Origin of the sequence: Paenibacillus agri (assembly GCF_013359945.1) — a bacterium.
GTDB lineage: Bacteria > Bacillota > Bacilli > Paenibacillales > Paenibacillaceae > Paenibacillus_AQ > Paenibacillus_AQ agri.
On record NZ_JABWCS010000216.1, the window covers coordinates 115,343 to 225,747 of the forward strand.

Here is a 110,405-nt window from a genome sequence, read left to right on the forward strand (position 1 = left end):
CGAGGTCCTGCCCCTGAACCATCGCATAAAGATTATGGAACACACCGCCATCCGGAGAGCCGTCAACCCAAGCCGTGAGACCGTATCTGGACAGACGAGCAGCTACAACTAAAGAGGTATGCGTCGTCCCAAGCCCGCTTGCTGTACCAGCTAGTGACACCACTACTGCTTCCGTCACGCGTGAGGTTAGGTGTGACGGTGTTTCCTCCACTCGAGATCGGCCGCTGAGATCTAGTGAAGCCAACGCTTCCAGAACCGCAGCAGCGCTAGGGTACCTCTCTTCAGGGCGCTGCCGGAGCAGGCGGCGCAGAACCGGAATGAATTGGGGAGGGACGACGCCCTGCAGCCTGGACTCCATGCCTGACCCCCAGCTGCAGTATTTGCCCCCGGTGACCAAATGGAGCAGCAGAGCCCCAAGGCCATAGAGGTCAGAGACCGGCTGGCTCTGCCCGGCATATTGCTCCGGCGCAGCAAAGCCCACAGTCCCCAGCTTGCTCGTATCGCCATCCCCTGAGCGTCCATAGTTTCGGGCAATGCCAAAATCGATCAGCACCAATTCATGCTGCCCTGTAAGCATGATATTGGACGGTTTCAGATCCCGATAGATAATCGGTGTAGACAGATTATGCAGGTACTTCAGCACTTCAAGCAGCTGCACGGCATACTGGATCACTCGATCCCAGGGCAGTGGTCCCGGGTGAAGCTCCAGATAACGGCTCAATGTTACCCCATCGATATAATCCATCACCAGATAAGAATACCCGTCTTGGTCAGGAGGGTAGAAATCAGTTACTCTCGGCAGTCTGGGATGATTCAACGAAATCAGTAGTTCCGCCTCGGCTACAATATCACCTGAAGCATATTCCGTTATGCCTGGGCTTACACTTTCCTTCACCGCCCACCACTTGCCTGGCAGCCGCAGGTCTTCGGCCAGGTACACATGACTCATCCCCCCGGACCCGATTAGCTCGGCGACCCGATAGCGTTCTTCAATTAATCGTCCTACTGCTAGCTTCGATGGATACAGCATATACACATCTCCCCCTTTATGATTGCTCATTGTAAATTCAGTGATTGAATAAAAGATCTGCCTCGAAACCAAGGCTTGCCCACTCAAGGATTATTTACTGAGAGAGCGGACTCCAGAGAACTTATGCCTTATTCAGCAAGCTGATTCAAGAAGCTAACGGACCTTAGAGACGCTATACTTAATCAGCAAACTAATTCAAGAAGCTAACGAACCTCAGAGACGCTATGGCCTATTCAGCAAGCTGATTCAAGAAGCTAACGGACCTCAGAGACGCTATACCTATTCAGCAAGCTGATTCAAGAAGCTAACGGACTCCAGAGACGCTATGAGCAGAAAATCTGTGTAAATTTTGCTGTTCAGTAGGAAATAACGTCATCTGAGTCCGCTACATGCTCCAGAACAGCTTCATCCCGCAAATAACGGCTATACAGTCCGTTCGCTTCTATAAATAAGCTTCAATCTACAAAAAATAAGCTCCAATCTGCCAAACCGATGTTCTCACGAAGTCGTTTGTTCTTATTCTTTTGCTAATCTCAGATGATGATATTGAGCCAGAATAAAAATATATAAAAAAGAAAGCACCGCCGCTGACGTATTACCGGCGGTATGCCGGTCGTCAACGGGATGCTTTCCCAGAACATAAAATAATAATGTAGTTAATACTTAATCATATAAAGTGTAATCTCATCACGGTTATGGAACAGCTGCTTCGCCCGCTGGATTTGCATACGTTCGCTCTCGAACATAGCGATGAGCTCCTTAATCAGCGCAAGTGGCTTCTTGTGCATCAGCTTCACTGTCACGATGGCAGTCCCTCCAGGAGCCAAGCTGTGCAGTTGTGATGTCACAAGCTTCGCCATCAGCTTAGGACTCCAGCTCATATCGCAAACGAAGAGATCAAATTCGTGATCCTTGAATTTCACATCTCCGGCGTTCTTGCGCAGCACCTTTAGACCAGGAGCGTTACGCAAGGAAGCGTGCATCAATGCCGGGTCTACGGCTGTGACCTTTATGCCACGTTCCAGAAGGAATGAGGTCCAGCCGCCCGGCGATGCACCGATGTCCACGGCATTGCGGAAGTTCGCAAATGGAATGCTGAACTCCTTCTCCGCTTCCATCAGCTTGAATTTGGCGCGGGAGATTTGCCCGTCTTCCTTGCGGAAGCGGATCGCTCCACCGTTCCAGCTGGAGAGGTTGTCCTCCGGCCGTGAAACCCCGGCGTACAGAGCATCCTGGGTCGCGTAAACGGAAATGACCCACGCCGGCTCCTGAACAGTGAACTCAGCTTCAAGGTTTTGCAATTCTCCCTGAAGCCATTCGCGCAGCTCACCTGGACTCTGCTCCCAGAAACAATCCGCGCTCTTGCGGACATGCAGCGCCACCTTCACGCCTTCCAGCTCACTGCGACGGCTCAAATAGGTAGCCAGACGCTGCAATGCTTCCATACTCCCCTCGTCCTGAAATTGCACAGGCTGAATATGCCGTAAAAAGATTGGCGGCTGCTGCGCCAGCAGTCCGGCCACCTCCTCAGGCTTTGCCTGAAGGGTAGCCAGGAAGATTTCACCTGGCAGCAACAGCGTGCTTTTTACAGCCCCGAACAAACGGCGCAGTTCTTCCTGCGCATAGGGAGCAAAACCATGATTGGCAGTACAAATATAACGTGAGATTACTTCTTCCGAAGCAGTTTCCTGCTCCGTTCTATCTTCTATCAAGTTGTTCAAATGGATATGCCTCCAGGTCTAATTTTTATCCAGGGACGACCGTTTTCCCATTCCACATGGACAGGGATATCATAGGTCGCCCTAATCATCTCGTCCGTCAATACTTCTTCCTTACGGCCGGAACCGGCCAGCTTTCCGTCCTTGATCAACGCCACATGACTGAACAACGGCACAATCTCTTCAATATGATGCGTCACATATACCACTGTAACTTTGCGCTGTCTCAGCTTGTCCACTTCATCCAGCATTTTCTCACGCTCGTACAGATCGAGCCCCGCACAAGGTTCATCCATGACCAGCAGCTTGGGATCAGCCATCAAACAACGGGCCAGCATGACTTTTTTACGCTCTCCCTGTGAAAGAGTCCCCAAAGAATGGAACGCAAGCGCACCAAGATTCATATCTTTTAACAGCGCGAGGGCCCGTTCCTTTACATCTTCCGGGATACTCTGGTAGAAACGCAAGAATGCATATGCTCCAGTAGCCACGACTTCCCACACCGGATCGTTGAGCGACAGCTTCTCCATCAGGGAAGGTCCGATATAACCAATCTCCTTCCGCACTTCACGCAGATCGCATTGTCCGTAAAGATTGCCAAGAACCTCGATTGTGCCGCTACTCGGAAACATATATCCGGTCAGCATCTCCAGAATCGTGGTTTTACCGGAACCATTCCGGCCCAGAATTGCCCAATTTTCACCTTCTTTAATTTCCAGCGACACATCGTCTAGGATCAGACTCTCTTCCCTGCGGAGCGTAAGATGTTGTAATGATATCATGGCGTAATCCCCCTCCTTATGTATTCCAGCACCCGTTCTACCGAACTCATCGCATAATGAACTTCTGGCGGTGTCAGGCGGTCAGCTTGAGCCACTAGAAGAGCAGGTACACTGGATATACGGTAACTCCCCACAATTTCCGGCAGCATGTTCACATTTGCCTCGTGAATCACAAGATCCTCTGGCAGCAAATGTCCTGCGATCTCCAACATTCGGTGAGCAACTTTACAGGTTCCACATAGTGGTGTATGAAGAAAGACTACCAGCGGCTTGCCGGGAATCTCCAGTGCTTTCAGTAATTCAGATTCCTTTATCTCCTGTGTCATCATAAGGCATCGGCACCAGAAGCAATCTTGTACAGTTGCTCCACACTTAGCGGACCGTTATGCAGAGCCGTTCCAGCCGGCTTAGCCGGGTACAGGATTTCGAACATTTCCTTGCGGCCCCAAGGACTGGAGGTGTGCAGAAAAATAGAACGAGGGAACAAACCCTCCAGCACGATCCGTTTAGCCACTTCACCGCCATTATGGTCATCAGGGCCCATGTCATAATCCAGCGATAAAATATCAACTTCACAATCCCGCAGCAGCATCAGACATTCTTCTGTCGTCCGGGCCAACGCAAAACCCTCCGGCCGCTTACGGTAATCATCCATATATACGTTAATCAAGGTCAATCCTCCGTTCCAAACCAGGCCTTTACCAGGGATATCTCTCGGGAATGACTTCCGTCCGGTCCCTTCTCTGTCTCCATAACAAGCGCTGCACCCTGCAGCGGCTCTGAAGTCAATAGTCCAGCCAGACCCTTCTCTCCGATATACCCCTGCCCAATGGCAGCATGTCTGTCCCTGCGTGAGGCTAAAGGGTACTTTGAATCATTGAGATGTATGGCAACGAGATTCGGCCAATAGCCGAGGTCGTCTCCACGGCGGAGCAGTGCCTCCGTATCTTCCGGGTTCCAGATTCCAGCGGCATAAGCATGGCAAGTATCGAAGCAGAAGCCGATTTTCTCCGGATATTGGCTCAGTTCACGAACCTTCACCAATTCCTCCAGCGTCATACCCTCCCGGCCGTGATTGCCGGCTTGATTCTCGATTAAGAGCTTAGTTCGGCCTTCCCACGACGCCAAGGTTTCATTCATACATTGTATAATATTTTGATAGCCTTGTAACGGCTCCATCCCGCCAAATTGTCCAAAATGCACGACAATCCCCAGAGAGCCGCAAGCTTCGGCAATCTCCAGATCATTTCGCAGCGAAGACACCATAACCGCTCCAGGTGTTGCAGCACCCTTTCCCGCCGCCATATTGGTCGGATAAGGCGTGTGGGCAATAGAGACGATTCCGTGCTCCCGACAAAAGGATGCGCAGTCCTCAGCATCCCGGCCATCGACCGGTTTAAGCTTCAGACTGCGCGGATTTTTCGGAAAATACTGAAAGCTTGTCGCACCGCTCTCCCAGGCGAACCGGGCCGCTCGGCCGTATCCGCCGCGGATGCTGACATGTGCCCCGATTTTAGGGCTATTGTTCATGCTGGCAGTCCGGGCAATAGAACACTTTGCGTCCGGACAGCTCGATTTTAACAACTGTTCCCCCTCCGCGCAGGCAAGGTTCGCCTTCACGGTCATACACCATGCATCGATCGTTATACGTTCCTGTGACGGTATCGCCATTCATAAATGGCATTTCCATATAGCCGCCGATCTCGGTTGCGTCGGTCAAAACCTTACGGATGGCCTCATACAATCTTGCGATGGAATCCTGTGTCAGGTTCTGCACAAGCGCAGAAGGCAGCAATCTGGCCTCAAAAGCAATCTCATCAGCATAGCAGTTGCCTATGCCAGCGATGAACTGTTGATTCACAAGCAGGCTCTTCAGCGCGCCGCGCCGACCCTTGAGCATCCCTGTGAAACGCTCCAGGGTCATCCGCCGATCTAACGGTTCTGGTCCAAGCTTGCCCATCGCGGCTTCCGCTTCCTTAACCGACAGCAGATGCAGGTAGCCTAGCCGCAAACCCATGAAATAGAGGATATGATCGCCAAAAGTTATCTCCACCTGAGTGTTGCGGTCCGGTCTTTCTTCCTCAGTGCCATAGAAAAGCAATCCGCCGAGCATTAAATGCAGCAGCAGTCTGCGGCCGTCATGCAAGTGGAACAGAATATGCTTAGCCCGTCTCTCCACAAATACAACACGCGCGCCGACCAGTGCTTGAGTGAACGCCTCAGTCTCCAGATTAATGGACTTCTCTCTATTCACAGTTACGCCTGTAATCGGCACGTTAATAATATGTTGACCAAGCCTTTGTCTATAGTTCTCCATTTCCGGCAGTTCCGGCATATCTCAATCTTCCCTTCTAGGTTGGTGGAATGGTTGTTCCTATGCCATTATACACCGAGAAATGCTTGAAGTTCAGTTAAATCGGCACAAATGACATCCGGGGTAATTCCCGTGATCTCTTTATAATGTTCCAGGTTCTCAGCATTGGTGAGCCCTGTATAGACCAATATGGTTTGGCAGCCTGCACGTGCACCTGCTGCGATATCCGTCCGCATGTTGTCTCCAACCATAATAGCAACTCCGGGCTCAATCCCCAGCCGATCTGTTGCATATGCTATCAGGTGGGAATGCGGTTTGCCAATAACTACTGGAGCAACCCCGGTGGCTGCTTCAATAGCAGCCCCGATCGTTCCTGCACCTGGCATGATTCCGCCATCACCTGGCAGCATCAGATCCGGGTTCGTCAGTACTGATCGGGCACCACCCAAAATCCAGCGCTGGGCCTGTGCCAGCTTGTCATATGTAAAGGAACGATCGATTCCTTGAACGACATACTGGGGCGATTCTGTCACAATATTCAGACCCGCCTCTTCACAAGCTTGGTGCAAGCCTTTTTCTCCAAGTATCGCCACGGATGCCCCTGGCGATTCCTCGGCAATATAGCGGGCAGCCGCCAGCGAGGAAGTGCATACTTCATCAGCCTTGGCTTCAATTCCCATACCTCGCAAATGTGCCGCTACGTCCTCCGCTGTACGCGAAGAATTATTGGTCACGAACAAGAAGGGGATATTCGCTTTTCTTAAGCCAGCAATCAAGGTATCCGCGCCCGCAATCATCGTCTGACCATGATACAAGGTTCCATCGAGATCAATTAGCAATCCTGAGATTTTATTCATAGCTTCTCCTTTGCCAATGGCAAGAACTATATTTAATGATGTGAATTAATCATACAATGAATTAAATATTCCCTTATGTTATAAGGCTTCCAGATTACTCCAATACAACTTTCACCATAAAGCCTTTATATTTCAACGCACTTTGTCGACCCAAATCGAACCCGGATTGGGTTCCGGCATTTTTTGGACAAGGCTGTCAGTTCCTGCGCTTTCCCGGAAAATAATTATTTTCCGGGCGCTCTCCGAAACACCGGAAATGTGCTGAACTCTTCGGCTAGTAACGTCTCCGGGAAGACGGCTTGCGCCTCTTCCTGAAGCGGAGCCAGTTCATCAAATGAAATGTACCGGGAACTGAAATGGGTTAGGAGCAGTGAACGTGCTCCGGCGTCGCGTGCAGTCTCCGCAGCCTGCCTTGCCGTACTGTGATGATACTGATGAGCCATTTCTGCCAGATCATGGGCGAAGGTGGCTTCATGGATCATCAGGTCGGCATCCTGTGAGAGGCGAAGGGCTTCCTCACAGGGTCTTGTGTCTCCAAGCACTGTTACGATGCGACCACGCTTCGGCTCGTTGACAACATCAGCAGGTTGGATGACCAGCCCATCCGGTGTTGTTACGGCCTCCCCTTTCTTCAGCTTGCCGTACAGAGGACCCGGTTTAAGTCCATAGCCTAGCAGACGTTCTGTATTGAGGCTGCCGGGGCTGTCCTTTTCCGTTACACGGTATCCATAACTATCAATCCGGTGCTCAAGCAGGCCCGCCTCCACACGGAAGCTTGCGTCCTCGAAGACAACTCCCCCGGTATGCTCCACGATTTCCAGCTTATAAGGGATACGGGACTGACTGACGGACAACGAGATCTCGAGATAATCTTTCAACCCCGGAGGTCCATACACAGTAAGCGGAGCAGTACCTCCTTGATAGCCTCGACTGGAGATTAATCCAGGCAATCCGAACAAATGGTCACCGTGCAAGTGAGTGATGAAAATCTTCTCCAACTTGCCGAGTCGCAGCGGAGAGCGAAGAACCTGATGTTGTGTCCCTTCTCCGCAATCAAACATCCAGAAGCTGCGCCGCTCTTCCATCAGACGCAAGGCAATCGAAGTCACGTTTCTTTGTAAGGTCGGCACCCCGGCGTTGGTTCCTAAGAAGTATATTTCCATAGCTCTCCTCCTTTCTGTGCATTGTGTCTTTGCCGTTCTTCTATTATTCCAGCAAAAAACCTCCCGTAACCGGGAGGCTTCGCCGGAGAGGATTTATAATCACCCTCATTCCGGCTATCATCAAGAAGAAATTACTGCTTCTCTACGTTAAAATACTGCGCTTCAGGATGCGCGAATACCATCGCAGATACAGAAGCTTCCGGTTCCATCATGAAGCCCTCAGTCAGCTCAACGCCGATATCTTCAGGAGACATCAATTTGAACAGCGGCCCCTGATCTTCCAGATCCGGGCAGGCCGGGTAGCCGAAGGAAACACGAATTCCTTGATAACGGGCGCCATGACGTTGCTTCATGGTCAGATCCGCCGGATCCGGGAAGCCCCAAGTATCCCGCATCATATGATGGACACGCTCCGCCAGACCTTCCGCCACCTCTAGAGCAACTGCCTGCAGTGCATGGGAGCGCAGATAATCTCCTCTATCCTTCAGCTCCGTGGACATTTCGCGAACGCCGTGTCCTGCCGTTACTACAAGGAATCCTACATAATCCATAATACCGCTATCCACTGGCTTCAAGAAGTCGGCCAGACACAAGAATGGCTCAACCCCTTGGCGAGGGAAGGTAAAGGTATGCAGCACCTTGGAGGTATCCTGCGGATCGTAGATCAGAATATCATTGCCCTTAGACTGCGCCGGGAAGAAACGATACATCGCATGTGGCGTAATCGTCCCATTCACCATCGCTTGATGCAGAATATCATCTACAGTCGCCTTTAGATCTACTGTACGCTTGTCCCCTGCAGCGAGCAAGTTTTCCACCGACCCCTTAAGTCCAAGATGGTGACCCAGCAGCATCTGCATGTTCACATAAGGTACGATATGCCCCAGCGGATAATTGCGCAGGACATGACGCTCCAGATCCGGTGGTGTAAAGACCGGCGCATCCGGTGAGATATTCGAGCGGACCGCACGGGTCAGCTTCGGCAGTTCTGTCTTCACCGCTACAGTAGCCCCTGCTTCAGCTTCGGCACGAACCTCTTCTTCAATCTTGGCCCGTTCCTCCGGATTCATGAGCCGGTTGGCAATGTCCAGTCCGTCCATGGCGTCCTTGGCGTACAACACCAGTCCATCATATTCTGGACGAATGCGAGTCTTGGTAAATTTACGTGTCAACGCGGCACCGCCGACCATGATCGGCACATCGATACCAGCGTTCCGCAAATCCTGTGCGGTCAGCACCATTTGCTGAGCTGACTTCACCAGAAGGCCAGAGAGGCCGATAGCGTCTGCTTTTTCACGCCGGAACGCCTCAATGATGTTTTCCGGTGGTACTTTTATACCCAAATTGACGATCTGGTAACCATTGTTGGACAGGATGATCTCCACCAGGTTTTTGCCAATGTCATGCACATCCCCTTTGACGGTGGCCAGCATGATCTTTCCTTTTACCGCAGTCTCGTCCTTCTCCATAAACTGCTCCAGATGTCCAACCGAAGCCTTCATGACTTCCGCGCTTTGCAGCACCTCAGCCACGATTAGTTCATTGTTGTTAAACAATCTTCCGACCTCAGACATTCCGGCCATTAGAGGGCCGTTAATAATCTCCAGCGGCGACGCTTTAGTCAGCGCCTCGTTCAGATCGGGAATCAGACCTTCCTTCGTTCCTTCAACCACATAAGAAGCCAGACGCTCGTCCAACGAGAGATTGGAGATCTTCTCCTTTTTCTCGACTTTCTTGCCACGGAAGGCAGCGACAAAAGCGGACAGCGTATCATCGTTAGTATTGTAGATCAGTTGCTCAGCCAAGATCCGATCAGCTTCGGGGATGGAAGCATAACGCTCCACCTTCTCGGTATTTACAATAGCGTAGTCGAGTCCAGCCTTAGTGCATTCATACAGGAACACAGAGTTCAACACCTCACGCCCTGCTTCAGGCAGACCAAATGAAACGTTACTGATCCCGAGGATCGTATGAACAGAAGGCAATGCTTCTTTGATCATGCGAATCCCGTCAATCGTCTCCTTCGCGGAACCGATGTACTGCTCATCCCCTGTCCCAACCGGGAAGACCAGCGTATCAAAAATTATATCTTCCGATGACAGACCATACTTGTTCACGAGCAGATCATGGGAACGTTTCGCTACCGCCAGCTTGTCGACCGCCTTGATCGCCTGCCCACTCTCATCAATTGTTCCGACAACAATAGCAGCACCATATTTATGAATCAACGGTGTAACATGCTCGAATTTTTCTTCACCATCTTCAAGGTTAATGGAGTTAATGATCGCTTTACCCTGGCAATACTGCAAGGCAAGGTCAATAACCTTCGGGTCTGTGGTGTCAATCATCAACGGAACTTTAACCTTCTTGACCACAAGCTCCAAGAATTCCTTGATATCTTCGCTCTCGTCACGGTCAGGGTCCTGTACGCAGACGTCGACTACCTGTGCACCACTCTTGACCTGAGCCCGGGCAATTTCAGAAGCTTCCTCATACTTCCCTTCCACGATCAGACGCTTGAACTTCCGCGAGCCCAGTACATTCGTACGCTCTCCGACCATGTAAGGACGGTTACCATCCTCGACATAGACTGGATCAATCCCCGACAAAGCGGGCGGATGAGTACCGTTCAGCTCACGTGGCGGGAATTTCGACAATTCCTCAACCATGGCCCGGATATGCTCCGGTGTCGTTCCGCAGCAACCGCCCGCGATATTCAACCAGCCCTTTTCGGCAAAAGCACCAATCTTGCGGGCGAGTGAATCCGGCGATTCATGATAATGTCCGTTCTCGTCCGGCAGACCCGCATTGGGGTAGCAGCTGATAGCGGATGATGAAATATCCGACAGCGTCCGGATGTGATCGCGCATGAACTCTGGTCCGGTTGCACAGTTGAGACCAACAGAGATTGGTTTCAAGTGCTCCAGTGAAATATAAAAAGCTTCGATATTCTGTCCAGCGAGCGTTGTGCCCATCGGCTCGATCGTACCCGAAATCATAACAGGCAGTGTAATTCCGGTCTTCTCAAAAGCATTACGGATGCCGATACTGCCCGCTTTAACATTCAGGGTATCCTGTGAGGTCTCTAGCAGCAGCACATCGACTTCACCATCGATCAAGGCAACTGCCTGTTCCTCATAGCTGTCCACCAGTTCCGCAAACGTGACACCGCCGGTTACCGACAAAGTCTTCGTTGTAGGACCCATAGCACCAACTACATAACGAGGGTGATCTGGAGTCTCATACTTTTCGACAGCATTGCGCGCCAGTTTGGCAGCTGCCAGGTTAATCTCACGTGCCCGCTGCGGAATATCATACTCCGCAAGGACGACTGATGTAGCTCCAAATGTATTGGTTTCGATGAGATCAGCACCTGCTTCCAGGTACTGCTCATGGATCGTCTGAATAACTTCTGGCCTTGTAAGCACCAACATTTCATTACAACCGTCCAGTTCTTCTCCACCAAAATCTTCTCCAGTAAGCGGGACCTGCTGGATCATGGTCCCCATTGCGCCATCAAGAATCAAAATGCGTTGCTGTAAGCTCTCTGCAAGTGTATATTTAGCCACGTTCCTATCCCCCCAGTAAAACATTAGAGTAAGTTTAGCAGAATAAAGGGAATTCGGAAAGTCTTCCTTCCGTCTCTGCCGATTCATCGTTGTTCAAGTCATGCTATCGTAATTATGGCAATGGCTTAACGGAAAGCTCCTTGCTTGGCATGGAATGCTGTGTCCGTGCGGTTACATGAGAGGTCACATTGTAAAGCCCTTCCTCGGCAAAGGTTCCTTCTGCGGTGTACTTCCCGTCTCCTGCCGAAGAGCCTTTTAGTTCCATTTTTTCAGTCTTACCCTCTTTGTTGACGATTTCAAAAAGCACTTCCCTGGCATCATCCACAGGTTTACCTTCCTGGGTTACCGTAGCTTCGAATGTAACCGGACTGCTCACTGTAACTTCAGCCGGACTCCAGTCCAGTTCTACTTTGATCGGCTCCATAGACATATCTACAGAATGACCGGCATGCCCTCCCCCACCTGTTTCGGAGGCGCAGCCTGCCAGTAGCAATGTGAATGCAATACCTAATAATGAGACCGTTTTCCTCGGGTTCAACATCTGAAGCCCTCCTGATATAATGGTTATCTTATTACTAGAGTTGCTATGTAAGATGAGTTTAAGATACGAACGTAAGGCTCGGCGTCACTCCGGTGAAGTTTGGACTTTCGGTCGCCGTTGTCCCCAGATTTCTTTCATTTGTACCGCTTATAGCGGTTGAAATCCGGTGACAGTTTATGCTTTCGATGCTAGCTTTCCTTTGGAAAGCTTTCAGACGAACGCTATCGCTCCTACAGTTCCAATCTTCCCCTTCGTTCCTTCTCGCTTTTTGTTAATCTCTTTTATTCATCTTTTATAGCATCAAACATTGCTGCATGGAGCCTCGGTGTAATAATTCTCTTTCTATTATACACATTATTCTCATTTTTTCAGGAAGGAAAGACTGCTTCATTAACATACTAGTAATAGAAAAAGCCGCCCCATCCGTAGAAAATCTACTTCAGGAGGCGGCTCTATTCAAAAAAGTTCTTTACAGAGTTTGTACCAGCGGAAGCAGCTCCGCTAGATGCCCGATTTCATAGTCCGGCGTAATCGCAGGATCTTTGTCCTTACCGGTACGGTTAATCCAGACGGTCGTAATTCCGGCACTCAAGCCGCCGAGAATATCGGTAGTCAGCTTGTCACCGACCATGATTCCCTGCTCCGGTGCAATGTCCAGCAAGTCAAGGGCATGCTCGAAAATCGAAGTATCCGGTTTGCCTTTGCCAAAACTGCCAGAGATCACAACATGATCAAAATAAGGAATCAGTTCCGGCACCCCGTCCAGTTTCTCTTGCTGAAGGGCAGGACAACCGTTGGTTAGCAACAACAGCTTCACTTTTCCGCGTAGCTGATCCAATACCTGCAAGGTCTCTTCGTACACATAAGGACGGCTGCGGCGTTCAGATGCAAACTTGGCCGCGAGCGTCTCAGCAAGGACTTCGTCATCTACACCAAGCGATGCCAGCCCCCGGCGCCAAGACTCTTTGCGGTAGACCGGTGCCAGCTGTTCCAACTGACGGAATTCAGGCTGCTCACCAGCACTGAAGTTGGCCCAAAGCGCTTCAAACGGGTTGATCCCAATCATTTTGGTAAACGGAAAAGTCTCATAGGATTCATACAAACCCCTAGCTTCTCTACGTACAGCAGCTTCCAACTCATGGGGATCCACAGCGTCTCCTGCACCCTCACAAGCGGAAAGGAACGATTCCTCTACACTGCGTTCATCCCAAAGCAGCGTATCGTCCAAATCAAACAGTACAGCGGTAATCGGCATTTAAGTAACTCCCTCTCCCTGAAGTGAACTGCTCTCTAATGTTTACAATTGCTCTACCGGAATGTTGTTGACCTTACCGAATTCTTGCAGTCGTTCGCCCATCGCAGCCGTGTCATAACGGTTAATCAGCTTGGAGAACATCCAAGTGGTGCGTTTGCCTTTATACTTAATCGTGACAGCACTACGCGACACTGTGATTTTCTCAATATCGGTAGCAGGCAGCCAACGTTCGCGGTTGAATTTGATAGTGGATAATCTGTTCCGCTCTACCTTCAGGAAAGGACGACGGAAATACAGCATAGCTGCCAGAAGCAAGTACAATCCAACGCCTAGCCAGTGCATGAAGACGCTACCTCCACTTTGATCCAGAGTGCCGATGATCCAATACAGCACACCTAGAGCAACGAGAGTAACGGGCAATACGATATTGCGACCCTTGAATACATCGCTGGTCTTTGTGACAGAGTTCGCGGAATGAATTGCATCCTTCCCCTGTTTCTTTCTTTGCTTATTGAGTTGCTGTGAATTGCGTTGAACCATTCTTTCCCAAGAACGGGCCATGTCATTTCCCCCTAGTCATCCTGAAATATCTATGAAAAGAAACAGAGGGTTCATACGAAGCCTCTGCTCCTTGTTCAGCGCTTATTTATCTACGAATTCAATGGTATCCAGTTGGGACCGGAAATTACGGCGGATGTTACCCAGGTAAATTTCACGGAGCTTGGCGCGTTCAGCCATTTCCTCTTCATTCAGGCCTTCGCTCTTCTGCTTGCGTGCCAGTTCATTAATTCGTGCAACCAATACATCTATATCCAAAGATTTCGCCTCCCTAATAAATTCATTCTAACTTTGCCATGAGAAAAAGAGCTTGTCAAGGTTTACCCCCTGCAAGCTCTCTGATGTTCCTATCTATGATCATGAAGTTCTTAAAATAACGGCACTGTTATAATATCTCCTGCTCGAATATGACTGTCGGTCAATTGGCTCGATCGTTTAATTCCTTCTATATATACGGCTGTCTTCATATTGGCCGGTTTATTCTTGAGAGCAATGCTCCAGAGGGTGTCTCCAGGTGCAACAACAATCTTCTTCTCTTGCTTCGCAAGATTGACGGGACCAGCAAACACATTACCTACTACAGTAAATCCTGCAACAATCAGCAGCAAAAAAAGAGCTATCTTATAGAAGTTAAATGTTCTAAACAACGGACTTAATCCTTCCAACAGCACCTTGGTGATTTCTTGAATTCTATTTATTATTCCGGAACCTAAAGTTTGTCCTGCAGAGTTAACTCCTGTGCCCTCGTCATAGATGCTATGGTATGTACTGTACTTTAACATGATTCATCATCCTCCAAACACTTGTTCTTACTTTCAAAATCAATATAACACGAACATGTGTTTTGATCAATACTATTTTCGAACAATTGTTCCCCTCTTTTAAAATCACCTTTTTGGCTGCAAAAAATGATCCCTGATGTGCTTATTTCCCTTACCCATCTTGCTGATTCCCTCAACATAGTAGTCAATTATTGAAGAGACCATTCTCCTTACTGTTCTCATCCTTGTTCGCTTCTCTTAAACTATTGATAACGTTAGAACTTATGTTTGTGCGAACGACAGTTCTATGTTATAATTTTCCCAAACATTACTATATGGGGTTGATTCTGATGTCAAAGATTTCGAGTCGCCAGCTGGCGATCCTGGAATTTATACGTAACGAAGTCCGCAGCAAGGGTTATCCTCCTTCCGTACGGGAAATCGGGGAAGCTGTAGGCCTCGCCTCCAGTTCCACGGTGCACGGTCATCTGGACCGTCTTGAGAAGAAAGGCCTGATCCGCCGGGATCCGACAAAGCCGCGTGCCATTGAACTGCTTGGCCAGGAAGACTCGGAGAACGTCCATCAATTTGCCCAGACGATCACTCGTGTTCCTGTTGTAGGTAAGGTTACCGCCGGGGTGCCTATCACCGCAACGGAGAACATCGAGGACTATTTCCCGCTCCCAACGCATTATGTTGGTGACAACAAAGTGTTCATGCTCTCTGTTCTTGGTGACAGTATGATCGATGCTGGTATTATGAACGGCGATTATGTCATTGTGCGCCAGCAGCAAACCGCAGATAACGGTGATATTGTTGTCGCTATGACTGAAGACGATGAAGCTACCGTCAAGACCTTTTATAAGGAACGCGATCATATTCGTCTCCAGCCAGAGAATCCGTCCTATGAGCCACTGCGCCTGAATCGGGTAAGCATTCTGGGCAAGGTCATCGGATTGTTCCGGGATGTCCACTAACTCATCAATAATGACTCTATTTAGAAGACTGTTCCGTTATGCGGAGCAGTCTTTTGTTTATTCATACTCTCTCACTGTGATAAGCTTTTTATTTTCAACAACACTTCGCATTAACGGCACCCCTACTCCGCACATATCCTGATATCAAAGGAGTGCTGATCCTATGCCCAATTACCGAATTATCGTCGATTTGACACAACGGATGCTTTATTTGCTGGACAACGATTCTGTCGTCAGAGGTTTCCCTGTTGGAATCGGAACCATGCTGACCACAACACCAGAGGGAGATTATACGATCATTAACAAACAGCCCAATCCCGGGGGCCCATTCGGGGTATTCTGGATGGGACTTTCCAAGCCGCATTATGGCATTCACGGGACGAACGATCCTTCTTCCATCGGACATCAGGTCTCGCATGGGTGTATTCGAATGTTTAATCAAGATGTGCTGACACTTGCTGCGCTGGTTCCAATTGGGACTCGGGTGACTATACGGCGTTAAGCTCCCAGTGTCAGAAGATTTGAAATGCATAAAGCCGTCAGACATTGTCTGACGGCTTGAACATGGAGACGTAATCAAATTAAAGCCAGAAAGATTTAGTGATGATAACCAACAAGATGAAAAGAACCAAGATTGCAGCAGTAGATGTGCCCAAACCATATCCTCCAGCATATTGACCCATGAATAATTCCTCCTTTTTTTATGAAGACACCAAATTTTGCAGTAACAAAAGATCCGCCATTGAGATAAGATGATTTTTCTTCCCGGCTAACTTATTGTCAGATTAGTTCAGTTTTCTCTTCATTAAATCCAGCAAATACTCAAAATGATCACAAGCAGAATGTAAAGCACCAAAATCGTTCCTGTAGATGTCCAAGGACTTACTACCGGTCCACAATGTTCTGCACCCATGTGAATTCCTCCTTCAGATTAATGACTACAGAACAGAATATGTAACAACACCCTACTGAGTATGGGCAAATTGGAAAAGAAAATGTACTCCTGTATTAGAGGTGAAAGCTTACATTTGAGGGAAATGTAAAAGGTCCACACAAAGGTAGATCTTATTTATTTCTGGCGCGGAAGTATAGTACACTGGTAAAAACTAATGTTCGGAGGGCTTTCATCATGTGTGGACGTTACACCATTACAGTTTCTATTGAAGAACTAATGTTGAGATATCTTACGAATGACGCCAGCATCCTTCATTATGCCCCCAGATACAATGCCGCTCCCATGCAGCATATACCGGCTGTGATTCATACAGGCACCGGCAACCGAATCGGTGAACTGCGTTGGGGCCTTGTCCCATCCTGGGCGCAAGACGACAAGATTGGCAGCAAGATGATCAACGCCCGCGGGGAGTCATTATTGGAGAAAGCCTCGTTCAAGAAACTCGTGGCGTCACGGCGGTGCCTGATCCCAGCTGACGGCTATTATGATTGGAAACAGGTAGACGGTCGCAAACAGCCCATGAGAATCGGCATGTCGGACGGCAGTATTTTCTCCATGGCTGCTTTATATGATATATGGATGGACCCGAAAGGCCAGAAGCTGGCCACCTGCACGATTATCACGACCACTCCCAATACATTAATGGCAGAGATTCATGACCGAATGCCTGTTATTCTGCGACCGGAAGATGAAAGCGACTGGCTCGGACGGGACAACCACGATGTCCAGAATTTATTAAAGCTGCTTAAGCCTTATGAATCTGCCAAAATGAGAGCATACCCCGTAGACCCTGCTGTCGGTAATGTCAAAAACGATTATCCCGAACTATTGAAAGAGGCTGCCGAGTAGCAGCCCCCTTTACTTACTCTTTGGTATTTCCATTCCGGTTGTTAAAGGCCAGTTCGAACAGTCCTGTCGCGGATAAACCCGCCAACGCTCCCGCCCATAGCCGCAGCACGAGTTCCATATCTGTGAACGGATAAGCTGCCGCTCCAATAAGCATCCCTACAATTACACCGATTAACGGTAAAATATTCTTGGGAACCTTCACCGTGACCTTCACCAGCTGTACCCCTGTCAGCACGAAGACAGACAACAGAGATGCAAAGGCCAGAACATTACTTAAATTCTGATTCTCCATCCACCTCTCCCCTTTCTGCTCTTCTATTCCTATTCCTCACTCAAGCGGTACATGCTCAATAATCAAGCCCTCTCTCCAAAAATATACCGTTCCGCATACAAATATTTGTCTTGTCAGCATACTATATTGCAAAAATGCTAGCCGAAACAAAACTGCCATGCATAACACTAAGCGTCATAATCGCGTTAGATTACTCCTAAGAATGAGGAGGTGCAGGTTCGATGTGGGGAATCATGATTCAGCAATATCTCGATTACTCAATTAGACATCCGGAGGAGCAGTTCAAGCCGGGGAATATTTTCGAGCGCTTCTATTCATTTATGGTGGATTTGTTGGGAATGGACGAACAGGACGCGGAGATCGAAGTTGCTTACTTTATGAACGCAATGTATGACCTGATGGATTAACAGATGCCTTTACTTGCAAAAGAACCCTTCAAGGCCAGTCTTGAGGGGTCCGCGGCATGTGTTTACACCCGCATTCCTCTCGCGAACCTCATCCTCTCCACAATTTTTTTGTCCCATCTACCAATCACCCTAAAGTCCTATCATTTCGAAATATTTTCCTATGTATATAGAACTATAGACATAGAGATGCTATATTTAGGGAAACCCTATAATTGGAAAGGTGAGTATATGATACGGAAAATCGCTAGATTTAGTTTGTTGTTCGTTCTTATTTTTGTGCTAAGTACCCAGCCCCTGTTCGCAGCTGGTAACACCGTAAAGATTAAAGTCACATTTGTGGAAGCTAAATTAGTGGAGAACAATCATGTGGGCAACGAATGGTGGTGGGGCGGTTTTGTTAATGGCAAAGAACTTAATGACGGGGAAAGCGTGACGGTTAGCGCCAATGCCGCCGGATCAATCAAACTTCATGCAGAAGCACAGGAACAAGACAAGTACCCGGATGATGGCGAAGCAAGCGCCTCCGTTAAAGTCTCCTCCATTAAAACCAGCGTGACCAAGAAGCTGAACGTGACCGTTGTCGAGAACCGTGGGCGTTATTCCGGGAACACCGCGAAGTGGCAGTTTACTTTTAAGCTGGAGAAAGTGAAGTAAGTTCTAAAATAGCTTTCTTAAAGTCAACTGCCTAAAGAATTATGAATTGAAGCTCATTCCGATCCAGCCGATAACATATGCAGTAAGGATAATTAAAAGCACAACTGCAGTCAGCCAACCATATTTCCGGCTCATTTCGCTACCTCCCTTGTCTAACGTAGCCATCGTGCCTCCTCAATCGCAGATGGATTGTTGTATTCTTCCATGATCTATGACTTTGCTTATGAACAAAAATTAGAGCAGCTACGGAGGTAATTATGAAAAAGAAAACGTTGTTAATCACTAGGATGATCTCTCCCTAGTCATCAGTTATGCACGTAAATATAATGGTACAGGCGGAGCTTGGTTTTAAACAAATTAAACAATAAAAGGCCTCTGGACTTCCAGGACCTTTTATTATCTAACCATACTTATAATATTTTATTAAAATGATTGAGTAAGCGGTTTAGACTTTTTAGGAAGCGCTCAATTAGTCACACTTACCCTGCGGATACAAATTGAACAATACCTACTATGAACAGAATAATAAAAAGTCCAATAATAACACTTAGGGTAGTCCAAACGAATTTTTGTGGTCCTCTTGGTGATAAACCCTCCAACCTCGCAACACGCTCTTCAAGTTCTTTGTATCTTCTGTCGAGATCACTCATGAACAACCCTCCAAACGTTTCTTATCACTAAAATTAATTTCAATTATAATAAATTTGGGACATTATGTAAATAAACTTTCGCGCTTCATAATTACATCAATTGCAAGGTAAGGGTTAGCAGCAGGGGCCGGGTTACGAACCTCTACGCGTGTTTCTGAGACCTCTTGAAGGCATCGGGTTAATGACAATGATGTGAGTTCGCTTTTACAATACTTCCTTTAAAAACGTCACGCCCCGCACCCGGACCAATATCGATGATGTGATCTGCCGTTTTGATAACATCCAGGTTATGCTCAATGACTAACACGGTATGACCTGAATCCACCAAGCGATTAATGCACTGTAACAATTTTTGTATATCTGCGACATGCAGTCCTGTCGTGGGTTCATCTAATATATAAATATTGCTTGCACCTTTCTTGATTTTTGATAGTTCAGCCGCTAGCTTTACGCGCTGAGCTTCCCCTCCTGAAATCGTGGATGAGGACTGTCCTAATCGCAAATAACCTAACCCTAATTCGCTCATAACCACTAATTTATGATGAATGTAAGGAACTGACTTAAAAAACTCAATCGCTTCATCAATCGAAAGATGTAATACTTCCGAGATCGACTTTCCGTTATACGTAATTTCCAGGATTTCTTCTTTATAACGGGACCCTTGGCATGAAGAGCACGTGACTACGACATCGGGCATAAATTGCAGTTCTGTTGTTAACAATCCTACTCCATTACATTCATCACATCTTCCGCTTCCCGTTTGGGTAAAGCTAAAGTCAAATGGCGTAACCCCAGCCTCTTGTCCTTGGTCTGTTTCAGCGAAGAGCTGCCTTATCCGATCAAAAATCCCCATATAGGTAGCCGGACTTGAGTTTACCGATCGGTAATTGATCGATATGTATGCAGTGATTAACATGCTGAATCCCCTCAATAGAATCATGCTCTCCCGGGATAATATGAGGATTTACAATCGAATGTAGTTTTTTTTATAAAATTTCATGTTTGAATGAGAACATATGCTGGCTCATCTACTTCGATTCTGCTTCGGCTTGTTAAGCGAATAGAGTGTGGTACTCTTCTAATGATGTTCAAGTCAGATAACCATTCACAAGCTTCGAGGAAATGCGGAATACTGACATCAGTACGTTTGAACAAATGATCATGAAGATAGGATATTGGCTGGGGCATCCATTAGTTCAGGTTCAAGCGCCATAGCTTGAGGCACTACTTTTTGTAAAGGGACTTTCCCATTCATGATTACGACAAGATGAGCGATATTATCAATAAGGTCACTCATTTTATAGTAGCCGTATGAAAAATCCTTTAAAACCATGATTGTTTTTAGTGTTTTATAATAACCAGCAATCGTATTCATTCCATAAATAGCCAGCTGTAAGGCGATGTCGTTATCCCCCAGCTCCTGGATGTCTGCAAAATAGGTCTCAATACTGGGGTCTGTAGTATACAAAAGCCTGCTTTGGTGAATTAAAGAATGAAAATCATCGCCTTGTACAAGGCTTTGAAGCTTCTTCTTGAAACTCATTCTGGAGAAAACCAACGCATTGATTATAATTCCATGTTCTATAAAACTACGAAAATCAAATGCTATCTTCTCATCATTGACCACAAGAATCAAATCAATATCTGACTTCTTCCAAAGGATACCGCTGACATAACTGCCATAAGCAATGGCTGCTACAATAGCTTTATCCTTCTTAAGTTTGGAAAGGAACTGACCTAATGCAATATCGAAGTTCTCTTTTTATCATCAAAAAGAGTGTTCCCCTTTCAAGCTAATATGGTGCTTGATAATTCTTTTATTGCTCTTCTATGTAATTCTGGCTGGATTGCTGGATAAGTTAGTTCTCCTGGCAATTCTTCCATCAAACATATTTCACCTATTTCACTCTCAGGCATTAGATCTCCTAGTTCTGTAACTTCAGAATAGAATAACCCCCCAAAAGATTCCTCACTATTGTCATGTATAACAGAATAAATTAACAATGGAACTACATTAAACGAAAGGGCTCCAGTTTCTTCATAAAGTTCACGACGTGCTGTCTCATGAATATCTTCATTTACCTCTCTTCTTCCACCTGGGATTTCCCAAGTATCCCGTTCTTTATGTTTTACATAGATAGATTTATTTTGGTACCTGGCGAAAATCACAGCATATTTCAAACGAGAATCTTCTATTGTATTCAAATCATAAAACTTAACTTGCATACACTAGCACCGCCTATAATATTTGTCACTGCTCTGATCCAGTTACATATTCTGGTTAATCGCGAGCATGAAAACCATTATATTTTATTGGAAACATTATGTAAATGATGTTAATCTCTTCAATTAACACAAAGTTAATCTTTAGTTATTGGATAAGGTAATGATGCTGCGCATGATATTTCTCTCCACAAAAAAACCCCCAACGCTCACGCGTCAGGGGCTGCTTCATTCTAGTAAAGAGTAATGTATTGATCTCTTTCCCATTGGTGTACTTGCGTACGGTAGATATCCCACTCGATTTCTTTAAGCTCGTAGAAGTGAGCCAGTGCGTGCTCGCCGAGTGCTTCGGTAATCACTTGGCTACGAATGAGTTCGCTAAGTGCTTCTTTCAGGTCGGATGGCAAGCTAGGGATGCCTTCTTCAATACGCTCTTCTTCGGACATCACATAGATGTTACGGTCGATTGGAGCTGGAAGCTCAAGCTGACGCTTGATGCCATCAAGGCCTGCCTTCAACATTACAGCAAGTGCAAGGTAAGGGTTAGCAGCAGGGTCCGGGTTACGAACCTCTACGCGAGTGCTGAGACCTCTTGAAGCCGGGATACGGATCATCGGGCTGCGGTTACTTGCAGACCATGCCACGTAACAAGGGGCTTCATAGCCAGGAACCAGACGTTTGTACGAGTTCACAGTCGGGTTGGTGATAGCTGCAAAAGCACGTGCGTGCTTCAGGATGCCCGCCATGTAATAACGCGCGGTTTTGCTGAGGCCCAGCGTATCGCTCTCGTCATAGAACATGTTCTCGTTGCCTTTGAACAACGATTGGTGAGCGTGCATACCAGAACCGTTCATTCCGAACAGTGGTTTCGGCATAAAGGTTGCGTGTAGACCATGTTGACGGGCAACAGTCTTCACGACAAGCTTGAAAGTTTGAATTTGGTCAGCCGCTTTGATGGCGTCTGCATATTTGAAGTCAATCTCATGCTGGCCGGAAGCCACTTCATGGTGGGAAGCTTCGATCTCAAAGCCCATTTCTTCCAGGGTCAACACGATTTCGCGACGGCAGTTTTCGCCAAGGTCCATAGGTGCCAAGTCGAAGTATCCGCCGTGGTCGTTAAGTTCCATGGTCGGATTACCCTTCTCATCTGTCTTGAACAGGAAGAATTCCGGTTCTGGACCAACGTTCATGGAAGTGAAGCCGAGTTCTTCCGCTTCCTTCAGACAACGCTTGAGGATACCACGCGGGTCTCCTGCAAACGGAGTACCATCCGGCATGTAGACATCACAGATCAGACGCGCTACACGGCTGTCAGTTACCCAAGGGAAAATTACCCAAGTGCTAAGGTCAGGATACAGATACATGTCAGACTCTTCGATACGTACATAACCTTCGATGGAAGAACCATCGAACATCATTTTATTGTCGAGCGCTTTTTCCAATTGGCTTACAGGAATCTCAACGTTTTTGATAGTACCCAGCAAATCGGTGAACTGAAGACGAATGAAACGAACATTTTCTTCTTTGGAAATACGCAGAATATCTTCTTTAGTAAAGCTCACAATAACCTCTCCCTTTCACGTATCTTTATATTATTTATTGAAAAACCGGGATAACTCACCTTGAATGAGAGATACTTGTCCCGGTCTTTTTCCGGAAACGAGCTCTTGCTTCAACAAACGGTGAAGCTGGGAATCGGACAACTCTCTGCGTTTTACCTCTGTATCAGGAGTAATGACGGTCGCCTCTTCGGATTCCTTGGAGACAGGATTCATAACCTGCTTAATCCCGGCGATATTAACGCCCTTCTCAATCAAAGCCTTAATCTCCAGTAGACGTTCTACATCGTTAAAAGAGAACAAACGCTGGTTGCCGGAAGTACGCGCTGGTACAATCAGGCTGTGCTGCTCATAATAGCGAATCTGCCTTGCCGACAAATCGGTTAGCTTCATTACAATCCCTATAGGAAATAATGCCATATTTCTGCGGATTTCATCACCCATGACTCATCCAACCTTCCAATGATCTTTTTCTATTTATCATTGTACATTCCCTAATCCAGCGCGTCAATAGTATGTTAGATAAACTTACAACAATTTACGATCTTTCATACTCTGTAAAGCCATCAGCACGCCATATTTCACATGGGAATAGGTCAAACCGCCTTGCATATAGCCAATATATGGTGCGCGGATCGGCGCATCGGCCGATAATTCCAGACTGCCGCCTTGAATGAACGTACCTGCCGCCATAATGACAGGATGTTCATAACCTGGCATGTCCCATGGTTCAGGAACCACATGGCTGTCAACAGCCGCAGCGCGCTGAATCCCTTGAACAAAGGCAATCAGATGATCAGGTCCGTCAAAAGCCACAGCCTGAATAAGGTCCGTACGGGGTTCATTCCACGCTGGTTTTGTCTCGAAGCCGCAGCGGGCAAACACGGAAGCTGCGAAAATACTGCCTTTAACCGCTTGTCCCACTGTATGCGGGGCCAGGAACAGGCCTTGATACAGGCCGCGGGTGGTTCCTAGCATCGCCCCCACCTCACCGCCGATGCCTGGTGCAGTCAGCCGGTACGCGGCTAATTCGACGAGCTCTCTGCGTCCACAAATATAGCCGCCAGTCTCGGCAATGCCGCCTCCAGGATTTTTAATGAGTGAACCAGCAATAAGATCTGCACCAACCTGCGTCGGCTCCAGCTCCTCCGTAAATTCACCATAGCAATTGTCCACAAAGACAATTATATCCGGCTTCAGCTCCTTCACCTTCCGCACCATCTCACCGATCTGAGACACCGTGAAGGATGAGCGCCAGTCATACCCGCGTGAACGCTGAATGCCGATGACCTTGGTATTGTCATTAATGGACAGTGCCACCTCATCCCAGTCTACCCCGCCCTCTGGTGTCAATGCAACTTCACCGTAACCAATGCCAAAGTCTGCAAGTGAACCTGTTCCGTCGCCGGTTTTGCCAATGACCTTGTGTAAGGTATCGTACGGAGTGCCTGTGATATAGAGTAGCTCATCCCCCGGTCGCAGCACGCCAAATAGAGCCGTGGAAATGGTATGCGTACCGGAAGCAAAATGAGGCCGCACCAGCGCCGCCTCCGCACCGAACACATCGGCATACACAAGATCCAGCACCTCACGGCCCCGGTCATTATAAGCATAGCCAGTAGAACCGGCAAAATGGTAGTCACTAACTTGATGACGCTGAAACGCCTCAATGATCTTCCATTGATTCTTGTCCACAATTCGTTCCAGGTTCTTTACTGCACTTTCGATTTCAAGCTCTGCGGCTTCTGCCGCCTGTAAAATATCCTCTGCAAATGCTGCCATGTTTCTCTGCTCTCTCCTTACATTTACTTGCCATTAAAATAACAGGAAGCGACAGTTGCCTGACGCTTTCCTGAGCAATACTTATATTCATTTTACTGCGGGTCCACAAAATCAGCCAGCAAGTAGCCCCATTTTGCATAATCTTTTTTATTCAGACGAACGGTGTACAGAATATCATTCTCATCAAAACCCTGTTCCAGCACCTCACCGACCCTGTACAACACGGAGGTCAGATCTCCCCGTTCACCAGGAATACGGAAGGTCACGGTATCTCCAGCCAGTTCATCGGCAATCACCTGCGTGATGTGGGCCAAATCCTCAGAATTGAACGCACTGATCTTCAAGTACCCGTCTCCCGACGGCAGCATTTCGAGCTGACCCGGTTCACAGATATCGGATTTGTTAAACAGTACAATTTGCGGTTTGCCCGCTGCGCCGAGATCTTGCAAAATACTCTGCACAACATCCATCTGCTCCTCCCGCATCGGCGAAGACGCATCAACCACATGCAGCACCAGATTAGCTTCGTTCACTTCTTCCAGTGTCGCCCGGAAAGAAGCAACGAGATCATGGGGCAGGTTCTGGATAAAACCAACCGTGTCGGTAAGCACGACTTCCTTGCCCCCAGGAAGCTGAAGAACCCTGGAGGTAGGATCAAGTGTGGCGAACAATTGGTTCTCGATATAAACATCCGCGTCCGTGAGCTGTTTTAGCAGTGTGGACTTCCCGGCGTTCGTATATCCCACCAAAGCCACCTGCACGGCTCCACTCTTCCGGCGGCGTTCACGGTGCAGCTCGCGTGTCTTAACAACCTCATCCAGTTGGCGTTTCAGTTCGGTAATCCGGTCACGGATATGACGACGGTCGGTCTCCAGCTTGCTTTCCCCTGGCCCTCTCGTCCCGATACCGCCGCCCAGTCTGGACAGGTTCTTACCATGCCCGGACAGACGAGGCAACAAGTACGATAACTGGGCAAGCTCTACCTGGATAATCCCCTCTCGTGTCTTCGCCCGTCCAGCAAAAATATCCAGAATCAACTGGGTCCGGTCGATAATCTTGAGGTCCAGCGCTTCCTCCAGATTGCGGACCTGAGCGCCTGACAGCTCCTGATCGAAGATAGCGGTGTTAGCCCCCAGGCCGTCTGCTGCCATGCGCAGCTCCTCCACCTTACCTTTGCCGATGAACCATCTGGGGTCGGGGGTTTCCTTGTTCTGACGAAGCACATCCAGCACCTCGACCCCGGCGGTCTCCGCTAATTGAACCAGTTCCTGCAGAGATAATTCAGGGTCAACGCCTGTGCGCTTGATTTTGTCCGTAACGAGGCTGACCAGGATCGCCCGGTCTTGTACTTCCGTTGTTGTATTATGTGTTGCGATTGCCATGTATACTTACTCCTTATGCCCGTTTCGGTATTCCTGTCCGCCCGCTCAGGCCCTACAGCTTGAAGTCCTCTGTTCGCAGTGTCATTAGCTCCTGCTTGCCGGGACTATTGTTCTCATACTGGTACAAGAGCCTTACTGCCTGGCTGCGGACTGCTTTCTCAATTGCATTACGCACATATCTTGCATTACTGAACGCATGAAGACTTTCGGTCTTCTCCAGCAGCAAATGCTGCTTTAGTTTGAGTATCGCCTGCGGCATCAAAATATAATCGCGTTCTTTGGCCATCAGTCCCGCAATCTCAAGCAACTGATCGATGGTATAGTCGGGAAACTCGACCTGAATCGGGAACCGGGAAGGGAGTCCCGGATTGCTCATCAGAAAATAATCGATCTCGCTGGAATATCCAGCCAAGATGAGGATGAATTGTCCACGCTGATCTTCCATGGATTTTACAAGACAATCTATGGCCTCTTTCCCGAAATCCTTATCTCCACCACGGGCCAGACTGTAGGCTTCATCAATAAAAAGAATACCACCATGCGCCTTCTTAACCAGGTCCCTCGTCTTTTGCGCAGTATGCCCGATATATTCGCCCACCAGATCGGCTCTTTCCACTTCAATCAGATGCCCCTTGCTCAGCACACCCATCCGCTGAAAGAGCTTCGCCACAATACGTGCGACAGTTGTCTTACCAGTACCAGGGTTGCCCTTAAACACCATATGATAGGCCTGCCCGCTACTGGCAAGACCTGCCTCGGTGCGCATCTGGGCGATCTGAAGCAGCGCGTAAATTTCAAATACCAGTTCCTTAATGTTATCCAGTCCAACCAGTCCGTCCAGTTCACGGCTTAATTCCTGGAACAGGCTGTTATGGCTGTGAATTTTCGCGGGTGCCGCCTCCGGCTCCTCTGCCGTGCTGCCCATGGCAACAGGCTCCTGATTGCGCAAGACGATGTTAATTTGCCGGGACGGTCTGCCTTCCTCCCGCCCGCTTGCCGCCGCTACGCGTCCGTTCATCGGTTTCACCTCATTATCCAGGGCTGACTTGCTCTAAACAAGTCTATTCCTGCTGACGGGGTGATATTAGCAGTTTCGGGATTTTCCCTTTATTCAAAGAAACAACTGCTGAATCTTCCATTTGGTATAGGCCAGCACCTCACGCGATTTGTTCCAGGGCATGGACATCACGCGAGATTCTGTCAGTCCTAGCTCCGGTTTGTCGTAACCAAGAGCATCTGCTATTTCCCTAGCTCGTGTCCCATGATAGGTATGCGTAATGATGATAGAAGTAGTGAAACCTTCTTTTTTCATAATCTCGCGGCTAAACAGTAGATTCTCATACGTACTAGTCGCTGCATTTTCAATCAGAATATCGCCTTCCGGGACGCCTGCACCAACCAAATAATTACGCATTCCCTCAGCTTCGGTGTACTTGTACTCCGGCCGGTCTAGTCCTCCAGATACAATAAAACGGGGGAACATCCCGTTATGGTAAAGCTTGAGCCCGTAATCGAGGCGCTCCTTCAAGCCTGGGCTCGGCTCATCACCCCACATGGACATTCCAAGAACGATCCCCACATCTGCTTTATGCATGGGGACCGTCGACTTGGCGCGGTTAATATTCCACAGTGCAAAACCACTCCATAGCAGCCCCAGTACGATCAAGATAGCCAGTCCAATCAAGAACGGTCCCTTAAAACGGAACCGCCGTCTTTTAGATACTACCCGGATCGGGGATGAGCCTTTTCCGTAGACGTACCAATCCATTTGTCATTTCCTCCTGAACTCTCCGTGATGAAATAATTCCGCGCGATGCTTCAGGGAGAGGGAGAAATAAGGAAAAGCATGCGCGTCTATACTTCGTAAAATCGTATTCGCTGTGGTCCAGGCCTGGTTATAATCACTGTCCGAAATGTCCCCTCGTTCCAGCGCTTCCTCCAGCTCATCTTCATCCAGCAAGAATACTTCCCCGTTCCAGAGCACCACAACATCCAGATACAGATCATCGAACCAGGGCACACCCTGATCGGTGACACCCTGCACTTTACAGGTATCGATGTACCATTGAACGATATTTTGCCGCTCGTCGAACATAGCCGTGACAATATAATGGCTATCCTTGGGGAAATATTGCAGCCAGGAATACCCTTTGTCAGCAATACGGTATGTATGCCGGCCATAGCTTTTCCACAGTGGTTCTTTCAGCCCATAAATAGTGTACAGCGTAATATAACCACTGAACTCCCGGCTCTCCACATAGCGGCAAGCAAAATGGCGGCGCGTAATCCGGCGCCAGTTGGCCCGGTCTCCGAATTTACGTTTCATAAGAAATAACCCTCTCCATTATGGTGTCTTCAGCTTACCACATTTAGGAGATACACTCAAAGGAAGACAAGTGAACAGTATTCCTGTTATATCCATAACTGATGCATGTTAAGTACTGTTATTGGTTAATTAATCATTTTTGTTATATATATTTATCTATTCTTGATATAAAAAAGGCTATCCAGAAATTCTGGATAACCTTTCATATGATACTACATTCTAATCTGACATTCGCGCATTTCAGAGCAACTTATTAATCCGGATCTCATAAATCACTATTTGACTGTTCCTTCTGTACCATTATATCTATTTGCTTGTTTCGCATTTACCCGACCCGCAAGCGAACCAACGAAGGAAAGGGCGAACCCAACCGATGCAATGATATATAGCATTTGAATCCCCAGGGTATCCGCTATCCAGCCAGATAACAATAAAGAAACACCATATAGAATTGAGGTAAGTGACGATTGAGCGGCAAATAGCGGCGGGAGCTCTGAAGTGGGGACACTAGTCTGGTAAGAAGTTCGCTCCGCCAAATTCTTTATAGCCTGGAAAGCCCCTATGGCGAACATGATGCCGAGCGTCACCACTGGGCTAGTAGAGAAACTGAAGCCTAGTGTTAGCGCAGCAACGAAGCCGCTGCCTACAGTCAGCATAACACCAAGATTCCACTTTTCGTCCGTCAAACGACTCATCAAAATGCTTATGAGAACGAATCCGCCTAAATTGGCGCCGTTCATCCATCCCCACCATACTTCGCCTACATGTAGTCGTTCATTTACGAATACGAGCAATAGCGCTCCGGCAAACGCCCCTCTAAATAAGCCTTCCCAGAAATCCATCCATAACAAGACACGTAACTTGGGTAACGTAAAATAAATACGCCATCCCTCTTGAAGTGATTGTCCCCAAGAAACTACTGGTGCTTGGTCCATGTTGATTCTGACTTCTTTGATCATCGCGGATGATATGCAAGCCCCCCCTAATAACAGTGTTGACAGGAGCAGAACTTGGCTGGCACCGAGCCAACTAACCGTGATGGATCCGAACGCCCATCCTGCCAGAGAACAAGTCTCTACAACACCCGCGAGTACGCTGTTAGCTTTTAGCAAGGAAGTTTCAGGTACGGTTAGCGCAACAAGCGACGACCTGACAGGACCCGCTACACCCTCCAGAATAGATATCCCGAACACCATCCCGACCAATACAGCAATATTGGGATTCTCATTACCCACTAACAGCATGTATACGGTGAGTAAGCCCAAGCCAAGTGTTTGTCCGCCAAGACTAGAGGTAAGCAGGCGGTTCAATCGCAGTTTACGCATAATAACAGGGGCTGCTACGCTACCAACTGTCATACCGGCAACTCTGAGCAGCGGATACAAAGCCGTAATGGTAGCCGAACCAGAAAGATGATAAAGCGTGACGACTAGCGCTAAAATATACCAGATGTCTCCTAAAGTAGATAGAGCCTGACTAAGCCAGAGTCTATGAAATGATTGTGTAAGCAATGGACTCATCCTTCCCTATATTCAGTTGTATTCAGGAAAAGGAATGAGAATTTACAACGGTCTGCCTCCGATCAAAAATGAAAAAGATTGTTCCATTGTAGCATATTTCATTCACAATAGCATTCCTTCTGGCAAAAAAAGAACCCCGGCTGTGCATGCAACCCCTCCTAATGAGGGAGCACGGACAACCAGGGATGTGGGACTTCTATTCAGTTGCCCACAAGAACCAGCCTCTTAAGGCGCAGTTAAGCCATCCGTCCCCGTACCCGCTTCATGGTCGGTATTGGTCGGGGCACCTGTGTCGACACCAGCATTAGCCGGATTGCCAGGTTCAGTTGTAGCCGCTGGCGGTGGTGTCGTTATAGGCGGAGGCGTCGGAATTGGCGGCAGTGTACTCTCAGGCGGAACAACCGTTCCACTGTTACTTCCACCATTACCGTTATCACCGCCCTGATCTCCACCTCCATTATTTCCTCCTTGGTCATCTCCACCGCTACCCGGCGTTTCGACAGGAACATTAGGATCAGGTGTGATCGTAGGTTCTGGAGTCGGTTCTTCATCCTCCACATAGACGGAGACCGTACTCGATGCCGGACCTTCTGTACCCAGCTCAGGATAATACGCCGTTACATAATATTCATAGGTCAGACCTGGCATCGCGCTGATGTCTCCTACCCCGGCAGTTGTTGTGCTCAGTACGGAACTGAAGTTCGCCTCCGAGGTCTCCTTGCGGTAAATACGATACTCTACACCCGCAGTAGATACGGCATTCCAGCTGAGATTCACTGTCAACGTAGAAGGATCATACTGGGCGGAAAGACCGGTAACCGCCTGTATAGTTTCCGGAGTCGGTGTAGGCTCCAGGTTAACGATATTGTCCGGCCGCGGGAACGTCTTCTTCGGCACATCTCGCAGCGCTTCTTTCATGACTTTACCCCAGAACGCTGCTGCCAGCGGACTGCTGTTCTTGAGCAGATGCTTCTTGCTTGGTTTGTCATACCCCATCCAGACGGCGGCCGTCCATTCCGGAGTATAACCGACGAACCAGACATCACGGTTTGAGCTGATACCAGGGTATCCGCTTTGGGTCGTACCGGTCTTGCCGGCTACCGGACGGTCAATTCTGGCCTTTTTACCCGTTCCGCTTTCAACAACCTTCTGCATCATATCGGTCATCTGGTAGGCGGTACTTTCTTTCATGACCCGCGTAGGTGTCGTATTGGCCTTGAATTTGGTTTCTCCACTGCTATCTGTAATCGACTTGATTGAGTAAGCATCGCGGATTTCACCACCGTTGGCAAAAGCGCTGTATGCTTGCGCCATCTCCAGCGTATTAGTACCCTTGCTCATGCCCCCAAGGGCCAGCGAAAGGTTCTTGTCTTCATCGGTGAGGTCAATCCCCATTTTCTTGGCGAATTGGAAGCCTGTATTCACCCCGATTTCATTCAGCAGCCATACCGCCGGAATGTTCTCCGACTTCTGCAAGGCATCGCTCATGTTGATCGTGCTGGAATATCCATGCAGATTGTTCGGACAGTATTTGCCGAAACACTGCTTCACATTGCTGAGCAAGGAATTCTCGTTGAATTTGCCAGTCTCCAATGCCGGCGCATATGAGACCAGCGGCTTGAAGGCTGAACCTGGTGAACGACGGCTTGCGGTTACCCGGCTATAGCCTTTTTTCTCATAGTTCCGGCCACCAAGCAGAGCAACAATACTTCCGTTCTCCTGGTTGATGATGGTCATTGAGCCTTGCACTAGATCTTCATCCACACTTTTCTCAAAGTTTGCGCTGTCAGCAAAGGCATCCTCTACCGTTTCTTGCGCGTGCTTATCCATAGTAGTGTAGATCTTATATCCGCCGATATTCAGATCATCCTCAGTCAGTCCATATTTATCTTCTGCTTCGTCCACTACATAGTCAATGAAAGCCTGATAGCGTTGCTTCGTTTCCGGCGGCTTGTAGTTATAGTCCACTACTTTGGCTTCGTCCCGCTCTTGTTCGGTAATATACCCCTGCTCATACATGAGCTGCAGCACAACTGCACGACGTTCCTTGGACAAATCCGGATTGCGGAGCGGATTATATCGGGAAGGACCTTTAGGCATAGCCGCCAAGGTTGCCATCTGCCAGATTTTCAGCTGACTAAGATCACTTTGGCCGAAATAACGGATCGAAGCAGCCTTGATACCATACACTGTACCACCGAAGTTAATCCGGTTCAGATAGAGTGTAATAATATCTTCCTTCGTCTTCTGATTCTCTAGTGCGACAGCGATGGAGACCTCTGTTGCTTTGCGGAAAAAGGTCTTATCCCGTGTTAAAAAGATGTTCTTGGCGAGCTGCTGCGTAATCGTACTACCGCCCTCCACCATGCTCCGCGCAGCAATATCCTTGACCGCGGCACGGCCGATGGACCATAGATCCACCCCGCTATGCTCGAAGAACCGTCTGTCCTCGGTGGCTACAAATGCATCGATCAGCAGCTTCGGAATCTTGTCATACTCCACCGGATCACTTTTTTCAAAGGCTAGTTCGCCAATGATGTTCGCATTTCGGTCATAGATTTTGGTTGTTGGGTTTACGGTCAGCTTGTCTTCGTTCTCCTGCAGCAGCTTCTCTCCGTTCAGCATAATGAAGAGGTAACCACCCAACGCACAAAAAATAGCTAGTGCTGTTGCAAAAAACAAACTCCATAATACACGTTTTTTGGTAAGAAACTTTTTCTTCTTTGCATTTGTCTTCGGTTTGGATGACGTCGGCGTTCTGTCTCTATTCCGATTCGTCCTTGACATTTCATCTTTAGACATGGTGCCTCCTGACTCCCTTTAAGGAAAAAAATCGTGAATGCCTTCCTGAATGAAAAGAACAACCTTCTCAGGTTGCTCCTTCTCACTCTTTATTCAACGCTGTATACACAAAAAGGTTTCACTTCAGTTGTTTAAAATCTGCCGGGCAGATTAATCAAGCACACGCCCGCTCGTTATTCCTCGTTGCTGTTATCCTGCATCAAGGACACGCTGCGTTGCGGTGTGAAGGTAGAAATGGCATGCTTGTACACCATTTGCTGACGGCCATCGCTGTCAATGACAATGGTGAAATTGTCGAAAGCTTTAATGATGCCCCGGATTTGAAAACCGTTGGTCAAATATACTGTAGCAGGGATATTCTCTTTGCGTAGTTGGTTCAAGAACGTATCTTGGATGTTAATGGACTTGTTCATATGACGTACCCCCAATGGTTCAATTAGATTGTTTAGAAGTATATTCGAGACCTGAGAGAAACTTTCCTGCTATTATATCACGGATCATCCCCCTTCATCAATGGAGGATGCACGGGGTAAAACAGGGGCTTATTTTATCGGTCAAGGATATATTCATCACTTCTGGATTAAAGCGGATAAATTTAATTGCAGTACTTAATCTCTTAAAAGATGGCTCCCCCTTAATGTGTTGTACTCATACATTATAAGCCTATTGTAATTCTTGGTCCAATTGTCAGACGACACCTGACCCAAGCTCCTCACAAAGTATTGATTTCGACCTCGCCTTCCTATTCTCCTTCTTCAAGCATGGAAACCGATCCCGCTTAAATAAATCCGACTACACTGCCCGCTCAAACTGGCTAACATACAATTCATGATAGACACCATGAAGCTTAAGCAACTGCTCATGGGGACCTTGTTCGACAATCCGGCCGCTCTGGATAACCAAGATACGGTCCGCATCCTGAATTGTACTCAGTCTGTGCGCAATGACAAAGCTGGTGCGTCCCTGCATGAGAGTCTTCATGGCTTGCTGAATCTGCATCTCCGTACGGGTATCAACGCTACTTGTCGCTTCATCCAAAATCAAGATAGCTGGATCGGCGAGAATAGCACGTGCGATCGTCAGCAGCTGGCGTTGTCCATGGCTCAAATTACTGCCTTCCGTCTCCAGCATTGTGTCATAGCCATGCGGAAGCCTTGCGATAAAATCGGCGGCATTGGCCAGTCTTGCGGCTTTCTCAACCTCTTTGTCAGTGGCCTCAAGGCGTCCAAAACGAATGTTCTCGCGTATCGTTCCTGAGAATACATGAGCGTCTTGCAGAACCATTCCGATCTGGCTGCGAAGCCCACGTTTGTTCAGCTTCCGAATGTCAAAGCCATCAATGGTAATAGAACCGTCCGTCCCCTCGTAAAACCGGGTCAACAGGTTAACAATCGTCGTCTTACCCGATCCAGTCGGCCCGACAATGGCTACTTTTTCGCCGGGCATGGCTTGAAAGGTCACCCCGTTCAAAATTGGCGAATCCGCCTTGTAACTGAAGGATACGTCACGGAAGTCAACCTTCCCGGTCAAGCTCGGACATTCCGTCTCTTTCTCTTCTGCTGATTCGTATTCCGACGGTAAATCTAACACCTCAAACACACGCTCCGCCCCCGCAATGGCAGACTGGATCAGATTGTACTGGTTGGCCAGTTCTGAGATCGGACGCCCGAATTGCTTGGAATAATTCAGGAAGCTTACGATAATCCCGACTGTGGCCAGCCCATGGTAAGCCATCCAGCCACCGGTACCCGCGATGATTGCAAAGCCCAGATTATTAATAAGGTTCATAACCGGCCCTACAAGTCCAGATACAATCTGTGCTTTGATACCGACTTTGTTCAGCTTATGACTGATTCCGCGAAACCGCTCTGTCTCAATACCTTCTCTAACATATTGTTTAACGACCTTTTGTCCACTGATCGTCTCCTCAATAAACCCGTTAAGCTCGCCCAAATGCCGCTGCTGATCCTTAAAATAGACTCGGCTCAATCCGGCGATTTTGCGGCTGCTGACGAGAACAAGAGGAATGGTTAACAATGCCACGACCGTAAGCGGAACATTCAGGGTGAGCATAATGACCAACGATCCACTCAACGTAATGAGACTGTTCAGAAGCTGAGTCACACTCTGATTTAGCGTATTCGATACATTCTCGATATCGTTGGTCGCCCTGCTCATCAGCTCTCCGCGAGCATGTGTATCAAAAAATTGTACCGATAATTCCTGGTACTTGGCGAATAAATCACGCCGGAGTTCAAGCACTGTATTTTGCGACACTGCCGTCATAACATAGGCCTGCACCCAGGCAACCAGACTGGACAGCCCGTAAATCCCCAGCAGGAGAAGGCTAAAGCGAACCAGCAAATTATATTCACGTGGAATAACGGCGACGTCTATCCCCTTGCCCAGCAGGAACGGTGCAACCAACGACAACACTGCATTCAGCACAGTGAAAATGTACACCACGATCAATCCGCCTCGTTGACGGTTTAAATAAGCCCAGATGCGTCTAATGGTGGCACTCCGGTTCTTAGCACGAACGATAGGCACGGCAGGTCCGCCTCCTCCATGACCTCTGCCGAAGGCGCCCGGAGGGCCGGGTACCTGTGCCGATGTACGATTATGGGGACTGGACATTACGATGCCTCCTCTTTCTTCAACTGCGATTGCCGGATCTCCTGGTAAACTTCTGAGGTTCGCAGAAGTTCTTCATGTGTACCTTGAGCAGCGATTACACCATTTTCCAGAATCAGAATTCGATCAGCATCAACGACAGACGACACGCGTTGCGTAATCAGAATGTTCGTGCTGCTCCCCATCTGCTGGCTAAGCCGCCCCCGAATTCGTGATTCAGTTACCGCATCCAGCGCACTGGTGCTGTCATCCATAATTAAAATGGTAGGCTGAATCAGCAGTGCCCGTGCAATAGATAGACGCTGCTTCTGTCCACCGGATAGATTAATCCCACGTTGACCCAGTATAGTATCGTAGCCTTCAGGAAGTCCCATAATAAATCCATCTGCTTCCGCAGCAATGGCCGCCTGCTTAACTTCCTCATCCGTAGCATCAGGCCGGCCATAGCGGATATTATCGCGGATAGTTCCACTGAACAAAATCGTTTGCTGCATGACAAATCCGATGTTTTTGCGCAGATGCTCCAGGTCAATTCTTCGAATGTCTGAGCCGTCGATTGTAATAGAACCTGACGACACCTCATAGATCCGCGACATGAGGCTAACCAGTGTCGACTTGCCCGCACCGGTACCCCCAAGGATTGCGACCGTTTCACCAGGTTTAGCCGTAAATGAGATATCCTCCAGCACAAGATTCTCATCATTTGAATCATAAGCAAATGAGACCTTGTTAAACTCAACCTGACCGACATGAACCGCATTTGTTAGGCTGTCATGCGAATTTGCGATTTCATTCGTTGTTGCGAGCACTTCGCCTACACGGTCCCCAGACACTTTTGCCCGCGAGATGAATGTGAGCATATTACTCAGCATCAGCATCGACATCAGAAGCTGGGTCACATAGTTGATAAAAGCAATCAAATCGCCGATAGGCAATCCGTGATTCCAGTTTGCCAGTCCCCCAAACCAAAGAACCGCAACAATGCTGACATTCAGCACCAGCATCATGAGCGGTAAATTGAGGGACATAAGCCGTGTAACCTTAATCGCCGTCTCGGTATAATCCTTATTCGCCTCGTTGAACCGCTTCTGCTCATGCTCACCGCGAACAAAGGCCTTAATGACCCTGATCCCCGATAGATTTTCCTGCAGCACCGTGTTGACCCCATCGAGCTTGATCTGCATTTTGCTAAACAGCGGGAAGGAAAATCGGATCAGTACATAGAGCAGTACAAACAACAGCGGAACCGAGACAAGCAGGATAAGTGTCAATGAAGGACTGATGCGAATCGCCATAACCAAACTACCGATAAGTAGCAGTGGTGAACGGACCAGCGACCGCAGAATGATCTGAACAAACGTCTGTAGCTGCACCACATCGTTCGTTAGACGGGTAATCAGCGATCCGGTCTTCAGCTTATCCAGATTTCGATTTGAAAAAGATTGTACTTGTTCAAACAGCCGAATCCGCAGATCGTTACCGAAACTTTGCGACGCGATACTTGAAAAAATAGTACATCCCACACCACCAATCAGACCAATAAAGGCTACGCCCAGCATGGTCAGACCCGTCGAAACAATATGCGTCAAATCATTCTTCATTATGCCTTTGTCCACAATGCTTGCCATCAGTGTAGGTTGAAGCAAATCCATAAACACTTCAACAACCATCAGAAGGGGTGCCAGCACGCACCATAGCCAGTAAGGCTTAATAAAACTCTTTAGCTTTAACATCTTTTCACCTGATTTCTGAAACTCTTGTTCTGCGGGTTAAACGAAAACAAAACTAATTGTGGCCATCCATCCTATCAGTTACTCTCATCCTTTACTTCTTCTCTATCCCGTTTCGCATCCTGTTCCAACATCACTTCCCGCAGCTCAAAAGCATGGATAAATTCTTGCATAATAGCATCGGTGGCTTTTAATTCACCACTCAAAACCTGCTTAATGGCGTCGTATTCGGGCTGGTTCAGCTGTTGCATCAACGTGGAGCGCTTAATATCCAGCCTTTCCAGAAAAGCAATTGCACGCCCTCTGCGAAAGGTCTGCGCACTTTGAATACGCTCCTTGTGCCCGTCGCCAGATTCGCAGCCCTGTTCACCAGATCCCCGGTGACCACGTGACCCCTTCGATCGATCTCTTCCCTCGCGCATTTCAATACCCTCCTCACTCTGTATACATTTGTATACAAAAGTATCTGTTATTAATCTAAACCTGATTCATATCGACTGTCAAGTACATATAAACTGTCATTCACCACTCACCCTTAGACGAAAAAATGCTCCCGAAAAGTGAAAATCCACTTCAGGAGCATCCTCTATGCTATCGTATCACACAAATATTTATAGGCCTTTAGAGAAGCTATTTGCTATGAACTCATTGAATTTCTCAATCTGCTCATCGAAGCTTGGCTCCGCATCAACATCAATCCACTGGATATCTTTCATGTGCCGGAACCATGACATCTGTCTTTTGGCGAACCGGCGTGTATCCCGTTTTAAGAGCGTCACGGCTTCATCCATGGTCAGCTCACCGGCAAGATAAGCAGCAATCTCTTTATAGCCCAGTCCCTGCATCGATACGAGACTCCGATCGTAGCCCTGGTCCAATAGTCCTTTGACCTCGGAGATCAGCCCGTCAGCGAGCATGGCGTCAATTCGATCTTCGATCCGTTTATAAAGAATTTTCCGATCCATAGTCAGACCGACCAGACACAAATCATAGGGTGATTCCTTCTTTTGCCCGGCAAGGGAGTCCGATTGTGTTATATTCGTCTGATGAAAGACCTCCAGGGCACGGATGATGCGCCGACGGTCATTAGGATGCAGACGCTCCGCGCTAACAGGATCTACAGCCGCCAGCCTCGCATGCAGAGCAAGAGCTCCGTACTCATCCGCATAATCCTCTTGTTCCTTGCGGAAGGCTTCATCCGCCACTGCTTCCGAGAAGCGGAATCCGTAACAAAGGGATTCGATGTAAAGCCCAGTCCCCCCTACTATAAATGGAAGTTTGCCCCGGCTGCTGATCTCTTCAATCAGCCTGCGACCCTGCTCCTGAAACTCCGCAGTGGAATAGGCATCCTTAGGATCATGAATATCTATCAGATGATGAGGGATACCCTCCATCTCTGTTTGTGAAATTTTGGCTGTTCCGATGTCCATGCCACGATAGACCTGCATAGAATCGCCGGAGATAATCTCAGCTCCGTAAGCCTTAGCGATGGCAAGACTCAGCTTCGTCTTGCCGACAGCGGTCGGTCCCAGTAGCACCAGAACCTTACGCCTTTCTTCAGTTGCCAATCTTTATCACCCCGTACGATGTTTTGGAGCTGCCGCGCAGCAGCTCGGTGAAGCCCAGCCGTTCGAACTCGCCGCTAAGCGCTTTTTCCTTTAGCAGCACCGTTTTTCGGGCCACTCTCTTGGCTTCTGCTACACTTTCTAGCGACAGTGCTTCTCCGTTGGCGTATTGGCGCAGCGGAGAAATAGAAGCCGAATCCGTTAATGGGACACGGAACATGGGATCGAAGTAAACGATATCTACACTGCGGTCCGGCTGGGCCCGCAAATAGTCCAAATGGTCACTGTTCACGACCTGGATACGGCGAAAAGCCTCATTTACCCGTTCCTTCCCAGTGGTATACTGACTCATCCCTTCAATCAGCAGTGCATACAGCGGGAGCGAACTTTCCAGTGCGGTTACCTTAGATGTTTCTCCACCGTAGACAGAGAAGAGCAGTGAGTCCGTACCCAGCCCTGCTGTGCAATCCAACACGCTGTCGCCCGGAATCATATCTGCAGCAGACAGTAATGGATCAGTTTCGCCTTTGAGAATCCGCTTGGCCCGTACATATCCCATGCTGGGATGGAACTCCATCGGCGGCATTCCGGGACGTATCAGCCGGACAGCCTCTTGTAGTACAACCAGCACCTCCTCCTCCCCATGTCGCTTCACTAGCTTGGGCAAGGAAAGGTTATCGCGCGGTACATAATTGCAACCTGTACGTTCCGCAAGGCTAACCGCCCGCTGTACAATTTCCGGTATCGGGTCATTGCCCGTCGTTATAATCATTGTGCCTCCTGTTCGGCTCTATACAATAAATCCTTTATAGATCAATCTTATTTCAAAACTTCACATCACCCGTTTGAACAGCTTCTCCAGATCATAAGCAGAGAAAGAAATGACAATCGGCCGTCCATGTGGACAGGTGTATGGCTGGCGGCACGCCGCTAGCCGGGAGATCAAGGTCTCTACTTCCTGTTCGGTCAGCTTCTGATTTGCTTTAATAGAGGCTTTGCAAGAGCACAAGATGGACGATTTCTCACGCAGTTTAGCCAGATCTATTGCCCGTTCGCTCAGCACCCATTCTGCCATCTCTTCAATGACCGCCTTCTCATCCCCCTCCGGGAACCAATAAGGCAGGGAGCGCACTAAGAAGGTCTGGCCGCCAAAATGCTCCAGGTATACGCCCGCTTGCTGAAACCAGTGAAGCCGTTCGCTGAGCTGCCGGCTCTCTGAAGGTGTGAATTCCAGCGTAATGGGTAGCAGCAGTTCCTGTGAAGCATCTTCCGGACGCCCAAACTTTTCGTAATAATATTCATAATTAATCCGTTCATGTGCTGCGTGCTGATCTATAAGGTACAGCCCACTGTCGTTCTGGGCAATAATATAGGTCCCATGATGCTGGCCAATATAATTCAGCTCTGGAAAAGCTGGCAGCCCCGATTCTTCGCTGGCTGCAGGCGCCCACAGTTCTTCGGTTACTGGGAATTGGCCTTTGCTGACCGGGGCAGCAGGTGATGGACGATATCCGCCACTGTAATTATTACTGGCTGCGCCTCCTGCCGATGGTCGGCTGGCATTCCCGGAATAGTTCCCACTGGCTCCAGAAGGCAAATTACGGTAACCATCATTAGACGTGCCTCCACCGAGTGGAGAAGAAGACAACGGTTTGCCAATGCCATAGGAGGCCGTGGATTCCCGGGACTGGAACAACACCGGCTTCACAGGAGAATTAACGCCCTCATAAGAAGGGCTCGAACCCGCTGCCGCCAGGTCGGAATTCGTCTCTTGCGGACGGGTTACATCGCCTGGATTCACCGGATGCTGTGCACCCGGCGGCACACTGGAAGCTGCGGAAATTTCACCTGAAGGTGACTGTTGAGATGTCCCTCTACCGAATGCGAACTGCTCCTGAATAAAGGCACCACTATTCTTGGAGCCGATCGGTTCTTTGCTAGGACGAGGAATCAGACTTTGGCCCATAAGGACCTTGCGGATCTCCTCCTCGACGAACTTGTACAGCTCATTCTCTTTACTGAAACGCACCTCCAGCTTGGCCGGATGTACGTTGACATCCACCAGAGAGGGATGCATATCGAATTTCAGCACTAGCAGCGGGTAACGGTTGATCGGCAGCAGCGTATGATAAGCCCGCATAATGGCCGCATTCAGACCATTGCTGCGGATATGGCGTCCTCCAACAATAGTTGTCACTCCGTTGCGGTTAGATCGCGTCCATTCCGGACGGCTGACAAAACCGCTAATCTTGAAGTCAGGATCTTCTGCAGTCACAGGCAGCATCGCTTTCGCTGCTGACGTCCCATAGATGGCAGCAATGACCTGCAGCAGATCACCATTGCCCAACGTACGCAACAGTTGATTGCCATTGTGGTGAAGCGTGAAGGAAATCCCGGGATGGGCAAGCGCCGTCCGGTACATCGTGTCGGAGATATGTCCGAGTTCCGTCTGAATGCTCTTCATGTATTTCAACCTGGCCGGGGTATTGAAAAATAATTCCCGAACAGCAAAATCTGTCCCTTGTCCGGAAGGAGAATCTTCATTGATCCGCAAATTGCCGCCCTCGATCTCAATCTTGCGGCCTACACCGTCATCCTTGCTCGCTGTGAGCAGGGACACCTTGGATACTGCCGCGATACTGGGCAGCGCCTCACCCCGGAAGCCCAGACTTGTAATCTGGAACAGATCCCGTCCGGTCACAATCTTGCTCGTCGCATGACGGTAGAACGCTGTCTCGCAATCATCCGGCTCGATGCCTGAGCCGTTATCCTTGACACGGATGCTCTGAAGTCCACCTTCCTCCACCGATACCTCGATCACGGTGCTTCCCGCATCAATGGCATTCTCTACAAGCTCCTTCACCACGGAGGCTGGTCGTTCAACCACTTCCCCCGCGGCGATCTGGTTGGCAATATGCTCGTCCAACACATGAATTTTCGCCATATTATTCACCCCGCTATAGGCTATCTATATTGTTAAGCTGTAAATGTTAATTAGAGATCCTTCGCTTTCATTTTCAGATCATTCAACAGACCCATAGCTTGCAGCGGCGTCATGTTCATGAGATCGGCCCCTTGAACGGCTGCGATAAAGTCTTTAAGCGCCGGGTTAAATTGTTCCTGGGCGGGTACAGAAGCTCCTGCCCCGCCTTTGCGGGACTTACGAGGTTCCTCTTCACCGAAGATAGAGAGCTGCACCACTTCCTGCTCGGCTTCAGGCGCTGCAAGCGTTACGGCAGCTTCAGGCGCTGCGAGCGATACAGCAGATTCAACATATGCCGTACCCGCCTTGGTGAACGCATGATCTGTTGGTGCTTCAGTTATGCTGGCAACAGATTCTTGAACAGAATCAGGCCCTTCAACGCTGGAACGACGCGGCCCTGATCCCCCGTAATGGAGCGCTGGTCCGCCTGGTGCTGCTGCCTGCTCAATACTCTGGAGCAGCCCATATGCCCGGTCAATGATTCCCCCCGGCAGTCCGGCTAATCGTGCACAATAAATACCGTAGCTGCTGTCCGCCGCTCCTGGTACAAGCTTGCGCAAGAAGTTAACCTTGTCGCCACTCTCCTGCACCGCCATCGAATAGTTTCGCAAGCCTGTTAGACTCTGCTCCAAGTGAGCGAGCTCATGAAAGTGTGTCGAGACAAGCGCCTTACAGGCGATGGTGTCGTGCACATATTCAATAACGGCTTGAGCAATGGCCATGCCCTCGCTCGTCGAGGTACCTCGGCCCAGCTCGTCAATGATAATCAGACTGCGTGCGGTGGCTTTTTCCGTCATGACCTGGATATCGGCCATCTCCACCATGAACGTACTCTGGCCGCCAATCAAGTCATCCGCGGCTCCAATCCGGGTGAAAATGCGGTCAATCAGCGGCACTTCAGCGCTAGACGCGGGAACAAAGCAACCGATCTGGGCCAGAATGCAGATCAAGGCAACCTGGCGCATGTAGGTACTCTTCCCTGCCATGTTCGGTCCGGTAATAAGCAGAATATTACCCTCTGCTTTGGTAAGGCTGCTTCCATTGGCGATAAACGCTGCATCCTTCAGCACCGCTTCCACGACCGGATGTCGTCCGCCTTCCAGCCGGAGATCATATCCGTCGGAGAGCTTCGGCTTCACGAACCGCTGTTCTGCGCTGACAGCTGCAAGGCTCTGGTATACGTCAATCTCAGCGACCTTCTCGGCCAGATTCTGAAGCCGCGGAACCTGGGCAGCTATTCTGTCACGCAACTCTGTGAAGAGGCTGTATTCAAGATCAGTCATTTTATCCTGGGCTTCCAGAATCAGCGCCTCTTTCTCTTTCAGCTCAGGAGTTACGAACCGTTCGGCGTTAGCCAGCGTCTGTTTGCGCTCATAGCGCCCTTCTGGCAGTGCAGCCAGATTGGCACGGGTGATCTCTATAAAATAGCCAAATATTTTGTTGTAGCCGATTTTGAGAGATTTGATACCGGTAGCCACACGCTCTTTAGCCTCAAGCTCCGCAATCCACTGCTTGCCACTGCTGCTTGCTTCCCGCAGCTCGTCCAGACGTTCATGGTACCCCTGGCGGATAATCCCCCCATCACGCACAGACACAGGCGGATCTTCAACGATTGCCCGCGCAATGTCTTCACGCAGCTCTGCGCAATCGTCCATCGCCGCCCCGATCTCCCGCAAGGTCGCAGAGCCTGACGTCCCACACAATTCTTTCAGCGCCGGAATCTGCTCCAGCGACAGCTTCAGTGCATTCATATCCCGGCCATTGGCGCTCCCGAAGGCAATTCGGCCAACCAGACGCTCCAGATCATAGATTTCTTTCAGTGCTTGACGCAGATCTTCACGAACGATGAATTGGTTATACAGATAATCGACGGCTTCCAGGCGACGTTCAATCGGTGCCCGCTGAAGCAGCGGCTTATCAATGCGGCGGCGCAGCAGACGCGCACCCATCGATGTCTCGGTGCGGTCCAGCAGCCAGAGCAACGAGCCTTTTTTGGAACGTTCACGTACTGTCTCAGTCAGCTCCAGATTTCGGCGGGTAAATGGATCAAGAATCATATAATTGCCGGGTTCATAAGGCGAAATCTGACTGAGTTGCCCCAAGGAGCGCCGCTGTGTCTCACTCAGGTAGGAGATCAGCAGCGAAAGACAATGGCCCCGCTCCCGTTCCAGCCGTACCCACGCTGATTCGCCGAACTGGCGACGAGCCAATTCCTCATCCCGCTTATCCCATGGGGTGTATACGACAGGTTTGGCCAGCAGCGAAGCTTCGCTCCGCAAGGTCTCCAGCAGTGCTGTATCACCGATAATCTCGGCGGGTTCATAAATGCCAATCTCATCACGCAACCACTCTGCGCCGGAGAGTACGGAAGTTACATACAGCTCACCTGTGGTCAAATCACAGGCAGCCAGCGCCATCATCCCGTCCAGCTCAGTGACACAGACTAGATAGTTATTGTTCTTGTCAGAGATGATTTTGCCATCCATCACCGTTCCCGGTGTTACGACACGCACGATATCTCTGCGCACCATCCCTTTCGTTACAGCAGGATCATCCAGTTGTTCGCAGATCGCGACCTTGTAACCTTTTTCGATCAAACGCTGTATGTAACCCTCAGCGGCATGGTATGGGACACCGCACATCGGAATCTTCTCGTCGCCCCCACCTTCGCGTCCTGTTAATGTTATTTCCAGTTCCTTCGATGCCAGCACGGCATCCTCAAAGAACATCTCATAGAAATCGCCCAGTCGGAAAAAGAGGAATGCATCCTTAGCTCCCTCTTTCACACGTAAGTACTGCTCTATCATCGGCGTATATTTTGCCATGGTCTACCTCCAAGCCTTTTTCATGCTAACCTCTATTATAACAGAAAGTTTGCTCTCAAAGTTACCCTTGGTAAGTTGTGCTGGTAGCCGCTGTTATAGAGATCCCATTTAGTCCGCTTTGCTATTATATTGAACGCTAAATTGCCTTTATTTTAAAAAAACAAACTAAAGCATTTAAAGGTATTTTCCTCTTCTAACAAGACCTCTCTTAGCTCGATTGTAGACTCAGACAATATATTATTTTTAGTTCAAGCTATACAAATACTGCTTAATCGAATAAATGTTCAAGATAAAGTCAAACTAAATGGTATGCCTTATAGTCAGTAATCACTGAAAAAGCATCTTGACAGCCCTAATTTTACTCAGTGGTATTCTTGTATACTACTTATACAAAGGTATCATTTTAACATAGCTTTTGTAGAGGGTATTTTTTTTCAAAAATAATTAGTCGTATTTATTAATACTACTTAAAATTTCGAACAAAGAGAGGATAAACCAACCATGAATACCTCAACTACTATTGATATCGCTTTTTGCAGCGAACTTATTGTCTCTCTCGGAGCCAAGCTCCTGAAGGAATGCAAGAAAGATCTGCGTTTGACCACATTTGAGGAAGTACACGCCAGAGCTACAGAAATGAGTGAATGGGTCACCCGATCGTTAAAAGAACCCCTTGCCAGCAAATATCCTTCTATTCTCTGGTCGGATTCGGAATTCAATCTGGATAATCAGCGGCAAGCGGAATTTGCAGGCGAATATTGGATTCTTGATCCACTGGATGGAGCTCTGAATTTTGTCCAAGGCTTCTCCTTCTTTGCCCTTTCTCTGTGTCTTGTCCGTGCAGGACAACCGTTCGTTTCGTTTGTCTATAATCCCAGCAGCCGGGAATTATTCCATGCTGTTTCAGGACAAGGGGCTTTCATGAACGGCTCTCCTATCCATGTGGCAACCAAGCAATCATTGGCCAATCCTACATTACAACCTCCCTACCCAGCGATCCGGCAAAAGAACAGGAGATATCGGAGCTGACGGTACGCGGCATTACCCGTTTTATGACCAAGACTGTAGCTGTAAAAATGCTCGGCGCTGTCTCCTTGCAACTAGCTTACGTCGCAAGCGGTAGACTTGATGGCTATTTTGAATTTGGGGACGATTATTATGACTGGCTGGCGGGTTCCTTGCTCGTTCAAGAGGCTGGCGGGATCATTACGAATGGTCAAGGAGGACCTTTCACGTGGGGCACTTCCGGGATCATCACTGCGAATACCAGTCTGCATGGGAAAATGGTCGCGGAGCTGAGGGAGCTTTGATCTTGTTTTGTTTATTGACCTGCGTTTGAGCCCAGCCATAACAGAATGGATAGTTTAGCATAAAGTTATCTCCAAACCCATGGAATACTGATAACAAGGCGAACGCTACCGCTTTTCCACATCCGTCCTCTCCGCAGCTTGGGAGACATAATTGTTTATCACACGTCTTAAAAAGCACGTCTTTAAAAGGAGCTACCTCCATTTAGTGCCGCTTCGTCAAACAGCGGACTCGAGAGGCTTTAATGCCTTTCGAGTCAACCACTCAGTAACATAACGGACTCCAGAGACTTTATTGCCTTTCGATTCAACTACTCAGTAAGATAACGGACTCCAGAGACTTTATGAGCATAGTTTCCAAACGAAATCCGCTGTGCGGGAGAAAATAGCGTCACCTGAGTCCGTTGCACATTCCAGAAGTAGCTTTTATGGAAAATAACGATTATACGGTCCGTTAGCTCGCATAAGTGAATTTCAACCGTCAGATGTAGTTGTTTTGACAATTTGTTTGACAACACTGATGATGACGTTGGGTCCTTTAAAAATCGCAAAGGAAATCGGTCTTTATCAGCGATCGGGAGTACCCTCTGAACACACAGCATCTTCACTGCCAAACGTTCAAGCGCCGATTTTGCTGTTGTGCCTTTAAAAATAGCAGCGTCACAGACCATCCCGAAGGAGCATTTTCGTATTATTAGGCCAATCAAGGATTTTACCTTAAGTAACTATCGAGATTGGATGACTTTCACATGGCAATAATTTTTGAAGCAGGCGTCAATAAGTAAAACGTAGAGCAGCGATCCTCCCATAAGGGGAAAATCACTGCTCTAAAGTTCTTTATAAATCTTATTTTTAAAGCTTCTTTTTAAAGCTTCTTTTTAAAAAACAGTTTTGCCTCACTCGTAGAAAATCACTTTAGGGCGGTTCGATCTTTAATAGGACGGCCCGATCTTTAATGGTGGGTTAAGATTGCCCCGCGGAAATACTCTCGCTGGGCTTCCCGGTCCGCCAGAGCCTGCGGATATCGCGGGATTCATCCCAGGTTCGCCCTGCGGAAATATAGTGAAGCAGGGGCTCAATGTATGGGGCGGCCTTCTCGTAGCCGCCCAAGGCTCTAATCTGGGCCGCCAAAGGGGTAAAGGCGGCCCGCAAAGGGGCTCTGTCGCCGCTATAATAGGCGGCATGCAGATCTTCCCGGTCGAGCGGGCGGAGCGGCAGGTCCTCATAATGGCTCACGATCAGGTGAGCCAGATGGACCACGCCTTTGGCGATGACCGGGGAGACCAGGAAGCTCGGCAGGGTGCGGTACTCGAAGCCGCCATACGGCTGGTACCGGAAATCGCCGAGCACACCATAGCGCGGACGCCGCGAGGACGCCCTGGCGTCCTCCAGCAGCGTAATGGGCAGCGCGAGATAGTTGTCGAGCGCGCGCAGCAGCGGCGCGGTCAGCGTCACGCCGCTGAAGTGCAGATGGCCGCCGAGGGCCCAGCCCGCCAGCGGCATGCCTCCCGCCCGCCACGCCAGCGTGCGGTCGGCGATCAGCCGGTCCGCCGTAGCCGCGGCGGACATAAGCTGCGCCAGCAGCGCGCGCGGTTCCCCGCGCGGCTGAGGGCGCAGCTCCGCTACCGGGAACGCGCCGCGCGTTCCCGGGGGTCCGGCGTCGCAGCCCGCGACGCCTGCCATGGGCAGGTACCGCGACGCAGGCACGACGCGGCCCGTGTCCACCCGGAGCAGCAGGAACTCCGGGTCCATGCCCATGAGCAGCCCCGGACGCCCGGGCTGCTCAGCGGCCAGGCTGCGGGTCAAGACCCGCGCAGCCGATGCATAAGGCTCCGGGAGCGAATTGCCCGGAGCCACTGCCAGTGGCGTCACGTCCTCCACCACATACTGACGCTCGCCCATAGCGGTGAGCAGCACCTCACCGCTGTCCAGACCCAGGCTATACAGGGCAGCAATCGCCAAACTGTCGACATCCCGGCGGAAGCTTCTGCTTCTACCCGCAGCGGCCCTCGTGTCCCTCCATGGCCACACATCCCCTTCTTCTGTAACACCATTATCATTAGTTCTGGCAGCATCAATCGAGTACCTTAGCCGATCTAGTTCGTAGCCGTCAACATGCTCCGCACTTGTAGTAAAATCCTCCCATTCTACATTCTGGCTATCGCGTAGAAGCCTCCCTGAGCACTGGCCTACCACCCCCTCTTCTTGCCGTCCATAGGAACTAAGTCGAACTCCCTTCATCCCCCGCCCTGCTCCAAAGGGCGTAATAGCCCTCACCGCGAGATTGTAGACCGAAATGGAGTAACGCTGCCGGTGTTTCCCCCCGTGATTGCTGGCCTTATATGTATCATCAACTGAGTTTGTCATCTCCCAGGCACAACGACGTTCCCTAGCTGGGCTGGCGCTGACCCCGGAATCAGTGATCAAATACTTTCTTCTGCTACCCGCAGTGAGTGCCGCCTTCAGCCCGCTCCGCAATAGACGACCCTCTCGCTGTTCAAGTGAAAGAGACCTGTAGACGCCAATCCCCTCATTGATCATCTTCTCGCCCTCCTCCGGGCTGGTATTCCTGATTTAGATACCCAAATAGCAAAAAACGGCTTCCCGTCATGCGGAAGACACCGTTTTTGCCATACAAATTAAGCTTTGCAGAAATTCAACAGACTTTTTAGACAAGCAAAAAAATTATTCAAAAAAAGGAGGGCATTCGCCCTCTACGCCGCCGCCCTCCCAGCATATAATGAATCATATCTCATACATCGTAAGTCAGGCGGCGGCGCATGTTTCTTACAACTCATCATCCAGGGCGTCAGGGTCCAAATCTTCATAATCGAAGGTTTCGCCGTCAAAATCATAATCCTTGTCTTCCAGATCATCGACTTGATCACTTACAAACACGCGGACTTTGGTCTCAGCCACCAATTCCGCTTCAAACTCCCGCTCCACGCGAAGGGTCACGCTTCCGCCTCCCGGCGATACGCCCGCTTCCACACAGTTTGGTTCCTGCGTTGCCTCCGCAGAAACTTCCACTGTAGATGCGCGGTGTCTCGGGTCCAGGTACGAAAGAGGAATAAGCTCCACATAAGAGACCGTTTCTTTAGCAACCTCGGTCTGCTTATTCTTGTCGTACGAGTACCAGATGTTCACATCATAAGTACCGATTACTTCGATTCCGTTACCGGCGGCAACCGCTTCGTATTGGTGGTTGATGATCCAAGCCCCCAGAATACTTGTCGGATGATGTGGCGGAGTCACGGTATGAGTTGCGGTAGAGAACTTACGACCTTTGCCGCAAATTGCCTTCGTAATGATCTCCCTTGTTTGACGTTTATGGCCTAATGACATCTTTGAACCTCCTCCATACAATCATTCACTATCAAGTGTATGCAGGTTCTAGGCATTTGTTGATTGTTAGTCTATAAATAAATTTGAGTAAGCCCTCCCGGCCCCGGCCGCGAGGGTTATAGTTCATTTTATTTCATTTGACACGATGGTATGAGTACATTTTATTGCGGAATAACCCTTACAATACCGATGTTTCTCTGCTTGCTGAGGTCCAGGAAGTCCTCGCCGAGGTTCACGAGCGGACGAAGAGGGTCATGCGACAGGATCATCACAATTCTTCCCGTCCGCCCGTCTGTTAACTCCACCTCGTTCCCTATCATGGACTGCATCAGTTTATCAATAAAGACCCGGCAAATATAAGGATCCAGCTTGCCGTACACACTCTCCTCCATCTGTGTCAGAACCTCGTAAAGCGGAGACGCCTTCCGATAGAAACGGTCTGAAGTCATGGCATGGAAAATATCGCAGATCGCCACGATTTTGCTGAAATCCGTAATCCGGTGTCCAAGCACCCCGAACGGATAGCCGCTGCCGTCCATTCGTTCATGATGCTGAAGGGCTACAAGTGCCTGATTGTGATTCGTACCAACCGTATCCCGCACCATTTCGTAGCCGTACGTAGTATGCTTTTTCATAATCTGGAACTCTTCTTCGCTCAGCGGTCCGGGCTTGGTTAGAATCTCGGCCGGCACCATAATCTTTCCGATATCATGCAGGGTGGCCGCAATGGTCAGCTGGCTAAGATCCTCCGGCTTCATCTTGAGCCACTTGCCCAGCAGCGTCGAGAGAATCCCTACTGCAACATTGTGCCTGTATGTATAATCGTCCTTTGACTGCAACGCAGCCAATATGCCATAGAAATCATTCTTCTCCGTCACCTGATGGATGAAGGGGATGACTTCATTGCGGAGCTCAATCATGGGAATGCGCTTGCTTTTATTGTAACGGATCTGTTCAAAAATACTTTCCATTGCAGTCGTACAGTCGTCGATAGCAATCTGGAAAAATGCCGCGCCATCCAAATGAATAACATCTTTCTCCTCCAGCGCAATCTTGTGCTGACTGATCAATCGGATATGCTCGGCGCTTAACAAGGTCATCGCAGGCAATACAAAGACACCCTTGCTGTTGAACAAGTTGGCAACCAACTGCTTCCCGATATACTCCTCGTTGCTATTATTCACGCTCTCACCTGCCAGAGCAGAAAATCCGAGACTACGGAATTCCCTGCTGTATTTGAATCCCCACTGTTACCGTTCAAGATACATCACCTATGTGGTACTATTTTATTGCTTAACTATACTTATCGTTATTTTACTATTGTTTGTTAATACCTGTCCCGGGCTTCGAGGCCTAATCTCAGCTTTTGCGGGTACGGCTCCGTGAAGGACGAACTACCTCATGTCCAACCGGATTCTTATGCTGTTTAGCAATTTTTAGGTACAGAGTCAGCTCACGGCACAATTGGAGAATCGCTGAACGCACCTCGAATTCCTCACGGGAAGCCGGGAGCTCCATCCGCTTGAATTCCTGCTCTACCTCCTGCAGCAGATGCTCCGTACGGCCCGTATACTCCTCTGCTCTCACGTCACTGCTCAATTGATCGAACAGCTCACCCATCATGTCACAATGCGGCAGCTGCCGGTACACCTGAGACAGGAGCTGAACCATGTTCTGGATCGATTCCAACTGTTCTTTTCGCATATAAAAATAAACATTCCACGCTTCGTCGGGATGAATCACGTGATTCTCCATCTCCCGCGTCGCCGCCGTCAGCCCCCGCTGAACTGCAGCGTTAGCTCCGATCAGCTCCTTACCGTCCCAGACATATGCAGGATCACGCAATGTGCGGGACATCTGTGTGAAAATCACAGAGAAATAACCATCCACTTCCTTGCGGATGGCCGAGATCGCCCCACCTGCATGAGGCATATAGATCAAATTCACCAGTCCTGCAGACCCTAGTCCGATTACAAGCAGTTCAATCTGCTGGAACAGGACATGCAAGCTGATCTCAGCTTGTCCAAAGACCCGAAAGACGATAACCGAGCTGGTGACGATCCCTTCCTTAAAGCCTGCCCGCACAATCAGCGGGAAGCCAAACAGCACATAAAGTCCGAGTACCCAATAATGAAACCCTAGTCCCCAGAATAAAATACAGCCTAAAAAGAGTCCCACGAGCGAGGCGAAAAAGCGCGCCGATATCGTTCGGAGACTCCTTTTGCGGGTCACTTCCACACCCAGAATAGCCAGCAGACCTGCGCTTTGCGCATTGGGTATGCCCACAGCGGCTGCCAGCAGAATGGACAGCAGCGTGGCCGCTGCGGTTTTGATTACACGAAATCCCATGAACAATACTCTCCTTAACTACATTCGCTTCTTAATTTAAGTAAAGATAATATAGTCATGGTACAAGATTTTTCAGAACGGCACAACATGACATCATCTTTTTAACGCCGATTTAACAGTAGCTTCTCCACATAGACAACCAGTTGATACATAGCCGTTGCCACCGCTGCTATGATCAGCAGGCTTGACATGACCAGCGTGAAGTTGAAGACCTGAAAGCCGTAGATAATGAGATAGCCAAGACCTGATTTTGCCACCAGAAATTCACCCACAATGACGCCTACCCATGACATGCCGACATTCACTTTCAGCGTAGATACGATGGCAGGGAACGAAGCTGGCAGGATGACCTTGAAGAAGATCTGCACCCGCGTGCCGCCGAACGACCGTACCACCTTGACCAGATTGGGATCAACGCTGCAAAAGCTGTTATAAACCACAAGCGTAGTTACAATGACCGTGATGGATAAAGTCGTCATTACTATAGCTGTGAAGCCGGCACCAAACATCACAATAAAGATGGGACCTAGGGCCACTTTTGGCATACTGTTGAATACGACCATATATGGATCCAGTACCGCGGATAAAAAAGGCGACCACCAGATCACCACAGCCAGCAGTGTGCCCAGCAGCGTCCCCAGCGCGAAGCCTACCACGGTCTCTCCAACCGTGATGCCTAAATGTGGCCAAAGAGTACCGCTGACCATATCGCCCCAGATTTGCCGGAACACCTTGGTCGGGTAGCTGAACAGCAGTTCATCGATCCAGCCCAGCCGCGCACTGGCTTCCCAGAGGGCAAAGAACACCAGCAGCAGGCTGGTGCGGACCGCGACAATGCGATTTTTCTCCCGTCGTTTCTCTTGGCTGAAAGTGCTGTGCATTTGCCGCAGCCATGATTCCCGGGAAGCTGCGATCCCGGATATTTCCGATTGCTCCACAAGCGTTCCCTCCTAACGTTCAGCGTTACCTGCCTAAACCGACTTGCTTCCTGCCTGCTCCATTTCCTTCCAAACCTCATGAAAAAGCTCTGCAAAGCCCGGCTGATCCCGTGCATATAAGGGCGGAACCTCGCGGATAGACTCCGGCACGGTGAACACCTTGCGGATTCTTCCCGGATTTGGTTCCAGCAGAATCACCCGGTTGCTGACTGCAATCGCCTCAGACAGATCATGGGTAACCAGGATAGCTGTCGTCCCGCGGCGGCGCAGAGTTTCTGACACCAGATCCTCAAGCTGCAGCTTGATCTGGTAGTCGAGCGCCGAGAATGGCTCATCCAGCAGAAGCAGGCCAGGATCGGTTGCAAGGGTACGCACCAGCGCAACGCGCTGCCGCATGCCGCCGGAGAGCTGGGACGGATAGGCATCCTCTTTTCCCGCAAGTCCCATATCTCCCAGCAGCTCCACGGTCTTTCTACGATTCTCCTCGTTCAGATTACCGGTCAATTCTAGCCCCAGCAGGGCATTTTCAAGAATCGTGCGCCAGGGGAACAGATAATCCTGCTGTAGCATGTAGCCGATCTCGGGGGAAGGATTATGGATTGGACGGCCATAGACGGAGACCTCGCCTTCGGAAGGCTGCAATAATCCGGCAATTATTGAGAGGAGTGTCGTTTTACCACAGCCACTTGGCCCAACCAGACTGACGAATTCTCCACTTCCGATACTAAGGTTCAAGTCTTCAACAGCCAGAGAGGCTTCCCGTTCACCCAAGTAAGCATGTGTTACTCCTTTTAATTCCACTACCGGCAGCATATCCACCTCCTCCTTTCACAGATTGTGCTTTTCCTTACTTTCCGGTTTGACTTGCGAGACTGTCCTTGGCTTTTTCCGCAAAGCTGTTATTCACAATTTTGTCTACTGGAATGCGTTCCTTCAGCTCACCTGCGTTCTCCATAACATCCAGCAGGTTATTCCACTCTTTATTGTCAATGATGGGATCTGTCGCATACGTATCCTGTTCTTTGTAACGCTTGATCGAAGAGATGACGATATCCCGATCTGTCTTGTCAAAATACGGCAGCACCGCGTCCGCAATCTGCTCCGGACTGTGATCCTTCACCCAAGCTTGAGCGCGCTGGATCGCATTGGTGAACTTTTGGACCGTGTCTCCGTTTTTGCTGATGTAACTCTTCTTGGACATGAAAACTGTGTAAGGCAAGTACCCGCTCTCTACCCCAAACGAAGCCACAACTGAACCCCGTCCTTCACGCTCAAAGATTGAGGCCTGCGGCTCGAACAGCTGTACATAGTCCCCTGTCCCGGAAGCAAAAGCCCCGGCAATGTTGGCAAAATCAATATTTTGAATCAGGTTCACATCCTTGGCAGGATCGATACCTTTATGCTTCAGGGTAAAAGCGCCGGCCATTTGTGGCATGCCGCCTTTTCTTTGTCCGAGAAAAACGCTCCCCTTCACGTCATCCCAGTTGAACTGTTCCGCGGCCTTGCGGGCAAACAGAAACGTCCCGTCCCGCTGAGTAAGCTGGGCAAAGTTGATCACCGGATCATCGGCTCCTTGTTGGGATACATAGATCGAAGTCTCGGAGCCAACAAGCGCCACATCAATCGCTCCAGAAAGCAAAGCCGTCATCGTTTTGTCCCCGCCAGGAATGGTCTGCAGCTCCACGTCCAGACCCTCATCCTTGAAAAAATTCTGTGACAGCGCGACATACTCAGGCGCATAGAACACCGAACGGGTCACCTCGCCGATCTTCACCTTCACCGACGACGGGTCGCCCCCGCAGCCGGCAAGTACGGAAAAACACAGAGCGATGATCAAGAACGACAGTGACAGTTTTTTTCTTCTTTTCATCCTTCATTCTCCTTTCTTACCGGGTCTTTCGCCCTTGCTTGCAGCATATGCGGATGCCTAAAGAATGGTTAAGAAGACCAGGTGGCTGGGATGAACGGATTCAAAATGTACTAAAAATAGGTACATCGGCGGATACTCATTTTTTTGAAATACATGGAAACTATGATTGAGAGAATTTGAGAGTCAAGAGAAACGCCAAAATGGCCGGAACCGGTTGTCTCGGTCCTGCCTGATGTGTGTCACTCTATTTGTTTACGCGTATTTTGGCTAAGGTTTGATGCGGGTTCCGGTCTTCATTATTTGCGTGCTGGCCGCAGCGTCAGATTGGCGCCGCCTTCAGAACCCATTGTGTGATAGCATTGCAGAACTCTGCTTTGGTGGTTGGTGCAGCAATCATCCAATCTTCCGTTCCGCTCCCGATGCGTAGCATAAATGCGCCGGAGGGATCACCGATATAGGAGGCATATTGCGTATTCCAGCCGCTGGAACCGTGCATGCAAAGTCGTAATTCACCCTCAGATGTGCACCGCTTCATGATTCTGGCTAACCGGGGGGCGTTCATGACATCGCCGCTAGTCTCCTCCAGTAAATCCGACAGGATATGTACCGGAAGGGCGGCGGACTCTTCCTTGATCTGCTCAAATCTTGTCCTGGATAGCAACATTGCAGGTGCGGGTGGTACGGTCTGAGTATCACTTTCACATTCGTCGCAACCATTCAGTAAGAGGATACAAGCCTCACGCACTTCTTCTGGCTCGCTTAGCTCCCAACTGGACAACTCCGGTGCTCTCAGACAAAAAATCCATGTAGTCTCCTTATGTATCAGCAGGCAAACATCCCGTGTAAAACCCGCTTCGGCGTATTTCAGCCGACATAGTCGTGCTCCTGCATCCGCTTTATTCAACAACTTTTCAATATCCACACTCCTGGTCAGCTCTGGAAACAGAAACCGGGCCAGAATCAATCTTTCCTTTTCATTCACATCATTATTCCTTCCTGTAATACTTCACTGATCATAATTAAATCAAAAAACACGGCATATGGAAATAAATCTAGTAATCTTTATGTTATCATAAGCTAATTTTAAGGTAAAATTAAGAAACACCCGGTATTATCATTACTATGAAATACTTGTAGCGAGGTGGATTTCAAATGAGAATGGTTATAACATTTCAGAACAAACTTGTACCTGTGTATTTCACAACAGAAAATAAACAGCCGACTCAAAAAGTGCTCCGGTTACTTAACAACACCTTGGATCTCAAAATTCAAAAAGGCAAACGTGCCCTCCAGAAATGCTTGAATTCTCTGATCAGTATCGAAATTAAAGGCTCTGAAGCTATATTGCACAGTTACAGTGAAAATGATTCATTGGCGCTATCCCTCTATTAATAGAGGGGTAGTTTTTTTTATGCTCCAGACAACTCAAAGAGGCATACGCCTTCTCGCCTGAAGGAATATGCCTGTCTATCACCTGAACGACCGCCTACTTTGTAACTTTTGGATAGATCGTTTTAGCTGGTTTTGTAGTTTCTCTCTTCCTCTTTTTCGGCCTTTTGGATACGAAGCTTGAATAGCTTGAGAAGATTAAGACGCGTGTGTTGTTCGTGACAGCTGTCCAATTTCTTAATAATAAAACGGTCAATGGACATGCCAATCGCTCCTTTTATTCATTTCTTGTCAGTCCCTGTTCTGTTCAGGAAATCATTTCCTTTTAACCTCGTACTCCTATATACCCTTCCTACATATTCCTAAACGCATTCTCTTCAGACGAATTCGCTGCTCATTCACTACAAATATTTTTTATATTCTAAAGTTTACAAACTTAATTACAAGTGCTATATTATATTCAGTAAGTATCTAATATACATTTGAGGAGCAATCATCATGACTAAAGTCTTATTTATCAAAGCAAACAACCGCCCTGCTGACCAATCGATCAGCGTCCAGCTGTACAACGAATTCCTGGAAAGCTACAAGCAAAATAATCCGCAAGATGAGATTACCGAACTTGACCTGTTCGCTGAACAGCTCCCTTACTACGACAACACTTTGATCACTGGCGTTTACAAATCTAACCAAGGCTATGAAGCTACTCCTGAAGAAGCTGCTGGTGCAGCTTTGGTAAATAAATACCTGGATCAATTTATCGCCGCTGACAAAGTCGTATTCGCCTTCCCGCTTTGGAATATGGCTGTACCTGCTGTACTTCACACCTACATCGATTACGTGAACCAAGCCGGTAAAACATTCCAGTACACTGCAGAAGGTCCTAAAGGCCTCCTGGGTGGCAAAAAAGCAGTTGTATTGAATGCCAGAGGTGGCATTTATTCCGAAGGTCCTGCTGCTGGTGCCGAGATGGCCGTTAACTTCATCGTTAACAACCTTGGCTTCTGGGGTATCCAGGATGTTACTCAAGTTATCGTTGAAGGCCATAACCAACTTCCGGATCAAGCCGCTGAAATTATTGCAAAAGGCCTGCAATCTGCTAAAGCTGTCGCAGCTTCGTTCTAAGTTATCGTTCTAAAGGTCCGGTTATCATTTGCCGTTACAATTTGAACCACTAGACTTAACCACGATCTGGAATCACATTAACCGGGCCTTTATTTATATATAGGTACGACAAAACCTCCCGTTCCTTCTGGAACCGGGAGGTTTTGTCGTTAGTTAGAGTGATCTTAAGAATCACATATCACTTAATATTCATCTAGTTCTTTGCGCCAGCCGTAGCCTCTGGTTCGCGACTGGCTTGTTTTGGAGGAGCCTGTCCCGGAGGCTACCTTTCGTTTCGCTTTAGCTTCCTTCGAACTCTGGAATTGCAGCTCACGCTGGGTTTTGCGGTAGTTAAGCAGCCGCTTCTCATCCAGCTGTCCGCTTTGGACTGCTTCCAGTACGGCGCAGCCTTCTTCCCGCTCATGACTACAATTGCTGAACCGGCAGGACGCAGCCCATTCGCTGATATCCCCAAAAGCAAGATCAAGTCCGCCTTCGTCCTCCCACAGCTTCAGCTCCCGCATCCCCGGCGTATCGACGATAATACCGCCATCTGGCAGCACGAACATTTCCCGGTGCGTTGTAGTATGCCGGCCACGACTATCGTCTTCGCGAACACCCTGCGTCAATTGAAGATTCTTTCCGCTAAGCCAGTTAACCATCGTCGACTTACCACAGCCCGACGAGCCGGTAAGCGCAACCGTCTGACCGCTGCCGATATACGGAAGCAGCTTCTCACGCCCCTGATCCAGCAAGGCACTGACGGCATACACGGGAACGCCCGGAGCCGCCCTTTCCATATCGGCGATTTGCTCTTCCGCGTTTTCACACAAATCTGCTTTGGTCAGCAGGATTACCGGGTTGGCTCCACTGTTCCAGGCCATAATAAGATACCGCTCCATCCGCCGGACATTAAAATCGTTGTTCAACGCGCTGACCAGGAACAAGGTGTTGACATTAGAAGCGACGATTTGCTCGTCCTGGGTGCTGCCAGCTACATTGCGTGAAATCACGCTGTGCCGGGGAAGAACACCATGGATGACCGCATGGGCACCCTCATCTTGCATAACTAATGCCACCCAGTCGCCAACGGCTGGAAACTCTCCCTTCTCGTGAAGAGAATGCCTGAACTTTCCGGCCAATTCCCCCCAAGTCTCGCCGGTCTCCGCAAGGACCCGGTATTTGCTGCCAAAGTCGCCCACAATCCGCCCGGGTACATAGCTTCTTCCATCCTCTTGTGTATTCCATTCTTGGTTCCATTTTTTCATCCAGATTTCATTCCAACCATATTGTTCAATATTCATGTATTGCCTCCTAAGTTTCTGTATCCATATTTTTATCACCCTGCAAGTTTTCCGGGAACATAAAAAACCGCCGAAACCAAGGTTCCGGCGGCGTCTGGTACAGAACCCTCCGCAGAAGCGGAACGTCAGGCTGTACAATTACAAATACAGAATAAACCACACTCTTATATAAGAGCCAGGCATAGTATATTTGTACGCAAAAAAGCCGCCGGAACCGATACGGTTCCCGGCGGCTCTAATAAGCATTAAAAGAGCTTAACCACTAGCTGCATCAGACTTGCTGAACAGCATCTGTTCCCGGAAGACACGTATCTACAACAGTTACAACCGTCGAAACAATCATTGTATATGCTGTCATATTCATCGTCTCCTTCCGAAATAAATCTGCTGTTATCATAAACGGACTTTATACTAATTGTCAAGCTATAATGCAATATAAATTTACAAAATCTGCTTCAGTTCATCCAGCTCATCAATTGTTTTCCACGGACCACCTTCAAGACCATCATCCCATGGATGATTGCGGCGCAGCCAGACGCTTTCGATCCCCGCCTTGCCGGCGCCCCAAATGTCATTAACCGGATGATCCCCGATAAATAGCGTTTTCTCGGCTTCTGTTCCCAGACGTTCCAGCGCAAGCCGATAGATGGCTGGATCGGGTTTGCTGATTCCGGCTTCTCCGGAAATCACGATCGTTTTGAAAAAGCTACGCAGATTCAGCTTGTCGATTTTACCATCCTGGATATGCTTTTTCCCATTGGTCACTAGTCCCAGTACATAACCGCGCGCCTGGCAATGCTCCAGAATATCCAGGGCATGCTTCATCAGCGCCCCGTGATGACTATAGCTTTCATCATAATAAGTGCGGATATGGGCGGCAGAGACAGGTGTCTTCCAAGGCAGTATCTCGCTCAGCTCGGCAAAAAAACCATCCTTGTCCCTGTAACCGTCATTATCCCTAATGATCATATCTTCGATCACCCTGTCCATCTCCTCTGGAGATAAATGGCCCAGAAAATCGCGTACAAACTGAGTGCTGAAGCTGCGGAACGTATGATCACGGTCCATAAGCGTATTATCAAGATCAAACAGCAAGCCTTGTATTTTTGTCATAAGTTCACCAATTCGCTAGATTTCGTGTTCCTGTACAAGTAACCTGTCTACAGGTTCACAGTTAAAACTATATCACGCCTGATCCTTTTCTGAAAAGAATAGGGTCCAGTGAACCGACAACGCACACTTCCAGATTTGTCCGACTGGACTTGAAGGCGATATAATAAAGGTCAATCTGCCAACAGAAAGGAAACCTAGGATGAACAAACACCGTCTGGGAACATCAGAACTATACATTAGCGAAATCGGGCTCGGCTGCATGTCCCTCGGAACAGAGGAAGACAAAGGCGTCTATCTCATTCATGAAGCACTGGAGAAGGGCATCAACTTCCTGGATACCGCCGATCTGTACGATGCAGGCCGTAATGAGGAGATCGTAGGCCAAGCCGTCCGCCACCGCCGCGGGGATGTGGTTATTGCCACCAAGGTGGGCAACCGCAGAAGACCAGGTCAAGAAGGCTGGGATTGGGATCCTTCCAAGGCTTATATCAAATCAGCAGTTAAAGACAGTCTGCGGAGATTGCAGACAGACTACATCGATCTGTATCAGCTGCACGGCGGAACAATTGAGGATCCTATCGATGAAACGATAGAGGCATTCGAGGAGCTGAAGCAGGAGGGCTTAATCCGTTACTACGGCATCTCCTCCATCCGTCCCAATGTGATCAGAGAATATGTTAAACGCTCTAACATTGTCAGTGTTATGAGTCAATACAGTATCCTGGACCGGCGTCCGGAGGAAGAAATTCTTCCACTGCTAGCCCAGCATAATATTAGTCTGATCGCCCGGGGTCCGCTGGCCGGAGGAATTCTGACTGAGCGAGGCCGGGTCAAAGCGGAGAAGAGCTATTTGGACTATGACCGGGAAGCATTGCTGGCGCTCCATGACAAGCTGACACAGCAGAGTGGCCATGGCCTTCATTTGACCCAAACGGCACTGCGTTATCCATTGTCCCACCCTTCTGTAGCAACGATCATTCCGGGCGCAAGTAGTCTGGAACAGTTACTGCAGAATGTATCGGCCGCCGGGAGTCCCCCGCTCTCTGAGGAGACTCTGAATATGCTCCGGGGTATTAGCAATGCTAATCAGTATGCACAGCATCGTTAATACAACGGTAATGCATTTTTCCTGCTAAAATAATTTGCACAAGAGGCTGGTCCAACCGAACAAAGCGGTTAGATCAGCTTCTTTTATTCTCTCCGTAAATTTCACCCCATCTGTATTAATTATCATCCTATAGGCGAATACCGTGGTCGTTCTGGGTTGCAGTCCATAGACTGGTGTCAGGAGTTCAAATCTAGATGGGTAAATTCTAGGAGGGTAATGTTATGGAAACGCAAGACATTCAACAAATCAGCTGGAACTGTATGAATAAATATGTTGGGATCGTGACGACGGACGGTCAATCCCATGACGGATTTATTGCTCACGTTGATCAGGATTATATTACACTGGCAATTCCGACGGGTGAAATCATGAATCAGGCAAACGGAATGCCTGCACAAGGCTCTACTTACAGACAATTCGGCTTCCGTCCCGGATTCTTTCCAAGACGGCGGTTTATCCATCGGCGTATTCCTTTTTTCGGTATCAGGGACCTGTTCCTGCTTCCTTTCTTCATCTAGCTTGCACTTACCCGTCTTCCACACTTCACACATCAACAAAAAGACTGTCTTGGAAAGGGTGCTGGTTGCCCTTTATCCGAGACAGTCTTTATCTTCTAGCCCCCTGCTCACCCTGTCACCCCCGTTACTCGAAATGCTCCGGTCTGTGAGTAAGCATCATTTCCTCTTCTGTGATATACAGTGGAAAAGGCGGGGTCTCCTTAAGATACCTTTCCGTTGACAGAAGCCGGTAGTGCACCTCGGGCAACCAGGCATCCTCCAGTAGCGGCAGCTTGCCGGTATCACTGATATAATTGTCCACAGCGGACTGAACCATGTCCAAATAATAAGGAATTAGCTTGTCTTTTTCCTCAAAGATTTCAAAGGTTTCACGAGACATAAAGAACTTCTGCTCCGGAATACCGCCTAAATAACGTTTGAGACGGTCCACATCAATACTCTTGTCTTCATTGATCAGTACAGTGCGATTGATCGGGTCCGGCATATCAGCTTCAAACTGCCTCACAGCCTGCTTGATCTGCGGCAGAGTTACAGCAATGGTCGGGGATGCTTTTTTAGCGCGTTTAAATATCATACCGAAAGTCTCCTTTCAATGCATATATTAGTTAACGCTTACAATTCCATTTTATGCAATTCCCAATCCTTTAAACCGTTATAAGCCCAAGTTTCACATAACCTTATCATTTAGAGCCTTTTATTTGACATATTCCCAATGCGTCCACATCTCCGGCGGATTCAGCTCGTACTTGTCATTCTCCCGGTACATGAACTGATGCATGATGAACTCCCGGCGGATGGTGGCAAAATCGTCGTGAAACGGCTTGATGAACTCATTGATCTCTTTCTCGGTGTACACCACACCAGGCTCCAGCTTCTCCACAATGTACTGCAAGGCAATCAGCTTCTTCTTGTACTGGGCCGGAATTTGCCGCAGACGGCCGTCCTTGGCGAAGAAATTACGAATCACCGACTCCTTGAGACTGTTCTCAGGTGACTGCTCTTCCATATCCCGGGCTCCTTTCGCAAAAATAAACTCCAAAGATGCTTCCGCATTCTCTCTGATGAACTCAGGATTCAGCTTGAAAAAGACTGTATTCTTGTCACGACGTTCCTTAATCAGCGCAGCTTCGCGCAATTTGGCGGCATGATGGGTAACCGTTGGCTGGGAGAGATTCAGCTTCTCAGCCAGCGCATGTCCGTGCATTTCTCCTTGAGATAACAAGAGCAACATGCGGAGGCGGGTAGGGTCGGCCAGCGCCTTATGATAATTAACGATTTTGTCGAGCTGCACTTGATACACTCCTTACTGACATTCAGATCTTGATGGTAAAGTTGAAATAACTTTAGATATATATCTAATTATACACCATCCTAACATTACAAGCAATATAAAAGCGCTTACTTTTCGTCCTTATGGAAAAAAAATTGGATTTGGAGTAGGATTTAGAGGTCCGGCTTTTTGTCGGGTCCGTTATACAGAATAAAAAGATAGGATTTCACGGGAGGTTACCAGCAACATGAAAGATGTTATCATCATCGGGGCCGGGCCCTGCGGGCTTTCAGCAGCTATCGAATGCCAGCGTCAGGGGCTGTCCAGCCTCATTATTGAAAAGAACTTCATTGTCCATTCTATTTATTTGTATCCCACCAATATGCAGTTCTTCAGCACGGCAGAGCTTTTGGAAATTGGCGATGTACCATTCACCTCGCCAAATGACAAGCCTTATCGTCATGAAGCGCTTGTCTACTACCGCCGCGCCGCTGAGCAGCATGGTGTGGAAATTGCCGCTTATGAAGAGGCGTTGTCAATTGAAACACTCGAGGATGGAACTTTTGTCGTACATACTTCCAATATGCGCGGCGAGCAGCACAGTCATAAAGCAGGTCATGTTGTCATTGCGACCGGTTATTTTGACCAACCCAATATGATTGGTATTCCCGGCGAGGAGCTGCCAAAGGTAACTCACTACTTCGGGGAAGCACACCCTTACACCGGGATGAAGGTTACCGTTATAGGTGGCAGCAATTCCGCAGTAGATGCTGCGCTGGAGCTGATGCGTGTGGGTGCCTCTGTAGATATGGTCTATCGCGGTAACAGCATTTCAGACAATATTAAGTCATGGGTACGACCGATCTTCGAAGGCATGGTGCAAAAAGGAAAGATCCGGCTGCATCTTCAGTCCCGTGTTACAGAAATTAAGCCGGATTCAGTATTGATTACAAGTCATAATGGCGAGACTAACGTCATCGACAATGATTTTGTCCTGGCGCTAACTGGCTTCAAGCCAAGCCGGGCCCTGCTCTCTTCCGCAGGTGCAGCTATGAATGACGATCTGGACAAACCTGTATACGACCCTGTTACCATGGAGTCAACGGTGCCAGGGATCTACGTAGCAGGAGTGATCGCCTCCGGTCGCAATGCCAATGAGGTCTTCATTGAGACTGGACGGGGACATGGCAAACTGATTGTAGATCACATCCTTTCGAAGTCAAGGTAATCAGACAAGGAGTTGAAGCACGGATGGACATGACCTCTTTGCTGCTGCTGGGACTGGCCGCACTGGGTATTGTCAGCAATAATTCGCCTGTCACTATCGCGATGGTCGTTCTGCTGCTAATAAGAGTACTAGGGCTGAGTCAAGCCTTTCCCTGGCTGGAGAAATACGGACTCACCATTGGGATCATCATCCTGACGATCGGTGTCATGACCCCGCTGGCCAGCGGCAAAATCTCTCTGCAGACAGTCGGCCAGTCCTTCCTGCACTGGAAATCGCTCGCTGCGATCGGCATCGGCATTCTTGTGGCCTATCTTGGCGGACGCGGCGCTATCCTGATGGGCAACCAGCCCACCGTTGTCGCCGGTCTCTTGATCGGAACGGTTATCGGTGTGGCCTTCTTCAAGGGCGTGCCGGTCGGCCCGCTGATCGCCGCGGGGATTCTATCGCTGTTGATTGGAAAATTGTAATTCACTCGGAACGGGCGGGATTCCACAACGGGAATTCACAGTAGGAATTGACCCATTGAAGCCGTTCAAATTCGTTTTTTACCTCCATCTCATATCCGCACAAATAACTGCTTCAGGTACTGAAGCAGTTATTTGTGTCTATTGACAAAAAGCTTTTTTAAAGCGAATTTCGATGATTAGACTAGAAATAGTCTCTAATCTACACTACTTGTAAATTAAGTGAAATTAAGATTCAAGCAGAAGCCCAAACAAAGGCCCAGTCGTTATTCAACAAAGAGATATCCTGCGAATAAGCGAGCATTTGTAAGAATAAACCTTATTATAGTTAGAGGTGAATCTGAGCTTTCAGTCGCAAATCCCCTCCACTGTGCCCGTCTTCTTAGCAGTGAAAATAGCTCTACCTCCCCAACTGATGCTTTTCACAATTTATAGTTGTAATTTAAAGGTATACGGAGCAAATAAGTGCATTTCTGTACCTTAATTTTGCTAGTTGAGGCGTTATAACGAGAATAAGTGCATTATTGTATCTTATTTTCAAAAAAATAAGCCGGAAGGCCTTTTAGCGAATATTTAGCATACAAAATTGCACTTAATTCCCAATAGCCTGGTATTCGCAGGCATTTTAGGGTACAAAAATGCCGTTAATTACACTTTAAAAATAACTTTTATATAGATTACTTAGGATTCTTACACGGGGCTAGATCATCTTTGCGGTAAACGTTTAGACTTTCGGCCGCTGTTGTCTCCAGATTTCTTTTGATTGTACCGCTATTCGCGGATAAAGTCCGGAGACAGCCTTTGCTTCCGATGCAAGCTTTTCTACGAAAAGCTTTTAGACGTTCGCTTCCGCTCCTTCAGTTCCAAACTTTCCCTCAATTCTGTTCCCCCTAGTTTAAATTTTTCAGTTCAATCTATATAGCTGTGTTTGTTATTTTATTGCGTTCTATATAGCCAATTATTTTATGCTTCGAAGTAGGCTGAGGAGAGGTGTAAGTTGACTTTATTGTCAAAAAGAAACTTGAAATTAATAAGGCACTTTTGTTCTTTAGGAGTAATCATATTCGCCGTCTGTATTTTTATTTATCCATTTGAAAGGTATTTCCTAGGTTTAATGGTTTTGAACTTGAGTTTAGTTATGCTAATTCAGTCTGTAGAGTTAAAAAAATATGAATCAAAGGCGCAAACAGACCTTCAATTCATATCTAGTTTAATTGCTTGTGTTTTGTGTTTAGCTGCTTCGTGTTATATTCTTATTCCAAACTAGTGAAATCATTGCCCGGAATAGCTGGGCCAAACGTAAGTTACTGATCAGCAGAAATCATCTGCGGAAGCTCGCCTGCCATTCTTTTCTCCACAATCAACGGTTCTGCATAGCCATGCTCTGTCTGAATCTGCTTCATGGCTTCCTGCGCCGCTTCTTCCGTCGGATAATACCCTGCTTCCACGAGGAATAACCCCTTCTGATCCTTCAGCATGCGTAAACCCTCTACCCCGAACAGCATTTCTTCAGCAATAGCTAGCGTTTCTCCAGCAGGCTGGGAAGGGGTCCGCAGCGAATACACAGGTTGCTTCTGATCTCCTGCCCCCTGCTTCAACGTAATCACTACTTGTGCAGGATCTTTGTATTCCTTGACCTCATAGGCAACCGGCTCTTTGAAAGTTACACTAAACCGAATGGCGGAATCATCGAGCGTGATGAGCGGATAGGCATCCTCTACAAAACGACTCTCCTTCAGTGTCTCCAAGTCTTTGGCAGCCGAGAATTTTCTTGCGCCACTGACCGAAATGGTCATCGTGTAAGGATATTCTGTAAACTTCACATTATATGAACTCGCCAGTGTCTGATCTTCATCAGGGTTGGCAAAATTCAAGATTAACTGATCGCGCTCGCCCTGAGTCTTCAAGGCAATAAAGTCCACATCCACCCCGTCCTGAATCGTACCACCACCAGCGCTTCCTTGGGTAAACTGCAACACCTTCACCAGCTTGCCCAGCACAGGTACTTGCTCCAGACTTCCTGCGAAGGCAGGCATCGTATTCACACTTATAGTAAAAGAAACCAGCACCGCCGCAGCAGCTGAACCGCCCCATTTCAGGCTCCGCCGCACCACGCTATTTTTGCGCCGATGCTGCTTGCCTCTTTCGATTCCCTTACGGGCAGCGGCCGACAGCTCTTGGGGAATCTCTATATCGTTATATGCCTGCTGCATCATTTCCAATTGTTTATCCAAGGTGCTCACTCTCCTCCAGGTTGATTTTTAATTTCTCCAGTCCTCTGTAGAGGACCGATTTGACCGAGCTCAATGGCTGTTCCAGGATTTCGGCAATGTCTTTCAGCGGCAAGTCCTCTAAATACCTCATAACAATCACCATTCGCGACTTTTCATCGAGCCCGTCCAGCGCTTCGTACAAGTCAATGATTTCTTCCTTCTGCCCCGGTACATAGCTTCTTTCGGGTTCTTTCTCCATGTAGATGATTTTCTGGGATTTGCGGATATGATCCAGCGCGCAGTTGACGGCAATCCTGGTAAGCCAGGTCGCAAAATATTGCGGCTGCTGCAATTTATGAATGGAAATATAGGCTTTATAGACTGTCTCCTGGACAATCTCCAGCGCCTCATCCTTGTTCCTGACATAAGAAAATGCCATTCTGTAAATCCGCTCCTGCATGCCCTGGATCAGGGTGGTGAAGCTGTCTTCATCGCCGGCGATTGCCCGCTCAGCCAGTACTTCAACGTTCATGCTGCTCACTTCCTTTCTTAACGTGTACACCAGTTAGACGTGCAGCCCTCCCAAAAAGACGCAAGGGCTCAAAAAACTTTTGCTGATGCTATAAAAGACGAACTTAAGATATGAACGTAAGGCTCGGTCGTCACTACGGTGAATGTTGGACTTCCGGTCGCTGTTGTCCCCAGATTTCTTTGATTAAACCGCTTTTAGCGGATGAAATCTGGTGACAAAGGCGAACGCGTTCGCTCCTACAGTTCCAACCTTTCCCCTTCGTTCCTTCTCGCTTTTTGTTATTTTCTTATGTGCATCTTATAAATCAAGCAAATGAAAAAAGCGGCGTCTCTCCCGAGATCACCGCTGCTCTCTTCTATGCAATCCAGCCAGTGGATATGCTGTCTAAATTAAACGTCCAATCGCTGTACGTTAAAGAGCCGGGCATAGCTTCCGTCCAATGCCATCAGCTGTTCATGTGTGCCCCGTTCTGTAATCGCTCCGTTCTCCAGCACGACAATCTGATCGGCATGGGTAATCGTAGACAGCCGGTGAGCGACAATCAAGGTCGTCCGCTGCGAAGCCAGTGACTGAAGTGACTGCTGAATTAGATGCTCTGACTCGAGGTCCAGTGCTGAGGTGGCTTCATCCAGAATGAGCACCTTAGGATTTTTGAGGAAAACACGGGCAATCGCAATCCGCTGCTTCTGTCCGCCGGACAGCTTCACGCCCCGCTCGCCCACTTCTGTGTCATAACCTTGCGGCAGCTGCATAATGAAATCATGGGCATTGGCTGCCTGCGCCGCCGCGATGATGCTCTCTTCAGGTGCCTGCGGATTCCCGAATAGAATATTTTCACGCACCGAACCGCTGAACAGGAAGTTATCTTGAAGAACCATCCCCACAGCTCCGCGCAGACTCTCCTGCGTTAGGCTCCGAATATCTTGATCGTCTACGCATAAACTACCCTCAGTGACATCATAGAAGCGCGGAATCAGGCTGATCAGCGATGATTTGCCCCCACCACTCATGCCGACAAAGGCCACCGTTTGTCCTGGCTGAATGGATAAATCAATATCTTTTAATACCCAATCGCCTTCCGGACTGTACTTGAACCAGACATGACGGAAATCGATCGCGCCCGACCCTCCACTCAAATTTCTGGCTCCCGGCTCGTCTACGATATCATAGGGCTCCTCTAGCAGTTCCAGAACCCGCTCTAATGAAGCCGAGGCCTGGGTCAGAACCGTAGAAGAGTTAATCAGACGCCGAAGCGGTGCATACATCCGATCCAGATAACCGAAGAAAGCTACAAAGGTCCCAAGGGTCAGATTCCCCTGTATAACTTGATAACCTCCGTACCCGATCACAAGCAGCGGGGCGATATCCGTTAAGGTATTGATGATGGCAAAAGTGAATGCATTCCAGCGCGTCTGGGCCATCGCTTTGTTCAGAAAATTAGCATTGATTCCTTCGAATTTCTTCTGGTCAACACGCTCCATCGTAAAGCTGCGGATCACAGAGATCCCTTGAATGCGCTCGTGCAAATAGCCCTGAATACCGGCCAGCGCCTGCGAGCGATCTTTGGTCAGGATCTTAAGCCGCTTATACAGCGTGTTCACTGCAATACCGTACAGAGGCAGTATCGCAATGGAGACCAGAGCCAGCACCGGATTCAGGTAGAACATGAACGCCAGAGCGAAGACCAGCGTGAACATATCCAGCCAGACATTCATCATGCCGACCTCTACCAGATTCTTCGTCTGCTCCACATCATTGATAAATCTGGAAATGGCCTCGCCTACTTTGGTATTCTGATAGTAACGTAGTGATAAGCGCTGCAAATGAGCGTATAGCTTGTTACGCATATCGAACAGCACTTTACTGGTAATGAGCTGGGCAAAATACTGACGGTAATATTCCACCGGCCCCCGAACGATAACGAATAACACAAAGGCACCGCCCAGGATCATCATTAATTGCGAAACTCGTTCGTTAACGGTCATCGCCGGATTCATCAAAAGGTCGTCCACGACGTATTTTAGAATAATAGGAAGTGTCAGCGGAATGCTGAATTTGATCATCCCTATGATCAGTGTGATAATGATCCATTTCATATATGGACGTACAAAGGTATAATAAGATTTCCAGTACTTCACAGGTTAGGGTGTCCTTTCTTTCTAGCTGGTGTGTGCATGGTGATGTTGACTTTTGCTCTCCACAATGTTTTTATAAGGCTATGTCCATTAGTAGGATAAGCAGCACCCGAACTTCAGGAGGATAATGATGTCAAGACAATTTGTGACGGAAGCCGTCATGATGGCGATTTACGGTCAACTTTTAGTGCCGGGAAGCCCTGTGGAATACATAGTTCCCTACACCTCGGTGATGGAATTATATGAACTGCGGGACAGCGATGAGCCGCTGATGAACCGTGCAGATGACGACAAGCATGTCAAGAGCAAGATCGGCGAGCTGATCGCATATTTTGAAGAACCGCTTAATGCCAAGAAAATCAATCGCTGTCTCGCTGTGCCTTGGGCCAAAAGCTCCGGGATTCTTCTGGGCGAGCAAGCGCAAATTACCATCATCAACAGTATGGATACCGCTCCGTACGGTGAAATGTTCGACCCGATTGAGACTGAACTGCTTCTCTCCTCCCAGCGGGAGAATGTGCCTATCCTGACAGACCAATTCGAGCTGATCCAGCGCATTATTGAAGGCGGCGTCCCGGTTCAGGTGTTCGATATTGACGATTTTGATTTTGCAATGGAGGAAGATTCCTTCCGCAGCTCCCATTGATCCAGGGTAACTTCCCGGACTGATCTCCATATTCCATATGAAAAGCCCCTGCCTCGGCAGGGGCTTTTTGAAAATATAAGAATGCTTATGTTCTACGCGGTAAACATCCTTATATTTCTCGCTACTTCTGAAGCTCAGCGGACGCGGTCTTTGCTTTATAAATGTATTCGATATCGTCCTCAGCCTCATGATATTCAATGGCGAGGTCATACCCCTCCATATACCACAAATCCTGCTCCTCCATAAAGAACACAATGCCCTCCTGCTCGATCCGGTCACCCGGCGTTACAGGGGCTTCGGTGGCTAACCCCAGCGAGAATCCAGGGTGGAGTCCGCCGCCCGAGCTATACCGCGGAAATAAACGAATAGAGTCTCCGTTGTTAAGTTCCAGCTCTCGCTTGAACCAGGCTGCAGCAGCTTGGCTAATTGCCATACTCATCTCTCTCAACTCCTTTGTGTAACCTTAATCATACTGAAAAAAATCAAAGATTCCAAACTGCTTTTGAAAAAAAGCTAAAAAAATTTGTTTGACAACGTCTTAAAGCGAATGATAAACTCTGAACATAACGAATATTCTTCAAGTTATTACCAAAAAATGAACGAAAGGGTGAGAGCGGTGTTTATCACAGTACAGGACCATTACTTTACAATTGTCGGCAACCATACACAATCGAATACCGAAGCAGCCCAAATGGTGGAACTCTCCTGAAGCTTTGCGGATCATACATACCGCATGTCTTAAGGTAACGAAAATCTTCCCATGCCAGGTGCTGCTTTGCACCGTGCGCATGATAGCCTCTAATTACACAGGTATATCGTCCGTTTTCGGATGATATGCCTTTTTTGTTGGAGATTTTCCACTATCCGCTGTATCCCAATTGCCAACTTAATTACAACCTGAAAGGAAGGGATTTACCTTGTTCTCTGTTCTTAAAAATCTCGGATGGTTCTTCCGCCGGGAAAAAAGGCGCTATTCGCTCGGCCTTTTCTTGCTGATCGCAGTAGGTGTGCTGGAACTATTGCCACCTCGCCTGCTCGGCAATGCCATTGACGAAATCGTCCGCGGCTCCGTCACGGCGAGCTCCCTGATCAAGTACATTGGTCTGATCGTGGCTTTGCTGCTATTTATCTACTGGATCACGTACATATGGATGCACAAATTATTCGGCGGCTCTAACCTTGTTGAGCGTCTGCTGCGTTCCCGGTTCATGAATCACCTGATGACCATGACCCCTTCGTTCTTCGAACGCAACCGTACCGGCGACCTTATGGCCCGAGCCACCAATGACATCCGTGCAGTTTCCGCTACTGTAGGATTCGGCATGCTGACCCTTGTAGATTCCACGGTATATCTTACCGTCGTCCTGCTGGCGATGGGATTTCTGGTCAGTTGGAAGCTTACACTGGCTGCCGTACTACCCCTGCCACTCATTGCAATAGCAATGGTCTTCTATGGTAAAGCCATACATGACCGGTACAGTCTGGCCCAGGATGCTTTTGGTGATATGAATGACCAGGTTCTGGAATCCGTCTCCGGCGTGCGCGTGATTCGTGCTTATGTACAGGAACGCCTTGATGAGAAGCGCTTTGCTGACATCACAGAAGATGTATACCGCAAAAATATGGCTGTAGCTCGGGTCGATGCCTTCTTTGAGCCAACCATCCGTTTCTGTGTAGGCTTGAGTTATATTATTGGACTCACCTATGGTATCTACTTAGTCTTCCGCAACCAGATCACGCTCGGCGATCTGATCTCCTTCAATATGTACCTCGGGATGATTGTCTGGCCGATGTTCGCCATTGGCGAATTGATCAACATTATGCAACGCGGCGGCGCCTCGCTGGAACGTATTGACGAAACCACGGGAACCCAGCCAGACGTAACCGATCTTCCGAACCCTGTAGATGTTGCAGCCGGACCTAACGGCATTGAATTGAAAAATGTGACCTTCCGTTATCCTTCATCCACCATTGATAATCTGATCGGAATCAACCTGTCCCTTGAACGCGGACAGACGCTAGGCGTTGTAGGGCGAACCGGTAGCGGTAAATCCACACTGCTGAAGCAGCTTCTGCATGAATATCCGACCGGTAGCGGAGACATTCTGATCTCCGGTGTGCCGATCCAGAAGATTACCTTAGACCAGTTGCACAGCTGGATGGGCTATGTTCCGCAGGAACAAATCCTGTTCTCCAAAAGTGTGCGGCAGAATATCCAGTTCGGACTGGAGAATGCCGGTGATGACAAGATTATGGACGCCATTACTGCGGCTGCATTCCAGAATGACCTCGGCACCTTGTCCGACGGACTGGATACGCTAGTCGGCGAACGCGGGGTATCCCTCTCCGGAGGACAAAAGCAGCGTGTCTCGCTGTCCCGGGCATTTATCGCCAATCCGGAAATTCTAATCTTGGACGATGCGCTGTCCGCCGTAGATGCACGAACAGAAGCACAGATCATTGAGAACATCCGGCAGGAGCGTGCCGGCAAAACAACGCTGATCTCTACCCACCGTCTCTCCGCCGTCGAACACGCCGATCAGATTGTCGTGCTGGACAACGGACATATTACAGAGCGGGGAACACACGAAGAACTGCTTGAATTAAACGGCTGGTACCGTGAACAATATGACAGGCAGCAGATCGAGAATAACCTGTCCAACTAAACAGCCTGAGCTACAGACCAACTAACAGGAGGTGTCACCGTTGACACAAAGTACAGGCAAACGCCTGCTCCAATATGCATTAACCGCTAAAAAAACATTTATCGCAGCCTTGCTGCTGCTGTCCATCGGCGTTGCAGCTGAGCTTGCCGGTCCCTTCATCGCCAAGAGCATGATCGACAACCATATGCTGGCGATTGAGAAGCCTTATTTCAAAACCGCATCTTCAGAGGAAGCCGCGGTCTATAATAATGAGTATTACAAACGCGCCGACCGCTTCCAGCCGGGTGAAGCCAAAGGCCAGGAAATCCGCCTGTTGCAGGCTGGACGCAGCTTCTATTTTATCAACAGTGCTGTAGATCAGCCCGATGGTGAACGCACCTTCCGTGACGGAGAGCTTCATATCGTTCGCGGCGGGAATGAGGTCACCTATCCGGCAGTGAAGCTTTCTGTGGATGAGCTGTTCGCCTTCTACAAGCCCGAGCTGCCAGGCATCTATGAGCTGGTAGGGCTCTATGCCCTGTTCCTAGTGATCTCCATCTTTGCTGAATTTGGGAAAACCTACTGGCTGCAATCGTCAGCCAACCAGGTTATCCGCAAGCTGCGGACCGATGTCTATGCGCATATCCAGCGTCTTCCGGTTCACTTTTTTGACAACCTGCCTGCGGGTAAAGTCGTTTCCCGGGTCACTAATGATACGGAAGCCATCAAGGACCTGTTCATCGCCGTCTTATCCAACTTCAGCACCGGTGTAATTAATATTATTGGTGTTTATATCGCACTGTTCCTGCTGGATGTCCGGCTTGGACTGGTCAGTCTCTTCATTATTCCGGCACTGATCCTTTGGATTGTTATCTACCGGAAGGTGGCGACCAAGTACAACACGATCATCCGCTCCCGTCTGAGTGAGATCAACGCCATTATCAACGAATCCATTCAGGGGATGTCGATCATCCGGATTTTCCGCCGCCAGAAGGAGCGCAGCGAAGAGTTCGAGAAACTAAATGACGATTACCTGAAATATCAGAACAAAATGCTTAATCTCAATGCGCTGACCTCGCACAATCTGGTCAACTCGATCCGCAGTCTGTCCTTTGTCCTTGTCCTCTGGTACTTTGGCTTTGGCAGTCTGGACGGCTCAACATTCGTCTCGCTCGGTGTGCTGTATGCCTTCGTCGATGTGCTGGGCCGGATGTTCCAGCCGATCACAGGTATGGTCAACCAGTTGGCGAACCTTGACAGCTCCATGGTCTCCGCAGGTCGTGTGTTCACACTGATGGATGAACCGGGTGAAGCTGTGACCGACGGCACCATGCCTCGCTATAAAGGCAATGTGGCTTTCAAGAATGTATCCTTCGCCTACAAAAAAGACTTTGTCCTGCGCGATATTTCCTTCGAGGCACGTCCGGGTGAGACTGTCGCCCTGGTGGGACATACAGGTTCAGGCAAAAGCTCGATCATTAACCTGCTGTTCCGATTCTACGACCCACAGAAAGGTTCTATCACGATTGACGGACAGGAGGTCACGAGCCTTCCGAAGCAGTGGATCCGTAACCATATGGGGATCGTTCTACAGGACCCTTACCTGTTCACCGGTACCATTGCTTCCAACGTTAGTCTTGGGGATGAACGCATCTCGCGTGAGCGTGTGGAACGGGCTTTGCGTGAAGTAGGCGCAGATAAACTGCTGGCCCATCTTCCGCAGGGTTTCGACGAACCGGTAGTGGAAAAAGGCAGTACGTTGTCAGCCGGACAACGTCAGCTAATTTCCTTTGCACGGGCTCTTTCCTTCGATCCGGCGATTCTGATTCTGGATGAGGCAACCTCCAACATCGATACCGAGACGGAGAGCATTATCCAGGAAGCGCTGGAGGTGCTGAAGAAAGGTCGTACCACCTTCATCATTGCACACCGTCTCTCGACAATCCGCTCCGCAGACCAGATTCTGGTACTGCACCGCGGGGAAATTGTAGAACGCGGCAACCATGATGAATTGATGGCTCTCGGCGGAAGATACTTCCGCATGTATCAACTCCAGGTTGGTGCCGCGGCAGCGGAAAGTGCAAATCCTGTAGCAGCTGGTTCGGCACATCAGGCTTCTGCTGCTGGATTGCAGCCAGCATTTAAGAAAATGTAGTATATTCATGCCCCCTTTGCCTGTTGGCGGAGGGGCTTTTTTTTCTAAGTTCAGTCAATAGAAGCAGTTTAACGGATAAGAAATTGGGGAACAACAGCGATCACAAGTCCACACATCACTGGAATAATTGGCTGAGCCCAGGTTCGAAGCTTCAGAGGGGCTTTCGTAGCGGGAAAAATACCGTTAAATGCTTCCTTACATCTTATCAGTGCTTCCCAATACCACTGCTTCAGAAGGTTGAAACTCATGCATGGGGGCTAACGGACCCTAACGTCGTTATTTGCACATCAAGCAGCTTCTGGAATTTGTAACGGACTCAGGTGCCGCTATTTCCTCCCAAACCGTGGATTTTACACAGGATTTCTGCTCATAACGTCTTTGGAGTCCGTTATTTTCTGCTACGGTTGATTGTTAGGAGATAACGTCTCTGGGGTCCGTTACCAGATGGAATAAGAAGAAAGTACTGATTTCGAGATAGATCCATAAATCAAGAGTTTAATTATGGGTTTTCTCAAAGCCACTACTTTCTCAACAATCTGAGCTTTTTCAATTATTACAACGCCCTATAGAGTGAAGTTAAGCCTTTCGACGTATTTGCGGGTGATTACAATTACGTTGTGTTTTTATTGCGTCCTTTATAGGAATTAAACAAAGCACTACACTCCAATGTAAAAAATATTTGACACGAAGTGAAGTTAACTATATTGTATGTATATAATTTTTTACATCATGTGAAATAAAACATACATAAAGGAGATGCCCCATGACGTATCACTCCAAAAAAGCAATCGTATCCATCCTCACTTCCCTTCTTGTTTTTCTTTATCTTTTTATCGATATCCAGGGGGCGGGTTCCGCAGGAGTAGAATCTCTGCCACAGCTTTGGGGAGTCTTCTTTCTGAAATGGATCGTAATCGAGGTTTTAGCGAAGATGGTGATCCTGATTGTTTTCAATATTTTGAACAGGTTAGCTACACGAGAAGCAGAGCCTTCCTTTGCCGATGAACGTGATCGAATGATTGAGCTAAAAGCGGTCAGAAACTTTTGCTTTATGTTTTCCTTTGGTTTTTTCGTCGCAATGGGTGCACTAGCGATTCATCAACCCCTCTCAGTCATGTTTAATACCCTGGCAATAGACTTCTTTCTCTCCGGCCTAGTCTTGAACCTGTCCTACATCTTCTATTATCAGAGAGGATTTTGAAATGAAGAAGAACTTGGTCAAGAATAACATACGACAATTACGATTTATGAAACATGAGATGACCCAGCAGCAATTGGCCGATCGGGTCGGCGTGACAAGACAAACTATCGTTGCTATTGAAAAAGAGAAGTACTCCCCTTCGCTCGAACTGGCGTTTCTGATTGCTCAAGTGTTTGAGCTCCCGCTGGAAGAGATTTTTTCTTTTCACCCACAAGGAACTGACAGTAGCCAAGCAACATCACTTGAGGAAGAAGGGAAATAACATATGAAGGCTGCGATATGTACGAAATACGGGACACCAGATGTTATTCAGATTAAAGAAGTCAAAACACCGACTGTTCAAGACGACCAGGTATTGATCAAAGTGCATGCAACGACCGTAACTTCTGGTGACTGTGTGTTGCGTAACAGCAAGATGCTGGTTATGAGGCTGCTCTTTGGTCTCACGAAACCAAGAAAAGATATTTTGGGAAGTGAATTATCCGGGACAATCGAGGTTATCGGGAAGAACATAACCAAATTCAAGAAAGGCGATTCTATCATAGCCTATACCGGGATGAAGGTTGGTGCACATGCAGAATATATAACCCTCTCCGAAAATGCTGTACTCACGACAAAACCGGAAAACATGACGTTTGAGGAAAGTGCAGCTATTGCCTTCGGTGGTACGACGGCTCTGTACTTTCTCAGAAAAGGAAACATTCACAGGGGTCAAAACGTGCTCATCTTTGGTGCTTCTGGAGCCGTGGGCACTTCCGCTATTCAGCTGGCTAAGTACTTCGGAGCCACTGTTACCGCTGTATGCAGTAACCGCAATTTTGAACTGGTGAGGTCACTCGGAGCAGATCACGTCATTGACTATACCCAAGAGGATTTTTCGAAAAAAGGGACGCGCTACGATCTTATCTTTGATGCCGTCGGCAAAAGCTCAAAATCGAGCAGCAAACAGGCATTAACTCTAAGCGGCAAATACATTTCGGTAGCAGGCGGGCTTGCCAAAGAAAATCTTGACGACTTGCTCCTTCTTAAAGAGCTTGTAGAAGCTGGAAAATTGAAATCGGTCATCGATCAATGTTACCCCTTCGAACAGATTTCTCAGGCTCATACTTACGTTGAAAAGGGACATAAACAGGGGAATGTGGTCATAACGCTGTAGTCGTCAGATGGATGAAGTGTGGATGAATGAAGCCGCTGTGAGCCTGTGATGGATAAAGGAGAGCGATTCACTTGGCGCATCCTTATTTCGGATACCCACGTTGCGAACGGCCCTGCGGGTGGCAGGTTACCCGGCACTGGGTGTGTTAAAAAGAAAGCCTTGTGGGATTTCATGCCCCCAAGGTCTCACATTTAAGTTAGTATTAATTAATCAAGAGAGTGATAAGTATTTTCTATTATAAATATTCCAGTAATTCTCTCGTTTACAAAGCGAGTTATATAGAGAGGGCCAAAATCAATATTGAAATCTTTATAGATGAGCTCTACTATTCTTCCAAATAAGGTGATTCAAAACTCTCAACAAATAAACCTGAACTACTGATCTTTATTAAAGAATCATTACATTCCTTCACACTCCCAATATACATGTAATAATCAAAACCAAAGTGAACAAACATCTCTCTACTTTGAAATTTACACCAAATCTTTTCTCTTAAAATTAATTGAGAAAGTAATTTCAACTCATACACAGGGATATGATCGCCATTTTTCACACTGTTATAAACACTTTTCATCTCGTCAGTGTAGATGGAATGGAATTCAGCTTTCTCCACGTCAAAGTAATACTTTTCTAGATCTACTACTTGAATTGTGTTTAAGTTATTCTCATTCATTATTAAATTTATAGCCGTTACATATAATGATTCAGTTTCTAAATAATGTTCTAACAGAAATTTCTCAGCTGAAAATACTTTTCCCACTTCACTTATTGATGTCCATTCTTCATTTTTATACACTCCTTTTATACGATTAGTTGGGTCATATTTAGTAATCCTCCAAAAGAATTTGTACATATTAATCTCCAATCCTATTTAATAAAGCAATATAAGTGCCAGAGCGAGTGTTCTTCCTGGATAAATCTTCTGCTTTTTTTCGCCATTTTCCACACCCCTCCATTATGCGAATTGAGATCCTGAACGATATAGTTTTTACAATCAGTCTACACTGGTTTATCTTTAATTTTTATTTTTGTCTTTGTAAAACCTAAATATTTCGCTAACATATCTGTTTCTTTATTTATTAGTTTCAAGGTTTGACCTTTTACTTGAGCTTTTAAAACATTAGCTTTACCTCCACCGCCATAAATACTTAAAATAGCGCCAAGAAAAGCATCGTTCAAAGATTGAACTTCGCCATAATCTCTCATTAATTGATTCTTTACCGATGCTACCTGCTCATTTCTGCTTTCAGCTGATGTAGCCATATTAAAGAGATACAGACATTAGTTTCAGCCCTTTTCAGCCTCCGCGAATTGTCTAGATTAACAGATATCCGTCATGCTGCGCTTAATGAATTGGCCAATTATAAACGGCAGAATATAAACTTTGGCCATATTGAGCGGATTGCTGAGGCTTTAGAAATTGAAGATATTCGCGAAATTATTGATTTAATAGGTGCTGAAGATGAATGAAGCCCGCCCTGGGAAGGCGGTTTTCATTTTGTTTATCAATGGAGGTAAATTCTATGGACGCGCCGCCCGATTCATTCGGCACTATATTATTTCATTCCAAAATAAGGGTCTTCGACATGTCCATCTAGTTCGGCAACAGTTTCTTGAATAGTGATTCTAACTTCATTTTTCACATTATCATTATTTAATAAATTTTTCAGATGCTTATAAACTTTTACTAAACCCAGTCTACCGATAATTAATGCGATCAACTCAATTTCATTTATTGATTCTTTATTACAAATACCAATTATCCAAGTTTCAATTTCACTTTTCACATCAGAGTCTAGTAACTCATACGTATGCCATTGCCTGTCCGATAATTCAAACAATGACTCTAAGGCAATTTCTACATCAATAGTTCGTGAACTAATTGAAAATAAAAATTCTTCAAACAGTTCTTTTAATTGAATTGTAGAAATGTAATCAGGTAACGATTTATAATAATCCAACAACATTTTTTCACCTCCCAAAATCAACAGGAATGTGGGTAATATCGCTTGGATTTCTATAGAATTAACCGTCTTGCCCAAGCAATTTGTTTCCGATTTTTATTTGTGAAGTCCACTCACTTCCAGAATAACTACCCGGAAATCTAGAAGCCGCATTGGCATCAGGGGAATGCCATTTGATTTCAACTTTTGTACCGTTGATTTCAAAGTTATACTTGTATCCATCAGCAATTGTTGATGATGGTCTAAACCCGTTTGTGGCTCCAATAAGAACCATATTTCCCAGATTCCCTATTGGGATTCTGCCTTTCTTCAGCATCTGTTGAGCAGAAAATTGAGGGTTATAAGTAGCTATTGTAGCTTTACCCGTGCCCTTAGTATTACTAGCACTGAGTTGTTCCTTCTTCAGCGCTTCACTTGAATTAGCAGAGTTACTGTTTAATCTCGGAGATATTGTTTTTGGTGTTGTCTGTTCTACTTTGGTTTAGCTGGTTCTTTCCACCTCTGCTCGCACCCGCAGTGCCAGGTAAGCCAGCATTGTCATCTGTCATATGTCCACTTGGATCAATATACTTCAGCGAATTATTATGAACATACGTATAAAGATTCTAACTCAGCGGATTATCAATCTGCCCTTTATACGTATCCTCATTTAAAAACTGCCCGATACTCGGATCATAATACCTTGCCCGTAGATAGTAAAGTCCTGTCTTTTCGTCATACACCTCACCTGTGTACTTACACGGTTTTCCATCCTTCTATTTATTTATGAAGAGGTTCAATTCATATCTGTTTAACAATTCCTTAAATAACAGTGATACTTCTGAATTTGATAACGAAGCTACCCTCAAATAAAACTCATTAGTTAAGATAAATAAACAATAACTCTGACAAGAGCTGCTCTTTAAGATTTTTAAAAAGACCTTATATCGCCAAGCGCTAATTTTGAGAATGATCCACAAAAAAAGGCCTATAAAACAGACCCGTCGGATCCATCTTATAAACCTGTCTTCTTCCTTATTTCTTAACAATATAATCGACAAAGCCCTGCCGAATGCGTTCGCCTTCATAGATTCTCTCCAGGGTACGGTCTTCTTTGAACAAGACTTCCATATTTCCAAATAAGGGATCTGCCTCGGAAGCTGTATAGTAGGAATGAATGACCGGCTGATCGTCGTCAAACTGTTCATACTGATGGTCACCAAGATGAGGACCTTCCCCGCAGCGAAAATCGTTCACTGTAAGAAAATTAACGAACAGCAATCCCCCCGGTTTCAGCGTCCGGATCATTTCTTGCAGGGACTGCGAAACCTCATCTTTTCTCATATGAAATATCGAATTATAGGAGTACACAAAGCTGAAGGATTCATCGGCAAAAGGTAAGTTCCGCATATCCCCACGCTCAATGTTCAACTGAAGCCCTCTTTCTTGTTCGTAAGCCTGGGCTTGCGCTATAGCAATAGGATCAAATTCAATGCCATAGGTAGAATATCCATACTGGGCAAACAACCCTAAAGAAGGGCTGTCTCCTCCCGCGCCGCAATCCAGCACAGTTCGTTCTAGTCCGGTCTCATTGCAAAAGCTAAGGTAGCGGTATAACGGGACGTGCTTGAAAATTTCGTTCATATCAAATGCTCCTCTTCCAGACCCAACTTCGCGTATAACTCTGTACAATACCCCTGTAAGGTCTTTTCCAGTTTACAAGCTTTATTCTTGAAGCGTTTCAGCTCACGCAGCATTTGAGATCTTCCCGCTGGGGTGAAGGTCTCCTGAATCCGCTCTTTGAAATAGTCGTGGACAATATGATTGCGCTGCTTCCAAACTTCTTGTAATTGAGCCGTTTCTTCTTCGGAGAACGGAAAGTGATGCTGGATTTCTTTGATGAGCTGGCCGAGGGAGTTGCTGAGTTTGCGCTGGTACAGATCTGTAAGATCGGCTTCCGTGGGCGTCTTCCCTTGCGAAAGCTTGGTCAGTAGAAGCAGATTCGTGAGCTGCTGCTCCAGCGCCTGACAATAGTAGACTGCCAAGCCGAAATAGGCAAACAGTTCCTTTGATTGTTCACTCTCCGGTATTCTGGTATCCTTCATCGTTCCTCCCGTTCAGTATCTTTGGATTTTGAATACACCTCTGATTTTTAGATAGAACCATTAATTTTTATTCATATCTCTCTTGCCGGCTCTGTAGCCATAGAATCCGATCAATAATGCTGTATAGATAGTAATGTGAAGTAAAGGAACCAGCACAGCCACCCCAGAGATCACGTCGGCATTCATCATGGCATCCATGACTGGAGAAACCGGCGGGAGGAGAAACCGCAGATAGGTCAGAGAACCCGGCAAGAATTCGGTGATCTTCGTACCGCCAATGGAAACTATGATCACACCAAGCATGATTCCGGTAGCATGGCTGGCTTTCTTGATCATGGACGATTGCAGGAACAGTGAAATCGCAATCCCCAACAACCCGAGCAGCGCATGACCGGCTAATGCGAGCATGATCCGGTATAATCCTGCTTGTTCATCAAAACGTCCAGTCACCAGCGGATATACAACGATCAGCACGTCCAGCAGCAAAGCCAGGACCCCGAGTGTGAGGAGACAGCCCATGTTGTATTTTCTGATACTACGCAAATGAACGGTTGTCAGTTGTCTCTGTACCGGATGTTCATGGTTTAAAAAGCTCAAACCCAGACAGGCGCAGCCGATGAATAGGATTACAGCTGTAGCAGCATAGCTGTTCATCACTGGATTGGGTGTGTACGAATAAAGCACCAAAACGGCAATAAGGATGCCTGCAAAAGGGGCAAAGTAACGCTGGGACAGTGTATAACTTCGCAGCATATACACAACAAGTGATGTCATGACTTTCCGCCCCCTTCAGGGGTCTTGGGATTCATCCACAGCTCCAAGCCTGACCAGCCATCGCATGGTTCCACAGATACAACAGATCCTCCCCGCTCCAGCACCTGACGCAAGTACGCATCGGATACCGCAGCATCAACAGTGAGACCCAGACAGGGCTGATCATGTAATTCCGTCACGACTTGCAAGGAAAGAAACCCCGGCTGATCCCGCCATTGGCAAAGCTCCTCTTCCTGCAAATGCTTGAATACTATGTATGTTGTGGGACGCGCGGATAGCTCCTGTATTCCCTGTTGCATTCGTACCGTTCGTCCGGCTTGCAGAATGTGCAGATGATCAGCAAGGGCCTCCACCCATTGCGGTTCATGAACGGAGAATACCACGGCCGTTCCCTGCTCCTTTCGTTCACGCAACAGCTGAACCAGCATATTCTGAGCCGAAAGATCCAGCCCCGACATCGGTTCATCCAGCAGTAGTAACTCCGGTTCTACAAGCAAGCTTTGAATCAGATTTATCTTCTGCAGCATCCCTTTGGAAAAGTTATTCATCGGCTGCCCCCGGAAAGGTGCCAAATGAAACAGTTCCAGCAATTCTGCCATTCGTACTTCAATCTCACGTGCAGATAACCCGCGTATTCTTCCCATACTGCGCAAATACTGCTCTGGTGTGAATTTAAGCCCTGGAAACGCCTCAGGCGCATAACCTATTACCAGGTCAGCTTTCCTGCGGATGGCTCCCGATGTAACCTGAACCAGACCTGCGAGAATGGACAATAGTGTACTTTTGCCGGAACCATTACGTCCGATCAGGGCAGTAATATTTCCTGGCCAAATACTCATCGACACTTCTTGGAGCACCATGTGTCCTGTATACATTTTGCTCACAGCTTCAAGTTCGGCACAGGCGGCCTCAGCTGGGCTTTCAACTATGCCCTTTCCTGTTTTAATCCCCATATTCTAACCACCGTGAAGCTTTCCGCTCGGACCAACTTGCAGTTGTATCCTTGTCCATATCTATGTTATCGCGTAAGGCCTGCACTCTGCTCCGGCCAGCACATTTCCAATTCGTCTGAGTAGTGCCATTCACAGGATCATTCATACTACACACTCCTTTATCACCTCCATGTAATTCGCCGGGCGCCTCCCTTTTTCCTCTTAATAAATCTAATTTTTGGAGAGAAAATGAAATAAAACCAGACCCAAGTTATCGCTAACTTAAGGTCTGGTTTTAATATTGTAAAAGATTCAGGGCAGCTTCTTAAGCATACACCTCAACTGTCTCACTAATCATACGGCAGGCTGCTGCACACTCCCGGCAAGCTTCGATGCAGCTCCGGCAATGCCTATGTACATGCTTACTGCTCTCATCTGCACAGGCTTCGCAAATATCTGCACACAGACGCAGAATCTGAACTACAAACGGACTTTGACGCGTCATGGCCTGAATGGCAAAGGAGCAAATGTCCGCACATTCCCGATCGAGCCGGATACTCTCACGAAGCTCCTCCAGGTGGTACTCTTTCAGGCTTGAGACATAACTGTAATTACAGGTGTTCATGGTCTTGATACAAGCATCAATGCACTCCTGATACTGAATTCGGGTCATAGCCTTAACCTCCTGCGATTTTTTATAGGGTATGCCTATCTATTAACCTGCAAGAAAAGCAACGAACCAGACCTTGTGGCACTTCACAGACAGTTACAAGCTTCGTCTGACCGCATTTGGCCGGGCGAGCAGACGTTTCTCTAGTCGCAGCAGTTTGCTACGCAGCTCACCTGACGAAAAATGCTCCCCAATAAATACTGCCACATTGGGCACATCGCCCTGCGGTGTGATCTTCATGTAATCCGCTTCTCTGTAAGCATATTGGAACAAGTAACGGCTAGAGGTATCATTGAACTCCACAATTCCCTTCGCCCGGTAGACGTCCCGCGGCAAATCTTTGACAAACTGCTCGAATTCTTCGCTGTTCACTGTATTCTTGAAATAATGCGTGTAAGCCATAACATGATCATGCAGCGCATGGGTGCTTCCCGGTGCAGTATGATTGCCCTCTGTCTCAGCTTCATGTGAGGTATCGTCACCTTCAGCTTCATCTGTTAAATCCTCGGCTTCAAGACGAATGCCTCCGGCCTGATTTAGCACTTCATCAGAATCCAGCTCACAACGCACCGCCGGCATTACTGCCGCGTAAGCATTCCATTTCCGCAGGACAGTCAGAACTTCCTCCTTCTCTTCCTCTGTCACCCGATCCAGCTTGTTCAAAATAAGCACTGAAGCACAGCGAATCTGCTCCTGCATTAGACGATAGGTTGCTCCCTGCTGGGCACGATGCAATTCCAGAAGATGTCCGGCATCCACAACAGTGATTAAGCTTTTCAGCTCTACCTTCAGATACAGCGAAGTCTCGGTCACCCCGTCGACGATCTCCAGCGGATTGGCAGCGCCAGTTGCTTCAATTACAACGACATCCGGCGATTCCTTCTTAATTAGTGTAGCCAGCTCAGTGCTAAGATCGCCACGGATCGAACAGCAGATACAGCCGCCCAGCAATTCAGCCATAGGTACGGACTGTTCAACCAGGAGACCATCAAGATTCACCTCTCCCAGCTCATTCATAACAACAGCCGGGCGTAAGCCCTGGCCTTTCCAATGATCCAGCAGACGCTGCAAAAGCGTTGTTTTGCCGCTCCCCAAAAAGCCTGACAATATATACACAGGTATAGCCTGTTCCATGTTTCATCTCTCCCTGCAAAAAATCGGTTATGGTAGCGAGTGTACTACATCAGGACATAGGCATGCAACCAGTCCGATGCTGTTCTTCCTGAGCGAAACAAAAGCTGAAATCGTTCTCAAACAGGATACCCGCTTAGAAAACTTCGGTTATCAGGTGGCATTCACCTATTTTGCAGCCTACAAGACAATAGACCAAGCAGGCTCTTGTTCTGTGCGTATAATACGATAAGTCCAATGAAGAGGAGCTGAAATGAAATGACTTTTTGCCCCAACTGCCCAGAACAAACTGTAACAGACCCGCCGTCTTTTGTTTATGAGGATTACTATCACCCACAGGTGGTCAATGTCATTCATCCCGTCGAAGTCATCAGACGTCATCACTGTGTGCCGATTCCAAAACATTGCTACTCTTACTCCGTCAAGGACGTAATGTGCACAGTATCCAGCGTTCGTAGCCGTAAAAAAAGATAAACTGGCACTATCCAGGCGCTGACCAGCCTTTAGTCAGCCCTGAAGGCTGAGTTCAACGCCGCGCCAAAAAAGGAGGTACCCACATGGGGGTCCTCCTTTCCCAGTTCAGTCAGCAGTTACATACAGTTGTAGCAACCGCTCATATTCTGCATACCACTTCTTCCATACCTCATCGCGTGACTGTAATGGATTGTCCTCCAGCAAGGATGCTATTACCTCCAGGCAAACATGCCAGCCCGCGAGATCTTTGGCAGTATGCCCGGTAATCTTGACCAGCTTCTCGATCAATACGAGGTGACAGCCCTGCGGCTCAGGGGACAGCTCAAAGCGTACAAGATCAGCACCCCACGTGAACTCCAACACAGCATGAGGTGTAAAATCGGTGATCTCCATCGTTATCGCTGTACCGCTAGGCATATCAAATATTAAACTTCCACCCTCACGCAAATCTTTTACCCGTAGCTCAGGAAACCATTGGGACAGCTTGTCATTCTCAGTCAACCAAGACCAGACTTCCGTTACAGAAAAAGTGTAGTGTCGGTCAAATCGGGCGGTGTAGCCTGTCTCAGTCTTTTCTATGGAAGCTATCATCTGCATCCTCCTTGATAAAGTAAACTATTAAGCCGAACAAAAGAAATTAACAAAAAGCAAAGAGGGAAGGTTGGAGCTGTAGGTGCAAAGTGCTCACCTGGAAGCTTTCCATAGGAAAGCTTCCACCAGAACATAGACTATCGACAGATTGCAACCACCAGAAGCGGTATATTCCCTTCACTTGCCTTCTTAACAGTTACAAAGAGGAGTCCCCTCCCCAACTAACGGCATTTTTGTACCTTATTTTCCTTCAATATAGTCAAAAGAGGGAAATAAGGGTATTATTGTATCTTATTTTTCGAAAAAGCACGCTAGGTGGGGTATTTCGGAAGATTTAAGGTACAAAATTGCACTTAATTTCCACTACCCCCTAGCTGCAAAGGATTTAAGGTACAAAAATGACAAAAATGCCGTTAATTACACTTCGATACTTCTTAAAGAAGTTTTTCTTGGCTATGTTTGTTTTTTTAATGCGTTCTGTATAGATCCCATTACTTCCGAGTATTCCCCAAATATAAGTCTATTCTACTATAAAACAATCTACAAAATAATCCCCGCTACTCCTCTCTGCTGCCCGATGGGTTGTAAAAAAGTACCGTCCGCTATCTGACCGCCTGATGAACAGATTTGAGGTATCCCTGACTACCAGGATTAACTGTATAAGCGAGGCAGAGCTGGAACATTGCTACAAGTACCCTTATGTATTCAGGAAAAAAACCTCTTCTTTCTGAAATGGAAGTTGGGACTGATCCCTGTATAACCTGCCATTTTCAAGGAGAGGTTTCATTGATTTGCACCTTACGAATTCAAAGTTATTCTCAACGTCCCGTTTGCCCCGGAACGTTATTCAATAGGACTACAATCTGATTGGCACCTGTTCGCTTCAGGACAAAAAAACCATGATCAGCGCTTGTAGCCACTCCCTCGTCATTCGGGAGGCAATATCCATGGGTGACACAACTTCCATCATCACGAACGCGAATTTGTCCCACTAATCCTACTGCTACCCACTCCGGCCGTTTCGGCCGTGGAAGATACTCCCTATCAGCATCCCAAGCAGGGTTCAGGAGCGGCTGCATTTCTTTGCGCTCAGGAATCAGCAGATGTCCATCATTATCCTGATGAGCTGGCAGAGTAACCTCATGATACTGCTTGCGCCCCCATTCGTCGGTCACATATTTGTCCTGCCAGCGCAGACCTGCACTGTTGCCGACAAAGCCTGGAGTAGCACTAGTAATCCCAATAATAAAATCATCAGCAGATGTTGCTTTCCGAATCCGGTCCTCTTCCTGCACGGTGACAAAGTAACCGACATCTAATGACTGTCCGTCTGCGGTCTCGAACATTTCGGCATGGTCAGCCGCCGGACTTAAATACATGCCGTCGATGTACATATCGAAAGTAGATCCGCTCCATTTGGCCCCCAGACCCCTAACCGTACTGGAGGTACCGTTCCCGATAAACCAGGAATATGCTTCATCCGCGTCACCAAAGCGGCCCATAATGTGGGATGCTGTAAACGTAGTATTATTCCCCTGGCCTTCGGCGTGAGAGGCTTCACCGCTAGATATATTGTCTTCACCTTCCGCATGGGCATAGGGTCCATCGGCTAGGGTACCAATACCTTCGGCATGGGAAAATGGACCATCGGCCAATGTATACGCTCCTTCTGCGTGCGCAGAAGGCCCGCTGGCATGGGTATGAAGGCCTTCGGCATGAGAAGATGTTCCACTGGCAATGCTACTCTGCCCCTCTGCATGGGACCCCGCATTGCCGCTGGCGACGGTGTCCAGCCCTTCCGCATGGGATGGAGAGCCAATCGCTACCGTACTTTGTCCTTCAGCGTGAGAAAAATCTCCGATGGCCCGGGGACCCGGCGAACCGGTTATACTGATCGTGCCTCCCTCCGCATGAGCAGCGAACCCGAGGGCGATGCTGCCCACTCCTTCGGCATGACTGCTAGCTCCGCTAGCCAGATTCGGAGAGGGGGTGTTCAGTCGATCTAAGCCACCACCTTCCGCATGGGAGGCTCTTCCGCTGGCAGTGTTCCCTTCCCCTTCAGCGTGAGCAAATAATCCGGAAGCCACTGTCTGCGTTCCTTCCGCATGGGAAGCCACACCGCTGGCAACGGTTGACGATCCCTCGGCATGAGCCGTGTCTGCGGTAGCCTGACTCTGGTAGCCTTCCGCATGAGATGCACTTCCACTAGCCGTGGTCGTATTTCCTTCGGCATGTGCTGTATCCGCACTGGCCAATGTCTGGTATCCCTCTGCATGGGAGGCGCTCCCGCTTGAGGTTGTAGCGCTGCCTTCGGCATGAGCCGCGTTAAACGTGGCATTGGCCTGGTAGCCTTCCACATGCGCAGCAATGCCACTGGCTATAGTATCGATCCCCTCTACTGTAGAATATTGACCAGTCGCATTCTGGTTGCATTCGTTTACCATGCCATCCATCACCCCAATAGATATATTAATTGTACATAGCTATAATATTCGGGTTAGATAGGACAGCAATGGCTATTAAACTACGAGATTCGCCCGTTTTCTGTAAAGAAGACTGAAAGACTCATAGGCCGCAAGCGTATGGCAGCGCGTCACAATAGAAGTTCTTGCTCATTCCAGCCAGATTCATAACAAAAAGGCAGGCGGATCATCCTAAGTAAATGACGCGTCTGCCTATTACCACCCTCCCATCAACTTCGTGAGGTTGGTGTGGGTCCATAGTAGTCCTGATCGCCCCTTTGCAGCTTTTTAAGATGCTCAGGTGGCTCATCCTTCGACAGATTCAAACGCTCCAGCAGTCCGGTGAACAACGATTTAATCTTTTTAGAATACTTGGCCTTTTCCTTGCCCATTGATGTGTAGACGAGTGAGGCATTATATTTGCTGTAAATCTCTGTCTTCGTCGTTGGTGTTACAGCAATGTCACTGCTCCCATACCACTCTGGGATTCGTTCCTTCCGCTCATCCAGGTTCGAGAATACATGCAGCGTAATATTCTGAGAGGGCTGTCCGGCGATCAGATACTGATAGCTGACGTTGCCCCTGCTGTCCTCGGCAAACATCTCATGTGTCAGCTTGATTCCCTCTCCGGCAAATGAGCGGCGCATTTCACCCAGAAAACGCCCGTTGAGTCCTTTTCCCTGTGACTGTGCACGCAGCACACCGTCCTCATAGGCTTTCATGCTGTATTTATCCGCTTCCTTGCGGATCTGATGCCCGCTGCAGCCTGCCAGCACAGCTGTCAAAACGAACGCAACAGCCAGTACTTGAAGCCATTGTCGCTTCATCCCCCGCCACCCTTTCCCTATAAAGATCTTATTGCTACACCTGTCAGTTGTAGCATGGCTGGGTGGGGGGAGAAATATGCGGTTTTTACTCAAAAATCATCCTGAGTGGATCTTTAAAAAAATCACATTTTTAAATTCGGTGCATTCTCCGTGTCCTTGAAAAAGCTAGAACCCTCACTTACTGGAAGGAGGAAAATCATTCTTAATTGGTTACGTATAATCCCAACTTATCAATTTGATTTTGTATTATTCAAGTAATAGATCTTCTTGGATAAACGCACTACTTGTTATTCTTCCCTCTCTTTTAACAATAAAATCCCCTCATCAACAATAATTCAAATAAAAAAGACAGCCCATGCTCAAGCGAGTTGGATTGCCTGTGGTGTCATTTTCAATATGCACATTTGTTACGACTTCATCTCTATTTCCATTTTCTGTAGTTCTGCATCCAAATGCCTATCATACTTTTTCATGAAGCCGAGTATATTGTCAAATTGTTCTGCGGTTATATGCTCAAATACAACTTTATCCCGATCAATAAACTTTTTATGCATTTCCTCGTGGACGTTATAAATTACTTGTCCTTGTTCGGTTAACCTGAAATAGATTTCTTTCTTATTATCTGGCTTCTGATAGCTTTCAATAAGTCCCTTTTCGATAAGCTTCTTGGTCATTTTACTCAGTGCACCCCTAGTCATATAAAGGTACTCCGCAAGTTTTGTCACGTTGGAATCTGCATTGTCGCCAATATATTCTATGCAACCTACTTCAGAGAACGTATAATTCCTAAGACTGTCTTCCAGCTTAAGCCTATTCACCCAAGCGATCTTGTTATACAAGTCCCTGAAACTTATTATGACCTGTTCTTCTTTGTCCATGCCTGCCCTCCCGCTCGTTTGTGCATTAAAAATATAAAAAGTATTATAACTATATTTTGTTTCTTTTTCAACAATATGAAGATAACCAACGATATGTAGAATGAATTATAGAAATACACATTAATGACAGTCGGTCGATTTCTTCCTCAAAATACGGCTATTCTTATAATCAAATATAAGAGCCCCCTCCAAGTATCCGTCATCAATTAGATTAATATAATACTTCATTCTTTCTTCATCATCTATATGAATAAAGTATTTTTCAGGTGTTTACTCAAAATTATTTGGTAGCTTTAAATTAGGTATCTTAATATATGAGTTTATTCGCATATAACTCACCTCCCTTTTCAATAGGATCGAATTGATTAAAATGACCTAATTGTAGTTGGTGTATGTATGTTGGGGAAGGTATATTATTCAGAAAAACCGGCAGAAAACAAGGATTAGCATTTTGGCATGAAACGTAGTGCTAACCAGGATTTTAATACGACACTGATAAAAGTTAATATTCTGTTTAGACGTGTCACCCAGTTCATTCTAAATTCTTTACATATTCAGAGCATTCCCAAACAAGTCTATGCAGTTCATCCAACTTAACGCACCGTTTTTCCATCAGTGGATTTTCCCAATCCGAATCTTTTATTATTACAACAGCAAATTCTTTTCTATACCATCCAACATCAAGAACGTAGCCCTCATAAAATGTCACCTGAAAAATATCTTCTTGATCCAAGTATTGCGTTACGTTGTATGTAACAACCCCAGGTGAAAAGTCAATATTATCAAACATATGATTAGATCACTCCCTAGCATTATTATCCTGATTTAAACCAAAAATGACATTCGAGAAAGAGATAGTTCGTCCGTATTACTCAAGGTGATACTGTCGACTTTTTAACTATAAGTTATCTTTTTTTAAAACCAACCGTTACTTGTCCTTCGTGAAAGTATTCGATCACATAACCAGATTCCGGACAAAAGATCCATGTCTCAGAACCGACGGCTGTAACATCATCTATGTTGCTTAGTACCTGATTTAAATCTGCACAAATACTCGGGGCGTCAGTGTAATTCCATAGCAAGAATACTGTATTGTTATAATGCACCTCACATTCTCTTTTTATTGCATCTAATAGATCTTGCTCATGGGAAATCTCCATAAAATTATCGACACTTCCCCAATCGATTCGTCCCCAACTGGTGACCGGAAAGAAACTCACAAGCTTATTGAACATATCTTCTGTTTATCTTATAGATAAAATCTCAATATTCTCTCCAAGCGCTAGAGTACATTCCTCAAATAACGTCATTTTGTCTCCAGTCCGTATATAGTAAGGAACGCATCTTCGTTAAATGCAAATTTCCTTTCTTTCACTATATATTCTTGTTCAAATATTTCTATTATATCTCCGACAGTTAATGTCGGGATCGGAATTTGGGTCTCTTGTTCAAAAACTAAGAGATCACTTTCATTATCAAAAAATCTAGTTATGAATGCTTCTACTGGCGAATATTCAGGTGTATATTTTACTATCACCATGTATTTTCACTCCTTTAATTTTCAAATATGCACAAAATCCTCAAGTTGATTTTTAGATAATATTTACTTTTTGTCAATCACTACTAGACTCTCTAATCTCTCCTGATCGCAGTAATCCCCATCCAAAACAAAGCCACCCCCATAGTCATCTTGCCAACTACAGGGGTAGCCCAATTTTACTGCTTATATTTTCATAAAATAATTCTACAAATCCGGATGCTCATGCTTCGCTTTGAGCCGGCTCCAGCGGCGCTGGACTTCGTCCTCGAAGCTGTGCAGGGCGGGCTCGTTCTCCGGTTTCAGGAGATGGCGGGTTTTGCCCATAGTCTTGAGCCAGTCGGTGAGCGGCAGACGCTTATTCTTGTCCTCCGGGTTGTACGTAATATTCGTAATGCCGTGCTCCACTTCGTAGAGCGGGAAGAAGCAGGATTCCACAGCCAGGGACACGATGTTCGTACCTTCTTTGTCCTCGGACATCCAGTTGAGCGGGCAAGCGATCAGGATTTTGCCGTAGACCAGGCCTTCGTTCTGGGCGTACCATTGGGCTTTGGCTGCTTTTTTCACCAGATCCTGCGGATAGGCCTCAGCTCCTGTGAAGACATAAGGGATATTAGTTGCCGCCATAATTTGCGCAGTATCCTTATGCTGTGTGACCTTTCCCTGCTGGTTCTTGCCGATGCTTGAAGTCGAAGTGCGATGACCCAGCGGTGTGGAATAGGACTGCTGTGCGCCTGTGTTCATGTAGCCTTCGTTGTCATACTCCACAATAATCATCTTGTGTCCGCGCAGAGCTGCACCGATAGCAGGCCCCATCCCGATATCCATCCCGCCATCCCCGGTGACCATCACAAAGGTGAAGTCATCCTTCAGGCCAAGGCCATCCAGTTCCCCGCGGCGTTTGCGCTCCCAGAACATCTCTACTACGCCGGACAGCGTCGCTGCACCGTTCTGAAACAGGTTATGGATAAATGTCGATTTATGCGCCGAATATGGATATCCTGTCGTTGTTACCATGGCACAGCCTGTATGATACAACGCCACGATGTCGCCTTCGATGCCTTTGAAAAAGGTCTCCAGTCCCGAGAAAATCCCGCAGCCTGGACACGCCCCATGGCCTGGTGCCAGGCGTTTTGGCTTCCTCGTCAAGTTGCGCAGCGGCGGAATCCGCACACTCAGCTTGCCTGTAGCTTCAACCTGTTTTACCGTAATAAGTCCAGTCTTCAGGGCATCGAAATCCATCGGCTTCAGCAATCGTTGCGGTGCCTTCTCCGGCGCACCCGGATTGTGGCCATAATAGTCGAACGGCACCTCTACCCGATCTGCCGCTACAGCATCCAAGGCCAGCTTGAAGAAGCTGTGTCCATCCTCTGCATAAAAATCTTTGCCACCCAAGCCATAAATACGGCTGATGACTTTGGTCGTTGTGTTGCCATATGTGAACATCGCAGCTTTGATCTCGTTCACCATATTACCGCCGTGTCCGCCGACAGAATCCGCACGGTCGCCGACGGTGATGGCCTTCACATGCTTAAGCGCTTCCGCAATCTGCTTTTGTGGGAAGGGACGGATCATATTCGGTGAGATCGCTCCAGCCTTGATCCCTTGCAGACGAAGCTGGTCCACGACATCCTTGATGATCTCTGAAGCGGAATTCATCAGGAACACCGCCACCTCGGCGTCTTCCATCCGGTATTCTTCAATCATCGGATAATGGCGTCCGGTCAGCTCGCCGAATTCCTTGGCAATTTCTTCGAAGACTTCTCCGGCATTGTACATGGCCACCGACTGTTGGTAACGGTTGTTGATGTAGTCAGGTTCGTTCATGTAAGGACCGACTGTGACTGGATTGTTGCGGTCAAGTGTATCGGTAAAGCCTGCTGGCGGCTGCTCACCTACGAATTTATGCACATCGCTGCGGTGGGCAAAAGCCTGCACACGGCGCTTCTGGTGAGAAGTAAAGTAACCGTCCGAAGCCACCATTACCGGGAGCCGAACTTTAGCATGCTCCGCCAGCTTCAGTGCCATCAGGTTCATGTCGTATACTGACTGCGGATCACGGCACATCAGAATCGGCCAGCCTGTATTCAGGGCAAAGTACAAGTCTGAGTGGTCACCATGAATGTTCAGCGGCCCGGAAATGGAGCGGCAGATCAAGTTCATGACCATTGGCATCCGGGTACCCGCCTGAACCGGCATTTGCTCCAGCATAAACATGTAGCCCTGCGCACTCGTTGCGTTAAATACCCGTCCACCCGCTGTTGATGCCCCGTAGCAAATGCCGGCTGAGCTATGTTCACCATCTGAAGGAATCAGCAGAATATCATGCTGTCCGCTAGCTTTCATCGTGTCGAGAAACTGAGCAACCTCCGTAGATGGCGAAATTGGAAAATAGCCCATGACATGATAGTTGATCTGATGGGCGGCGTAAGCAGCCATTTCATTGCCGGATTCATATAGGAATTTCTGCTCTACCTTGGCAGAGCTTAGTTCTTTTTCATAGTCGATTGCCATGTGTGTTCCACCTTTCCTTCCATTTATACTTGGGTGACGAGATCCAAATGCTGACGGACCGAATGACTCTCTGCGTAACCCTCTTCCTCCCGTTCACCGGACAACGCTGTGGTCGGACAGGCCTCGACGCATTTCAGACAGCCTTTACAGTATTGATAGTCAATCCCCTGCAGGAACATCTGTGGACGTCCCTTCTTATCCGGCAGCTCATCCCACACGAAGCATAAATCGGGACAAACAGTGTCACACTGGGCACAGTGAATGCAGTCTTCTGCTTTAAAGTGCGGCAAATGCCCGGAACGGGAGATGCTGAGATTTTTCAAAAAAGTACTGCCCGCGCTGATAATTGTGCCCCCGATGGTCTGGGTCTCGTAACCCAGAGCCGAAATGTCGGAACGGACGAACTGAGGCATCTCTACACCTTGCGCCAGCGGGAAATGCATAAACTTCACTTCACTATATCCGCGCTCAAACGTCATAATTGCGGAGTGAACGGCTTGCGGGTATTTTTTGCCGAGTGATTTCTCGATGACATCTTTCATAATTTCCGGGTCCAGAAAATCACACATCCGGAACAACGCGCCCAGCATCGCCATATTCACACGATTCTTCTCGTCCAGCGCAATGCTTGTCGCGTCCACTACAGCAATGGTACCTGCCATCATCTTCATGGATGACTTCAGCTCTTCCGGCGACTTTGCCGAGTTGACCAGCACCGTGCTATGCTCATAAATTCCGCTTGTAACGTTAATGGTCTTCGCCAGCGCTTCATGAAAAACACCAACGACATGGGGACGCTCCACCGGGGAAGTATCACGGATCGGCGTATTCAGATCACAAAAACGAATATGTGCTTTTACGGGAGAGCCTTTTTTCTCCGAACCATAGGATGAGAAGCTCACCCCATTCATTCCAGCCCCGACAACACCTGCTTCAGCGAGCATTTTACCCGCCAGATTCGCTCCCAGGCCCCCAATAGACTCCAGACGAATCTCAAAAAAACCGAGGTCGTTTACTTTAGGTAACTGTACCACCGACATAACCCCTTTCAAGGTTCTCATAAGAATAGTATCCTTTTGACTGTTTCAAAGATTATAGCTTGATCCCATTTGCCGCGAAGTGACAAATCTTGCATTTTTCCATGGTTTGGAAATTATTATGTGAATCGTATCCTTCATTCTTACTTTAGCAACAATATTAAAAATTAAGATGTTAATTTCATCACAGAATGGATGATTAAAATCACAGTTGGGCCTCCCCAAGGAATTCTCCCGTTGTGACCATTTTCTGTTTGAGAAACCTGCCCGATCGTGTGATTTGTACTTTTCAAGGCAAGCGATTCAGGATACACTATATTCTTGTCGTAAATATTGTATAGAGGGTTGGGTGCATCGATAGTGAAGTCAAATGAAGCCGAACTACAGAAAAAATTACTGCCAAGACATATCAGCTTTATGGCTATGGGCGGTGTAATCGGCACAGGAATTTTCAAGGGGAGCTCCGAGACCATCGGAATTGCCGGGCCGGGGATTGTTTTGTCCTACGCCTTAGGAGGGCTGCTTCTGCTAGTGGTGATGGGTGCGATTGCCGAGATGGCTACAGTCTACCCGAACAGAAATATGAAGGATTTTATCCGCGAGGCGTTTGGAGAACGACTTTCTTTTATCGTGGGCTGGATGTACTGCTTCATGTGGCTGACGGTCTGCGTCATTGAGATACTGGCTGCAGGAAGCTTCCTGCAATATTGGCTCCCCGATGTACCGCTCTGGCTGCTCAGTCTGGCAAGCGGTGCTTTGATTATTGGTATTAACACGATGAGCGTCGGCGGGTATGGCGAAGCAGAGTTCTGGCTGGCCGGCATCAAAATCGCAATGATCTTTATCTTCATTATTCTTGGAGCCGCGCTGATTTTCGGACTTCTCCCTTTGGCAGAAGGTGCTCCTTATCTGCGTAACTTTACGGATTATGGCGGATTTCTGCCGAATGGCTGGACCTCCATTTTCTCTGCGTTACTGGTCGTTATGTTCGCCTACGGCGGTTCTGAGCTGATCGGACTGACATTAACTGAGACGAAGGATGCGGAAAAAGTACTGCCCAAGGTGGTCAAAAACCTCATTCTGCGCGTGGTCCTATTTTACACCCTGCCGATCCTGGTGATCTGCGGCCTTATGCCATGGAATCAGCTGAATGATCAGACAAGTCCTTTTGTGCAGGTGCTGGCCTCTACAGGTCTGAAAGGCTCCGCACATGTGATGAACTTTATCCTGATCACTGCCGTACTGTCGGCGGCCAATTCAGGAATTTACGGAGCGACCCGGATGTTGCATTCCATGGCTTCCCAAGGAGAAGCACCGAAAGCTCTGGCGCGTACCACCTCGCGAGGCGTACCGCTGAACAGCCTGAAGCTCTGCGCCGCTGTACTTGGAATCGGTTCGATGCTGGCTTATTTTGCACAGGACAGGTTATTCGCTTTATTGATGGCCGTTCCAGGCTTTGTGGTGCTGTTGGTGTGGATCTCGATCACTCTCGCCCAGCTCAAGCTGCGCAGAAGATATCCCCAGGAGCCTAGCTTTAAAGTATGGGGCTTTCCGTATATCACCACCCTGACGGTTACCTGCCTGATCGTGATTGCAAGCATGTTTCTGTTTGATACGAAGAATCGCATCAGCATCGGCACATGCCTGGCGTTCCTGCTGTTCTTGATCGTCTGGTCTTTCGTGAAATTTAGAAAAAGAAACTAGATACGACGAACTTAAGATCCGAACGTAAGACTCTGTCGTCACTACGGTGGAATGTTTGAACTTCCGGTCGCTGTTGTCGCCAGATTTCTTCTTTATAAACCGCCCCTAGCGGTTGAAATCTGGCGACAAAGGCGCACGCTTTGCTCCTACAGTTCCAAACTTCCCCCTTCGTTCCTTCTCGCTTTTGTTATTATTTTTTGTTCATCTTATATAGAATACGGGCACAACAAAAACAGAGCAGCGACTATCCCTTGTTGGGAGAATCGCTGCTTTTTATGTTTGGTTTTTTCAACCGGCATTCCCCCCGTCAAAATCCCTTGATATCAGTACATGTCCACGGTAGCGCCAAGGGTAGCTGCTTTTATAAAAGGAAGGCCTTCTAATTTCTTAAGCTGCCCCCGGGTACCTGTCACGACCATCCCGATGATCATACCTTCTTGTTGGTGGTCTTTAACGGCACTAAGTACCTTGGTTGCCTGCTTGGAATAATAAGAATTGCTACTATCGATAACCGTTTGAATATTGTGGATGAACTGTTCCTCTGTCGTTTTTACCTTAGGCGCTAACCGATCGGTGAAAGCTTGGAATCCATAAATCTGATCTGAGCGCTCCGGTCCGTTAACCATTTCAAGATGAGCGATATCACTTCGATCATAGCTGTTGCCCAATACCATGTTGAATGAATACCCTCAGGCAAAAGAGCACTAATACCTTCCAGTGTATAACCTCTATTCAATAACAAGCCTACTTCAATGTATTGATCGTCTCGCATTTTATCCAGCAGCAGGAGCTCGTTAATACAGCTTTTATAAACAACTGATGGATGATAAAATAGCATTTGTCGTTCACCGCTCATTTCATTCAGAAAGCGGAGATGCCCTCTTCTTCCACTTCAACGCCCATATTGCTTCCCTGCAGTATGGTAGCCTCTCTCCGGATAACATCGTATTTCAAGTCTTGATCATTCCAGGGAATAACCCGGTTCTCTATAACCTTATATTGCTGTATCTCCACCGTTCCCCCCAGAAGACTATAATGAAATTGTGGGCGGGCAAGATAAAGATTGGGACCGATAATGCCCTTGTTCATTTGCTGGAGTGTCATTTCTTTCTCACCAAAGTCCAATCTCGTTCCTCCTTTCGTATCTATAACGGTGGGATGGAGCGATAGTATACAAGACGACTGAAATTTTTCCGATAAAATGGAGCGGAGATGCCGATCCGATTGACTAACAAAGCTTATCTCGAAAATCACACCTGTCTTAAAAACTAAACAAGGGGCTGTCCCTAAGCCATATAAATGGCTACCTGGACAACCCCTTGCTTATTGCAGCATTAAATAGGCTGCTGTTCAATTATAAGTACCCTATTCCATATCCGTCTGCATATGCTCGGCGATCAACTGCTGCTTGCGGCTCCATACCTGCTGGCTGAGATTTACCCGATAGACTTCGGGGTTCAGCTTGCGCAGATATTCCGGCCAGAACAGATCCAGCTGTTCCCGGTGATACTGGCGGATTTCTTCCAGATTGGGCAGCTTATAGACCTGGAAGCCATTCACAAAGATCGGCTCCAGCATCGGCAGCGCCTCATAGCGATCCACATGTTTCTTCATATAAGGATGCAGCGGATTGAACAGCTTCAGACGCGCTCCATTCCGCGGTATTTCCTCTTCAGGGAAGCTGATATAATCAGCCAATGCTTTACCGTTTGCCCCGATAATCCGGAACACGTCCTTCTTACCCGGTGTGGAGACCTTCTCGGGATTGGAGGAGATTTTGATCGTTGGGATCATCTCTCCGCTCGCCGACTCGATCTCCACCAGCTTGTAAACCCCGCCCAGTGATGGCTGGTCGGAGGCCGTAATCAGTTGAGTACCGACACCCCAGGTATCAATCGCCGCACCTTGGGACTTCAAGTTCATGATTGTATTCTCATCAAGATCATTGGAGGCGACAATCTTCACATACGGCAAACCGGCATCATCCAGCATTTTGCGGGCTTGCCGGGATAGATATGCCAAGTCACCGCTGTCCAGACGAATAGCGTTCATCCGTTTGCCCTGAGATTCCAGCATCTTGGCCGTATTTATAGCATTTGGCACCCCGCTGCGCAAAGTATCAAACGTATCTACCAGCAGTGTAACTCCGTCAGGCATAACCTTCGCATATGCATCGAAAGCCTCCTGCTCGCTGCCAAAGCTCTGCACCCAGGAATGGGCATGCGTACCCTTCGTGGGAATGCCAAACAGCTTACCGGCCAGCATATTAGAGGTAGCATCGAAGCCTGCGACATAAGCGGCCCGGGCACCCCAGACCGCAGCATCTGCTTCCTGAGCCCGTCTTGTACCGAATTCCAGCAAAATATCGTCAGGAGCAACCTGCTTGATACGTGATGCCTTGGTGGCGATCAGCGTCTGGTAGTTCATGAAATTCAATATGGCTGTTTCAACCAGTTGAGTCTCCATGATCGTCCCTTCCACCCGTAGCAATGGCTCGTCAGGAAAGACAAGCGCGCCTTCTTTCATCGAATGGATCGTGCCCTGAAAATGAAATTGCAGCAGCTCCTCCAAAAAGGCGGGCGCGTAATTCTCCTCCTGCTCCGACAGATAACGAATATCTTCCTCCGTAAAGCGCAATCCGGCGATATAGCCGACAATGCGCTCCAGCCCTGCAAATACGGCAAAGCCGTTTCCAAACGGCAGCTTGCGGAAATAGGCTTCGAATACCGCTTTGCGCTTATGACTTCCGTTGACCCAGTGGGCATACATCATATTGATCTGGTACTTATCCGTATGAAGAGCAAGTTCTCTTCTCAAATCCTCATCTCCTAGTCTCGCTGCTGTTCTTATTCTCCGTTGACAACCTTTGCCCCGAGACTTCCTGTAAAGTGGCCCAGCGCCCAGGCATGGCCTGCGGCATTGAAGCTGGCGACCCCATCCTCGTGCACAACGATCTTAAAGCCTTTATTATACGCATCTACCGCGGTATGCAATACACAGATATCCGTACATACCCCTATCAAATGCAACTCGGTAATCCCGCGTTCACGGAGCTTATGCTCCAGATTCGTGCCACTGAATGAACTATAGCGCGTTTTATCCATCCAATAAATAGACTCCTTGTTGTCCTCATACACCTGTTTTAGCGTGCCATACAACTCACGTCCGTAGCTGCCACGCAGATTATGCGGTGGAAACAGCTTGGTCTCGGGATGATATTCATCATTCTCGTCGTGAAGATCCACAGCCATAACGACATAGTCGCCGTTCTTTACAAAGTCTTCTGTTATTTGACTAATTCTAGGCGCAATATCGATTGCTGGCTGACCTACTGGCAGACTACCATCCACAAAATCATTCGTGAAATCAATCACGATTAATCCCCTCATGAGTATTACCTCCTTGTTTGTTGTAAGACACAGTTACATCAGGATCAGGTATAGATAGACAACAACGGCTCATGGTCAGTGAACATATACAATTGGGCCGGACGCTGCGAATATTGATTGGAACTCAGCGGATTGCCCTCTTCATCCCGAACCTCCTGGAGAATTCCTTGGCGGCTACGGGTTGATGTTATTTTACGGATAAAATTGGGCTCCTTGAACTCAGGCACCACAGTCTGAATGACCTGATACAGCTCACTCAGTGTGAAATGCCGCGGCAGAAACTGCCGTGCAATCGTAGTCTGCAGCATTTGCTGCTGAATCCGCAAGTAGGCATCCGTAATAATGTCATGGTGGTCAAAAGCCAGCTCCAGCTCTTCCAATGCTTCCTGCAGTGTGAAAAGCCCTACTTCGCCGGCATCGTCGGAGGCTTGTCTTTGCTCCAGCATCCACTCCTCCACCAAAGCGAAGAAAGCATGGCTGATGATCCAGCCGCGCGGATCACGGCCCGGTGTGCTGTACACGCCTAAGTACTCCAGATGCCCGCCGTCAACGCCCGTCTCTTCCTTGAGCTCGCGTGTTGCAGCCGCGTATATAGATTCATCCTCCTGGCAGAAGCCGCCCGGCAGTGCCCACATCCCGGCGCACGGCCATTTTTTCCGCCTAATCAGCATGACTTTTAATTCACGTAGGGGAAGGGTCTTCGTCACGGTCTTCCGCTCACGCTTCGTCAATGTAAACATCACAATATCGGCCGGAACACCGTCCGGAGTGCGGTATTTTTTGGCGTTATAGGTTTGTTCCCCGTTCTCGCTCACGATATATCCATCCTTTGCCGCAGCTTTTTTGCTGTTCGTATCTTTTAATGTACCAAACCTTCAGTTCGAAAAGCAATGCTTCATATCAAAAACGGGACGGATTCTCATCCGCCCCGTGTCTGCTGCCCTTTAATCTCCGCAGGTGGACGGAGGCGCTTCAGTGCCCGCTTCCACATTGATCTTCTCCGAGACGGTGTCCCGGATGACCGAAATGACTAGCTGAAGCAGGTAATTGATATCGCTTTGGCTCTGCTGAAACTCGTTCACCACCGGGATGCCATCAATCTCATCCTGCAGAGTTGCAATTTCCGCTTCAATCTTCGCTACCATCTCTTTATTCCGAAAGCTCTCGAAGGCCACGATTTCCTTCTGCTTCTTCTTGATCTGTGCAATCAATCCTTGTACGCGCTCATGATTCTGGATCTTCTTCTCGGCCTGTTGGAAATGCTGCACTTCCTCACTGGTCGAAATCAATGAAGCGAGTTCCTTGGCCTTGCCCATAATATCTTCGCGTACGATTAAATCACGGGTATCATAAGTCGGCATCCCGTAGTTGTTCAAACGTCCTTGCTCCTGACTCACTGGCAATCGCTCCATTTCTATATATTAATTGACGGCCATAGCCTCCGCCACGCAATCTCCTTTGATATACCAAGTCTTGGTATCGGTAATACGTACTTGCACAAAGGTGCCTATGAGCTCCTGAGATCCTTCAAAATGCACCAGTTTATTAGTACGAGTACGCCCTGACAGCACGTTAGCATTGTTCTTGCTCTCGCCCTCTACCAGCACTTCGACCACTTCGCCCAGCATGCGGTCATTGCTGATACGGCTATTCTCTTTAATGAGAGCATTCAGCCGTTGCAAGCGCTCGCTCTTAACCTCCATCGGTACATTGTCCTCCATGGCGGCGGCCGGCGTCCCTTCACGCGGAGAATAAATGAAGGTATAAGCCATATCATAACCTACCTCGCGCACGAGGGACAGGGTTTCTTCGAATTGTTCATCGGTTTCACCCGGGAAACCAACGATAATATCAGTAGTCAGCACGGCACCCGGTACGGCAGCCTTGATCTTGCGGACCAGCTCCAGATAGACTTCACGGGAATATTTGCGGCTCATTTTCTTCAGCACCGCCGTGCTTCCTGATTGCACCGGCAGATGGATATGCTCCGTGAGGTTGCCGCCTTTGCCCAGCACTTCAACCAGTTTGTCGTCAAAATCACGCGGATGAGAGGTCATGAAGCGGATGCGCGGGATATCAATACGTCGCATGTCGTCCATGAGGTCACCGAAAGTATAGTCAATATCCGTAAAATCCTTCCCGTATGCGTTCACATTTTGTCCCAGCAAGGTCACTTCCTTGAAGCCTTGACGGGCCAGATCCCGCACTTCGGCAATTACATCCTCTGGACGACGGCTACGCTCCTTACCCCGGGTATACGGCACAATGCAATAGGTGCAGAACTTGTCGCAACCATACATGATGTTCACCCAGGCACGCATGCCTTCGCGTTTCTTGGGCAGGTTCTCGATAATATCGCCTTCTTTGGACCATACCTCGATAACCAGTTCTTTGCTGAATACCGCTTCCTTAATCAGATGCGGCAGACGATGGATATTATGTGTTCCAAAAATCATATCCACAAAGCCATGCTTGGACATAATCCGGTTAACTACGCCTTCCTCCTGTGACATACAACCACAGACACCCAGCAGCAGATCTGGATTCTCGGTCTTCAGATGCTTGAGATGTCCAAGTTCCCCAAAGACCTTGTCTTCGGCATTCTCACGGATAGCACAAGTATTCAATAGAATCAGATCCGCCTTGGTGCGGTCCTCAATACTACGGTAGCCCATCTGCTCCAGCATACCCTTCATCGTTTCGGTATCATGCTCGTTCATTTGGCAGCCGTAGGTCGTTATATGATAGAACTTGCCCACACCGAAGCCGGACATTTCTTCTGGAATAGCAAATTCATAATGAACCTCGATCTCTTCCTTGCCCCGGCGTTTGCCTTCCCTGTAATCAGGCTGGCTGTTGATCTGTACATTTCTGCCCTTAATGCGGTAGGTGGTTTTGCCCTCTTCCTCACTGATGAGCTTGGCATCGCTAAAATCAAAGTATTTGGAATAATCCTTGACACTCTTGCCGGAGGTTAAGTCCGGTGAGGGTTGACTCCCCTTAGTCATCTTGTCACGTCCTTTATTTAATGAAGCTTCTTCATAAAGAATGGGTAGATTGCCATAATTCTTTGCTAATAAAAAATTATATCACAAGGATGTAGTTCATTCCATCTATGACCCTATCCTGTTTACATAAATCCTGCATTAATAGGGTTATCTTCCTGATATTTATAACATCGCCTATGTTCCACATTTTGGAACTCGACATAATATGTAGGGTGTAAAAATCAAAAATGCCCAGAGGTGATCTAAATACATGTCTCAGCCTAATATTCCGAATATTACTCCTAACGTGACACTTACGAGAGACGATGCTGTGAACCTGATTTTATCCTCCATAGCTATGGAAGAACTCGGGATGAGCCATATTCTGAATGCTGAAGGCGAAAAGCTTCAGTATGTGCTCGGAACCCTGCCCGGCCTGACAGGGCCGCCAGCAACTATTGCCGATTTACTTTCTGTTAACCAGAGTGTACGTTCTACGCTAGACAGTACAGCCCGCAACCAGATGTTCCTTCAATCCAAGATGGAGGGAATATTACAGGCTCCTACTCTTGTAGGACCAACCGGACCTGCTGGACCCACAGGGCCTGCTGGGGGCCCAGTTGGGCCCACTGGTTCTGCCGGGCCTACTGGAGCTACCGGACCGGCGGGGCCAACGGGGGCAACCGGACTCGCTGGACCTACAGGCGCTACGGGTCCAATCGGGGCTGGCTTAAGCGGCATTGTTCCTTTTGATCCATTCCTTGCACCTGGCTATACTCTCAATCAGGTTGTTTCCTACAACGGCAGCACCTACATCGTCAACACGGTACCGCCTGTAGGCACACCGGATACTTCACCAGACTATACTCTGATCGCTGCCGGCGGTGCAGCAGGCGCTACTGGACTCGCTGGACCTACTGGTGCAACCGGACCTACAGGCATTACTGGCCCAACTGGACCTGTAGGCGCTACAGGTGTGGGACTCACAGGCGTAGTAACCTATAATGCCGCGCTCGCCCCAGGATATCCTGTTGGTCAGGTCGTCAGTTATAACGGCAGCACCTTTATTGTTAACAATGCACCACCGACCGGTCTGCCCGGTGCATCAGCAGACTATACTCTGCTTGCCGCACGTGGAGCTACCGGCAGCATAGGCGCTGTAGGTGCCACCGGTGCTACCGGACCGACAGGACTTACTGGACCAACGGGACCAACAGGTGTAGGATTGACCGGGATCGTCACTTACAACGCCGCGCTTGCTCCGGGATATACTGTTGGCCAAGTGGTGACATACAACGGCGGCACTTATATCGTCACAAGTGCCCCACCAGTAGGGACACCAGATGTCTCAGCTAACTACACGCAACTTGCGGCACGCGGTGCAACTGGAAGCGTCGGACCGGCAGGGCCAATTGGGGCTACAGGAGAAACCGGAACCATTGGGGCCACAGGTCCTGCAGGCCCGGCTGGAGGACCTGGACCTGCAGGACCTGTCGGCCCTACAGGCCCTAACGTCACGGCTAACTACGCATTCGTACAAAATGCTTCAGGGACGATCGCTGTGCTTCTGGGCTCAGGCAACGCCACGTTCCCCGATAACCAGAACATTCCTGCGGGCATCACCATCAACGGTGCGAATGACACCTTGACTATTGCCAACGCAGGCAACTATTTTATTAGCTACAGAATCAGCATGACAGCTTCCCTTCTTACGTCGTCACGTATTCTCTTAAACGGCGCTGCCGTTGCTTCTACAGCTACGGCATCTGTAGCCAGCACTACTCTGCAGGCGCAAACTATCATTCCTATTCCGGCAAACGCAACCCTACAGCTTAATGTTACCTCTACTCTTACAGTGGGTCTTCAAGCACCGGGTGCTACGCTGACCATCATCCGCCTCACCTAAAAGACTAAAACAAGGATACTCCCAGATCACTTTGGGAGTATCCTTCTGTTTGTGGACAATAGATCGCAGCAGTTCGCCTGACCCGTCAGCCAGAATTCGTTGAACTTGAAAAAAGCTGCCCATAGGCCAACATTCACCCTGGAAACAGCTTCAGCTACTTATTCATTATTTCCACTGCTCATTTCTTTCGGCCATTCCCAGTTATGCCATTTGGGAAACAGCTCCTGATTCAGGAACGGCATTGGTAACTTACGACCTCTGAGCTTGTTCCTTAACGCCATCTCTTGACTATAGGAGCCGCCATAATAATATCCGATCTGGCGAAGTTGTTCCTGTACAGCTAGACGGTGAAAGGTATTGCTAAATGGAAACTCCAGGATGCTTTTGTTCAACGTTGCAATCCATGCCGGAAAGGCCTGTGCCAGTGTAGCCTCACGTTTGGCTTTTTCGGACGAGGTCCGCTCGATCCGGCAGGAAAAACCGGTCATTTCGGCAATTCGAGAGAGTAAAGCAACCCATTGCCCTTCCAGCTCATCACTGTTCTGACCCGTATTTACTCGCCTTGTTTCCCAGGCCATCATCCGGGCAAGGGAATCGGTTAACTTATCAATGGCCTCGATATAACTGGAATCGGAATTCGGCATCACCTGTGCCCCTGCCACTTGGAGATCGACATCAGGACAACACCTCCTCAAGCGCCTTGACCTGATGCAGGGACTGTTCCTTCCTCAGCATCATCCAACTCATCAAACAAAAAGAATCCACCGTCCGCAGAAGAGAGTCATTGTAGAGAATGATCTCAGCGGTTTCAACTTCCGTACGGCGTCTCCGCACATTCGTGAAATGACTCACCTCATCCGCCAGCGCCGACATCAGAGCTGCAAGTGCTTCTTTTTCACTATCCAAAGCTTCCTGCTGGCTGCTAATAGCTTTCCCGTATGTAGTTGCGTCATCAACTATTCTCGTTCTCACGCTGCAAGTCTCCTTTCTCTGACGGGACAATACTATTCTTCCTCTTCCTCTTCTTCAATTTCACACTCCTCCTCTGTGAGGGAGAGTCTATAGCTTCGTTCGAGCTTCAAAACATCGCTTAATTTGAACTGCAGCAGGATCTGATTAGCCACAATTCCGCGAAGCATATGTTCCACACTGTCATTGACCCGTAGCGCATCATCCAGGGTGAGACAGATGTCTTTCAGCATGTGCTGTATTTTCTCAGCTTCCGCATTAATAATATGGGAAAATCCAATCTCCTCAAGTGCGATAGAGGTTAGCAGCAGGTTGATGACATCTTTGCGGTTGAGGATGATGTTTGGTTTGATATCCGGAATATTGGGCATTGACATAATGTAATCACAACCTTGCGTTCCAATTTTATACATTCACTTATACCTTATGGTATGCACAAAAACCCAGAAAGTCACTTTATTGTCCAGTCTGATTAATATAAAAAAGGTGTCCGGCAGTGAAAACACTGCGAACACCTTCTGCTTATACTCATACCGTTTCAGTCTACTTCAGATCCAGACAGAATCGAATCTCCTCTTGCATTGCGGTAAAGCCCAGCGACTCATACAATTTCAGTGCGGAGGGGTTGCTGGTTAACACCATCAACCGGACCGAGGACAATCCTTGGGACCCGGAATACTTCATCGCTTGCGTCAGCAAATATTTGGCCACTCCCCGCTTTCGCCACGGCTCGCGTACAAACACATCTTCAATGTATCCGTAATTATCCTCACGCCACACCATCAGACTGGCTATGATGGTCTCCCCTTCACGGACCACCAGCGCCGTCCACAGATCATTACGCTTGTATTCAGCTAATCTGTTGCTGCCTAGTGGCGTATCGGGCCATATCTCGGCCTCCAGCGTCAAATAATCCTCTTCCTCCTGTACTGTCGCCATCTGCCAGTGCTTCATTTCCAGCCCTACCGGCAGCGTCAATTCGGGCAGCGGAAATCCCAAATCGCGGTTCATGCTGAACAGGCTGTTCAGATGGCGAAAGCTGTGCCGTTCTTTGAAAAATTGATTATTGGCTACCTCTCCGTAATCATTACCCACACACAAGAGCGTCGAATATCCGGAAGGCAGTGTCTCCTTCAGTTCCAGTGCCCTGGCATACAGCTGCATGTAGAGATGATCCATCAATTCAAAATCATGTTCCCATTCCGGCACAGCCTTAAGGTTCATGTAGATCGAATGGCGCGCTTCTGACAGACTTCCGGGCGGCACCATGTTAATAATGCTCACCTGTCCCTTGGCAATCATCACACCTTGCTTGAACGCACAGAACACATTGCCCCAATTCGCCGGATCCCCAACCCACCAGAAGACAGCATGTTCCCTTGCCGTTACAGAGCGGAACAACCCTTCCAGCAGCGGCATATCTGCTTCCTGAAAATTACGGATCTCAACATCATACAAACGATCGGTAGATAAATGACTCAAATAAGTAGCTCCTTTGCCAGTCATGATAAATGCATGAATTCATCATAAACCACACTGACCTGCACAGAAGCATAATCTTTATTTAAAACCAAATATTACCTGAAAGCTGCTGAAATAATCGACGTTCAGACCGTGTTCGACGCTAATTAATACAAGGTGCTAGTTGATTGTTGAGTGTATGGGAGAATCTCATCTGTTCTGCCTTCTTGAACCTTATTCGCCCAAGCCGGATCACTAATTAGCGCTCTACCCACAGCGACAAGATCAAATTCCTCTCGCTCCAGGCGTTCCAGCAGACGCTCCAGATTATCCTCATCACTCTTCTCCTTATCCGGGATCAGGAAGTCACTGTCGAGACCTACAGAACCTACAGTGATGGTCGGCTTGCCTGTGATTTTCTTCGTCCATCCCGCCAGGTTCAGTTCAGAGCCTTCGAACTCTGGCAGCCAGAAACGGCGTGTCGAGCAGTGGAAAATATCAACACCAGCCTGTACCAGCGGGGCCAGGAAGCGCTCAAGCTCCTCTGGCGTTTCCACCAGTTTGGCAGAATAATTGCCCGCTTTCCACTGCGAGAAGCGCAGCACAATTGGGAAATCCGGGCCTACTGCGCGGCGGCAAGCCTCAATAACCTCTACCGCAAACGTTGTGCGGCCTACTAGATCGCCGCCGTAGCGGTCGGTGCGCTTGTTGGTCCGCTCCCAGAAGAATTGGTCGATCAGATAGCCGTGTGCCCCGTGTAGCTCAATCCCGTCAAAGCCAGCTGCCTTGGCGTCAGCAGCAGCTTGAGCGAAAGCGGCTACCAAACCTTCGATCTCAGCTGTGGTTAGCGGCTCTGTAACCTGCTCTCCAGCCAGATTAAGGCCTGACGGTCCTACCGGCAGGGCCTCAGGGTTCGGCAGCGCGCCAATCTTGCGTTCCAAGCCGACATGCCAGAGCTGCGGGATGATCTTGCCGCCAGCTGAATGAACTTCAGCAGCAACCTTTGCCCAGCCCTTGAGTGCTGCTTCTCCATGGAAGTTGGGGATACGCGGACTGCTGACAGCAGACGGATGATTAATCGCCGTTCCTTCAGTAACGATCAGACCGACTCCGCCCTCTGCCCGCCGACGGTAGTACGCCGCAACATCTTCACCTGGAATTCCGTCCGGCGAGAACGCTCTAGTCATCGGTGCCATTACAATTCGGTTAGCCAGCTTCAGGTTGCCTGCTGTAACAGGTTCAAACAATAATTTAGTAGTCATGAGTAACCTCCATATATTAATGTAATTACTTTTCGTAAGCATATTATCGCGCGATTTAGAACAAATTGCAAATTATCCGTTATAACCTACCGAATTACTAAGGTAATTCAAAGTGAATGCTCAAATCAAAAGCCGGGCAACGCAGCTTCCCTCTGCAGATGCCCGGCTTTGCCGGATAACTTATTTTATCGTAAAAGTCCTGGTTTCATTCTATTGGAACGGGAAGATCTGTCTTCGTTCTAAACGTTCAGAATCCCTGGTTTCGGCACTTGACCGAAATCCTTGGCAAGATCAGCCAGCTGCTGATCGGTAATTCTCTGCCTGATTTCCCTGCCACCGATGAGGTTGTACACCGCTGCGGCTTTTTCAACCGTTTCAATCAATCCAAAGGCCGTATCCATTGTTGATCCTGTGCCGAATATGCCATGGTGCGGCCAGATGACAACACGGTGATCCTTCATTTTCTTCGCCGTTTCACGTCCAATTTCGCTGCTCCCTGGTACCATCCAAGGAATAACACTCACACCGTCAGGGAACACAACAATACATTCGGTACACATTTCCCATAAAGTCTTAGTGAATTTGCGTTCATCCAAATCATGAGTGAACGTCATGGCGATCACATTCGTGGCATGGGTGTGAAGGACGACACGGTGACCTGGATCAACCTTTAACCTTTCGATATGGCTCATAAAATGCGAGGCCAGTTCACTGGTCGGCACAGCCTCATCCCGCAGCCCCCATAAAATTTCGACACTGTTGCCATCCGTACTTACACGCAATACGCCAAGACAGGCTTCCGGGTCCTTGATTACATTTCTGAAGAATTTCCCCGAGCCGGTCACGATAAAATAACGACCTGCCAGCTCCTGTACCGGAAAGGTGAGCGGAATGGTGCGCAAGGGTTCGACGATATTGATATATTTTCCAACTTCTTCTTCATCCAGCAGGTAGCTGATATTCCCACCGTTCAGCTCATCCCAGCCGAGCTTCCACATATGATGGGTAATCTCTGTCATTTCATTGATAAATGGAGCTTCGGCACTAGCAATATATCCGTTATTTCTAATCATAGATGTGCTCATCCTTGTTTCTCTCCTTCTTCGTCCTTTAATGATTTAATCGTATGTGCACGATTCTTTATTGTCAACAAATTAAATATTAATTGTGTTGTTTATATTTGTTTTTAGTGATTTTCAGGCAATGCGTACGGTAATTAGCAAGCTATTCTTCTTCGTTTGTTGCAAAACACAGAATATCCCCCTATCATAAATAACTATACTGTTGAAAAGGTGATTATTATGCTGGCAGCCGAACGACGCAAAAAAATCATTGATCTCGTCCATCAGGACAAGCGTGTCCTGGTCTCGGATTTAAGCCGAATGTTTGAGGTCACGGAAGAGACAATCCGCAGGGATCTGGAGAAGCTGGAGAAGGACGGTATCGTGAGCCGCACTTATGGGGGCGCGATGCTGAACCGTCATACGAATGAAGATTTGCCTTTTGTCACCCGGAATGCCCTGAACACAGAAATCAAGCGAAGCATCGCTCTGAAGGCACTCGATCTTATTAACGACGGCGACACGCTGATGGTAGACCCCAGTTCTACCGCCTTTGAATTTCTGAAACTGCTCGAGACGAAAAGCAATCTGACCATCATTACGAACTCGGTTAATATTCTGCATGATTTCGCTAATTCGGGGATGAACATTATCTCCACCGGAGGGTCACTACGTTATCGCTCGCTCTCGCTGGTCGGTCCTGTCGCTCACGACACCATCCAGCGCTACAATGTGGATACAGCTGTAATCAGCTGCAAAGCCATCGATCTTGACAAAGGTGTTACCGACTCTAACGAACCGGAATGCGAGCTGAAGAAATACATGCTGCGCCAGGCCGACAAAGTTGTTTTGCTTGCGGATCACACCAAATTTGACAAAACCGCCTTCTCGAAGCTCATCGAGTTAAGTAACATCGACTATCTGATCACAGACCGCAGACCATCGGAAGCATGGCTGGAACGTCTATCCAGAGATAATATCGAACTGCTGTATTAGTAATCGAGTAGGAGGGGGCGGTAAACCCCCGTCCTCTCACACCACCGTACATGCGGGTCCGCATACGGCGGTTCCAAAAGGTTAACAAAGCTCTAAGTAACGTGAAAGCAAACTTTTCAGCCCTTTCGCTTCCCAATAGGAA

At 48.1% G+C, this 110,405-nt stretch carries 110 protein-coding genes and 3 pseudogenes (1 of these 113 cut by a window edge); 23 read left to right on the forward strand and 90 right to left on the reverse strand.

Annotated features, from left to right (window positions below; genetic code table 11):
• The 15 genes from HPT30_RS20890 to HPT30_RS20960 all read right to left on the reverse strand — a co-directional run.
• Positions 1-1,030, reverse strand: partial view of a serine/threonine-protein kinase gene (locus HPT30_RS20890; RefSeq protein ID WP_175373258.1) — the 5' portion only. 473 nt of this gene lie to the left of the window's left edge; the window shows 1,030 of its 1,503 coding nt (coding positions 1-1,030); it begins with the start codon at positions 1,028-1,030; its stop codon lies off the left edge, out of view.
• Between the two features lie 656 nt (positions 1,031-1,686).
• Positions 1,687-2,757: an SAM-dependent methyltransferase gene (locus tag HPT30_RS20895; RefSeq protein ID WP_175373358.1), complete on the reverse strand. Its 1,071-nt coding sequence runs from the start codon at positions 2,755-2,757 to the stop codon at positions 1,687-1,689.
• Complete coding sequence (locus tag HPT30_RS20900; protein WP_175373259.1) at positions 2,748-3,530, reverse strand: ABC transporter ATP-binding protein; 783 nt, start codon at positions 3,528-3,530, stop codon at positions 2,748-2,750. The genes HPT30_RS20895 and HPT30_RS20900 overlap by 10 nt, the downstream gene beginning before the upstream one ends.
• On the reverse strand, positions 3,527-3,859 hold the full coding sequence (locus HPT30_RS20905; protein WP_246317310.1) for a thioredoxin family protein: 333 nt from the start codon (positions 3,857-3,859) through the stop codon (positions 3,527-3,529). The genes HPT30_RS20900 and HPT30_RS20905 overlap by 4 nt, the downstream gene beginning before the upstream one ends.
• The gene (locus HPT30_RS20910; protein ID WP_175373260.1) at positions 3,856-4,200 is read right to left on the reverse strand and encodes a cyclic-phosphate processing receiver domain-containing protein; all 345 of its coding nucleotides are present in this window, start codon (positions 4,198-4,200) and stop codon (positions 3,856-3,858) included. The genes HPT30_RS20905 and HPT30_RS20910 overlap by 4 nt, the downstream gene beginning before the upstream one ends.
• A gap of 2 nt (positions 4,201-4,202) precedes the next feature.
• A complete protein-coding gene (locus tag HPT30_RS20915; protein ID WP_175373360.1) occupies positions 4,203-5,060 on the reverse strand; it encodes a deoxyribonuclease IV in 858 nt (285 codons plus the stop codon).
• Complete coding sequence (locus tag HPT30_RS20920) at positions 5,050-5,865, reverse strand: Fpg/Nei family DNA glycosylase (protein ID WP_175373261.1); 816 nt, start codon at positions 5,863-5,865, stop codon at positions 5,050-5,052. The genes HPT30_RS20915 and HPT30_RS20920 overlap by 11 nt, the downstream gene beginning before the upstream one ends.
• A 47-nt stretch (positions 5,866-5,912) precedes the next feature.
• Positions 5,913-6,701: a TIGR01457 family HAD-type hydrolase gene (locus HPT30_RS20925; protein WP_175373262.1), complete on the reverse strand. Its 789-nt coding sequence runs from the start codon at positions 6,699-6,701 to the stop codon at positions 5,913-5,915.
• Between the two features lie 224 nt (positions 6,702-6,925).
• Complete coding sequence (rnz, locus tag HPT30_RS20930; RefSeq protein ID WP_175373263.1) at positions 6,926-7,864, reverse strand: ribonuclease Z; 939 nt, start codon at positions 7,862-7,864, stop codon at positions 6,926-6,928.
• Positions 7,865-7,995: 131 nt separating this feature from the next.
• Positions 7,996-11,373, reverse strand: coding sequence for a methionine synthase (gene metH, locus HPT30_RS20935; RefSeq protein WP_246317319.1), 3,378 nt, complete (start codon positions 11,371-11,373; stop codon positions 7,996-7,998).
• Between the two features lie 172 nt (positions 11,374-11,545).
• The gene (locus tag HPT30_RS20940; protein ID WP_175373265.1) at positions 11,546-11,974 is read right to left on the reverse strand and encodes a FixH family protein; all 429 of its coding nucleotides are present in this window, start codon (positions 11,972-11,974) and stop codon (positions 11,546-11,548) included.
• A gap of 469 nt (positions 11,975-12,443) precedes the next feature.
• Positions 12,444-13,229 carry an HAD family hydrolase gene (locus HPT30_RS20945; RefSeq protein WP_175373266.1) on the reverse strand — a complete coding sequence of 262 codons (786 nt, stop codon included), beginning with the start codon at positions 13,227-13,229 and terminating at the stop codon, positions 12,444-12,446.
• 42 nt (positions 13,230-13,271) lie between these two features.
• Positions 13,272-13,790 carry a hypothetical protein gene (locus tag HPT30_RS20950; RefSeq protein WP_175373267.1) on the reverse strand — a complete coding sequence of 173 codons (519 nt, stop codon included), beginning with the start codon at positions 13,788-13,790 and terminating at the stop codon, positions 13,272-13,274.
• Positions 13,791-13,871: 81 nt separating this feature from the next.
• Positions 13,872-14,045, reverse strand: coding sequence for a DUF896 domain-containing protein (locus tag HPT30_RS20955; RefSeq protein ID WP_175373268.1), 174 nt, complete (start codon positions 14,043-14,045; stop codon positions 13,872-13,874).
• Between the two features lie 110 nt (positions 14,046-14,155).
• Entirely contained in the window at positions 14,156-14,569 is a 414-nt protein-coding gene (locus tag HPT30_RS20960) for a LysM peptidoglycan-binding domain-containing protein (RefSeq protein ID WP_175373269.1), read from the reverse strand.
• A gap of 329 nt (positions 14,570-14,898) precedes the next feature.
• On the opposite strand from HPT30_RS20960, the gene lexA reads away from it, so the two are divergent.
• A complete protein-coding gene (lexA, locus tag HPT30_RS20965) occupies positions 14,899-15,525 on the forward strand; it encodes a transcriptional repressor LexA (protein WP_066361701.1) in 627 nt (208 codons plus the stop codon).
• Positions 15,526-15,688: 163 nt separating this feature from the next.
• Complete coding sequence (locus HPT30_RS20970; protein ID WP_175373270.1) at positions 15,689-16,027, forward strand: L,D-transpeptidase; 339 nt, start codon at positions 15,689-15,691, stop codon at positions 16,025-16,027.
• A gap of 79 nt (positions 16,028-16,106) precedes the next feature.
• On the opposite strand, the gene HPT30_RS20975 is transcribed toward HPT30_RS20970, so the two are convergent.
• A complete protein-coding gene (locus HPT30_RS20975) occupies positions 16,107-16,208 on the reverse strand; it encodes a sporulation protein YjcZ (protein ID WP_175373271.1) in 102 nt (33 codons plus the stop codon).
• A 446-nt stretch (positions 16,209-16,654) separates the two neighbouring features.
• Here HPT30_RS20975 and HPT30_RS20980 point away from each other — a divergent pair, with 446 nt between their 5' ends.
• Positions 16,655-17,329, forward strand: a complete 675-nt coding sequence (locus tag HPT30_RS20980) for an SOS response-associated peptidase (protein ID WP_175373272.1) — start codon at positions 16,655-16,657, stop codon at positions 17,327-17,329.
• A gap of 13 nt (positions 17,330-17,342) precedes the next feature.
• Here HPT30_RS20980 and HPT30_RS20985 read toward each other — a convergent pair whose 3' ends face one another.
• Positions 17,343-17,621 (reverse strand): holin, encoded by a 279-nt coding sequence (locus tag HPT30_RS20985; RefSeq protein WP_175373273.1) that lies wholly within the window; start codon positions 17,619-17,621, stop codon positions 17,343-17,345.
• Between the two features lie 221 nt (positions 17,622-17,842).
• On the opposite strand from HPT30_RS20985, the gene HPT30_RS20990 reads away from it, so the two are divergent.
• Both HPT30_RS20990 and HPT30_RS20995 read left to right on the forward strand, forming a co-directional pair.
• Positions 17,843-18,028, forward strand: coding sequence for a hypothetical protein (locus tag HPT30_RS20990; RefSeq protein WP_175373274.1), 186 nt, complete (start codon positions 17,843-17,845; stop codon positions 18,026-18,028).
• Positions 18,029-18,256: 228 nt separating this feature from the next.
• Positions 18,257-18,682 carry a hypothetical protein gene (locus HPT30_RS20995; protein ID WP_175373275.1) on the forward strand — a complete coding sequence of 142 codons (426 nt, stop codon included), beginning with the start codon at positions 18,257-18,259 and terminating at the stop codon, positions 18,680-18,682.
• 39 nt (positions 18,683-18,721) lie between these two features.
• Here the strand turns inward: HPT30_RS20995 and HPT30_RS30475 are convergent, their stop codons facing one another.
• The 22 genes and pseudogenes from HPT30_RS30475 to mutS form a co-directional block, all read right to left on the reverse strand.
• Positions 18,722-18,847 carry a hypothetical protein gene (locus HPT30_RS30475; protein WP_281364523.1) on the reverse strand — a complete coding sequence of 42 codons (126 nt, stop codon included), beginning with the start codon at positions 18,845-18,847 and terminating at the stop codon, positions 18,722-18,724.
• 314 nt (positions 18,848-19,161) lie between these two features.
• Positions 19,162-19,332, reverse strand: coding sequence for a hypothetical protein (locus tag HPT30_RS21000; RefSeq protein ID WP_175373276.1), 171 nt, complete (start codon positions 19,330-19,332; stop codon positions 19,162-19,164).
• 178 nt (positions 19,333-19,510) lie between these two features.
• Positions 19,511-19,723: pseudogene (locus tag HPT30_RS31205) on the reverse strand (hypothetical protein); the annotation flags it as partial.
• Positions 19,724-20,491: 768 nt separating this feature from the next.
• Entirely contained in the window at positions 20,492-21,079 is a 588-nt protein-coding gene (locus HPT30_RS21010) for a nucleotidyltransferase domain-containing protein (RefSeq protein ID WP_175373361.1), read from the reverse strand.
• Between the two features lie 41 nt (positions 21,080-21,120).
• Positions 21,121-21,558: an NUDIX hydrolase gene (locus tag HPT30_RS21015; RefSeq protein ID WP_175373278.1), complete on the reverse strand. Its 438-nt coding sequence runs from the start codon at positions 21,556-21,558 to the stop codon at positions 21,121-21,123.
• A gap of 230 nt (positions 21,559-21,788) precedes the next feature.
• Positions 21,789-23,117, reverse strand: coding sequence for a type I glutamate--ammonia ligase (gene glnA / locus HPT30_RS21020; RefSeq protein WP_175373279.1), 1,329 nt, complete (start codon positions 23,115-23,117; stop codon positions 21,789-21,791).
• A 30-nt stretch (positions 23,118-23,147) separates the two neighbouring features.
• Positions 23,148-23,558 (reverse strand): MerR family transcriptional regulator, encoded by a 411-nt coding sequence (locus HPT30_RS21025; RefSeq protein WP_066361713.1) that lies wholly within the window; start codon positions 23,556-23,558, stop codon positions 23,148-23,150.
• A gap of 84 nt (positions 23,559-23,642) precedes the next feature.
• Positions 23,643-24,896 (reverse strand): methionine gamma-lyase family protein, encoded by a 1,254-nt coding sequence (locus tag HPT30_RS21030; protein ID WP_175373280.1) that lies wholly within the window; start codon positions 24,894-24,896, stop codon positions 23,643-23,645.
• A gap of 92 nt (positions 24,897-24,988) precedes the next feature.
• On the reverse strand, positions 24,989-26,278 hold the full coding sequence (hflX, locus tag HPT30_RS21035; protein WP_175373281.1) for a GTPase HflX: 1,290 nt from the start codon (positions 26,276-26,278) through the stop codon (positions 24,989-24,991).
• A gap of 52 nt (positions 26,279-26,330) precedes the next feature.
• Positions 26,331-27,296: an AAA family ATPase gene (locus tag HPT30_RS21040; protein ID WP_175373282.1), complete on the reverse strand. Its 966-nt coding sequence runs from the start codon at positions 27,294-27,296 to the stop codon at positions 26,331-26,333.
• A gap of 93 nt (positions 27,297-27,389) precedes the next feature.
• Positions 27,390-28,046, reverse strand: coding sequence for a YdcF family protein (locus tag HPT30_RS21045; protein WP_175373283.1), 657 nt, complete (start codon positions 28,044-28,046; stop codon positions 27,390-27,392).
• Between the two features lie 3 nt (positions 28,047-28,049).
• Complete coding sequence (locus HPT30_RS21050; protein ID WP_175373284.1) at positions 28,050-28,604, reverse strand: ribonuclease FAU-1 family protein; 555 nt, start codon at positions 28,602-28,604, stop codon at positions 28,050-28,052.
• A gap of 275 nt (positions 28,605-28,879) precedes the next feature.
• Positions 28,880-30,115 (reverse strand): MFS transporter, encoded by a 1,236-nt coding sequence (locus HPT30_RS21055; RefSeq protein WP_175373285.1) that lies wholly within the window; start codon positions 30,113-30,115, stop codon positions 28,880-28,882.
• A 234-nt stretch (positions 30,116-30,349) separates the two neighbouring features.
• Positions 30,350-32,926, reverse strand: coding sequence for a transglycosylase domain-containing protein (locus tag HPT30_RS21060; protein WP_175373286.1), 2,577 nt, complete (start codon positions 32,924-32,926; stop codon positions 30,350-30,352).
• A gap of 173 nt (positions 32,927-33,099) precedes the next feature.
• Positions 33,100-33,339 carry an RNA chaperone Hfq gene (gene hfq / locus HPT30_RS21065; protein ID WP_042128368.1) on the reverse strand — a complete coding sequence of 80 codons (240 nt, stop codon included), beginning with the start codon at positions 33,337-33,339 and terminating at the stop codon, positions 33,100-33,102.
• Positions 33,340-33,718: 379 nt separating this feature from the next.
• Positions 33,719-35,563 carry an ABC transporter ATP-binding protein gene (locus tag HPT30_RS21070; RefSeq protein WP_175373287.1) on the reverse strand — a complete coding sequence of 615 codons (1,845 nt, stop codon included), beginning with the start codon at positions 35,561-35,563 and terminating at the stop codon, positions 33,719-33,721.
• The gene (locus tag HPT30_RS21075; protein ID WP_175373288.1) at positions 35,563-37,293 is read right to left on the reverse strand and encodes an ABC transporter ATP-binding protein; all 1,731 of its coding nucleotides are present in this window, start codon (positions 37,291-37,293) and stop codon (positions 35,563-35,565) included. Before HPT30_RS21075 ends, HPT30_RS21070 begins: the two co-directional genes overlap by 1 nt.
• Positions 37,294-37,367: 74 nt before the next feature.
• Positions 37,368-37,712 (reverse strand): hypothetical protein, encoded by a 345-nt coding sequence (locus tag HPT30_RS21080; RefSeq protein WP_217622468.1) that lies wholly within the window; start codon positions 37,710-37,712, stop codon positions 37,368-37,370.
• A 189-nt stretch (positions 37,713-37,901) separates the two neighbouring features.
• Positions 37,902-38,858 (reverse strand): tRNA (adenosine(37)-N6)-dimethylallyltransferase MiaA, encoded by a 957-nt coding sequence (miaA, locus tag HPT30_RS21085; RefSeq protein WP_175373289.1) that lies wholly within the window; start codon positions 38,856-38,858, stop codon positions 37,902-37,904.
• Positions 38,848-39,627: a class I SAM-dependent methyltransferase gene (locus HPT30_RS21090; protein WP_175373290.1), complete on the reverse strand. Its 780-nt coding sequence runs from the start codon at positions 39,625-39,627 to the stop codon at positions 38,848-38,850. The genes miaA and HPT30_RS21090 overlap by 11 nt, the downstream gene beginning before the upstream one ends.
• Before the next feature lie 60 nt (positions 39,628-39,687).
• Positions 39,688-41,799: a DNA mismatch repair endonuclease MutL gene (gene mutL / locus HPT30_RS21095; RefSeq protein WP_175373291.1), complete on the reverse strand. Its 2,112-nt coding sequence runs from the start codon at positions 41,797-41,799 to the stop codon at positions 39,688-39,690.
• 50 nt (positions 41,800-41,849) lie between these two features.
• Positions 41,850-44,663 carry a DNA mismatch repair protein MutS gene (mutS, locus tag HPT30_RS21100; RefSeq protein ID WP_175373292.1) on the reverse strand — a complete coding sequence of 938 codons (2,814 nt, stop codon included), beginning with the start codon at positions 44,661-44,663 and terminating at the stop codon, positions 41,850-41,852.
• Positions 44,664-45,164: 501 nt separating this feature from the next.
• On the opposite strand from mutS, the gene HPT30_RS21105 reads away from it, so the two are divergent.
• Positions 45,165-45,692 carry an inositol monophosphatase family protein gene (locus tag HPT30_RS21105; RefSeq protein ID WP_175373293.1) on the forward strand — a complete coding sequence of 176 codons (528 nt, stop codon included), beginning with the start codon at positions 45,165-45,167 and terminating at the stop codon, positions 45,690-45,692.
• A gap of 23 nt (positions 45,693-45,715) precedes the next feature.
• Positions 45,716-45,973: an inositol monophosphatase family protein gene (locus HPT30_RS30480; protein WP_175373363.1), complete on the forward strand. Its 258-nt coding sequence runs from the start codon at positions 45,716-45,718 to the stop codon at positions 45,971-45,973.
• Between the two features lie 960 nt (positions 45,974-46,933).
• On the opposite strand, the gene HPT30_RS21115 is transcribed toward HPT30_RS30480, so the two are convergent.
• The 8 genes from HPT30_RS21115 to HPT30_RS21150 form a co-directional block, all read right to left on the reverse strand.
• On the reverse strand, positions 46,934-47,932 hold the full coding sequence (locus tag HPT30_RS21115; RefSeq protein ID WP_175373294.1) for a putative amidoligase domain-containing protein: 999 nt from the start codon (positions 47,930-47,932) through the stop codon (positions 46,934-46,936).
• An 825-nt stretch (positions 47,933-48,757) separates the two neighbouring features.
• Positions 48,758-49,315: an outer spore coat protein CotE gene (locus tag HPT30_RS21120; protein WP_066361767.1), complete on the reverse strand. Its 558-nt coding sequence runs from the start codon at positions 49,313-49,315 to the stop codon at positions 48,758-48,760.
• Positions 49,316-49,476: 161 nt separating this feature from the next.
• The gene (locus HPT30_RS21125) at positions 49,477-50,499 is read right to left on the reverse strand and encodes an HD-GYP domain-containing protein (protein ID WP_175373295.1); all 1,023 of its coding nucleotides are present in this window, start codon (positions 50,497-50,499) and stop codon (positions 49,477-49,479) included.
• Between the two features lie 175 nt (positions 50,500-50,674).
• On the reverse strand, positions 50,675-51,664 hold the full coding sequence (locus tag HPT30_RS21130) for an aromatic acid exporter family protein (protein WP_175373296.1): 990 nt from the start codon (positions 51,662-51,664) through the stop codon (positions 50,675-50,677).
• A gap of 101 nt (positions 51,665-51,765) precedes the next feature.
• A complete protein-coding gene (locus tag HPT30_RS21135; protein ID WP_175373364.1) occupies positions 51,766-52,545 on the reverse strand; it encodes an ABC transporter permease in 780 nt (259 codons plus the stop codon).
• 90 nt (positions 52,546-52,635) lie between these two features.
• The gene (locus HPT30_RS21140; protein ID WP_175373297.1) at positions 52,636-53,415 is read right to left on the reverse strand and encodes an ABC transporter ATP-binding protein; all 780 of its coding nucleotides are present in this window, start codon (positions 53,413-53,415) and stop codon (positions 52,636-52,638) included.
• Positions 53,416-53,449: 34 nt separating this feature from the next.
• The gene (locus HPT30_RS21145; protein ID WP_175373298.1) at positions 53,450-54,472 is read right to left on the reverse strand and encodes an ABC transporter substrate-binding protein; all 1,023 of its coding nucleotides are present in this window, start codon (positions 54,470-54,472) and stop codon (positions 53,450-53,452) included.
• Positions 54,473-54,791: 319 nt separating this feature from the next.
• A complete protein-coding gene (locus HPT30_RS21150) occupies positions 54,792-55,454 on the reverse strand; it encodes a hypothetical protein (RefSeq protein ID WP_175373299.1) in 663 nt (220 codons plus the stop codon).
• Between the two features lie 170 nt (positions 55,455-55,624).
• Here HPT30_RS21150 and HPT30_RS21155 point away from each other — a divergent pair, with 170 nt between their 5' ends.
• Positions 55,625-55,864: a hypothetical protein gene (locus HPT30_RS21155; RefSeq protein ID WP_066361778.1), complete on the forward strand. Its 240-nt coding sequence runs from the start codon at positions 55,625-55,627 to the stop codon at positions 55,862-55,864.
• A 122-nt stretch (positions 55,865-55,986) separates the two neighbouring features.
• Here the strand turns inward: HPT30_RS21155 and HPT30_RS21160 are convergent, their stop codons facing one another.
• A complete protein-coding gene (locus HPT30_RS21160; protein WP_175373300.1) occupies positions 55,987-56,124 on the reverse strand; it encodes a hypothetical protein in 138 nt (45 codons plus the stop codon).
• Between the two features lie 235 nt (positions 56,125-56,359).
• On the opposite strand from HPT30_RS21160, the gene HPT30_RS21165 reads away from it, so the two are divergent.
• Entirely contained in the window at positions 56,360-56,986 is a 627-nt protein-coding gene (locus HPT30_RS21165) for an FMN-dependent NADH-azoreductase (RefSeq protein ID WP_175373301.1), read from the forward strand.
• 182 nt (positions 56,987-57,168) lie between these two features.
• Here the strand turns inward: HPT30_RS21165 and rsgA are convergent, their stop codons facing one another.
• On the reverse strand, positions 57,169-58,269 hold the full coding sequence (gene rsgA / locus HPT30_RS21170) for a ribosome small subunit-dependent GTPase A (protein ID WP_175373302.1): 1,101 nt from the start codon (positions 58,267-58,269) through the stop codon (positions 57,169-57,171).
• Positions 58,270-58,710: 441 nt separating this feature from the next.
• Positions 58,711-59,382 carry an HAD family hydrolase gene (locus HPT30_RS21175; RefSeq protein WP_175373303.1) on the reverse strand — a complete coding sequence of 224 codons (672 nt, stop codon included), beginning with the start codon at positions 59,380-59,382 and terminating at the stop codon, positions 58,711-58,713.
• A 199-nt stretch (positions 59,383-59,581) separates the two neighbouring features.
• On the opposite strand from HPT30_RS21175, the gene HPT30_RS21180 reads away from it, so the two are divergent.
• Together HPT30_RS21180 and HPT30_RS21185 are read left to right on the forward strand one after the other, a co-directional pair.
• Positions 59,582-60,490: an aldo/keto reductase gene (locus HPT30_RS21180; RefSeq protein WP_175373304.1), complete on the forward strand. Its 909-nt coding sequence runs from the start codon at positions 59,582-59,584 to the stop codon at positions 60,488-60,490.
• A gap of 221 nt (positions 60,491-60,711) precedes the next feature.
• On the forward strand, positions 60,712-61,008 hold the full coding sequence (locus tag HPT30_RS21185) for a phosphatidylinositol kinase (RefSeq protein ID WP_175373305.1): 297 nt from the start codon (positions 60,712-60,714) through the stop codon (positions 61,006-61,008).
• Positions 61,009-61,132: 124 nt separating this feature from the next.
• Here the strand turns inward: HPT30_RS21185 and HPT30_RS21190 are convergent, their stop codons facing one another.
• Positions 61,133-61,582 (reverse strand): DUF3939 domain-containing protein, encoded by a 450-nt coding sequence (locus HPT30_RS21190; protein ID WP_175373306.1) that lies wholly within the window; start codon positions 61,580-61,582, stop codon positions 61,133-61,135.
• A 120-nt stretch (positions 61,583-61,702) separates the two neighbouring features.
• Entirely contained in the window at positions 61,703-62,299 is a 597-nt protein-coding gene (locus tag HPT30_RS21195) for a DUF2087 domain-containing protein (protein WP_175373307.1), read from the reverse strand.
• 226 nt (positions 62,300-62,525) lie between these two features.
• Between HPT30_RS21195 and HPT30_RS21200 the strand changes: the two genes are divergently transcribed.
• Together HPT30_RS21200 and HPT30_RS21205 are read left to right on the forward strand one after the other, a co-directional pair.
• Positions 62,526-63,506, forward strand: coding sequence for a YpdA family putative bacillithiol disulfide reductase (locus HPT30_RS21200; protein ID WP_175373308.1), 981 nt, complete (start codon positions 62,526-62,528; stop codon positions 63,504-63,506).
• 23 nt (positions 63,507-63,529) lie between these two features.
• Positions 63,530-63,973, forward strand: coding sequence for a DUF441 domain-containing protein (locus HPT30_RS21205; protein WP_175373309.1), 444 nt, complete (start codon positions 63,530-63,532; stop codon positions 63,971-63,973).
• Between the two features lie 1,301 nt (positions 63,974-65,274).
• Here the strand turns inward: HPT30_RS21205 and HPT30_RS21210 are convergent.
• From HPT30_RS21210 to HPT30_RS21220, 3 genes are all read right to left on the reverse strand, one after another.
• Entirely contained in the window at positions 65,275-66,204 is a 930-nt protein-coding gene (locus HPT30_RS21210) for a DUF4179 domain-containing protein (protein WP_175373310.1), read from the reverse strand.
• Positions 66,197-66,715 carry a sigma-70 family RNA polymerase sigma factor gene (locus tag HPT30_RS21215; protein WP_175373311.1) on the reverse strand — a complete coding sequence of 173 codons (519 nt, stop codon included), beginning with the start codon at positions 66,713-66,715 and terminating at the stop codon, positions 66,197-66,199. The genes HPT30_RS21210 and HPT30_RS21215 overlap by 8 nt, the downstream gene beginning before the upstream one ends.
• A 389-nt stretch (positions 66,716-67,104) precedes the next feature.
• Positions 67,105-68,853: an ABC transporter ATP-binding protein gene (locus tag HPT30_RS21220; protein WP_312876357.1), complete on the reverse strand. Its 1,749-nt coding sequence runs from the start codon at positions 68,851-68,853 to the stop codon at positions 67,105-67,107.
• A gap of 127 nt (positions 68,854-68,980) precedes the next feature.
• Here HPT30_RS21220 and HPT30_RS21225 point away from each other — a divergent pair, with 127 nt between their 5' ends.
• A complete protein-coding gene (locus HPT30_RS21225; RefSeq protein WP_175373366.1) occupies positions 68,981-69,496 on the forward strand; it encodes an ADP-heptose synthase in 516 nt (171 codons plus the stop codon).
• A gap of 121 nt (positions 69,497-69,617) precedes the next feature.
• Here the strand turns inward: HPT30_RS21225 and HPT30_RS21230 are convergent, their stop codons facing one another.
• Positions 69,618-69,935, reverse strand: a complete 318-nt coding sequence (locus tag HPT30_RS21230) for a HesB/YadR/YfhF family protein (RefSeq protein ID WP_175373312.1) — start codon at positions 69,933-69,935, stop codon at positions 69,618-69,620.
• Between the two features lie 478 nt (positions 69,936-70,413).
• Here HPT30_RS21230 and HPT30_RS21235 point away from each other — a divergent pair, with 478 nt between their 5' ends.
• The 5 genes from HPT30_RS21235 to HPT30_RS21255 all read left to right on the forward strand — a co-directional run bounded on the left by HPT30_RS21235 (position 70,414) and on the right by HPT30_RS21255 (position 76,653).
• Positions 70,414-72,162, forward strand: a complete 1,749-nt coding sequence (locus HPT30_RS21235; protein WP_175373313.1) for an ABC transporter ATP-binding protein — start codon at positions 70,414-70,416, stop codon at positions 72,160-72,162.
• Positions 72,163-72,202: 40 nt separating this feature from the next.
• Positions 72,203-74,296: an ABC transporter ATP-binding protein gene (locus HPT30_RS21240; RefSeq protein ID WP_175373314.1), complete on the forward strand. Its 2,094-nt coding sequence runs from the start codon at positions 72,203-72,205 to the stop codon at positions 74,294-74,296.
• Positions 74,297-75,059: 763 nt separating this feature from the next.
• Positions 75,060-75,497, forward strand: a complete 438-nt coding sequence (locus tag HPT30_RS21245) for a hypothetical protein (RefSeq protein ID WP_175373315.1) — start codon at positions 75,060-75,062, stop codon at positions 75,495-75,497.
• A gap of 1 nt (position 75,498) precedes the next feature.
• Complete coding sequence (locus HPT30_RS21250) at positions 75,499-75,759, forward strand: helix-turn-helix transcriptional regulator (RefSeq protein WP_175373316.1); 261 nt, start codon at positions 75,499-75,501, stop codon at positions 75,757-75,759.
• Between the two features lie 3 nt (positions 75,760-75,762).
• On the forward strand, positions 75,763-76,653 hold the full coding sequence (locus HPT30_RS21255; RefSeq protein ID WP_175373317.1) for an NAD(P)-dependent alcohol dehydrogenase: 891 nt from the start codon (positions 75,763-75,765) through the stop codon (positions 76,651-76,653).
• A gap of 325 nt (positions 76,654-76,978) precedes the next feature.
• Here HPT30_RS21255 and HPT30_RS21260 read toward each other — a convergent pair whose 3' ends face one another.
• From HPT30_RS21260 to HPT30_RS21270, 3 genes and pseudogenes are all read right to left on the reverse strand, one after another.
• Complete coding sequence (locus HPT30_RS21260; protein ID WP_175373318.1) at positions 76,979-77,506, reverse strand: hypothetical protein; 528 nt, start codon at positions 77,504-77,506, stop codon at positions 76,979-76,981.
• A gap of 14 nt (positions 77,507-77,520) precedes the next feature.
• A pseudogene (locus HPT30_RS31015) lies at positions 77,521-77,637 on the reverse strand (toxin C-terminal domain-containing protein); the annotation flags it as partial.
• Between the two features lie 15 nt (positions 77,638-77,652).
• Positions 77,653-77,916, reverse strand: a complete 264-nt coding sequence (locus tag HPT30_RS21270; protein WP_175373319.1) for a hypothetical protein — start codon at positions 77,914-77,916, stop codon at positions 77,653-77,655.
• On the opposite strand from HPT30_RS21270, the gene HPT30_RS21275 reads away from it, so the two are divergent.
• Positions 77,917-78,123, forward strand: coding sequence for a helix-turn-helix domain-containing protein (locus HPT30_RS21275; protein WP_175373368.1), 207 nt, complete (start codon positions 77,917-77,919; stop codon positions 78,121-78,123). It begins immediately after the preceding gene.
• Positions 78,124-78,209: 86 nt separating this feature from the next.
• On the opposite strand, the gene HPT30_RS21280 is transcribed toward HPT30_RS21275, so the two are convergent.
• The 18 genes and pseudogenes from HPT30_RS21280 to HPT30_RS21365 form a co-directional block, all read right to left on the reverse strand.
• The gene (locus HPT30_RS21280) at positions 78,210-78,620 is read right to left on the reverse strand and encodes a hypothetical protein (RefSeq protein WP_175373320.1); all 411 of its coding nucleotides are present in this window, start codon (positions 78,618-78,620) and stop codon (positions 78,210-78,212) included.
• Positions 78,621-78,678: 58 nt separating this feature from the next.
• Positions 78,679-78,891, reverse strand: coding sequence for a hypothetical protein (locus tag HPT30_RS21285; RefSeq protein WP_175373321.1), 213 nt, complete (start codon positions 78,889-78,891; stop codon positions 78,679-78,681).
• A gap of 334 nt (positions 78,892-79,225) precedes the next feature.
• Positions 79,226-79,360, reverse strand: a pseudogene (locus HPT30_RS30095) (RHS repeat-associated core domain-containing protein); the annotation flags it as partial.
• A 271-nt stretch (positions 79,361-79,631) separates the two neighbouring features.
• Positions 79,632-80,240 (reverse strand): class I SAM-dependent methyltransferase, encoded by a 609-nt coding sequence (locus tag HPT30_RS21295; RefSeq protein ID WP_175373323.1) that lies wholly within the window; start codon positions 80,238-80,240, stop codon positions 79,632-79,634.
• The gene (locus tag HPT30_RS21300) at positions 80,237-80,701 is read right to left on the reverse strand and encodes a hypothetical protein (protein ID WP_175373324.1); all 465 of its coding nucleotides are present in this window, start codon (positions 80,699-80,701) and stop codon (positions 80,237-80,239) included. The genes HPT30_RS21295 and HPT30_RS21300 overlap by 4 nt, the downstream gene beginning before the upstream one ends.
• A 60-nt stretch (positions 80,702-80,761) precedes the next feature.
• Positions 80,762-81,475: a hypothetical protein gene (locus HPT30_RS21305; protein WP_175373325.1), complete on the reverse strand. Its 714-nt coding sequence runs from the start codon at positions 81,473-81,475 to the stop codon at positions 80,762-80,764.
• Positions 81,472-82,428 carry an ATP-binding cassette domain-containing protein gene (locus tag HPT30_RS21310; protein ID WP_175373326.1) on the reverse strand — a complete coding sequence of 319 codons (957 nt, stop codon included), beginning with the start codon at positions 82,426-82,428 and terminating at the stop codon, positions 81,472-81,474. The genes HPT30_RS21305 and HPT30_RS21310 overlap by 4 nt, the downstream gene beginning before the upstream one ends.
• A gap of 304 nt (positions 82,429-82,732) precedes the next feature.
• Complete coding sequence (locus tag HPT30_RS21315) at positions 82,733-83,080, reverse strand: four-helix bundle copper-binding protein (protein WP_066361829.1); 348 nt, start codon at positions 83,078-83,080, stop codon at positions 82,733-82,735.
• Between the two features lie 93 nt (positions 83,081-83,173).
• A complete protein-coding gene (locus HPT30_RS21320; protein WP_175373327.1) occupies positions 83,174-84,211 on the reverse strand; it encodes a CobW family GTP-binding protein in 1,038 nt (345 codons plus the stop codon).
• Positions 84,212-84,787: 576 nt separating this feature from the next.
• Complete coding sequence (locus tag HPT30_RS21325; RefSeq protein ID WP_175373328.1) at positions 84,788-85,273, reverse strand: SRPBCC family protein; 486 nt, start codon at positions 85,271-85,273, stop codon at positions 84,788-84,790.
• An 818-nt stretch (positions 85,274-86,091) separates the two neighbouring features.
• Positions 86,092-87,717 (reverse strand): peptidase G2 autoproteolytic cleavage domain-containing protein, encoded by a 1,626-nt coding sequence (locus HPT30_RS21330; protein WP_175373329.1) that lies wholly within the window; start codon positions 87,715-87,717, stop codon positions 86,092-86,094.
• Positions 87,718-87,965: 248 nt separating this feature from the next.
• Positions 87,966-88,562 carry a hypothetical protein gene (locus HPT30_RS21335; protein ID WP_175373330.1) on the reverse strand — a complete coding sequence of 199 codons (597 nt, stop codon included), beginning with the start codon at positions 88,560-88,562 and terminating at the stop codon, positions 87,966-87,968.
• 407 nt (positions 88,563-88,969) lie between these two features.
• Positions 88,970-89,440: a MarR family winged helix-turn-helix transcriptional regulator gene (locus tag HPT30_RS21340; protein WP_175373331.1), complete on the reverse strand. Its 471-nt coding sequence runs from the start codon at positions 89,438-89,440 to the stop codon at positions 88,970-88,972.
• 532 nt (positions 89,441-89,972) lie between these two features.
• Positions 89,973-90,230 carry a hypothetical protein gene (locus HPT30_RS21345; protein ID WP_175373332.1) on the reverse strand — a complete coding sequence of 86 codons (258 nt, stop codon included), beginning with the start codon at positions 90,228-90,230 and terminating at the stop codon, positions 89,973-89,975.
• A 115-nt stretch (positions 90,231-90,345) separates the two neighbouring features.
• Positions 90,346-90,675 (reverse strand): CDI toxin immunity protein, encoded by a 330-nt coding sequence (locus HPT30_RS21350; RefSeq protein ID WP_246317312.1) that lies wholly within the window; start codon positions 90,673-90,675, stop codon positions 90,346-90,348.
• 71 nt (positions 90,676-90,746) lie between these two features.
• Entirely contained in the window at positions 90,747-90,980 is a 234-nt protein-coding gene (locus HPT30_RS21355; RefSeq protein ID WP_175373333.1) for a hypothetical protein, read from the reverse strand.
• 204 nt (positions 90,981-91,184) lie between these two features.
• Positions 91,185-93,491 carry a thiamine pyrophosphate-dependent enzyme gene (locus HPT30_RS21360; RefSeq protein WP_175373334.1) on the reverse strand — a complete coding sequence of 769 codons (2,307 nt, stop codon included), beginning with the start codon at positions 93,489-93,491 and terminating at the stop codon, positions 91,185-91,187.
• Positions 93,492-93,514: 23 nt separating this feature from the next.
• Positions 93,515-94,525, reverse strand: coding sequence for a 2-oxoacid:acceptor oxidoreductase family protein (locus HPT30_RS21365; RefSeq protein ID WP_175373369.1), 1,011 nt, complete (start codon positions 94,523-94,525; stop codon positions 93,515-93,517).
• 363 nt (positions 94,526-94,888) lie between these two features.
• On the opposite strand from HPT30_RS21365, the gene HPT30_RS21370 reads away from it, so the two are divergent.
• Positions 94,889-96,232 carry an amino acid permease gene (locus tag HPT30_RS21370; RefSeq protein ID WP_175373335.1) on the forward strand — a complete coding sequence of 448 codons (1,344 nt, stop codon included), beginning with the start codon at positions 94,889-94,891 and terminating at the stop codon, positions 96,230-96,232.
• A 323-nt stretch (positions 96,233-96,555) separates the two neighbouring features.
• Here the strand turns inward: HPT30_RS21370 and HPT30_RS21375 are convergent, their stop codons facing one another.
• The 7 genes from HPT30_RS21375 to miaB form a co-directional block, all read right to left on the reverse strand.
• The gene (locus HPT30_RS21375; protein ID WP_175373336.1) at positions 96,556-96,906 is read right to left on the reverse strand and encodes an anti sigma factor C-terminal domain-containing protein; all 351 of its coding nucleotides are present in this window, start codon (positions 96,904-96,906) and stop codon (positions 96,556-96,558) included.
• A gap of 187 nt (positions 96,907-97,093) precedes the next feature.
• Positions 97,094-97,357, reverse strand: a complete 264-nt coding sequence (locus tag HPT30_RS21380) for a hypothetical protein (protein WP_175373337.1) — start codon at positions 97,355-97,357, stop codon at positions 97,094-97,096.
• Between the two features lie 240 nt (positions 97,358-97,597).
• A complete protein-coding gene (locus HPT30_RS21385) occupies positions 97,598-99,049 on the reverse strand; it encodes a nicotinate phosphoribosyltransferase (protein ID WP_175373338.1) in 1,452 nt (483 codons plus the stop codon).
• Positions 99,050-99,078: 29 nt separating this feature from the next.
• Positions 99,079-99,621 (reverse strand): cysteine hydrolase family protein, encoded by a 543-nt coding sequence (locus HPT30_RS21390; protein ID WP_175373339.1) that lies wholly within the window; start codon positions 99,619-99,621, stop codon positions 99,079-99,081.
• Positions 99,622-99,665: 44 nt separating this feature from the next.
• Positions 99,666-100,436, reverse strand: a complete 771-nt coding sequence (locus HPT30_RS21395) for an NUDIX domain-containing protein (RefSeq protein WP_376767051.1) — start codon at positions 100,434-100,436, stop codon at positions 99,666-99,668.
• Positions 100,437-100,565: 129 nt separating this feature from the next.
• Entirely contained in the window at positions 100,566-100,982 is a 417-nt protein-coding gene (locus tag HPT30_RS21400) for a YlbF/YmcA family competence regulator (RefSeq protein WP_246317325.1), read from the reverse strand.
• A gap of 60 nt (positions 100,983-101,042) precedes the next feature.
• Complete coding sequence (miaB, locus tag HPT30_RS21405; RefSeq protein WP_175373340.1) at positions 101,043-102,629, reverse strand: tRNA (N6-isopentenyl adenosine(37)-C2)-methylthiotransferase MiaB; 1,587 nt, start codon at positions 102,627-102,629, stop codon at positions 101,043-101,045.
• 250 nt (positions 102,630-102,879) lie between these two features.
• Here miaB and HPT30_RS21410 point away from each other — a divergent pair, with 250 nt between their 5' ends.
• A complete protein-coding gene (locus HPT30_RS21410; protein ID WP_175373341.1) occupies positions 102,880-104,514 on the forward strand; it encodes an alpha-helical endospore appendage domain-containing protein in 1,635 nt (544 codons plus the stop codon).
• A 158-nt stretch (positions 104,515-104,672) separates the two neighbouring features.
• On the opposite strand, the gene HPT30_RS21415 is transcribed toward HPT30_RS21410, so the two are convergent.
• The 6 genes from HPT30_RS21415 to rhaD all read right to left on the reverse strand — a co-directional run bounded on the left by HPT30_RS21415 (position 104,673) and on the right by rhaD (position 109,291).
• On the reverse strand, positions 104,673-105,158 hold the full coding sequence (locus tag HPT30_RS21415) for a hypothetical protein (RefSeq protein WP_175373342.1): 486 nt from the start codon (positions 105,156-105,158) through the stop codon (positions 104,673-104,675).
• 31 nt (positions 105,159-105,189) lie between these two features.
• On the reverse strand, positions 105,190-105,486 hold the full coding sequence (locus HPT30_RS21420) for an alpha-helical endospore appendage domain-containing protein (RefSeq protein WP_175373343.1): 297 nt from the start codon (positions 105,484-105,486) through the stop codon (positions 105,190-105,192).
• 32 nt (positions 105,487-105,518) lie between these two features.
• Entirely contained in the window at positions 105,519-105,860 is a 342-nt protein-coding gene (locus HPT30_RS21425; RefSeq protein ID WP_175373344.1) for an alpha-helical endospore appendage domain-containing protein, read from the reverse strand.
• 166 nt (positions 105,861-106,026) lie between these two features.
• Positions 106,027-106,965: a GNAT family N-acetyltransferase gene (locus HPT30_RS21430; RefSeq protein WP_246317314.1), complete on the reverse strand. Its 939-nt coding sequence runs from the start codon at positions 106,963-106,965 to the stop codon at positions 106,027-106,029.
• A 146-nt stretch (positions 106,966-107,111) separates the two neighbouring features.
• Complete coding sequence (locus tag HPT30_RS21435) at positions 107,112-108,206, reverse strand: NADH:flavin oxidoreductase (protein WP_175373345.1); 1,095 nt, start codon at positions 108,204-108,206, stop codon at positions 107,112-107,114.
• Between the two features lie 239 nt (positions 108,207-108,445).
• Positions 108,446-109,291 (reverse strand): rhamnulose-1-phosphate aldolase, encoded by an 846-nt coding sequence (rhaD, locus tag HPT30_RS21440; RefSeq protein WP_175373346.1) that lies wholly within the window; start codon positions 109,289-109,291, stop codon positions 108,446-108,448.
• 216 nt (positions 109,292-109,507) lie between these two features.
• On the opposite strand from rhaD, the gene HPT30_RS21445 reads away from it, so the two are divergent.
• Positions 109,508-110,263 carry a DeoR/GlpR family DNA-binding transcription regulator gene (locus HPT30_RS21445; protein ID WP_175373347.1) on the forward strand — a complete coding sequence of 252 codons (756 nt, stop codon included), beginning with the start codon at positions 109,508-109,510 and terminating at the stop codon, positions 110,261-110,263.
• The last annotated feature ends 142 nt before the right edge of the window (positions 110,264-110,405 follow it).

What these genes read in the sequence shown, in the direction of transcription:
- HPT30_RS20900 (WP_175373259.1), bottom strand. Translation starts at nt 3,530, where the DNA reads ATGATATCATTACAACATCTTACGCTCCGCAGGGAAGAGAGTCTGATC.
- HPT30_RS20905 (WP_246317310.1), bottom strand. Translation starts at nt 3,859, where the DNA reads ATGATGACACAGGAGATAAAGGAATCTGAATTACTGAAAGCACTGGAG.
- HPT30_RS20915 (WP_175373360.1), bottom strand. Translation starts at nt 5,060, where the DNA reads ATGAACAATAGCCCTAAAATCGGGGCACATGTCAGCATCCGCGGCGGA.
- HPT30_RS20920 (WP_175373261.1), bottom strand. Translation starts at nt 5,865, where the DNA reads ATGCCGGAACTGCCGGAAATGGAGAACTATAGACAAAGGCTTGGTCAA.
- HPT30_RS20925 (WP_175373262.1), bottom strand. Translation starts at nt 6,701, where the DNA reads ATGAATAAAATCTCAGGATTGCTAATTGATCTCGATGGAACCTTGTAT.
- rnz (WP_175373263.1), bottom strand. Translation starts at nt 7,864, where the DNA reads ATGGAAATATACTTCTTAGGAACCAACGCCGGGGTGCCGACCTTACAA.
- metH (WP_246317319.1), bottom strand. Translation starts at nt 11,373, where the DNA reads ATGGGGACCATGATCCAGCAGGTCCCGCTTACTGGAGAAGATTTTGGT.
- HPT30_RS20940 (WP_175373265.1), bottom strand. Translation starts at nt 11,974, where the DNA reads ATGTTGAACCCGAGGAAAACGGTCTCATTATTAGGTATTGCATTCACA.
- HPT30_RS20945 (WP_175373266.1), bottom strand. Translation starts at nt 13,229, where the DNA reads ATGCCGATTACCGCTGTACTGTTTGATTTGGACGATACGCTGCTTTGG.
- HPT30_RS20950 (WP_175373267.1), bottom strand. Translation starts at nt 13,790, where the DNA reads ATGGCCCGTTCTTGGGAAAGAATGGTTCAACGCAATTCACAGCAACTC.
- HPT30_RS20960 (WP_175373269.1), bottom strand. Translation starts at nt 14,569, where the DNA reads ATGTTAAAGTACAGTACATACCATAGCATCTATGACGAGGGCACAGGA.
- lexA (WP_066361701.1), top strand. Translation starts at nt 14,899, where the DNA reads ATGTCAAAGATTTCGAGTCGCCAGCTGGCGATCCTGGAATTTATACGT.
- HPT30_RS20970 (WP_175373270.1), top strand. Translation starts at nt 15,689, where the DNA reads ATGCCCAATTACCGAATTATCGTCGATTTGACACAACGGATGCTTTAT.
- HPT30_RS20975 (WP_175373271.1), bottom strand. Translation starts at nt 16,208, where the DNA reads ATGGGTCAATATGCTGGAGGATATGGTTTGGGCACATCTACTGCTGCA.
- HPT30_RS20980 (WP_175373272.1), top strand. Translation starts at nt 16,655, where the DNA reads ATGTGTGGACGTTACACCATTACAGTTTCTATTGAAGAACTAATGTTG.
- HPT30_RS20985 (WP_175373273.1), bottom strand. Translation starts at nt 17,621, where the DNA reads ATGGAGAATCAGAATTTAAGTAATGTTCTGGCCTTTGCATCTCTGTTG.
- HPT30_RS20990 (WP_175373274.1), top strand. Translation starts at nt 17,843, where the DNA reads ATGTGGGGAATCATGATTCAGCAATATCTCGATTACTCAATTAGACAT.
- HPT30_RS20995 (WP_175373275.1), top strand. Translation starts at nt 18,257, where the DNA reads ATGATACGGAAAATCGCTAGATTTAGTTTGTTGTTCGTTCTTATTTTT.
- HPT30_RS30475 (WP_281364523.1), bottom strand. Translation starts at nt 18,847, where the DNA reads ATGGCTACGTTAGACAAGGGAGGTAGCGAAATGAGCCGGAAATATGGT.
- HPT30_RS21000 (WP_175373276.1), bottom strand. Translation starts at nt 19,332, where the DNA reads ATGAGTGATCTCGACAGAAGATACAAAGAACTTGAAGAGCGTGTTGCG.
- HPT30_RS21015 (WP_175373278.1), bottom strand. Translation starts at nt 21,558, where the DNA reads ATGCAAGTTAAGTTTTATGATTTGAATACAATAGAAGATTCTCGTTTG.
- HPT30_RS21025 (WP_066361713.1), bottom strand. Translation starts at nt 23,558, where the DNA reads ATGGGTGATGAAATCCGCAGAAATATGGCATTATTTCCTATAGGGATT.
- HPT30_RS21030 (WP_175373280.1), bottom strand. Translation starts at nt 24,896, where the DNA reads ATGGCAGCATTTGCAGAGGATATTTTACAGGCGGCAGAAGCCGCAGAG.
- hflX (WP_175373281.1), bottom strand. Translation starts at nt 26,278, where the DNA reads ATGGCAATCGCAACACATAATACAACAACGGAAGTACAAGACCGGGCG.
- HPT30_RS21040 (WP_175373282.1), bottom strand. Translation starts at nt 27,296, where the DNA reads ATGAACGGACGCGTAGCGGCGGCAAGCGGGCGGGAGGAAGGCAGACCG.
- HPT30_RS21045 (WP_175373283.1), bottom strand. Translation starts at nt 28,046, where the DNA reads ATGGATTGGTACGTCTACGGAAAAGGCTCATCCCCGATCCGGGTAGTA.
- HPT30_RS21050 (WP_175373284.1), bottom strand. Translation starts at nt 28,604, where the DNA reads ATGAAACGTAAATTCGGAGACCGGGCCAACTGGCGCCGGATTACGCGC.
- HPT30_RS21060 (WP_175373286.1), bottom strand. Translation starts at nt 32,926, where the DNA reads ATGTCTAAAGATGAAATGTCAAGGACGAATCGGAATAGAGACAGAACG.
- hfq (WP_042128368.1), bottom strand. Translation starts at nt 33,339, where the DNA reads ATGAACAAGTCCATTAACATCCAAGATACGTTCTTGAACCAACTACGC.
- HPT30_RS21070 (WP_175373287.1), bottom strand. Translation starts at nt 35,563, where the DNA reads ATGTCCAGTCCCCATAATCGTACATCGGCACAGGTACCCGGCCCTCCG.
- HPT30_RS21075 (WP_175373288.1), bottom strand. Translation starts at nt 37,293, where the DNA reads ATGTTAAAGCTAAAGAGTTTTATTAAGCCTTACTGGCTATGGTGCGTG.
- HPT30_RS21080 (WP_217622468.1), bottom strand. Translation starts at nt 37,712, where the DNA reads ATGCGCGAGGGAAGAGATCGATCGAAGGGGTCACGTGGTCACCGGGGA.
- HPT30_RS21090 (WP_175373290.1), bottom strand. Translation starts at nt 39,627, where the DNA reads ATGATTATAACGACGGGCAATGACCCGATACCGGAAATTGTACAGCGG.
- mutL (WP_175373291.1), bottom strand. Translation starts at nt 41,799, where the DNA reads ATGGCGAAAATTCATGTGTTGGACGAGCATATTGCCAACCAGATCGCC.
- mutS (WP_175373292.1), bottom strand. Translation starts at nt 44,663, where the DNA reads ATGGCAAAATATACGCCGATGATAGAGCAGTACTTACGTGTGAAAGAG.
- HPT30_RS21105 (WP_175373293.1), top strand. Translation starts at nt 45,165, where the DNA reads ATGAATACCTCAACTACTATTGATATCGCTTTTTGCAGCGAACTTATT.
- HPT30_RS30480 (WP_175373363.1), top strand. Translation starts at nt 45,716, where the DNA reads ATGACCAAGACTGTAGCTGTAAAAATGCTCGGCGCTGTCTCCTTGCAA.
- HPT30_RS21120 (WP_066361767.1), bottom strand. Translation starts at nt 49,315, where the DNA reads ATGTCATTAGGCCATAAACGTCAAACAAGGGAGATCATTACGAAGGCA.
- HPT30_RS21130 (WP_175373296.1), bottom strand. Translation starts at nt 51,664, where the DNA reads ATGGGATTTCGTGTAATCAAAACCGCAGCGGCCACGCTGCTGTCCATT.
- HPT30_RS21135 (WP_175373364.1), bottom strand. Translation starts at nt 52,545, where the DNA reads ATGCACAGCACTTTCAGCCAAGAGAAACGACGGGAGAAAAATCGCATT.
- HPT30_RS21140 (WP_175373297.1), bottom strand. Translation starts at nt 53,415, where the DNA reads ATGCTGCCGGTAGTGGAATTAAAAGGAGTAACACATGCTTACTTGGGT.
- HPT30_RS21145 (WP_175373298.1), bottom strand. Translation starts at nt 54,472, where the DNA reads ATGAAAAGAAGAAAAAAACTGTCACTGTCGTTCTTGATCATCGCTCTG.
- HPT30_RS21155 (WP_066361778.1), top strand. Translation starts at nt 55,625, where the DNA reads ATGAGAATGGTTATAACATTTCAGAACAAACTTGTACCTGTGTATTTC.
- HPT30_RS21160 (WP_175373300.1), bottom strand. Translation starts at nt 56,124, where the DNA reads ATGTCCATTGACCGTTTTATTATTAAGAAATTGGACAGCTGTCACGAA.
- HPT30_RS21165 (WP_175373301.1), top strand. Translation starts at nt 56,360, where the DNA reads ATGACTAAAGTCTTATTTATCAAAGCAAACAACCGCCCTGCTGACCAA.
- rsgA (WP_175373302.1), bottom strand. Translation starts at nt 58,269, where the DNA reads ATGAATATTGAACAATATGGTTGGAATGAAATCTGGATGAAAAAATGG.
- HPT30_RS21175 (WP_175373303.1), bottom strand. Translation starts at nt 59,382, where the DNA reads ATGACAAAAATACAAGGCTTGCTGTTTGATCTTGATAATACGCTTATG.
- HPT30_RS21180 (WP_175373304.1), top strand. Translation starts at nt 59,582, where the DNA reads ATGAACAAACACCGTCTGGGAACATCAGAACTATACATTAGCGAAATC.
- HPT30_RS21185 (WP_175373305.1), top strand. Translation starts at nt 60,712, where the DNA reads ATGGAAACGCAAGACATTCAACAAATCAGCTGGAACTGTATGAATAAA.
- HPT30_RS21190 (WP_175373306.1), bottom strand. Translation starts at nt 61,582, where the DNA reads ATGATATTTAAACGCGCTAAAAAAGCATCCCCGACCATTGCTGTAACT.
- HPT30_RS21200 (WP_175373308.1), top strand. Translation starts at nt 62,526, where the DNA reads ATGAAAGATGTTATCATCATCGGGGCCGGGCCCTGCGGGCTTTCAGCA.
- HPT30_RS21205 (WP_175373309.1), top strand. Translation starts at nt 63,530, where the DNA reads ATGGACATGACCTCTTTGCTGCTGCTGGGACTGGCCGCACTGGGTATT.
- HPT30_RS21215 (WP_175373311.1), bottom strand. Translation starts at nt 66,715, where the DNA reads ATGAACGTTGAAGTACTGGCTGAGCGGGCAATCGCCGGCGATGAAGAC.
- HPT30_RS21225 (WP_175373366.1), top strand. Translation starts at nt 68,981, where the DNA reads ATGTCAAGACAATTTGTGACGGAAGCCGTCATGATGGCGATTTACGGT.
- HPT30_RS21230 (WP_175373312.1), bottom strand. Translation starts at nt 69,935, where the DNA reads ATGAGTATGGCAATTAGCCAAGCTGCTGCAGCCTGGTTCAAGCGAGAG.
- HPT30_RS21245 (WP_175373315.1), top strand. Translation starts at nt 75,060, where the DNA reads ATGACGTATCACTCCAAAAAAGCAATCGTATCCATCCTCACTTCCCTT.
- HPT30_RS21250 (WP_175373316.1), top strand. Translation starts at nt 75,499, where the DNA reads ATGAAGAAGAACTTGGTCAAGAATAACATACGACAATTACGATTTATG.
- HPT30_RS21255 (WP_175373317.1), top strand. Translation starts at nt 75,763, where the DNA reads ATGAAGGCTGCGATATGTACGAAATACGGGACACCAGATGTTATTCAG.
- HPT30_RS21260 (WP_175373318.1), bottom strand. Translation starts at nt 77,506, where the DNA reads ATGTACAAATTCTTTTGGAGGATTACTAAATATGACCCAACTAATCGT.
- HPT30_RS21270 (WP_175373319.1), bottom strand. Translation starts at nt 77,916, where the DNA reads ATGGCTACATCAGCTGAAAGCAGAAATGAGCAGGTAGCATCGGTAAAG.
- HPT30_RS21280 (WP_175373320.1), bottom strand. Translation starts at nt 78,620, where the DNA reads ATGTTGTTGGATTATTATAAATCGTTACCTGATTACATTTCTACAATT.
- HPT30_RS21285 (WP_175373321.1), bottom strand. Translation starts at nt 78,891, where the DNA reads ATGGTTCTTATTGGAGCCACAAACGGGTTTAGACCATCATCAACAATT.
- HPT30_RS21295 (WP_175373323.1), bottom strand. Translation starts at nt 80,240, where the DNA reads ATGAACGAAATTTTCAAGCACGTCCCGTTATACCGCTACCTTAGCTTT.
- HPT30_RS21300 (WP_175373324.1), bottom strand. Translation starts at nt 80,701, where the DNA reads ATGAAGGATACCAGAATACCGGAGAGTGAACAATCAAAGGAACTGTTT.
- HPT30_RS21305 (WP_175373325.1), bottom strand. Translation starts at nt 81,475, where the DNA reads ATGACATCACTTGTTGTGTATATGCTGCGAAGTTATACACTGTCCCAG.
- HPT30_RS21310 (WP_175373326.1), bottom strand. Translation starts at nt 82,428, where the DNA reads ATGGGGATTAAAACAGGAAAGGGCATAGTTGAAAGCCCAGCTGAGGCC.
- HPT30_RS21315 (WP_066361829.1), bottom strand. Translation starts at nt 83,080, where the DNA reads ATGACCCGAATTCAGTATCAGGAGTGCATTGATGCTTGTATCAAGACC.
- HPT30_RS21320 (WP_175373327.1), bottom strand. Translation starts at nt 84,211, where the DNA reads ATGGAACAGGCTATACCTGTGTATATATTGTCAGGCTTTTTGGGGAGC.
- HPT30_RS21325 (WP_175373328.1), bottom strand. Translation starts at nt 85,273, where the DNA reads ATGATAGCTTCCATAGAAAAGACTGAGACAGGCTACACCGCCCGATTT.
- HPT30_RS21330 (WP_175373329.1), bottom strand. Translation starts at nt 87,717, where the DNA reads ATGGTAAACGAATGCAACCAGAATGCGACTGGTCAATATTCTACAGTA.
- HPT30_RS21335 (WP_175373330.1), bottom strand. Translation starts at nt 88,562, where the DNA reads ATGAAGCGACAATGGCTTCAAGTACTGGCTGTTGCGTTCGTTTTGACA.
- HPT30_RS21340 (WP_175373331.1), bottom strand. Translation starts at nt 89,440, where the DNA reads ATGGACAAAGAAGAACAGGTCATAATAAGTTTCAGGGACTTGTATAAC.
- HPT30_RS21345 (WP_175373332.1), bottom strand. Translation starts at nt 90,230, where the DNA reads ATGTTTGATAATATTGACTTTTCACCTGGGGTTGTTACATACAACGTA.
- HPT30_RS21350 (WP_246317312.1), bottom strand. Translation starts at nt 90,675, where the DNA reads ATGTTCAATAAGCTTGTGAGTTTCTTTCCGGTCACCAGTTGGGGACGA.
- HPT30_RS21355 (WP_175373333.1), bottom strand. Translation starts at nt 90,980, where the DNA reads ATGGTGATAGTAAAATATACACCTGAATATTCGCCAGTAGAAGCATTC.
- HPT30_RS21360 (WP_175373334.1), bottom strand. Translation starts at nt 93,491, where the DNA reads ATGGCAATCGACTATGAAAAAGAACTAAGCTCTGCCAAGGTAGAGCAG.
- HPT30_RS21375 (WP_175373336.1), bottom strand. Translation starts at nt 96,906, where the DNA reads ATGGTATTGGGCAACAGCTATGATCGAAGTGATATCGCTCATCTTGAA.
- HPT30_RS21390 (WP_175373339.1), bottom strand. Translation starts at nt 99,621, where the DNA reads ATGAGGGGATTAATCGTGATTGATTTCACGAATGATTTTGTGGATGGT.
- HPT30_RS21400 (WP_246317325.1), bottom strand. Translation starts at nt 100,982, where the DNA reads ATGCCGACTTATGATACCCGTGATTTAATCGTACGCGAAGATATTATG.
- miaB (WP_175373340.1), bottom strand. Translation starts at nt 102,629, where the DNA reads ATGACTAAGGGGAGTCAACCCTCACCGGACTTAACCTCCGGCAAGAGT.
- HPT30_RS21410 (WP_175373341.1), top strand. Translation starts at nt 102,880, where the DNA reads ATGTCTCAGCCTAATATTCCGAATATTACTCCTAACGTGACACTTACG.
- HPT30_RS21415 (WP_175373342.1), bottom strand. Translation starts at nt 105,158, where the DNA reads ATGCCGAATTCCGATTCCAGTTATATCGAGGCCATTGATAAGTTAACC.
- HPT30_RS21425 (WP_175373344.1), bottom strand. Translation starts at nt 105,860, where the DNA reads ATGTCAATGCCCAATATTCCGGATATCAAACCAAACATCATCCTCAAC.
- HPT30_RS21435 (WP_175373345.1), bottom strand. Translation starts at nt 108,206, where the DNA reads ATGACTACTAAATTATTGTTTGAACCTGTTACAGCAGGCAACCTGAAG.
- rhaD (WP_175373346.1), bottom strand. Translation starts at nt 109,291, where the DNA reads ATGAGCACATCTATGATTAGAAATAACGGATATATTGCTAGTGCCGAA.
- HPT30_RS21445 (WP_175373347.1), top strand. Translation starts at nt 109,508, where the DNA reads ATGCTGGCAGCCGAACGACGCAAAAAAATCATTGATCTCGTCCATCAG.